100 protein-coding genes, 1 tRNA gene and 2 pseudogenes (1 of these 103 only partly in view) are annotated in these 113,650 nt (G+C 52.7%); 28 read left to right on the top strand and 75 right to left on the bottom strand.

What is annotated here, in order from left to right:
- Positions 1-323: 323 nt before the first annotated feature.
- Together E1757_RS19830 and E1757_RS19825 are read right to left on the bottom strand one after the other, a co-directional pair.
- Positions 324-1,145: an ABC transporter permease gene (locus E1757_RS19830; protein ID WP_133231268.1), complete on the bottom strand. Its 822-nt coding sequence runs from the start codon at positions 1,143-1,145 to the stop codon at positions 324-326.
- Positions 1,146-1,388: 243 nt separating this feature from the next.
- Positions 1,389-2,534 carry a GNAT family N-acetyltransferase gene (locus tag E1757_RS19825; RefSeq protein WP_165972187.1) on the bottom strand — a complete coding sequence of 382 codons (1,146 nt, stop codon included), beginning with the start codon at positions 2,532-2,534 and terminating at the stop codon, positions 1,389-1,391.
- Positions 2,535-2,952: 418 nt separating this feature from the next.
- Here E1757_RS19825 and E1757_RS19820 point away from each other — a divergent pair, with 418 nt between their 5' ends.
- Positions 2,953-4,041, top strand: a complete 1,089-nt coding sequence (locus E1757_RS19820) for a glycosyltransferase (protein WP_133231264.1) — start codon at positions 2,953-2,955, stop codon at positions 4,039-4,041.
- Positions 4,042-4,101: 60 nt separating this feature from the next.
- On the opposite strand, the gene E1757_RS19815 is transcribed toward E1757_RS19820, so the two are convergent.
- From E1757_RS19815 to E1757_RS19795, 5 genes are all read right to left on the bottom strand, one after another.
- A complete protein-coding gene (locus tag E1757_RS19815) occupies positions 4,102-5,076 on the bottom strand; it encodes an MraY family glycosyltransferase (RefSeq protein ID WP_181956667.1) in 975 nt (324 codons plus the stop codon).
- Between the two features lie 404 nt (positions 5,077-5,480).
- Positions 5,481-6,836: a glucarate dehydratase gene (gene gudD / locus E1757_RS19810; protein ID WP_133231260.1), complete on the bottom strand. Its 1,356-nt coding sequence runs from the start codon at positions 6,834-6,836 to the stop codon at positions 5,481-5,483.
- A 21-nt stretch (positions 6,837-6,857) separates the two neighbouring features.
- Positions 6,858-7,781, bottom strand: a complete 924-nt coding sequence (gene kdgD, locus E1757_RS19805) for a 5-dehydro-4-deoxyglucarate dehydratase (RefSeq protein WP_133231258.1) — start codon at positions 7,779-7,781, stop codon at positions 6,858-6,860.
- 45 nt (positions 7,782-7,826) lie between these two features.
- Entirely contained in the window at positions 7,827-8,531 is a 705-nt protein-coding gene (locus E1757_RS19800) for a FadR/GntR family transcriptional regulator (RefSeq protein ID WP_133231256.1), read from the bottom strand.
- A 79-nt stretch (positions 8,532-8,610) separates the two neighbouring features.
- Complete coding sequence (locus E1757_RS19795; RefSeq protein ID WP_342774579.1) at positions 8,611-9,504, bottom strand: helix-turn-helix transcriptional regulator; 894 nt, start codon at positions 9,502-9,504, stop codon at positions 8,611-8,613.
- A 155-nt stretch (positions 9,505-9,659) separates the two neighbouring features.
- Between E1757_RS19795 and E1757_RS19790 the strand changes: the two genes are divergently transcribed.
- Positions 9,660-11,027 carry an MATE family efflux transporter gene (locus E1757_RS19790; protein WP_246079307.1) on the top strand — a complete coding sequence of 456 codons (1,368 nt, stop codon included), beginning with the start codon at positions 9,660-9,662 and terminating at the stop codon, positions 11,025-11,027.
- A 124-nt stretch (positions 11,028-11,151) separates the two neighbouring features.
- Here the strand turns inward: E1757_RS19790 and E1757_RS19785 are convergent, their stop codons facing one another.
- From E1757_RS19785 to E1757_RS19775, 3 genes are all read right to left on the bottom strand, one after another.
- Positions 11,152-11,937: a hypothetical protein gene (locus tag E1757_RS19785; RefSeq protein ID WP_133231252.1), complete on the bottom strand. Its 786-nt coding sequence runs from the start codon at positions 11,935-11,937 to the stop codon at positions 11,152-11,154.
- A gap of 693 nt (positions 11,938-12,630) precedes the next feature.
- Positions 12,631-13,470, bottom strand: coding sequence for a 1,4-dihydroxy-6-naphtoate synthase (locus E1757_RS19780; protein WP_133231250.1), 840 nt, complete (start codon positions 13,468-13,470; stop codon positions 12,631-12,633).
- On the bottom strand, positions 13,467-14,177 hold the full coding sequence (locus E1757_RS19775) for a futalosine hydrolase (RefSeq protein WP_133231248.1): 711 nt from the start codon (positions 14,175-14,177) through the stop codon (positions 13,467-13,469). Before E1757_RS19775 ends, E1757_RS19780 begins: the two co-directional genes overlap by 4 nt.
- A gap of 295 nt (positions 14,178-14,472) precedes the next feature.
- Between E1757_RS19775 and E1757_RS19770 the strand changes: the two genes are divergently transcribed.
- Together E1757_RS19770 and E1757_RS35880 are read left to right on the top strand one after the other, a co-directional pair.
- Positions 14,473-14,691, top strand: coding sequence for a hypothetical protein (locus E1757_RS19770; protein ID WP_133231246.1), 219 nt, complete (start codon positions 14,473-14,475; stop codon positions 14,689-14,691).
- Positions 14,692-14,912: 221 nt separating this feature from the next.
- Positions 14,913-15,080, top strand: a complete 168-nt coding sequence (locus tag E1757_RS35880; RefSeq protein WP_165972186.1) for a hypothetical protein — start codon at positions 14,913-14,915, stop codon at positions 15,078-15,080.
- A 4-nt stretch (positions 15,081-15,084) separates the two neighbouring features.
- On the opposite strand, the gene E1757_RS19765 is transcribed toward E1757_RS35880, so the two are convergent.
- The 13 genes from E1757_RS19765 to E1757_RS19705 form a co-directional block, all read right to left on the bottom strand.
- A complete protein-coding gene (locus E1757_RS19765; protein WP_133231244.1) occupies positions 15,085-15,369 on the bottom strand; it encodes a YkgJ family cysteine cluster protein in 285 nt (94 codons plus the stop codon).
- An 18-nt stretch (positions 15,370-15,387) separates the two neighbouring features.
- Positions 15,388-16,173 (bottom strand): VOC family protein, encoded by a 786-nt coding sequence (locus E1757_RS19760; protein WP_133231242.1) that lies wholly within the window; start codon positions 16,171-16,173, stop codon positions 15,388-15,390.
- A gap of 817 nt (positions 16,174-16,990) precedes the next feature.
- Entirely contained in the window at positions 16,991-18,127 is a 1,137-nt protein-coding gene (dgoD, locus tag E1757_RS19755) for a galactonate dehydratase (protein WP_133231240.1), read from the bottom strand.
- 29 nt (positions 18,128-18,156) lie between these two features.
- A complete protein-coding gene (locus E1757_RS19750; protein WP_133231238.1) occupies positions 18,157-18,996 on the bottom strand; it encodes a carbohydrate ABC transporter permease in 840 nt (279 codons plus the stop codon).
- Positions 18,986-19,864: a carbohydrate ABC transporter permease gene (locus E1757_RS19745; RefSeq protein WP_220446509.1), complete on the bottom strand. Its 879-nt coding sequence runs from the start codon at positions 19,862-19,864 to the stop codon at positions 18,986-18,988. The genes E1757_RS19750 and E1757_RS19745 overlap by 11 nt, the downstream gene beginning before the upstream one ends.
- A 68-nt stretch (positions 19,865-19,932) precedes the next feature.
- On the bottom strand, positions 19,933-21,300 hold the full coding sequence (locus E1757_RS19740; protein WP_165972185.1) for an ABC transporter substrate-binding protein: 1,368 nt from the start codon (positions 21,298-21,300) through the stop codon (positions 19,933-19,935).
- 59 nt (positions 21,301-21,359) lie between these two features.
- Complete coding sequence (dgoD, locus tag E1757_RS19735) at positions 21,360-22,493, bottom strand: galactonate dehydratase (RefSeq protein ID WP_133231234.1); 1,134 nt, start codon at positions 22,491-22,493, stop codon at positions 21,360-21,362.
- Positions 22,453-23,565, bottom strand: a complete 1,113-nt coding sequence (locus E1757_RS19730; RefSeq protein ID WP_133231232.1) for a LacI family DNA-binding transcriptional regulator — start codon at positions 23,563-23,565, stop codon at positions 22,453-22,455. The genes dgoD (E1757_RS19735) and E1757_RS19730 overlap by 41 nt, the downstream gene beginning before the upstream one ends.
- 168 nt (positions 23,566-23,733) lie before the next feature.
- Complete coding sequence (locus E1757_RS19725) at positions 23,734-24,459, bottom strand: sulfite exporter TauE/SafE family protein (protein WP_133231230.1); 726 nt, start codon at positions 24,457-24,459, stop codon at positions 23,734-23,736.
- 343 nt (positions 24,460-24,802) lie between these two features.
- Positions 24,803-25,732 carry a hypothetical protein gene (locus E1757_RS19720; RefSeq protein WP_133231228.1) on the bottom strand — a complete coding sequence of 310 codons (930 nt, stop codon included), beginning with the start codon at positions 25,730-25,732 and terminating at the stop codon, positions 24,803-24,805.
- Positions 25,733-25,845: 113 nt separating this feature from the next.
- A complete protein-coding gene (locus E1757_RS19715; RefSeq protein ID WP_133231226.1) occupies positions 25,846-26,607 on the bottom strand; it encodes an SDR family oxidoreductase in 762 nt (253 codons plus the stop codon).
- A gap of 18 nt (positions 26,608-26,625) precedes the next feature.
- Positions 26,626-27,654 carry a zinc-dependent alcohol dehydrogenase gene (locus tag E1757_RS19710; RefSeq protein WP_246079305.1) on the bottom strand — a complete coding sequence of 343 codons (1,029 nt, stop codon included), beginning with the start codon at positions 27,652-27,654 and terminating at the stop codon, positions 26,626-26,628.
- 172 nt (positions 27,655-27,826) lie between these two features.
- Positions 27,827-28,498 (bottom strand): GntR family transcriptional regulator, encoded by a 672-nt coding sequence (locus E1757_RS19705; RefSeq protein ID WP_133231224.1) that lies wholly within the window; start codon positions 28,496-28,498, stop codon positions 27,827-27,829.
- Between the two features lie 340 nt (positions 28,499-28,838).
- Here E1757_RS19705 and E1757_RS19700 point away from each other — a divergent pair, with 340 nt between their 5' ends.
- The gene (locus E1757_RS19700) at positions 28,839-29,945 is read left to right on the top strand and encodes a ParB/RepB/Spo0J family partition protein (protein ID WP_133231222.1); all 1,107 of its coding nucleotides are present in this window, start codon (positions 28,839-28,841) and stop codon (positions 29,943-29,945) included.
- A 708-nt stretch (positions 29,946-30,653) separates the two neighbouring features.
- On the opposite strand, the gene E1757_RS19690 is transcribed toward E1757_RS19700, so the two are convergent.
- The 11 genes and pseudogenes from E1757_RS19690 to E1757_RS19640 form a co-directional block, all read right to left on the bottom strand.
- Positions 30,654-31,523 carry a sugar phosphate isomerase/epimerase family protein gene (locus tag E1757_RS19690; protein ID WP_133231220.1) on the bottom strand — a complete coding sequence of 290 codons (870 nt, stop codon included), beginning with the start codon at positions 31,521-31,523 and terminating at the stop codon, positions 30,654-30,656.
- 48 nt (positions 31,524-31,571) lie between these two features.
- Positions 31,572-32,591 (bottom strand): Gfo/Idh/MocA family protein, encoded by a 1,020-nt coding sequence (locus E1757_RS19685; protein WP_133231218.1) that lies wholly within the window; start codon positions 32,589-32,591, stop codon positions 31,572-31,574.
- Positions 32,592-32,632: 41 nt separating this feature from the next.
- Positions 32,633-34,351, bottom strand: coding sequence for a type 2 periplasmic-binding domain-containing protein (locus E1757_RS19680; RefSeq protein ID WP_133231216.1), 1,719 nt, complete (start codon positions 34,349-34,351; stop codon positions 32,633-32,635).
- 303 nt (positions 34,352-34,654) lie between these two features.
- Complete coding sequence (locus E1757_RS19675) at positions 34,655-35,536, bottom strand: carbohydrate ABC transporter permease (RefSeq protein WP_133231214.1); 882 nt, start codon at positions 35,534-35,536, stop codon at positions 34,655-34,657.
- 46 nt (positions 35,537-35,582) lie between these two features.
- Positions 35,583-36,539 carry an ABC transporter permease gene (locus E1757_RS19670; protein ID WP_133231212.1) on the bottom strand — a complete coding sequence of 319 codons (957 nt, stop codon included), beginning with the start codon at positions 36,537-36,539 and terminating at the stop codon, positions 35,583-35,585.
- Between the two features lie 132 nt (positions 36,540-36,671).
- Positions 36,672-37,772 carry an ADP-ribosylglycohydrolase family protein gene (locus E1757_RS19665; RefSeq protein ID WP_133231210.1) on the bottom strand — a complete coding sequence of 367 codons (1,101 nt, stop codon included), beginning with the start codon at positions 37,770-37,772 and terminating at the stop codon, positions 36,672-36,674.
- A gap of 24 nt (positions 37,773-37,796) precedes the next feature.
- The gene (locus E1757_RS19660; protein WP_133231208.1) at positions 37,797-38,894 is read right to left on the bottom strand and encodes an ADP-ribosylglycohydrolase family protein; all 1,098 of its coding nucleotides are present in this window, start codon (positions 38,892-38,894) and stop codon (positions 37,797-37,799) included.
- A 534-nt stretch (positions 38,895-39,428) separates the two neighbouring features.
- Positions 39,429-39,791, bottom strand: a complete 363-nt coding sequence (locus E1757_RS19655; RefSeq protein WP_133231206.1) for a cupin domain-containing protein — start codon at positions 39,789-39,791, stop codon at positions 39,429-39,431.
- A 213-nt stretch (positions 39,792-40,004) separates the two neighbouring features.
- Positions 40,005-48,482, bottom strand: coding sequence for a glycoside hydrolase family 94 protein (locus tag E1757_RS19650; protein WP_133231204.1), 8,478 nt, complete (start codon positions 48,480-48,482; stop codon positions 40,005-40,007).
- Positions 48,483-48,792: 310 nt separating this feature from the next.
- Positions 48,793-49,221: pseudogene (locus E1757_RS19645) on the bottom strand (MFS transporter); the annotation flags it as partial.
- Positions 49,152-49,589 (bottom strand): LysR family transcriptional regulator, encoded by a 438-nt coding sequence (locus tag E1757_RS19640; RefSeq protein ID WP_133231202.1) that lies wholly within the window; start codon positions 49,587-49,589, stop codon positions 49,152-49,154. The pseudogene E1757_RS19645 and the gene E1757_RS19640, both read right to left, overlap by 70 nt.
- Before the next feature lie 257 nt (positions 49,590-49,846).
- On the opposite strand from E1757_RS19640, the gene E1757_RS19635 reads away from it, so the two are divergent.
- Positions 49,847-50,827, top strand: a complete 981-nt coding sequence (locus E1757_RS19635) for an aldo/keto reductase (protein WP_133231200.1) — start codon at positions 49,847-49,849, stop codon at positions 50,825-50,827.
- Positions 50,828-50,972: 145 nt separating this feature from the next.
- Here the strand turns inward: E1757_RS19635 and E1757_RS19630 are convergent, their stop codons facing one another.
- The 9 genes from E1757_RS19630 to E1757_RS19590 form a co-directional block, all read right to left on the bottom strand.
- Positions 50,973-51,518: an NUDIX hydrolase gene (locus E1757_RS19630; protein WP_133231198.1), complete on the bottom strand. Its 546-nt coding sequence runs from the start codon at positions 51,516-51,518 to the stop codon at positions 50,973-50,975.
- A 323-nt stretch (positions 51,519-51,841) separates the two neighbouring features.
- Complete coding sequence (locus E1757_RS19625; protein ID WP_133231196.1) at positions 51,842-52,327, bottom strand: DinB family protein; 486 nt, start codon at positions 52,325-52,327, stop codon at positions 51,842-51,844.
- 180 nt (positions 52,328-52,507) lie between these two features.
- Entirely contained in the window at positions 52,508-53,878 is a 1,371-nt protein-coding gene (locus E1757_RS19620; RefSeq protein ID WP_133231194.1) for a hypothetical protein, read from the bottom strand.
- Positions 53,879-54,015: 137 nt separating this feature from the next.
- Positions 54,016-54,894: a fumarylacetoacetate hydrolase family protein gene (locus E1757_RS19615; RefSeq protein WP_133231192.1), complete on the bottom strand. Its 879-nt coding sequence runs from the start codon at positions 54,892-54,894 to the stop codon at positions 54,016-54,018.
- 203 nt (positions 54,895-55,097) lie between these two features.
- Complete coding sequence (locus E1757_RS19610; RefSeq protein WP_133231190.1) at positions 55,098-55,868, bottom strand: SDR family NAD(P)-dependent oxidoreductase; 771 nt, start codon at positions 55,866-55,868, stop codon at positions 55,098-55,100.
- 14 nt (positions 55,869-55,882) lie between these two features.
- Positions 55,883-57,013 (bottom strand): ABC transporter ATP-binding protein, encoded by a 1,131-nt coding sequence (locus tag E1757_RS19605; protein ID WP_133231188.1) that lies wholly within the window; start codon positions 57,011-57,013, stop codon positions 55,883-55,885.
- Between the two features lie 45 nt (positions 57,014-57,058).
- Positions 57,059-57,865 (bottom strand): ABC transporter permease, encoded by an 807-nt coding sequence (locus E1757_RS19600; RefSeq protein WP_133231186.1) that lies wholly within the window; start codon positions 57,863-57,865, stop codon positions 57,059-57,061.
- Positions 57,862-58,761, bottom strand: a complete 900-nt coding sequence (locus E1757_RS19595) for an ABC transporter permease (RefSeq protein ID WP_133231184.1) — start codon at positions 58,759-58,761, stop codon at positions 57,862-57,864. Before E1757_RS19595 ends, E1757_RS19600 begins: the two co-directional genes overlap by 4 nt.
- Positions 58,762-58,827: 66 nt before the next feature.
- Positions 58,828-59,928: an extracellular solute-binding protein gene (locus E1757_RS19590; RefSeq protein ID WP_133231182.1), complete on the bottom strand. Its 1,101-nt coding sequence runs from the start codon at positions 59,926-59,928 to the stop codon at positions 58,828-58,830.
- Positions 59,929-60,281: 353 nt separating this feature from the next.
- On the opposite strand from E1757_RS19590, the gene E1757_RS19585 reads away from it, so the two are divergent.
- Positions 60,282-61,925 (top strand): PucR family transcriptional regulator, encoded by a 1,644-nt coding sequence (locus E1757_RS19585; RefSeq protein ID WP_133231180.1) that lies wholly within the window; start codon positions 60,282-60,284, stop codon positions 61,923-61,925.
- Positions 61,926-62,011: 86 nt separating this feature from the next.
- Here E1757_RS19585 and E1757_RS19580 read toward each other — a convergent pair whose 3' ends face one another.
- The 3 genes from E1757_RS19580 to E1757_RS19570 all read right to left on the bottom strand — a co-directional run bounded on the left by E1757_RS19580 (position 62,012) and on the right by E1757_RS19570 (position 64,107).
- A complete protein-coding gene (locus E1757_RS19580) occupies positions 62,012-62,767 on the bottom strand; it encodes an SDR family NAD(P)-dependent oxidoreductase (RefSeq protein WP_165972184.1) in 756 nt (251 codons plus the stop codon).
- Positions 62,768-62,868: 101 nt separating this feature from the next.
- Positions 62,869-63,306, bottom strand: coding sequence for a MarR family winged helix-turn-helix transcriptional regulator (locus tag E1757_RS19575; RefSeq protein WP_133231176.1), 438 nt, complete (start codon positions 63,304-63,306; stop codon positions 62,869-62,871).
- Between the two features lie 150 nt (positions 63,307-63,456).
- Positions 63,457-64,107 carry a pentapeptide repeat-containing protein gene (locus tag E1757_RS19570; RefSeq protein ID WP_133231174.1) on the bottom strand — a complete coding sequence of 217 codons (651 nt, stop codon included), beginning with the start codon at positions 64,105-64,107 and terminating at the stop codon, positions 63,457-63,459.
- A 238-nt stretch (positions 64,108-64,345) separates the two neighbouring features.
- Between E1757_RS19570 and pdxR the strand changes: the two are divergent.
- Positions 64,346-65,781: pseudogene (pdxR, locus tag E1757_RS19565) on the top strand (MocR-like pyridoxine biosynthesis transcription factor PdxR).
- Positions 65,782-65,958: 177 nt separating this feature from the next.
- On the opposite strand, the gene E1757_RS19560 reads toward pdxR, so the two are convergent.
- Entirely contained in the window at positions 65,959-67,899 is a 1,941-nt protein-coding gene (locus E1757_RS19560; RefSeq protein ID WP_133231172.1) for a hypothetical protein, read from the bottom strand.
- Between the two features lie 179 nt (positions 67,900-68,078).
- Between E1757_RS19560 and E1757_RS19555 the strand changes: the two genes are divergently transcribed.
- Positions 68,079-68,441 (top strand): MmcQ/YjbR family DNA-binding protein, encoded by a 363-nt coding sequence (locus tag E1757_RS19555; RefSeq protein ID WP_133231170.1) that lies wholly within the window; start codon positions 68,079-68,081, stop codon positions 68,439-68,441.
- Positions 68,442-68,528: 87 nt separating this feature from the next.
- On the opposite strand, the gene E1757_RS19550 is transcribed toward E1757_RS19555, so the two are convergent.
- The 3 genes from E1757_RS19550 to E1757_RS19540 form a co-directional block, all read right to left on the bottom strand.
- Positions 68,529-69,305 carry an SDR family oxidoreductase gene (locus tag E1757_RS19550; protein WP_133231168.1) on the bottom strand — a complete coding sequence of 259 codons (777 nt, stop codon included), beginning with the start codon at positions 69,303-69,305 and terminating at the stop codon, positions 68,529-68,531.
- Complete coding sequence (locus E1757_RS19545; RefSeq protein ID WP_246079303.1) at positions 69,298-69,654, bottom strand: MerR family transcriptional regulator; 357 nt, start codon at positions 69,652-69,654, stop codon at positions 69,298-69,300. The genes E1757_RS19550 and E1757_RS19545 overlap by 8 nt, the downstream gene beginning before the upstream one ends.
- Positions 69,655-70,067: 413 nt before the next feature.
- Entirely contained in the window at positions 70,068-72,620 is a 2,553-nt protein-coding gene (locus tag E1757_RS19540) for an adenosylcobalamin-dependent ribonucleoside-diphosphate reductase (protein ID WP_425464855.1), read from the bottom strand.
- A 591-nt stretch (positions 72,621-73,211) separates the two neighbouring features.
- Between E1757_RS19540 and dat the strand changes: the two genes are divergently transcribed.
- Positions 73,212-74,051 (top strand): D-amino-acid transaminase, encoded by an 840-nt coding sequence (dat, locus tag E1757_RS19535; protein WP_133231315.1) that lies wholly within the window; start codon positions 73,212-73,214, stop codon positions 74,049-74,051.
- 378 nt (positions 74,052-74,429) lie between these two features.
- Here dat and E1757_RS19530 read toward each other — a convergent pair whose 3' ends face one another.
- Both E1757_RS19530 and E1757_RS19525 read right to left on the bottom strand, forming a co-directional pair.
- Positions 74,430-75,275, bottom strand: coding sequence for a lipoate--protein ligase family protein (locus tag E1757_RS19530; protein ID WP_133231162.1), 846 nt, complete (start codon positions 75,273-75,275; stop codon positions 74,430-74,432).
- Between the two features lie 232 nt (positions 75,276-75,507).
- Positions 75,508-76,602, bottom strand: a complete 1,095-nt coding sequence (locus tag E1757_RS19525; RefSeq protein WP_133231160.1) for a hypothetical protein — start codon at positions 76,600-76,602, stop codon at positions 75,508-75,510.
- 178 nt (positions 76,603-76,780) lie between these two features.
- On the opposite strand from E1757_RS19525, the gene E1757_RS19520 reads away from it, so the two are divergent.
- From E1757_RS19520 to E1757_RS19510, 3 genes are all read left to right on the top strand, one after another.
- The gene (locus E1757_RS19520; RefSeq protein WP_133231158.1) at positions 76,781-78,583 is read left to right on the top strand and encodes a DEAD/DEAH box helicase; all 1,803 of its coding nucleotides are present in this window, start codon (positions 76,781-76,783) and stop codon (positions 78,581-78,583) included.
- Positions 78,580-79,662, top strand: a complete 1,083-nt coding sequence (locus E1757_RS19515) for a YqhG family protein (protein WP_133231156.1) — start codon at positions 78,580-78,582, stop codon at positions 79,660-79,662. The genes E1757_RS19520 and E1757_RS19515 overlap by 4 nt, the downstream gene beginning before the upstream one ends.
- Positions 79,663-79,863: 201 nt before the next feature.
- On the top strand, positions 79,864-80,823 hold the full coding sequence (locus tag E1757_RS19510; RefSeq protein WP_133231154.1) for a hypothetical protein: 960 nt from the start codon (positions 79,864-79,866) through the stop codon (positions 80,821-80,823).
- An 85-nt stretch (positions 80,824-80,908) separates the two neighbouring features.
- Here E1757_RS19510 and E1757_RS19505 read toward each other — a convergent pair whose 3' ends face one another.
- From E1757_RS19505 to E1757_RS19495, 3 genes are all read right to left on the bottom strand, one after another.
- Positions 80,909-81,103, bottom strand: a complete 195-nt coding sequence (locus E1757_RS19505; RefSeq protein WP_133231152.1) for a YqzE family protein — start codon at positions 81,101-81,103, stop codon at positions 80,909-80,911.
- 195 nt (positions 81,104-81,298) lie between these two features.
- Positions 81,299-83,017: an arginine--tRNA ligase gene (gene argS, locus E1757_RS19500; RefSeq protein ID WP_133231150.1), complete on the bottom strand. Its 1,719-nt coding sequence runs from the start codon at positions 83,015-83,017 to the stop codon at positions 81,299-81,301.
- Positions 83,018-83,452: 435 nt separating this feature from the next.
- Positions 83,453-85,156, bottom strand: a complete 1,704-nt coding sequence (locus E1757_RS19495) for a methyl-accepting chemotaxis protein (RefSeq protein ID WP_133231148.1) — start codon at positions 85,154-85,156, stop codon at positions 83,453-83,455.
- Between the two features lie 265 nt (positions 85,157-85,421).
- On the opposite strand from E1757_RS19495, the gene E1757_RS19490 reads away from it, so the two are divergent.
- From E1757_RS19490 to E1757_RS19480, 3 genes are all read left to right on the top strand, one after another.
- Positions 85,422-86,702 carry a hypothetical protein gene (locus E1757_RS19490; RefSeq protein ID WP_133231146.1) on the top strand — a complete coding sequence of 427 codons (1,281 nt, stop codon included), beginning with the start codon at positions 85,422-85,424 and terminating at the stop codon, positions 86,700-86,702.
- Positions 86,703-86,919: 217 nt separating this feature from the next.
- On the top strand, positions 86,920-87,618 hold the full coding sequence (locus E1757_RS19485) for a response regulator transcription factor (protein ID WP_133231144.1): 699 nt from the start codon (positions 86,920-86,922) through the stop codon (positions 87,616-87,618).
- Positions 87,615-89,027, top strand: coding sequence for a HAMP domain-containing sensor histidine kinase (locus E1757_RS19480; protein ID WP_133231142.1), 1,413 nt, complete (start codon positions 87,615-87,617; stop codon positions 89,025-89,027). The genes E1757_RS19485 and E1757_RS19480 overlap by 4 nt, the downstream gene beginning before the upstream one ends.
- Before the next feature lie 23 nt (positions 89,028-89,050).
- Here the strand turns inward: E1757_RS19480 and E1757_RS19475 are convergent, their stop codons facing one another.
- On the bottom strand, positions 89,051-89,536 hold the full coding sequence (locus E1757_RS19475; protein WP_133231140.1) for a GNAT family N-acetyltransferase: 486 nt from the start codon (positions 89,534-89,536) through the stop codon (positions 89,051-89,053).
- A gap of 117 nt (positions 89,537-89,653) precedes the next feature.
- Positions 89,654-89,738, bottom strand: a tRNA-Leu gene (locus E1757_RS19470).
- Between the two features lie 199 nt (positions 89,739-89,937).
- Between E1757_RS19470 and E1757_RS19465 the strand changes: the two genes are divergently transcribed.
- A complete protein-coding gene (locus tag E1757_RS19465) occupies positions 89,938-90,273 on the top strand; it encodes a hypothetical protein (RefSeq protein WP_133231138.1) in 336 nt (111 codons plus the stop codon).
- A gap of 517 nt (positions 90,274-90,790) precedes the next feature.
- On the top strand, positions 90,791-91,012 hold the full coding sequence (locus E1757_RS19460; protein WP_133231136.1) for a hypothetical protein: 222 nt from the start codon (positions 90,791-90,793) through the stop codon (positions 91,010-91,012).
- Between the two features lie 30 nt (positions 91,013-91,042).
- Here the strand turns inward: E1757_RS19460 and E1757_RS19455 are convergent, their stop codons facing one another.
- Entirely contained in the window at positions 91,043-91,255 is a 213-nt protein-coding gene (locus E1757_RS19455; RefSeq protein ID WP_133231134.1) for a hypothetical protein, read from the bottom strand.
- Between the two features lie 142 nt (positions 91,256-91,397).
- Here E1757_RS19455 and E1757_RS35875 point away from each other — a divergent pair, with 142 nt between their 5' ends.
- On the top strand, positions 91,398-91,535 hold the full coding sequence (locus tag E1757_RS35875) for a hypothetical protein (protein WP_165972183.1): 138 nt from the start codon (positions 91,398-91,400) through the stop codon (positions 91,533-91,535).
- 63 nt (positions 91,536-91,598) lie between these two features.
- On the opposite strand, the gene E1757_RS19450 is transcribed toward E1757_RS35875, so the two are convergent.
- Positions 91,599-91,820: a hypothetical protein gene (locus E1757_RS19450; RefSeq protein ID WP_133231132.1), complete on the bottom strand. Its 222-nt coding sequence runs from the start codon at positions 91,818-91,820 to the stop codon at positions 91,599-91,601.
- 111 nt (positions 91,821-91,931) lie between these two features.
- On the opposite strand from E1757_RS19450, the gene E1757_RS19445 reads away from it, so the two are divergent.
- On the top strand, positions 91,932-92,255 hold the full coding sequence (locus E1757_RS19445; RefSeq protein ID WP_133231130.1) for a hypothetical protein: 324 nt from the start codon (positions 91,932-91,934) through the stop codon (positions 92,253-92,255).
- An 83-nt stretch (positions 92,256-92,338) separates the two neighbouring features.
- Here E1757_RS19445 and E1757_RS19440 read toward each other — a convergent pair whose 3' ends face one another.
- A complete protein-coding gene (locus E1757_RS19440; protein ID WP_133231128.1) occupies positions 92,339-92,662 on the bottom strand; it encodes a hypothetical protein in 324 nt (107 codons plus the stop codon).
- A 97-nt stretch (positions 92,663-92,759) separates the two neighbouring features.
- Positions 92,760-93,332, bottom strand: a complete 573-nt coding sequence (locus tag E1757_RS19435) for a xanthine phosphoribosyltransferase (RefSeq protein ID WP_133231126.1) — start codon at positions 93,330-93,332, stop codon at positions 92,760-92,762.
- Positions 93,333-93,682: 350 nt separating this feature from the next.
- On the opposite strand from E1757_RS19435, the gene E1757_RS19430 reads away from it, so the two are divergent.
- Positions 93,683-94,399 (top strand): DUF4309 domain-containing protein, encoded by a 717-nt coding sequence (locus E1757_RS19430; protein WP_133231124.1) that lies wholly within the window; start codon positions 93,683-93,685, stop codon positions 94,397-94,399.
- 90 nt (positions 94,400-94,489) lie between these two features.
- Here E1757_RS19430 and E1757_RS19425 read toward each other — a convergent pair whose 3' ends face one another.
- Positions 94,490-94,996, bottom strand: a complete 507-nt coding sequence (locus E1757_RS19425; RefSeq protein WP_425464852.1) for a DedA family protein — start codon at positions 94,994-94,996, stop codon at positions 94,490-94,492.
- 262 nt (positions 94,997-95,258) lie between these two features.
- On the opposite strand from E1757_RS19425, the gene E1757_RS19420 reads away from it, so the two are divergent.
- Positions 95,259-96,305: a YkvI family membrane protein gene (locus tag E1757_RS19420; protein WP_133231122.1), complete on the top strand. Its 1,047-nt coding sequence runs from the start codon at positions 95,259-95,261 to the stop codon at positions 96,303-96,305.
- Here E1757_RS19420 and E1757_RS19415 read toward each other — a convergent pair.
- Both E1757_RS19415 and E1757_RS19410 read right to left on the bottom strand, forming a co-directional pair.
- Positions 96,231-96,677 carry a hypothetical protein gene (locus tag E1757_RS19415; RefSeq protein ID WP_133231121.1) on the bottom strand — a complete coding sequence of 149 codons (447 nt, stop codon included), beginning with the start codon at positions 96,675-96,677 and terminating at the stop codon, positions 96,231-96,233. The two genes, E1757_RS19420 and E1757_RS19415, sit on opposite strands and share 75 nt — an antisense overlap.
- Before the next feature lie 39 nt (positions 96,678-96,716).
- The gene (locus tag E1757_RS19410; protein ID WP_133231119.1) at positions 96,717-97,007 is read right to left on the bottom strand and encodes a hypothetical protein; all 291 of its coding nucleotides are present in this window, start codon (positions 97,005-97,007) and stop codon (positions 96,717-96,719) included.
- A gap of 134 nt (positions 97,008-97,141) precedes the next feature.
- Between E1757_RS19410 and E1757_RS19405 the strand changes: the two genes are divergently transcribed.
- Together E1757_RS19405 and E1757_RS19400 are read left to right on the top strand one after the other, a co-directional pair.
- Positions 97,142-97,900: a glucose 1-dehydrogenase gene (locus tag E1757_RS19405; protein WP_133231117.1), complete on the top strand. Its 759-nt coding sequence runs from the start codon at positions 97,142-97,144 to the stop codon at positions 97,898-97,900.
- Positions 97,901-97,924: 24 nt separating this feature from the next.
- Entirely contained in the window at positions 97,925-98,863 is a 939-nt protein-coding gene (locus E1757_RS19400) for a DMT family transporter (RefSeq protein ID WP_133231115.1), read from the top strand.
- Between the two features lie 15 nt (positions 98,864-98,878).
- Here E1757_RS19400 and E1757_RS19395 read toward each other — a convergent pair whose 3' ends face one another.
- Together E1757_RS19395 and E1757_RS19390 are read right to left on the bottom strand one after the other, a co-directional pair.
- The gene (locus tag E1757_RS19395; RefSeq protein WP_133231113.1) at positions 98,879-99,433 is read right to left on the bottom strand and encodes a DUF4269 domain-containing protein; all 555 of its coding nucleotides are present in this window, start codon (positions 99,431-99,433) and stop codon (positions 98,879-98,881) included.
- 93 nt (positions 99,434-99,526) lie between these two features.
- Positions 99,527-100,660 (bottom strand): glycosyltransferase family 4 protein, encoded by a 1,134-nt coding sequence (locus tag E1757_RS19390; protein ID WP_133231111.1) that lies wholly within the window; start codon positions 100,658-100,660, stop codon positions 99,527-99,529.
- Positions 100,661-100,864: 204 nt separating this feature from the next.
- Here E1757_RS19390 and E1757_RS19385 point away from each other — a divergent pair, with 204 nt between their 5' ends.
- Entirely contained in the window at positions 100,865-102,007 is a 1,143-nt protein-coding gene (locus tag E1757_RS19385; RefSeq protein ID WP_133231109.1) for a GGDEF domain-containing protein, read from the top strand.
- 123 nt (positions 102,008-102,130) lie between these two features.
- Here E1757_RS19385 and E1757_RS19380 read toward each other — a convergent pair whose 3' ends face one another.
- Positions 102,131-102,337 (bottom strand): helix-turn-helix domain-containing protein, encoded by a 207-nt coding sequence (locus E1757_RS19380; RefSeq protein WP_133231107.1) that lies wholly within the window; start codon positions 102,335-102,337, stop codon positions 102,131-102,133.
- 181 nt (positions 102,338-102,518) lie between these two features.
- On the opposite strand from E1757_RS19380, the gene E1757_RS19375 reads away from it, so the two are divergent.
- Positions 102,519-102,917, top strand: coding sequence for a helix-turn-helix domain-containing protein (locus tag E1757_RS19375; RefSeq protein WP_133231105.1), 399 nt, complete (start codon positions 102,519-102,521; stop codon positions 102,915-102,917).
- Positions 102,918-103,145: 228 nt separating this feature from the next.
- On the opposite strand, the gene queC is transcribed toward E1757_RS19375, so the two are convergent.
- The 3 genes from queC to queD all read right to left on the bottom strand — a co-directional run bounded on the left by queC (position 103,146) and on the right by queD (position 105,200).
- Entirely contained in the window at positions 103,146-103,862 is a 717-nt protein-coding gene (gene queC, locus E1757_RS19370; RefSeq protein WP_133231103.1) for a 7-cyano-7-deazaguanine synthase QueC, read from the bottom strand.
- A 47-nt stretch (positions 103,863-103,909) separates the two neighbouring features.
- Positions 103,910-104,569 carry a 7-carboxy-7-deazaguanine synthase QueE gene (locus E1757_RS19365; RefSeq protein WP_246079319.1) on the bottom strand — a complete coding sequence of 220 codons (660 nt, stop codon included), beginning with the start codon at positions 104,567-104,569 and terminating at the stop codon, positions 103,910-103,912.
- A 160-nt stretch (positions 104,570-104,729) separates the two neighbouring features.
- The gene (gene queD / locus E1757_RS19360; protein WP_133231099.1) at positions 104,730-105,200 is read right to left on the bottom strand and encodes a 6-carboxytetrahydropterin synthase QueD; all 471 of its coding nucleotides are present in this window, start codon (positions 105,198-105,200) and stop codon (positions 104,730-104,732) included.
- Between the two features lie 207 nt (positions 105,201-105,407).
- Here queD and E1757_RS19355 point away from each other — a divergent pair, with 207 nt between their 5' ends.
- Positions 105,408-106,817, top strand: coding sequence for an RsmF rRNA methyltransferase first C-terminal domain-containing protein (locus E1757_RS19355; RefSeq protein WP_133231097.1), 1,410 nt, complete (start codon positions 105,408-105,410; stop codon positions 106,815-106,817).
- A gap of 430 nt (positions 106,818-107,247) precedes the next feature.
- Here E1757_RS19355 and E1757_RS19350 read toward each other — a convergent pair whose 3' ends face one another.
- On the bottom strand, positions 107,248-108,324 hold the full coding sequence (locus E1757_RS19350) for a hypothetical protein (protein WP_133231095.1): 1,077 nt from the start codon (positions 108,322-108,324) through the stop codon (positions 107,248-107,250).
- Between the two features lie 248 nt (positions 108,325-108,572).
- Between E1757_RS19350 and E1757_RS19345 the strand changes: the two genes are divergently transcribed.
- The gene (locus E1757_RS19345) at positions 108,573-108,665 is read left to right on the top strand and encodes a sporulation protein YjcZ (RefSeq protein WP_133231093.1); all 93 of its coding nucleotides are present in this window, start codon (positions 108,573-108,575) and stop codon (positions 108,663-108,665) included.
- Positions 108,666-108,918: 253 nt separating this feature from the next.
- Here E1757_RS19345 and E1757_RS19340 read toward each other — a convergent pair whose 3' ends face one another.
- From E1757_RS19340 to E1757_RS19325, 4 genes are all read right to left on the bottom strand, one after another.
- Positions 108,919-109,722 carry an HAD family hydrolase gene (locus E1757_RS19340; RefSeq protein ID WP_133231091.1) on the bottom strand — a complete coding sequence of 268 codons (804 nt, stop codon included), beginning with the start codon at positions 109,720-109,722 and terminating at the stop codon, positions 108,919-108,921.
- A gap of 44 nt (positions 109,723-109,766) precedes the next feature.
- Positions 109,767-110,507, bottom strand: a complete 741-nt coding sequence (locus E1757_RS19335) for a pseudouridine synthase (protein WP_133231311.1) — start codon at positions 110,505-110,507, stop codon at positions 109,767-109,769.
- Between the two features lie 12 nt (positions 110,508-110,519).
- The gene (locus E1757_RS19330) at positions 110,520-112,259 is read right to left on the bottom strand and encodes an RsmF rRNA methyltransferase first C-terminal domain-containing protein (RefSeq protein WP_133231309.1); all 1,740 of its coding nucleotides are present in this window, start codon (positions 112,257-112,259) and stop codon (positions 110,520-110,522) included.
- Between the two features lie 63 nt (positions 112,260-112,322).
- Positions 112,323-113,650 carry the 3' portion of a hypothetical protein gene (locus tag E1757_RS19325; RefSeq protein WP_133231089.1) on the bottom strand. Its footprint extends 301 nt past the window's final position, so 1,328 of the gene's 1,629 nt are visible here — the last part of the coding sequence; the start codon falls outside the window, past its right edge — the gene reads right to left on this strand; its stop codon occupies positions 112,323-112,325.

Raw genomic sequence — 113,650 nt, 5'->3', positions numbered from 1 at the left:
TTCCCAAGCACCAACACAAACGCGCCCTCGTCTTAACGGCAAGAAAACTTGTGCGTCTGGTCGATGTGCTGCTACGCAACGACCAACTTTATACGCCACGGAGGAAGGTGAACAACGCGAAGGGATAACGCCTCCTTTGTCAAAGTCCTTCATGGATTCCCAGTAAAATTCTGGTAAAAAATCGGATTTTAGGCTGGGTCTGATTTGATGCGTCCATTTTTCCTGACTGATCTACTTTACGGCCAAGAAAATTTCCAATTCGATTGAATCAGGGACTTGACATCATACCGCTGGACTTAGGGTTTCGTTTGCCCTTTTGTCGTTTATTTCATTTGGAAGCCGCTCGACATGACGTCGGCCGTAACGAATCTTTGCGCAGCCAACAGCAGAACGATCGTCGGCAGCGTTAAAATGATGGAGAAGACTGCCCCCGCCGTACTCGGATAATCGGAAATGATGGCGTACATGACAATCGGCATCGTACGGAAATCGGGAATTCCGACGAGGAACGTGCCCTGCGCTTCGTCCAGCGAATGCAGGAAGGTGAAGATCGAAGCGACCATAATTCCCGGAAGCGCCATCGGAAACGTAACGCTCCAAAATACGCGGAACGGGCTCGCCCCTACGTCTCTGGCCGACTCCTCCTGCGCTTGATGCACATTGCGGAACGCAGAGGACGGAATCCAGGTCATAAACATGAGCGTGTTCACAATATGGATCAGAACGACGCCTGCCATGGTGTTCATCAAGCCTACCTTGTAAAATAATACGGCGATGGACACATACAGCCCCATTTTCGGAAAAGCGTGCGTCAGCAGAAACGAGAATAGAAAAAAACGGCTGAGCGGAAAGCGGATGCGGGCAAAAGCGTATGCGGCGGGAATGCAGATAACGATCGATAAAGCGGTTACAATTGTGGCGATTAAGAAGGACAGCCCGATCGATTTGACGACCTCGTCTTTGGACAGCACGAATTTCCACCAATCAAGCGACCACGATTGCGGCAGGGCGGCCGGATACTGCCACTTCCCTGTAAACGCTAACAAAAGCAGGTTCAACAAAGGTCCCATAAAAAAGACGGCAAAAATGACGAGAATGATAAATTCGATCAGCTTGCGTTTACCGACGGCTTTGAAATACCACATGCCGGTTCAATCTCCCCTTTCTATCAATAAGCATGCAAGTCAGTTAAACCGGTTTAAGTAAAGTATGATAAGTAGGGTAAGCGGTTAACCTGATGTACCTAAATTATTAACAATATAACCCTTTTTGTCAATCCAAATTTTTCATATTGATGAATATTTTTATTTGTAAACGTTTTATTGCAAGAAAAAGGAATAAACCAAGCCGTCAGGCTTGGTTAAGCGATTTATCTATTCGTGCCGAACTTATACGAAATTCAGGCTTTCCGTAAACGGAAACGGCAGCGGAAACATCCGGGACAGCACCTGCTTCAGCTCGCCTTGTCCGACGATGGACGGGCCGTTGAACAGCAGCGCCGTTGCCCCGCGGTTTCCTACAGTTAACGTTTCACCTTTATATGCGATGCGGCAGCCGCCGCCCACTTCGGTCAGGCTTAATTCGGAAAGCGCCGCTTCGCCGAGCTGCTGTTCCATATAAGGCCGCAGCGTCTTCCACAGCCCTTGAAAATCAATCATCCGAATCGTCCCCGGAATCGTCTCCTCCGTGAAGGAGCAGCCGGCCGTTACGAGCGCTTCCGCCAGGGACGCTCTCGCCGCCATGACCGGGAAGCTTAGCGGCTGGAAGCCGAACATGCCCGCAATATGACCGAGCAGGCCAATGACCGCCTCGTCGCCGCCCGCATATTCGACGATTTCAACGACCGATTCGCCGTCCTTCTTCTTGACCGACCCGAACACGGCATACGCGGCCGCCTCCCCATCCGCCGTAAAGCTCAGCCAAATATGCTGCTCCGCCGGATAGTTGCTTAAAAACGCCGCGCTGCGAATGAGCTGCTCCAGCTCGGCATCCGTCCTCATGTAGTAGGCGCCGTCGGACTCCATCAAACGCAGCATGGCCGCTCGATCCCCGGCTCCGTCGTACGGTCGCATTGCATAGGCTTCCGTCTCAGCCGAGCTTGGCAGCTCTCCGGCGGAACGGATCGCAAACCGTTTGAGCCCGCCCACTTCCATGCCGTCGTTGCGGAGATACAGCCCTCTCGTTCCCGAGATGAGCAACAGCTGCGCCCCTTCCTCCGCGCATCGGGCGATGCTCCGTTTGACGAGAAGATCCGCATAATTGCGGCCTCTGTAGGCCATGTCCGTGCAAACCGATCCCATGCTTACGACAGGGATCGTACAGCCGGCGACAGACAGTCGGGCAGGCAGCAGTCCGACCAGTGACACCGGCTGCCCGTCCTCCTCGACCATCAGCAGCCGGTCGGCATTTTCATTGGCGAACAGCTGCGCATAAGCGGTTCCCATGGATGTCTGGCCCGGTTTGCGGAATATACGGTCGGCAAGCGCGACGAGCTGCCCGATATTTTCAGGTTTGGCGGATTTGACTATTGCCATCTTCATTCCCCCTGCTTTGAATAAATTCCAGGTGCAGTACGCACCGCTTATTGTAATCGTTTACACAGCGCCGGTCAAAAACGTTCGCCCTTTGAAGGCCGGCGAGAAATGCACGCTGCTTGTTCAGCGGGCTTTCTTGTTTCGTGCACATTCAAAGTGCCGTCCCGGCACCGGTTAAGCGCTTTTTCGTAATTATAAAGGAATTTAACGGCAAAGGGAAGCCATTTACGCAAAGTTGAACATCCCGTCCATCCCGATTGTCATTTAATCCATACCGGGCAAGCCGCTGCCCCGTTCCGCGATACGTATGACGAACCGGGCCGCAGCCCCGGTCCTTTTGGTACCGGTCGACATACAATAGTTGTAATTTCACCTGACCCGCAGAGCATGCGGATTTTAGTAAAGGAGGCAGTCCGTTATGACACTAGAGCAAGCGGAAGTCCGGCCGCGTCCGGCGCGCCGGCTGGCCGTTATCGATACCTTATTCCCATGGAAAATAAGCGGGTTCCGCTATTGGGAAAACATGCATATTTTCGGGCAAAGGCCCGACACATTGTTTTTTGCCATCCATCCGCACCACGATCATTTCCCCGCCGAAGTGTTCCATTTTAGCAAATTTAAAGAAATGGTCGTTACCGAAGGCATTACAGATGTTTACTGTGTGTTTATCAACCTTGCGCTAAGTTTGCTGGACCGCTGCTGCCTGCCCGACGGAACCTGGATGCCCGGTTCAAGCCCGGAGCTGAGCATCCGGCCGATTATGGAGGAGTACGGCCTTCGTTTCCATACAACGCTGTACCCGGGCGGAGGGCTTGGATTGGAGCCGCGCATTCAAACGGAGTTTTTGCGGCTGGCCGCCGACAATTGCACAACGGTATTCACCAATTTTGAAGAAGTGCTGCGGACGATCCCTTCGAGCCAGTATCATCCCGTCGCTATTCAAACCGGCCTGTACGCGTATGCGCCCAGGCTGCTTCCTGGGCCTGTCCAGATCACCTTTTGCGCGTTCAACTTCCCCAGAAAAGGATTTCCTTTATTAATAAAAGCGTTTAACATGCTGCCGGAAGGCTTTCATTTGCACATCGTCGGCGATTGGCAGGATCATCTGCATTTGATCACGAACCCCCGCTATACGTTTCACGGTCTTCTTGGGCCCGAAAGTCTGCGCAGCCTATATGCGGATACCCATGTATTCGTCAATTGCAGCGCTTACGACCAATATGCGATGGACGGCTTCCCTACGACAGCGGCCGTCGACGCCATGTCTTCAGGCTGTCTCCTCGTGACGACGAATCCGACCAACGACCGCCTGGTGCTTCGCCAAGGAATCGACTATATTGAAACGGAGCCGAACGAAGAGCGTCTTGCGGACATTTTGTTATGGGTGAAGGAGCATTGGGAGGAAGCGGCGGAAATCGCGGCGCACGGGGCCGCAACGATCAGAGAGCGATTTGACGCCGAAAAAATTGTACGCTCCAAGCTGCAGCATATGCTGGGCGATCGGTAAACCGCCCCTTTCTATGCCCAAATAAAAGGTTTCGCCGCCCTTAGGGGAACTGCCCACGAATCAGACTTGAAGCAGCAGCAAAATAATCGATGACAAGCTCAAGCAGACGCTGACGAGACAAAGAAAGACGACTACCTGCTTCGGGTTCAGTCCGAGCCGCAGCAGCCGGTAATGGGCTTGGCTTGCGTCCGCCTGATAGATCGGCTTTCCTTGCAGAAACCGCTTGATCACGACGAAGATGTTATCGAAGATCGGCACCCCTAAGGCCAGGATCGGAATAAACAGCGATAATACCGTTGCCTGCTTGAAGGCGCCGTCCAGCGCAATGACGCCGAGTATAAATCCGAGGAAGGTCGCCCCCGCATCGCCCATGAACACTTTGGCCGGCGGCTTGTTGTAGCGCAGGTAAGCGACCGATACGCCGATCAATATCATCGCCATGACCGCGGAATCGTTCTGCCCCTTCACCAATGCAACAACAAACAATGTCACGGCCGAAATCGCGGCAAGTCCGCCGGCGAGTCCATCCATTCCGTCCGTAAAATTAATGACCGTTGTCACGCCGAAAATCCAAAGAATCGTCAACACAAACTGCAGCCATTCCGGGAGCCCGATAAATTCCCCGCTGAATGGATTGTAAAAGCCGTCGAATGTAATTCCCGAAGCGTAGACGAGTACCGCGGCGGAAATTTGCACAATCATTTTGGGAAGCGCCGGGAAGTCCTTGCCATGCGTTTTGTACCAGTCATCGACCGTACCGATCACCAGCAATAGCAGCGAACCGCCTAATATGGCAGCCGTCTGTATCGTAAAGCCTTTGGAAAAGATTAAATATGTAACGGCAAAACCGGCAAAAATCGCGTAACTTGCGGTCAGCGGGATCGGTTCCCTATGTATTTTCCGTTCTACATCTTTTCGGGGCTTGTCCACAAAATCGAGCCGGAATGCCAAGCGGCCAAGCGGAGGAATGAGTAAGTATACGATAATAAAAGAAATCGTGAAGGCTGCTGCGTACAGGATAGGGACCAACTCCATTAACCAAGAATTAGGAAGTTCACTTCTACAATTATACACAATAACGAGTGCATCTGTCGATTTATGGTTGGTTATGCCACTGCAGCTTCAACGGGATCGACGGAAGAAACTGCACTTTTGCATTTTGGCATACAAAAAAGGAAGAGGCCATCCCAAAAGTTATTTTTGGATATTGGCCCCCACTCTAATATGAATTTGCTTGTAAAAAGCCGCTTCCATTCCCACTTAAATAGTGGTGCTGGAGGCGGCTTTGCCTATTTTGGGGACTGACTCACCGGTTGATCCCTTTATGGGACAGCCCCTTCTATTTTATGCTACCCATATTAAGCGCATACACTGCAACAACTTTCGCCTCTTTGTTTGCCCTGACCCGTCGATTACCGGGCATGCTGCCAATAAGACTTCTAGCGAACCAGACAAGGACGCTTGTTGTCAAATTTCCAGCCCGGAATCAAGTACTGCATGGCTTCGGCATCGTTGCGGGCGCCTAATCCTTTTTCCATATACAGACGGTGCGCCTTCTCGATTTGCTCCATATCCGCCTCGATGCCAAGTCCCGGCTTGTCGGGAACGGCCACCATTCCGCCTGTGATTTGCAGCGGCTCCTTCGTCAGTCGTTGGCCGTCCTGCCAGATCCAATGCGTGTCGATCGCCGTAATTTTGCCCGGCGCGGCGGCTGCGACATGGGTAAACATCGCAAGCGAAATGTCAAAATGATTGTTCGAATGCGAGCCCCACGTCAATCCCCATTCGTGGCACATCTGGGCTACGCGGACCGAGCCCTGCATCGTCCAGAAATGCGGATCGGCCAGCGGAATATCAACCGCATTCAGCTGGATCGTATGCCCCATTTGACGCCAGTCGGTAGCGATCATATTGGTTGCCGTAGGCAGTCCGGTCGAGCGGCGGAACTCGGTCATAATTTCACGTCCGGAGTAGCCGTTCTCCGCGCCGCAAGGATCCTCGGCGTAAGCGAGCACATGATGCTGGCCGCGGCACAGCCGGACCGCTTCCTCCAGCGACCATGCGCCGTTCGGGTCCAGCGTAATCCGCGCCTGCGGGAAACGCTCGGCCAATGCGGTTACCGCCTCGATCTCCGCATCGCCCTGCAGCACGCCGCCCTTCAGCTTAAAATCGTTGAAGCCATAACGCGCATGAGCCGCTTCGGCCAGCCGGACGATCGATTCCGTCGTCAACGCTTCTTCATGGCGCAGGCGGAACCAGTCATCCCGCTCGTCCGGTGCGCTCAAATATGGCAAATCCGTTTGGCTCCGGTCGCCTACGTAGAACAAATAGCCGAGCATCTCGACTTCTTTGCGCTGCTGTCCTTCTCCCAGCAGCGCAGCTACCGGCACGCCAAGGTGCTGTCCGAGCAAATCGAGCAGCGACGCTTCCAGCGCCGTGACAGCGTGAATCGCGATACGCAGGTCGAACGTCTGCAAGCCCCGCCCGCCCGAATCTCTGTCCTTGAACCGCTGACGTACCAAATTCAAAATATTGTTATAGCTGCCGATCGACTGCCCGATCACCAGGCCTCTCGCGTCCTCCAACGTTTGACGGATGCCTTCGCCACCCGGAACCTCCCCGATGCCCGTATGCCCGTCGTTATCCTTCAGGATGACGATATTGCGGGTGAAGAAGGGGCCGTGCGCCCCGCTAAGATTAAGCAGCATGCTGTCGTGCCCGGCAACCGGGATGACGAGCATTTCCGTAATGACCGGAGCCGAGCCCCGGACTTCGTTCCCTGATGATGGATTCATAGTCCCGCTCCTTCCGGCAGTTTATTTATTGTTCTTCGGAAACTTGTCGAATACGACTTTCAAAATTTGCTCCAGCTGCCGGTAATGCTCCTTCTCCACCGGAATAATCGGAGGGCGGACGGTCGTGCCTATCGGCAGACCGACAATTTCCATACCGGCTTTAATCAAGGCAACCGCGTAACCTTTCCGTTGTCTGCGAATCCGGTTAATCGGCAATATCGCGTACTCGTACAATTCGTTCAACAGCTCTTTATTGTTGCTGAACAATGCATTGTAGAACAGCCTGGATATATGAGGAATGTAGTTCGATATAGCGGAAGAATAAGATTTGAAGCCAAGATTGACATAAGCCGGCATCGTCACCTCGGCCATCGGCATGCCGTTCAGCCAACCGAGACGGTCTCCGATCGTTTGCGTCATTTCGATATTGGTATCCATGCTGCCCAGGCCGTCTTTAAAGCCGACCAGCTGAGGATGCTCCAGCAGCTTTTGAAGCGTTTGCAAATTGAGCACACAATTATCCCGCTGGTATACAATCGCATTCAAATCGGTGCTGCGGATAATCGTGTCCAAATAATTGTGCAGACCGGCCTGCTCCGGTTCGATCAAATAGGGAGGCAGAATGAGGTAGCCGTCGGCTCCCAGCTTCTGCGATAGCTGCGCCAGCTCCAACGCATTGCTGATATTGCCGCCGACGCCGGTATAAACCGGAACCTTGCCTTTCGCCGCAGCAATAGCGACTTCCACCATCGTCTCGTAATCGCTGCGGGATATGGCGTGGAATTCCCCCGAGCCGCAGGCGATAAAAATTGACGACAGCCCCTCTTCAATCAAAAACTGAATATTGGCCTCCAGCGCATTTGTGTTCAGCTTGCCGTCCGTATCCATCGGAGCGACCGGAAATCCCAAAATGCCGGCAGGCGCTTTTCTTTCGATCGTGCTCATTGTTTTTAGCCACCCTTTCAATAATGGTTTAAGTTGCCGTACGGATTAGCTTTCGTTAAGCTTTTTCAATACTTTGGCGCGCACATGATTGAGATGAAGGTACATGCTGGAAGCAGCGGCGATCGGATCTCTCTTTTTCAGCGCTTCGAAAATGGTCCGGTGCTCCTGCAGCGTGACCGAGTGGTCGCGGTCCGTCAGCGAAATTTGGTTCAACGTTTCATCGAACATGTTGAGCAGCGGATCAATGCTTCCTTCCAGGATCGGATTATTGGCGCTGAACGCGATCGTCCTGTGAAATTCCCTGTCGATATCCAGGTAGTCTTCCTTATGATCGGACATCGATGTTAAAAGCGCTTCCAGCAATTCCAGCTGATCGTCTGTAATTTTTTCCGCAGCCATTGTAACCAGCCCAAGCTCCAGCGCCATTCGGGCTTCCATCACGGACGGAATATCACCCGCGGACAATGCGAGCATAATGGAGAAAGGCTTGCTCCCGATCTTGTTGGCGAAATAAGTGCCTTCCCGCGTCTTCCTTTGAATGACTCCCATCGTCTCCAGCGAGCTCAGCGCTTCTCTCAGCACAGGCCTGCTAACATACAACAGCTCGGTAAGCTCGCTTTCGGTCGGCAGCTTGTCGCCCGGATTCAGCTGGCCGCTGGTCAGCAGTTCGATAATTTGGTCAACCACCTGCTTCGCCATCGTTTGACGCTTGACCGACTTCATTCTCAATTCTTTCTTTTCAACTTCCATGTGATAACCTCATTTGTAAATGCGAGTTTATTGCTTAATTCAACCATACGTCATATTGTAAGACAAATTAAATTGTACGTCAATTCAAATCATTCAACTTCGTCCGGAATCGCTGACGATAGGCGCGCGGCGAAATTTGCTCATATTTGACAAAGCTGGAGCTGAAATACGAAGGCTGATGGAAGCCGACCTCCTCGGCGATGCGGGCTACCGGCAAATCCGACTGCAGCAGCAGCAGCTTGGCCTGCTCCAGCCGGTACTTCATCAAATACTCAAAAGGCGAACAGCCGAATTCCTTTTGCATGCAGCGGGCAATGTACACCGGATGAAAATTTAACACTTCCCCCAGCGTCTGCGCCTTGATGTCTTCCTTATAATGAGTGCGCAAAAACGCTGCCGCCTGATCGGCGACATTTGCGCCGGGCAGTACCGCATTCAGATCGAGCGACTGGTTCAACAGCTCGAGAATTTGCTGAAAAATGAGCTGATGCTTCCACCGCGCCCAGTTGTTATGCGATTCAAGCTCCAGCGCGGAAAGCTGCCGCAGCTTCTCGTACATCGGTCCCGGCTGCTGCAGACGAACGAACTGAGGAATTTGAATCGTGAAAGTTTGCACCGTCAGCCTATTTATTCCAGAGGTGTCCAACTGCGGTTCGGCAACCGCGTGCTCGGAGCTTACCCACTTCCCGTCCGTATTGAAATGAAGCCAGAAATGGCCTGTCTCCGTCCTGCAGCCTTCTGTCGGATAATGATGCCGGTCAGGACGGAGAATGAGCGCATGCCCGGCAGCCACCTCGTATTGGCGTTCCTCCTCGCCGATATACAGACAGCCGTGCATAACGACGAGCAGATCGAAAACGCCGATATTCCGACGGTTTAAATGTTTACCGCCCCGTTGGAATGTCGTAAACCCGCCGGCGACATAATGCGGCAGCGGCGGAGCGGTGAATTGGAGAATCGACACGCTACCCATCTCCCGTTTCATCAAGTTGGAATGTTGAAAGTTTTGGTTCAAAAACTTACACTTTAACATCAGTTTACCCTTTATAATGTGAAATGACCAGTTCGGTTTATAGGAGACGCGCGACATAAATAGAACGCGTGAAGCATGGAGATGGAGGAAATCATATGTTTAAAAAAGCATCGGAGATGTCTCTGTGGATGCTGGCTTGGCCAGTTTTTCTGGAGATGATGCTGCAGTTTTTGCTGGGGACGGCAGACACGTTGATGGTCAGCCATATTTCCGACGATGCAGTTGCGGTCATCGGAATTTCCAGCCAGCTGTTCGCGGCCGTCAACATCCTGTTTATGGCGGCCGCCAGCGGAGCCGGTATTCTTGTAGCCCAAAGACTCGGCGCCGGTAAAGAAGCGGAAGGCAGACTGATCGGGATTATCGGCGCGAAGCTGTGCCTCGGATTGGGAGCCGTACTCAGCGTACTGCTCTATTTTGGAGCGGGGCCGATTGCGCGGATGCTGCAGCTCCCCGCACAGCTGCAACCGCTCGGCGAGACATATATTTCGATAGTCGGCGGGGGCATGGTGTTTATGGCTGCCATGGCGGGGCTTGGGACCGTGGTCCGCAATACGGGCAATACAAGGGGACCGATGTATGTCGCCATCGGGATGAATATTATTCATATCGGCACCAACTATGTCGCTATTTACGGAGCATTCGGCATTCCGCCGCTCGGGTTGGAGGGCGTTGCCTTTTCCACCACTTTCAGCCGGCTGGTTGGCGCTTTGGTCATGTTTATGTTGTTTTGCAGCTGCTTCCGGCAAAAAATCGAGTGGAAAGACTTTCGCCTGTTCGACCGCGCCTTATTTAAAGAAACGGTTAAAATCAGCTGGCCGCTCGGCGTCAACATGTCGTCCTGGTGCTTTACCCAGCTCGTCATCTTTGCGCTGATTGCGATGATCGGTTCCAAGGAATTGAGCGCGCGAACGTATATGAATACGATGGAATCGTTCTGCTTTTTGATCGGCTATTCGATCGCATTGGCCGGCCAAATCCGCATTGCGCATCTGTTTGGCTCGGGCGATTATCAGGCGGCTTACCGCTGCGCCTACCGCGTGATCTGGATCGGGCTCATCTTTGTTCAGGCCAATGCGCTGCTCGTTTATGTATTCGGCGAGGAGGCGATCCGGCTGTTTACTTCGGACCCGGAAATTATTGGAATGGGCGTCTCTCTGCTCGCAATCAACCTGCTGCTGCAGCCTGCCAAAATGCTCAATATGGCGCTCGTTAACGCCTTGACGGCTGTTGGCGACACCCGCTATGTGATGATCGTCGGTTTCTTTGTCATGTGGTCGGTAGCCGTTGGCTGCTCGTATTATTTGGCTGTATATTTGGGCTGGGGCTTGCACGGCATTTATGCGGCAATGATTGCCGACGAACTGCTGCGCGGACTGCTGGTGCTTGCGCGGTGGAGAGCCAAAAAGTTTATGATTCCGTCGACCGCCGGAGTGAAGGCCGGCTCTACGGTTTATACTTCGTAATAGCGAAGAAAGAGAGACTGTCGATTAATTGTGGGAAAACTCGCCCTGAAGTCATCCTCCAAGCCTTTATCCCCTTTAATCTACAGTCTCAAAGAGGCGGCTGGAATTATTCCGGCCGCCTCATTCATTTCGCATGTACTTCACTGTAACGCTTCATCCGCATTTCCTCGGTAATTCGCGGGCATGTATAGCAATGCCGATCTTTTCCCGGAAGGCAATAAAATAAACAGCATTTCGCACGGATCAAAATCGGCTTCTCCGGATCGAGCGTATTGTCCGCCTGGCGAAAATCGGTTATTAGCGGAAAACGATCGAGACCCGGGTATCTTTCCTGACTGAATGTGCCGAGCAGCTCCGCAAAATCGTCCTCAATCCTGCCGCGATCCGCCTCGGTCAGCGCATCGTTATGCAGCCATTCGTTTTTCCAGTAAGCCAACGAGTACGATAACGTCGCCCATAACGTATCTTCGCCCGCCCGTGTCAGCTCGACAACCCGACGCAGCATCGGACACACCTGATCCGCAATCAGACGATCGAAATAAACCGTTCGCCTCCGCTCGTCTCCCTGCAGCCCACCCAGCCATGACGGCTCTTCCGCCCGCGCCGCCGCCAGACGAAGCGCGTTATCGTTCCAGACCAGCTTAACAAGCTCCGGCGACAGGTCGATCGCTTTGCGGCAATGTATATAACCGTGCAGTGCCCCTGCGATGATCAGGCAGTATCGTTTGAAAAACAACGAGCCGGCCACCTGCAGCGCCGGGGCGCTTAAATCGTCGGCGAATGAGTGTATAAACGGGAAAAACGCGTCATCATTCATCAAATCCCGAAGCGCCAGCACCGTACCTGCTTCCGGTTCGGTGAATGAAATGCCGTAACGTGCGGCCCAAGCCGGATAAGTCACGTTGTGCATGAACGTCCTACTCCTTTTAAAGCATGTGTCTGCTTCTATTGATAGCATCATGATTTTGCAAAATTAAACCACACTGCTGCTTTCCATCGAAAAAACACTATTGTTTGAGAAATAAAAGCTTGCTGCCGGTTTCCATGTTAAGACTGACTTACATCGAGGAAAATATGTACAATGCTGCATCTTTATACTGATAATGATAATCAGTCTCTCTCCCGTTGTCAATCGGATTATTGTCCGGCCGTCGGAAGCTTTTCCGGAACTTACCGGAATTTAAGCTAACCGTGTTATCAACACTGAATCGTGCGAGCTTACCTGCGCATGCGGACCAGAACGGACGGCTTCGTCGTCCTTCAAGGGCGGAGGCGTTTATCAAGATTGGCAAAGCAAAGAAGTATGGAGCTTATTGTTTCTTTACAATGGTACTTTATAATGAACAAAGTCCCCCAAATGTGAAGTGAAGCCCTGAAGCGAATTCCGCTAACCCGTATCCACCGGGTTTCGTCAAGATTGCAAGCAACTCTTGACCTTACTTTTGGGAGAGCCCTCGATTATGCACGGAATATGCTGCGCATAATTTCCTAAATAACAAAAAAAAGCCCCTCCGATTTTCAGTCAATGGAGGGACTTTTCAGACGATCCATTTATGCCGCGCAAGCGTATGGCTGCATGGTTGCAGGCGGCGATGGCAATGCGTTACCGCAGGAGCGCCGGATCGATTTTCGGCACAAGCCCTTCATCCGCTGCCCGGCCCAGCAGTGCCGCAATGGCGGCGTAGCCGCTCTCGCCAAGATCGGCGGTAAATTCGTTCACATACAGATCGATATGCGCTTGAGCTACCTGCGGGTCCATTTCCTGCGCGTGGCTCAGCACATATTCGCGCGACTCCTTGGGGTGGGCCCAAGCATAATCGACGGAAGCTTTGATCCAGCCGGCGATCGCCTGCCGGTCCAGCGTCCGGCGTGCGATAATCGCCCCAAGCGGAATCGGCAGACCGGTATCCGTCTCCCACCAGCTGCCCATATCGGCCAGCATCGTCAAGCCGTAATTCGGATACGTGAAACGGGCTTCGTGGATCACCAACCCGGCGTCTATGCGGCCGTCCCGCACCGCCGGCATAATTTCATGAAACGGCATAACGACAATTTCGCCGACGCCTCCCGGAACGTTTTGCGCCGCCCACAGCCGGAACAATAAATACGCGGTGGAGCGTTCGCTCGGAACCGCTACCCGCTTGCCGCTGATGACGGCCGGCCCTTCGTCTGCAGCAGAACGGTCGGCCGTCAGCACAAGCGGCCCGCAGCCCCGGCCCAGCGCGCCGCCGCATGGCAGCAGCGCGTATTCCGACAGCACCCACGGCAATGCCGCATACGAAATTTTCAGCACGTCCGGTCCGTCGGTGCTTGCCGCCAAGCTGTTCGTGATATCGATATCGGCGTATAAAATATCGAGCTCCGGCGCGCCGGGGATGAGCCCGTGCGCCCAGGCATGAAATACGAATGTATCATTCGGACAAGGAGAAAATGCGATTTTCATGCTAACACCTCCACGAGTACTGTGCTTGCTGCTTCCAAAGCTTTCAAAGCGTCGCCGATCCGCCACGCGTCCCGGTCGCGGGGCCCGACCGCGTTGGAAATCGCGCGGATTTCCAACGCGGGCAGGCCGCAGTTCCGGGCTGCGACCGCAATGCCGAAGCCTTCCATCCCTTCGGCCGCCGCGCCGGGTACCCGCTTCTCCAATGCGCGGGCGGTCTCCGTCGTACCGGTCACGGTCGAGACGGTCAGCACGGGGCCGCTGACGGCCTGCAGACCTGCGGCGCGGAAGGCCCCTGCCACCCGTTCCGCCAGAGCGGAATCCGCGTCGATCCGGGTGAAGCCGAAGCCGAGCTCGTCCAGGCTCAGGAAGCCTTCGGGCGTCTCCGCTCCCAGATCGGCGGCGACCATCGCGTCCGACACGACCAACGAGCCGAGCTCCGCCCTGCCGGCAAAGCCGCCGCCGATACCGGCGCTTACGACCAGCCCGTATCCGGCGGATTGCGCAGCCGCGAGGACAGCGGCCGTACTGGCCGCGGCTAAGATCGGACCTACGCCCGCCGTCATCACGTCAAACCGGCTGTCCCCCTTCAGCCCGCGCAGCACGGCTTCCTTTTCCGCCTCCACGGCGGTCATTACAAGTACCCGCGCCCGTCCCGACGATCGTTCGGAGCCTGAGCTCCCATTCGATATATCGATGAATTCATCCATCGTCTCTTTACTCCCTTGCTGCTTTTGTCGGTATCCAATAGAGACAGTCTCAGCACACCTTGCGGCATCACGAAAACCGTCATCCGAAAACAATTATATGTAAATAATGATATAAATCCGATAGTTCCATTATAAAGTACCGTCCCCGATTATCAAGTAAGTCCCGACAGTTCGTCCTCAACCGCGATACTATTCGACATGAAATTGAGTGAAAAGCCATTTTGTGAATTTTGGAAAAAAGGAATAATTTTAACTTATTGGATTATTATGGTATACGGAGGGAATGAGGTCGCGGGTGAAAAAGCGTATGCTATGCGGATTAAAGCTACTTGTATCGACAATTTTTGGACTGGTTGCTGCCAACGCAGCTGCAGAATCGAAGCCGGACATTACGGCCAATGCCATTAAAATTTCTGATACCATTCTCAAGTCGCCGCTGCAGCTAGACCTGGTCGTTGGAAATTCAAAAGATGTCAGCCTTAATTGGAACCACCAGCTTCCTTTTGGCATTTAGCAAGGCCGTGCAGCTGTCGGGAAGGACGGGATGCTGTATCTTGGAGCAACCGGCCTGGCGCTTCTGACCACCTTTCACCTCATCTCCGCCTGTTCAACAGGCAGCCTCCTCCCAAATCCCCGGAAATAACCGTACCGGCACGAACTGTATAAGTATGAAACGGAAGGGAGAGCTTATCGAGTCCCGCCTTCCATGAATACAGTATCCCCAGGGGGAACTTTATGAGATTTGTAACGAAAACGCGAATCGAGCATCTTCAGCAGCTAATCCGGTCGATGGAGGATCGGCAAAAGCGGCAGGAAGCTTTGCATATCCTTGAATCGATTCAAAGGGACATCGAAGAAAACTATGCCGAAATTCAAAAGCCCATCCGGTTGTATGAAAAATAGAACGCTACCGCCGCTCAAAAATCCGCTTTGCGTTTGAAGGGCTGGTAACCTCCTCCAACGCCTTCAATATCAAGAACGCTTCCTCGTCGGAGCTGCCGCACATCTCCTTTGACGGCTTTAAGCTGCCGCATACGGCCGGCCGTTCCGGCTTGCCGAACAGCTTGCAGCCGTTCTCGTCGGTAAGCTGCACACAGCGCACGCCCGCAGGCTTCCCGTTCGGCATGCCCGGAATGGGTGACGATATTGATATGACGATGCAGCAAGCCCCACAACCCAGTCTGCAATCCATCGCCGCAGCCTCCTATAATTAACTTTCTTGGCATACCATGACAAGGTTGCCGTCCGGATCGGCCAACGTAAAATAGGCAACGGTGTTCAATCGCTCGATGCCATGGAATATCGTCATTCCGCGATCGGCCGCATAGCTGTAGGCGGCATCGATATCGTTCGAGTCGAACATGAACGGGATTTCAAACGTCTCGCCGCGACGTGCGCGGTTGTCATCCAGCAGCAGATGAGCGCCGCGCGAAGTGGGGACGATGCAGATGGACGAGTCTGCGGCATCGTCCGGCAGAGCCACGCCGAGCAGATCGCTGATCCAATCGGCTGCAGCCTTCATTTCGCGCACGTTGATGAACACGCCTCCGATGCGCGGTCGAATCGGGCTTGCACTTTCCGGCGGGGCCGAGTCCTGTCCGCCGCCTTCCGACCAGCAGGCCATATAAGCCCGGCCATCCGGGGCACGGAAGTTAAAATAAGCCATTCCGGGATGACGCTCCGGTTCAAATAGCGGCTCCGCCTTGCTTTTGACGTATTCGTAAGCGCTATCAATGTCGTCGGCAGCGAGCATGACGAGCGGCTGCATATCTTCGCGCCAGTCCGGATTTTTCCTGTTGTTCGCATTGTTGTCAAGTACAAGTCCAGTCCCGGGGAGAGGGAAGAAATATACAGGCCCTCCGTTCAACTGGTTTTCCTGCAGCGGCAGGCCGAGCAATTCGCTGTACCATGCCGCGGCCCGGCGTAAATCCGAGACATGCACGAAAATGCTGGCGATCCGGTTTTGCAGCGGGATCGGGTTAGCTCTCGTTTCCATAAGACACTCTCCTGTTGCGGCGGCGCCGCATGGGTGGAATCCGCCTCACAGGGAGACGGTAGGCAATAAACCGCTTATACTTCCAATCTCTTTTTAATCTACCATATTCATCCATACCGTTCCACCATTTTTAACGACAGAACTTACGTTCCCATTATTTGGATATATATTGTAAAATATTTCTATTTTTTCGCATAGAATGCCGCTGCCTAAACACATTCCAGGATAAACGGCTTCGCCGTCCTTAAGGGACGTGCGTGTTTATCATTCCTTCCGTTCTTCGATTCGGCTTCGTTTCCTTAAACGCCCTCCAGTCCATCGATACCACCTAATTTTCTAGTCTAACGGACACTATGCCTCCTTATTTGTGACCGAATATACGATTTCCAAATGTAACGGACCTAAGAGTACTTATCCCGTTGAAAACGGGACCAATGCGCGTCTGGCGAGTCCGGTAAGGTCACGCATGTCCGTTACAATTTTAAAACGATAAAATAGCAGCAAATAACGGCGCTCAGGAGACTATCGATTGAAGGACGAGAAAGGCTTTGGAGATGACTTCGAAGCTCAAACACGTTTTATTGCCTTTGCCTTGATTTGATTAGACTTTTCGGTATCAAGGCAATAAAAAACTCGCCCTGAAACCATTCTCCAAGCCCTTATCCCTATTAATCGACAGTCTACTCAGGTCCTTAACACCGGAATAGGCGTTTCCCCGCCGCATGTCGACCGCGTATGCGGGAAACGGACAAAACAAAACCGCCCGGCAAACACCATAACGATGTGCCGGGTGGCCTTGACCTTCCCATTCGCCGGATTACCAATCCGCGACCGATTGATCGTCTTCGTGAATCCAGTAAGGCAGCTTCCAGTCGCCGGAGTACAGCAGCGGGGCAAGCTTCTCCTCGTCCAGCTCTACGCCCAGACCCGGTGCGGTCGGCAGCTCGATATAGCCGTCCTTCAATACGAACGGCTGCTTGATCAGCCCTTCGCCGAGTGTAATTTGCTCCTGCGCCACGAAGCTTGGAATGGTCGCGGACAACTGAATGCTTGCCGCCAGATTGACCGGCCCAAGCGGATTATGCGGCGCGAAGCCCGTGTAGTACACCTCGCCCATGGCTGCGATTTTTTTCGCCTCGGTAATGCCTCCGCAATGTGCAAGATCCGGCTGTATAATAGCTGCAGCCTGCTTTTCCAATATATCCTTGAACCCCCATCGGGTATACAGTCTTTCGCCGGTCGCAATCGGAATCGTCGTCGATCGCGCAATCGTTACCATTGAATCGACATTTTCCGGCAGACACGGCTCCTCGATAAACATCGGTTTGAACGGCTCGAATTCCTTGATCAGCTGCATCGCCAGCGCAGGACTGACCCGCCCGTGAAAATCGATGCCGAAATCGATATCCGGTCCGATCGCCTCGCGCAATGCCGCAATCCGCTGTGTCTGACGGTCGATGAAGCCTTTCGTTTCGAGAATATGCGCCGGTCCCGGAAGCGCCGTTTTGATCATCGTGTAGCCTTCCTGAACCGCCTGTTTCGCCAGCGCGATAAACCGGTCCATGTCGTCGGTGGCCGCTTTTTCATCGGTGTTCACGTGCTTGTAGACACGGATCCGATCCCTTACGGCTCCACCCAGCAGCTTATATACGGGCAAGCCCAGGCTTTTCCCCCATATATCCCACAACGCCTGATCGATGGCGCTGATCGCGCTGCACATAATGGCTCCGGCCCGGTAAAACGTGCCCCGGTACATCAAATTCCACAAATGCTCGATCCTTCTCGGGTCTTGGCCAAGCAGCAAATATTCAAAATCATGCACCGCCATTTCAACAACCCGCGCCCTGCCCTCCAGGCAAGCTTCGCCGATTCCGGTAATTCCTTCGTCAGTGTGTATTTTCAGAAACGAGTATTTCGGCTTCACATGTATAATTTCCAGCTTCGTAATTTTCATCGTGCCACCTGTCCTTTTCCTCGAAATCGTTATGATTTGACCGCGCCTGCCGTCAAGCTGCTGATCAGAAACCGTTGAAAAAACAAAAAGATGATCGTAAGCGGAATGATCGCCACGAGCGAGGCGGCCATCATATCGTTCCACATAATTTTATATTGGCCGATCAGCTGTCCGATCCCGACCGGCACCGTTTTCATCGTTTCCGACTGCGTCAGCACAAGCGCGAACATGTACTCGTTCCAACCCGTTATAAACGAATAGATCGAGGTTGCGGCTACACCGGGCAGGCTGAGCGGAAACACGATTTGCACAAATGTCCGGAACCGGCTGCAGCCGTCGATGGCGGCCGCCTCATCCAGCTCCTTCGGTATGCTTTGAAAATAGCCGAGCATCATCCACGAGCAAAACGGAATCGTAAACGAAATATAAGTCATAATGAGCGCCGTATGCGTGTTGATCAGCCCGAGCGTTTGAATAATTTTATAAAAAGGGATCAGCAGCATAATCGAAGGAAACATTTGCGTGACGAGCAGAAACGTCAGAAACAGGCCTTTGCCCTTAAAATGAAACCGCGAAGCGCCATATCCCGCCAGGCAGGAAAACACCAGCGAAATGACTGTCGACAACGATACGACAATAAAGCTGTTTAAAAAATAGCGGGCAAACGGATAGTCGGTCCAAATACGCTGATACGGAGCTATCGTCGCTTCCATCGGAATCCATCTCGGCGGAATGGTAAAAATTTCGGTGTCGTTCTTCAACGACGTCGACAGCATCCATAGCACCGGGATCAGGACGGCAATGCCCACCAGCGCCAAAATCGCGTACGATAGACTGTTTTCCAGCAATATGCGTCGTTTATTTATCATCTGTCAAGAACCTCCTGTACAAATAGCTGATGACGAAACAGATGATGAATACAAGAACCGCCGTCGCCGCCGCCCGACCGAACCGGAAATCCGTGAACGCGATCTTGTAAATATCGATGCTGATCACGCTTGTGGCGTCAACCGGCCCTCCGGCCGTCAACAGCCAGATGATGGTAAAATGCTTGAACCACCATACGGTTTCCAAAATAATCGTTACCAGCAGCACCGGCATAAGTCCGGGCAGCGTAATGTTGCGGAACAGCTGCCACTTATTGCCGCCGTCGATTTCACCGGCTTCGTACAAATCTTTGGAGATGGATTGCAGTCCGGCCAAAACGAGAATCATGACCAGCGGATAGCCTTTCCAAATACAGGCGATCACGACGCCGACCATAGCAAAGCCCGGGTCGTCCAGCCAAGGAATCGGATCCTTGATCAGATGCAGTCCCTGCAAAATGTAATTGAACAAGCCGTACAGCGGATTGTACATCCACTTCCAAAGCAGCGCGACCACAACCTCGGGAAACAGCCACGGTAAAATGAGAACGGCCCGGAAAAACAACCGGAACCGGATGTTCATATTGAGCAAAATGCCGAGCAGCGTCCCGACAACCATGTTGCCGATAACGACCATGAAGGCGAATTTGAACGTAAGGCCGATTTTATGAAAAAACTCGGGATCCGACAGGGCCTGCGTATAATAACGAAGCCCGACCCATTTCCATTTGTTGATGAGATTCGTATCGAAACCGCTGATATAGACGCCGAATACTAACGGATAGGCGATTAGCACAAGCATCGTAAGCAGCGCCGGCAATATAAACCAGTACCCCGACCAAGGAGCTTGATATGCGTATGACCTTCTCACTGAGCCTACCTCCTTCTTCGCTTTATACGGGAAGAGCCCGGGGGCTCCTCCCTATAAAACAGCCTCCGCTACTTGTTGTTCTTGATTTCGTTTTGCGTTGACGCCGCCGCCTTCTTGGCCGCATCCTCCGCGCTGGCTTGCTTGGCGATGACAGCCTGGTAGCCCTCCGCCGCCGCAACCTGCACGTTCGCGTAGAACGGCACATTCGGTACCTGGAACGCGAAATCCATCGCTTTCAGGAAGCCTTCGAGCGCCGGGCTTTTGATCTGCGAATCGTTGCTGGCTTCGAGTCGGGTCGGGAATCGGCCCGTTACTTTGTTCCATTCCAGCTGGTTTTGCTTTTCCAAAATAAATTTGATGTAGTCCGCAGCTTCTTTCTTATACTTGCTCTTGGCCGAGACGGAGAAGCCGAGCATGCCGAGTACGGATGAGGAGCTTTTGCCCGGAGCGTGCGGCAGCGGTGCGCCTGCGAGCTTGCCTTCCAGCGCCGGATTTTGCTTCAGGATGGCTCCGATCGAATGAGGCCCCGTTACCATCATCCCTGTTTTTTCCGATGCCATCAGGCTGACAGCCTCGGCGTATGACGTTTGCAGCGGGCCCGGCGGCACGACATCGTACTTATTGACCAGGTCGCCGTACAGCTGGAACGCCTGCACCGCTTCCGGCGAACTGAACTGCGTATTCGCCCATTCCTTCTTATCGTTCTGGACCAGCTCCGCTGCGCCGAAGGTGCGCATGATCGGAATGAAGCGCGAGCCGCCGGAGCCGTTTTTCGAGCCGACCATGGCGAAGCCCCAACGGTCCTTTTTGCCGTCTCCGTCCGTATCCTTGGTCAGCTTTTTCGCCGCTTCGACGAATTCGTCCCATGTTTCAGGCGGCTTGATGCCTTCTTTTTCAAACCAGTCCTTGCGGTACAGCAGCCCGGTCGGAATCGTAAAAAACGGCGCGAACTGCAGCTTGTTGTCCAGAACGGCTTCCTTCAATGTAGCGGGATGAAAGCCCTTCACATAATCCGCTCCGAGCAGCGAATTCAAATCTTCGGTCAGGCCCATTTCATAAGCTTTGGCGTAAAATTCCGGGCTGTTGACGAAAATGTCGGGCATATCGCCGCCCGTTGCCATCGTAATGATTTTGCCGTATACGTCGTTCATCGGAATGCCGATAAATTCGATTTTTATGTTCGGGTTTTTGGCCATGTAATCGTCGGCAAATTTCTTTTCCACTTCGCCTTCCGGCTTTTCGACCACGGTCGGAGAAATGATCCTCAGTGTAACCGGCCCGCTGCTCTTGGCCGGCGCGGAGCTGTTTTTCGTCTGATCTCCGCCCTGGGCGCCCGATTGATTGCCGGTCGATGCGCCTTCCTGCGAAGAGCAGCCGGCCGCCAGCATGGATGCAATAATTGTAAGCGCTGTCAATCCTTTTACAGCTTTTTTCATTGAAAACCCTCCCATTTATACATTGATTTTATTACGAAGCGGGAAAGGCAGGCTTGTGCCTACCAATCCGCAACGGAACCGTCCTCATGATACAATCGCGGGGTATCCCAGTTGCCCTCATACACTCGCTCCTGCAGCGCCTCTTCATCCAGCTCGATGCCGAGACCGGGCCCTTCGGGCACTTGAATATAGCCGTCGACGATTTGAAAAGGCTTCTTCAGGAATCCGACCCCCAAATCCGACCGGTCATGGATCGTAGGATGCTCCTGAATAATGAAATTGGGCGTGCATGTATCGAGCTGCAAGCAGGCCGCCAGTGATATCGGTCCCAGCGGGTTGTGGGGCGCAACTGCGCCGTAATGGCTTTCCGCCATCGCCGCAATTTTTTTCGATTCCAGAATGCCTCCGGCATGGCATAAATCCGGCTGGACAATGGATACCGCTTTCTTTTCGATCAGCTCGCGAAAGCCCCATTTCGTAAACAACCGCTCGCCCGTGGCGATCGGGATCGTCGTCGACTGCGATATTTTAACCATTTGATCCACATTTTCAGGCAGACACGGCTCCTCGATAAACATCGGATAATACGGCTCGAAGGCGGCTGCCAGCCGAATCGCCATCGCCGGGCTCACCCGGCCGTGGAAGTCGATCGCAATATCCATCTCGCTGCCGACCGCCTTGCGGATCGAAGCCAGACGTTCGACCTGCCGTTCCAAATACGCCAAATTGTCGACGATTTGCACGGGCGCTTCGAGCCCGATTTTGATGGCGGTAAAGCCCTGCTGCTTGCGCTCCAGCGCAGTACGGACCGATGCCTCCACCGTATCGCCGTGACAGTGCGCGTACATGCGGATTTTATGGCGGCATGCTCCGCCCAGCATTTCATACACCGGCATGTTGTAAAATTTTCCCTTAATATCCCAGAGCGCCTGCTCGATTCCGCTGATTGCGCTTACAAGTACGGGACCTCCACGGTAAAAAGCGCCACGGTACATCGCCTGCCAATGATGCTCGATGCGAAGCGGGTCCGCTCCGATCAAGTACGATTCCAGCTCGCGGATGGCCGATTCGACCGTCAGCGCTCTTCCCTCCACAATCGGTTCGCCGTAGCCGACCAACCCTTCATCCGTATGCACTCGTAAAAACAACCATCTAGGCTTTACGTGAATTAATTCCAGTCGAGTGATTTTCATTCGTCTTCTCCTTCGCCGCAGAATGATCGGTTAATTGGACTACCGAAGCCTCGTCCGCCGATTGTTTGGGATGCAGTTCGGCTGCCGAATGGCGGATGATCAGCTTCGGCATGATCTCAATCTTTTTCGGCTTTTTCGGCTTTTTGCTTTGCAGCTTCTGGATAAGCAGCGATGCAGCCTTAACTCCCATCTGAAAGGCGGGAACCGCAACGGTCGTCAGGGGCGGATCGAGCAGCGGAGCCCATTCGGAATCGTCGTATCCGACGACCGAAATATCGCCGGGCACATCCAGTCCCGCCTGTCTGACCCCCTTCAGCACATCCAAGGTCAGATGCATATTCGTCGAAAAAATCGCGGTCGGACGATCCGGCCTGTTCAACAGCTCGAGTACCGCTTCAACTCCGGTGCCTTTGCCCGCTTTGCAAATTTTAATGAGCGATTCGTCCAAAGGCAGCCCGTGCTTGCGCAGCGCTTCCTTATAGCCTTCGAGTCTTTCTCTGCGGACCGAATTTTCCAGCGTAAACAAAATCGTCCCGATCCGCGTGTGGCCGAGCTGAATCAAATGCTCCATCGCCTCGACCGCTCCGGCTACCGTATTGGTCACCACCTGATCGGATACAACCTCGTCCCAGGTGCTGTCCGCAAACACATACGGTATGTCCAGCGAGGTCAACAGCTCGTCGACCTGCTTGTGCTGGCGGATCGGACTGACGATAAGTCCGTCGACCCGTTTGCTCTTCATCATGTGGATATTTTCCAAGTCTTTCTCGGGATCCCAGGCCGATTCGCTGACCATCAGACCGTATCCGCTGCGCATACATTCCTCCTGCACGCCTCTCAGCGCGACGGACCAGAACGAGTTCAAATCGCCGACGACAAGGCCGATGACCTTCGTCTCTTTCTTCTTCAAGCTCTGTGCGAGCGAGTTGGGCCTGTAGTCAAGCTCCTTGATCGCCTGCTCGATTTTCCCCCTCATCTCTTCCGACATATACTGGAAATTTCCGTTGATCACTCTGGAAACCGAGCTCTTGGATACGCCTGCCAATTTGGCTACATCATCAATTGTCGTCATCGCTGCTACCTCTCTAAAACCGGTATCTGAAACCGTTCTCTAAAACCGATTTCAGAACTCATGATACTTTACCCCGGCTTTTCCTGTCAAGGGAAAATTTTTGCAGAGGGGGGCGACCTCTCCCCCTGGACCTGCCGCTGCAAGCAAACTTCAAATTGGAAAACAAATTCAATTAAACGCCGTCCACAGCATGGAAACTCCGGAACACAACAAGAGAATATCCAGTACATACCGGAACGAAACAATGCTCATACGCTGCACAACACGCTTGGCAATGAACGTGCCTGCCATGAGTGTGGAACCTACAATAACCCCTTGCAAAAACAGTTCGGCCGGGAGCGCTCCCAGCTCGCGGAACGTCACGACTTTGGTAACATAAAGCACAAACGAGCTGGCAGCTTCCGTAGAAAGAAATGCGCCTTTCATTAATCCGTAGGAGGTGAACGCCGGCACGCTGAGAGGGCCGGTCGAGAGAACGATACCGGTCAAAAAACCGATAATCCCCCCGGCGATGGAAAGCTGCCATAAGCGAATGCGTAATTTTTTGGCATCGAGCCAATGCCGCACAGGAATCATAGCCACAAAAAAAATGCCGAGCCCGATATCGACTACATGCACCGGCAATACCCACAAAGTTCTGGCGCCCATTGCTGCGGCAGCCGCGCCGGTAATGGAGTAAGCGGCAAAAGCTTTCCAATCGATTTCACGCCACCAGGCCATAACTCTTGAAATGTTCGCCATGACAGCGGCTACTGCCATAATGGGTATGGCTTGCTTGGGGCCAAATGTAAAAACAAGTACAGGCAGCAGCATAATGGATGAGCCTGTCCCAATAACGCCGCTGATCGCTCCTGCTGCCAATCCTACAAATAATACGAATACATATTCCCCCAATAACAACACTCCTAACAAACCATATGGAATGACCGCCAAAAAATGAATCAGTTGATTTGATCCTAACACAAAGACAATCGATGATCGACAGGAAATTTCAGAAATATGCTGCGCATAATTTCCTAAACAACAAAAAAAGCTCCGTTGATACAGGAGCTTTCTTAACTGTCCGGACATGCTTGTCCGTCCCTGGCCCTATTCGCTTGTTTCAACCTGAACGTTAAAGGCCGCAGCAGATGAATGTCCGCTAGCAGCACTACTGTACCGGTTGCGTCATTCCCGCGGCAGGACAGGCCGATTGGTCATGCCGCCGCCTCGGGCAAACTGGACTACAATATTACAATTATTTATCCAATAGAATCCATGTATCCCATTCGTGCACGCTGACACCCCGGAACGACGGATGGCCGCTCATCGCCGCTTTTAACGCATCCAGCTGGCTTTGCATGGCGGTTTGGCTTCTTCCGTAGAAGGTGCCTTTCGGGTCCCCGCTGTTTACCGTATCGACGGCCATAAGCACGGGAACGCCCGCCCTGTCCGCTTCGGCGATTTCATCCTTGACCGATTCGGCCATAACCTTCGCATCGTCGAAGTAAGCCATGAGCGTCACCTGATCCATCCGTTGAATAAACCAGTCGGACAGCGTCGTTCTCCCGCCGTAGCCATCCCGGACTTCAAAGGAATTAAGCCAAACCGGCATGTCCATGCCGACGGACAAATTGGAATCCGATTGAACCTCCTGCTTAAAGCCGCTGACCGTATCCATCCATAGTCCGATGACGGCGTCGGAATTTTGCCGCCACTCCGGCAGCACGTAAGGCTCAACGTCCAGATGAATACCGTTGAACCGTTGATCGGGCTGGACATTGCTGTTATACCGTTTTACCCAATCGATGAACGCGTACATTTTTTTATTATGCTCGGGGAGCACCCAGTTCGGCGCGCCGCTTAAAGCGCGCACCTCAATTCCTTTTGCGCTCGCCTTGCGGATAAAGCTGCTATAGTAAACCTCAGGGAATTGCAAATCGACAAACAAGTAAACGCGGTTTACCCCTTTGTCGCTCAACTGCTGCAGTGTGCCGTCGGGATCCTTCTCAATGAAATACGGATTCCACATCCATGTGCCCACAATTTGCGGGGCGTCCGCCGCAGCAGCTGTGCCGACGGTTTCGCCCGGCAAGGCAAAGCCCGTCATTGCCTGAAAAGCCAACATACATCCCAATACCGTCTTCCCTGCACGTCTGAACCATCGATGCCGCAATTTCTTTTCCACTCTTCCGCTCCTTCTCTGTAAGTTTTGACCGGGCTTGCAAGAGCAGACCCTTATAAAGGGTTCGCGGAAAATTCCGGAAATGAGGGGGCATGTTTTAAGAAGGATGCTCCGCACTAGCGACCCATCCAGCCTCCGTCCACGACCAGCATATGTCCGTTCACATAATTGGACGCCTCGGACGCCAAATAAATAACCGCGCCTTTAAAATCGTCCGGGTCGCCCCAGCGATCAGCCGGGATGCGGGCCATTATTTGCGGATTGCGGACAGGGTCCTGAATCAACGCGGTGTTCATCTCGGTAGCAACATAGCCCGGAGCGATCGCATTGACATTCACATGATGCTTTGCCCATTCATTCGACAACGCTTTCGTCAATTGGGCAACCGCTCCTTTGGAAGCCGCATAAGCCGGCACCGTGATTCCGCCCTGAAAGGAGAGCAGCGATGCCGTATTAATGATTTTCCCCTTGCCTCTCGGCACCATAAAACGGCCCGCCTGCTGGCATAGCAGCCAGACGACCTTCAAATTGATTTGCATGACCTCGTCCCAGTCGGACTCCGGAAAATCGACGGACGGCGAGCGGCGCTGAATGCCCGCATTATTGACCAAAATATCAATCGCCCCGAACTCGGAAACGACGCGGGGCACGGCCGATTTCACCTGATCGGTATCGTTCAGATCGCATGGGATGATGACGCATTTTCTGCCCAACCGTTCGATCTCTTCTTTGAGCTCCGTCTGCTCGGGCGATCTTTGCAGCAGCGCCAGATCCGCGCCGGCTTCCGCCAGAGCGATCGCCATAGACCTCCCGATTCCTCTTGTCGCCCCGGTGATGGCGGCTGCTTTGCCTTCCAGATCAAATAATTGATGTCCCATTTGAATGCACTCCTTCGACTAAGGTTTGAATAGCACTTTAAGCGAAGCTTCCGGATCGGCCATCAGCTGAAAACCCCGCTCCACCTGCTCAAGCGGCAAAATGTGGGAAATAAACGGCGATACGTCAATCGCTCCGCTGGTCATAAGCCGGATCGCCTTGGCAAAATCGTCCTTGCTGTAGCAGCGTGTCGTCGTTAGCGAGAGCTCTCTGAAATGCATGGCGGCCAAATCGATCGTCGGCGCCTGCTTGTATACGCTCACGACAACGACCTGTCCTTGCGTCCTGACCGCTTCAATCATTTGATTGGCCGTTAGTTGGCTGCCGGCTACCTCGAACACGACATCCGCACCGTTGCCGCCGGTCCGTTTGAGCACCTCCTCGGTGACGTTCACTTCTTTGGCATTCAGCGCCGTCAGCCCGAATTGTTCAGCCTTTTTCAAGCGGTAAGGGCTAATATCGGAAATGATGATTTGGCCGGCTCCCGCCTGCTTGGCCATGAGCCCGACAAGCAGACCGATCGGGCCCGCGCCAAGAATCGCCACGTCATCGCCCACCTTCAAAGAAGAACGGCGGATCGTGTGCACGGCGACGGCTACAGGCTCAGCCATAGCTGCATGCGTGTCGGTCAGCTCATCCGGGATGCGGTGAAGCCGGTCGAGCGGAACTGCGGCATATTCGGCAAAACCGCCGTGTTTATCGATGCCGAGCAGCTTTAACGTTTGGCACACATGAAAAGCCCCCGAACGGCATGCCGCACAGGAACCGCAGCTAAGCGTAGGCTCGATGACGACGCGGTCGCCTGCCGCGAATGAGGATGGACTGCCGATGCTGTTGATGCTTTCGATCACGCCGGAAAATTCGTGACCCATGGCAAGCGGCGCTTTCGCCCGTGGATGCTTGCCGGAATAAATCATCATATCGGTACCGCAAATGCCGGCGAACGCCACCTTGATCAACGCCTCCCCCGGCTGCGGCGCCGGTTTTTCGATGGAATCTGCCTTCACTTGCTTTTCGGAAATGTACAAGCCTGCCTGCATCATGGTCATTTTGGTGAGCTCCTTCTCCCATATTTAAAAAGCTATTACTTGTATACCTGTCGACAACTTAAATTATAAATAACGAACCGCCCGTTGTATAGAGCTTTTTTGGTAAAAAGTGACTGCCTTCATAAACCGCAATCACCCTTTGCACATAACTGTCGAGAGGTACGGTTATCGCTTAAAACAAACTCTCGCCCCACGATTTTTTCGTATCCAAAAAATGCTCCTGAACGATGCGGCTGATACGGGCGGCGTCACGAGACGCCAAGGCGTCCAAGATGAGTCTGTGCCGGGTAATCATCGGCTTGATTTCCTGCTTGTTCGCAGCAAACCGCTGCTCCGTAGCAACCAGCAGAGCGGTCAAAATCACATACCGGATATTGTTCCATAAATATAAAATTCGCGTGTGCCGGGCGCTTAAAATAATCGTTTCGTGAAACAGCAGATCGTAATGGGCAAACAACACCGGATCATGATGACTCGCAGCGAGCTCCATTTTATCCAAAATCTGGCCAAGCTCCTTAACTTTCAGCTCATCGTAAATGTCGGCTAAACGCTGCAGCGCAAAGCCTTCGAATAAAAATCTGACATCGTTCAGCTCCTCCATATCCTGCGGCTTCAGGCCGATGACCACGGCGCCCATTCTTTCCATTCGAATCAAGCCTTCGTTGGCTATGATTTTCAGCGCGTCGCGAATCGGCGATCGGCTCGTCCCGAATTCGGCGGCCAGCTGATTTTCGGTTAATACGGACCCGGGGGCCGTCGTCCCGTTAATAATGCGCAAGCGGAGCTCGCATGAAATTTTTTCGCCGAGCGAATCCCCTTGCAGCCATATGGCTGGAAATTGCAAGCCGTCTCCCCCCATTTCCTGTCTGTTTGTCGACAATTTTGTAGTAATATCATACATGATGCGGGTGCATCCATCTACTCCTTTTTCACCTGCAATTTCCTGGATGTCCCCCTGACGCATATGTTCCGCGCAAACGCCCGTCATACTTGAACTCATACCCGCCGATCCGTCAGATCCGCAGCCTCAAGCATCAAGTATCGTTAACCGTATGCGCAGATCATAACGTTTTCACGATCCGGGCTGTAGTATATAATATAATTATTTGGTACAGATTGATTCAAGCCTCCGGAAGCTTGCCCATTGTCCGGGGACTTTAGTAACGAACGATAGGAGAGCTTACATGGACATTATCGAAATTGCCACGGAATTGATTATCGAAGATACCGATCAGCCCAGATACCAGTTTAACGAACAATCGCTTCAGGAACTCATCGAAAGCATCGGGGAGCTCGGCCTGCTGTCTCCGATCAAAGTGCGGACCGTCCAGGACGGCCGTTATAAAATCATTTACGGAAACCGGCGGTACAAAGCCTGCAAAGCACTCGGCCTGCCGGTGATCCCCTGCATTGTCTCCCAAGTATCGGACGAGCTGGAAATTTATTTGGAGCAAATCGCGGAAAATTTGACGCGTGAAGGCTTTTCCCCAATAGAGGAGGCGGAGGCGTTCAACAAGCTGTTGAACGATCCGAAATTCAGCAGCTCGATCAAATATTTGTCCAGCAAACTGGGCAAGCCGGAGTCCTATATCAAAAATAAATACGACCTGCTGAAGTTCGGCGATTCCGTCAAAAAGCGGATTGTGAGCGGCACCGATATCCGTAAGGACATGCTGACCGAGGATCAGCTGCTGCCGATTAAAGATTTGCCGATCGAACATCGCGATCCGCTCGCTTTAATTATTGCCCGGGACGAGCTGCCTGTCAGCGACGTCAAACGGATCGCCCGGCTGTTCAAGGATAAAACCATTTCGTCCGGCACCAAGGACAAATTATTGTACAAATCGGGCCCTGAGCTGCTGGAAACATGGTCCGTATTTGAACAAAATAAAGCGGAGCGGACGAAACCCGCCGCTAAGCCGAAAGCGGCGGCGAAAACGCCGGCAAATGCGGAAACCGGAATGGAGCAAGCGTTGACAGTTGCGGGACATGCCGAGGCTCAAGCGTCGGCGACAGCAGGACATGCCGGGGCGGAGCAAGCGTCGGCGACAGCAGGGCATGCCGGGGCCGCAGCGGCCCAACCATTGGAAAATAAGCTGCGCAAGCTGTTGACCTCCCTTTCCGACTGCAGCCCGGCGGGACATGATTATAACGCTGCGCTCGTCGGCGATCCGGCCGCTTTTCAGATCGGCGTCGAAGCGCTGATCGAAGGTTTGGAGAAGCAGCTCGAAGCATGGCGGCAGATCAAGGCGAAGGCTGCGGGCGAAGCGGCCGCTTCATCGGAACGATGACGAAGGGGCCATAAATAAGCTTCCGCTTGGTTTGCTTTTACTCTCAATAAAAGGAGAGGGATTGCGTGTCAAGATTTGCACAAAAATATGAAGAATGGATGCAAACGAATATCGCACAAGAGACAAATGACAGGAGGCGTGAAAATTCGTCTCAATAGATGTGCTGTTCGAGTTGACTTGGCTCGAAGCGGAAGTCGTACGCTTTGCCCGGCGCCTGCCGCGGCCTTTCACACCCATGGAACTGGCTAGACACCTGAGGATCACGGACCGTCATGCCCGGCGGATCTTGCATAAATTGGTTGATCTGGAAATTATAATTGTGTCGAGCGGAATAATGAGGTATCGGATGTATGGCTTACGGACTGAATAGCCCCTATTTGAAGAAATGGGGGTGCATAAAAAATGTAACGGACCGCAGGAGACTGTCGATTAATAGGGATAAGGGCTTGGAGAATGGCTTCAGGGCGAGTTTTTTATTGCATTGTTACCGAAAAGTATAATGAAATCAAGACAATAAAACGTGTTTGAGCTTCGCCGTTCCCGTCCTTTAATCGACAGTCTCCTATGGGGCACTATTGATTGATACAGACCGTTATTGGGCAGATTTTTGCCTTATAAAGACATCTGGTGTCCGTTACATTAGAGGCGAGTGCATTTTGAAGAAAATAACGGCGATGAGGTCCGATAGGTAGTCGACCGTCGCGGTCTCTATTCAAGCTCAGCCGCAAACAGCGACTTCAGATAAGCCAAATCCCGCTGCTCCATGCCGTTGTAATCGCAGCCCGGCCGGGCTGCGCCATGCGGCGGATTGAGGCAGATGACCGGGCTTACGCCATCGGCCGCAGCCTGCTTGCACATCGCCGCAACGGGCCATGACGCATCCTCCAGCGATGATTTCCACTGAAGCTCTCCGGTGACCGGATGCTTAAGGCCCCCTTTCACATGCAGGTAGCCGATCAGCGGCCGAAGCTGCGCGTACACATCCATCGTCGGAAAAACGCCCATTTGCCATAAATTTTGCACATCAAAGGTAAAATGCGTATGATCCGGACGGTCCAGCCGTTCGAAAAATCCGGTTATTTCGTCAACCGAACCGAGAATATTGCTTTGCGGATCGTTTTCAATCGTAACCATGACGCCTTCCTCCCGAAAGCGGTCGATGACAGAACGGTACGCCTCGAATACCCATGGATGATGCGACTCCATATAGCGGATGCTGTCCGTAATGGAATGGCGCTTCGAGGACTTGGCGGACAGCACGCGGAGCAGCTTAGGCTTCAGTACAGCGGCAACCGTCGAGGCCCGCTCGATCAACCGCTGATGCGCCGTCCGGAATGAAGCCTCTCCCTGCTCGATATCATCCTGAAAGATGGCCGTGGACATGCAATACACGTATTGCCCGCGCCTCTCCGCCATAGCGATCGCCTGTTCCGCCTCGATCCGGGTCAAATCGAACACCGTTTTGCCAAATATCGAGTCCTTCAAATCCAAAGCCCGGATGCCCCAACCGGCAAGCCGGTCCAGCGCCGCGGCAAAATCGCGGGAAGCCATCGAGTTAAGCATCGTCAGTTCAGGCATAACCCGCCTCCTTTCGGCCAAGCCGGACTAACCCAGGAACATAAGCCATCATGCATCCACCACGATCTGCTTGCCCAGAGCGGAGGACTCGTAAGCGAGCCCCAGCGTCCGCATCGAATTGACGCAAGTTTCGAGCGGGTACAGCGGCTCTGTCCGGTCCTCGTAATAATCGAGAAAATGGCGGATTGCGGCAAAATTGGATTGGCGAAACCAGTCCGGCGCTTGTATTACGATGTCGTTCGACGTTTTCGTCTTGTGATAAAGTGTATTCGTCCCTTTGTCCCCTCCGACCTCCACGATGCTCAGGGAGCCGTTCGTACCGTGAATTTCTTTGCTGCGATGCGTTCCGTAGTCGGACGTCCAGCAGCCGATAAAATGACAGAGCGCTCCGCTCTTGAACTCCATGATGACAGCGGCATTATCGTCGCCCTTATTCGGATCGTTCGCGACCAACTGCCGGTTGACGGCCGTAATCGCATGTAAATCGCCAAAAAAATAATGAATCAGATCGAGCAGATGCGAGCCGGAGGAAAACAGGCAGCCTCCGCCGCACAGCGCCGGGATTCCGCGCCAATGATTCGGATTAAGCATCGAAGGCAGGTGATTGGCGAACAGAGTGACGAAGCCCAGCACCGGATTGGCAAATTCGCCGCTGTCCATCATTTGCTTCGCTTTTTGATGGGCGAGATCGAACCGCTGGTGATATTTGACGAACAGCTTCCGCTTCAGTCTGCGGGAGGCGTCCACCATGTCCTGGGACTCCTGTGCATCAAGCGCCATCGGCTTCTCGCACAATACCGCCTTGCCCGCTTCCATCGCTTGGATCGAAACCGGTTTATGGAGAAAATTAGGCGCCGTAATGTCGACGCTGTTCACATGGGGATCCAGCAGCGAATCCTCATAGCGGGCCGTCACGTTAGGGATGTCATATTCGGCGGCATATTGACGGGCCCGGTTCAGATCCGGATCGCAAATCCATAACACTTTGGCGCGGGGATCGGATTTGTACGCCTCCAAATGCATTCTGGCGAATCCTCCCGCACCGACCAATGAAATTCCGATTGTCATGCTCCAGCGCCTTCCTTTCCCGGGAAACGTTGTAACTATCTTTATCTTTTCTTATACCGCTCCAAGGCAGCCTGATTGATCTGTATCGCTTCGTCGATTTTCATCTGCTTCAACCGCGCAATATAGGCGTCGAAATTCGAAAGCGGTTCCGTTCCGTTAATGAATTTGACAAACATCGAGTCCGTATACGTGTACACCTCGTTAATGATCGAAGCTAGCTTCGTCGACTCCGCCGGCGTCGGCGTTACCGGAGGCAGCTGGCGGTCGGTCGAAGCCTTCGCCCACAGCACGGAGGCTTCCTTCTGTTGGGGATATGAAAGCACCTGTTCAAAGTAGCGGGCATCCTGATCGAAGAAGCGGCCGGAGCCGGAAGAAAAGGCATATTGATTAAGCGCATTGACGACAGGCAGATTCGGGTCCTTCAGTACCTTGTCCGTATATTTCGGGTATCCGTTTTCCCAGTTGTACGATACTCCTTCGATGCCAAAGTTCATAATATTATGGCCCCATTCCGACCAGCCGGCCGCATCCATCCAGGCGACCGCTTCGGCCGACTTTTTCGACTTGCCCGAAACCGCATTGCCGGAACCGGTATAAGCGCGCGAAGCGTCCTTGTGAAAATTGTAATTTTTGCCGTCCTTCGCTTTCGGCATAGGCGCACCGACGATTTTGAAGCTTGGATCGTCCTTCATCAAATCCATCAATCGTCCCATACCGCCATTGAGCAATGCGCCCCACGCTGCAATCTTATGACCGGTCACTTTGGCGTCGAACTGCTTGGCGTCGGTTGCCGCAAAATCCGGGTCGATCAGCCCTTCCTTGTACCATTTGTTCATCGTTTCCAGAAACTGTTTATATTCCGGATCGGCCGGTCCGAATTTGACCTTGCCGTCCACCTGATAAAATCCGTAGGTGTTGCCCCAAGCGCTCATGAAATACGCCAACGGAAGATCCGAAAAATTCGGCTTGGTCGTCTGGTTTCCGAACGGAATGACGCCTTTGCCGCCCGGATTTTTTTCCTTGAACGCTTTCAGCACGGTATACCAGTCGTCGATCGTTTCCGGCACTTTCAGACCCAGCTGTTCGAGCCAGTCCTGCCGCAGCTGGAAGCCGAATACGTAACGAAGCCAGTTTTCGCTGCGCACGAGCGGGAACGAGTATATGGTGCCGCTATCGGTGACGATCTCCTTTTTAATATCGGGATGATCGTTTAAAAATTGTTTGAAATTCGGCGCATACTTGTCAATGAGCTCGTTGAGCGGAAGAATGACGCCGTCGTTCAGCGCTTTTTCCGGACCGCCGGGGTAGGATGCCCAGCTGGAGGTCATAATATCGGTCAAGTCGCCCGATGCGATCATCAGGTTGAATTGTTCGTTGACCATGCCGGACGGCGGATGCTTGAAATTGATTTTGACGCCAGTTTCCTTTTCCAGCAGCTTGAAGGCTTCGACTTCGCTGTAGTTCTTTTTCGTTGCGGAGACGCGGGCGTCCAGCTCCACAAACCAGGAAAGCTCGACCGGCTTGTCGAAGAGCGGCAGCTTCGGCTTTTTGGCGTTGCCTGCGGCAGGGGTACCCGGAGCCGGAGCGGTTTGCGGCGATTTGGCCGCTTCCTCCTTTTTCGGCGGCTCTCCGGGCGCGGGATTGGACGTGCTGCCGCCTGAGGAGCAGGCTCCGGCCAGCAAAGCCAGCGCGACCACCATCGAAAAGCTGAATCCTTTGTTCATTCGGTTCATTCGATCGATTCGGTTCATTCGGTTCATGCGTTCAGCCCCCTTTCAAAATGATTCATAAATAACTTGCTTCCGTTTTTTCATCCAAGGATAAACGGCTTCGCCGTCATTTGGTAACGAGCGCGTTTATCAAGGCTGCGCGAAGCAAAGTCTAAAATCTTATACTTTCATCGTCCCGGAAAAACAGCTGCGCCGTCCTTGAAGGGCGGGTGCGTTTATCAACATCGGCAAAGCAAAGTATGGAACTTATGCTGCAATCAAAGAAAAAACGGCTTCGCCCCTCAAGGACGAGTGCGTTTGTCAAATTCATTTGTACCGTTAACGACGCAAACGTCATTCCTTCACCGCGCCGACCATAATGCCTTTGGCGAAATATTTTTGCAGAAACGGGTACACGCATACGATCGGCAGCGTCACGATGATGATGGTCGCATATTTGATCGTCTCACCGACGGGCATTTGGTCCAGCTGCGCCACGTTGCCAGCGGTCATCGTATCCGTGCTGCTTGCAATCAATATTTCACGCAAAATCAATTGAATCGGAAACAGCTCGCGGGTTCGCAAATAAATGAGCGCCGGGAACCAGGAATTCCAATGCTGTACCAAATAAAACAGCAAAATGACAGCCATGACGGGCAGCGAAAGAGGAATGAAGATACGGAATAAAATCGTGTAATCGTTCGCGCCGTCGATTTTCGCCGATTCCTCCATGCTTTCGGGCACCGCCCGGAACGCCGTGCGCATCACGATCAGGTTGAACGTGTTCACCGCGGACGGCAATATGATCGCCCACGCGGAATCCAGCAGTCCCAGATTGCGGACGTTCAAATAAGTGGGAATCAGGCCGCCGGAAAAAAACATCGTGAATACGATCAAAATCATAATCGTCGTCCCGCCGATCAAATACCGTCTGGAAAGCGCGTAGGCGCCCAGTGCGGTGAGCAGCATATTGATGACCGTACCGGCAAAAACGTAAAACAGCGTGTTCCGGTAGCCGGTCGCAATCATCGGATTTTCAAAAACGAACGTATACGTGTTGAGCGTAAAGCCGTGAGGCCACAGCAGCAGTCCCCGGTATTGGGCGACGAACTTTGGATCGCTGAGCGACGCCATTAACACATATATAAACGGATACAGCGTAACGACGACCAGTAAACAAAGCAGGATATAATTGCTCCCGTCGAATACTTTCTCGCCCCAGGTTTTTTTGTACATGGACTGCCTCCTTACCGAAGCCGATCTGCCGGAAGGTGTGCACCGGTTACCATAATGAAGATCCGCTCAACCGACGTGACAAACGATTGACGAGTACGAGCAGCGTAAAGTTGATGACCGCATTGAATAAGCCGACGGCCGTGCTGTAGCTGTAGTTCATTTCCAGCAATCCCTTGCGGTATATAAATGTGGAAATGACGTCCGCCGTATCGTAGATCAGCGGATTGTACATCAAAATAATTTTCTCGTAGCCGATCGACATCATGTCGCCGACCCGTAAAATAAGCATGATCACAATTGTCGGCAAAATGCCCGGCAGCGTGACGTTCCATAGCTGCTGCCAGCGGTTCGCGCCGTCAACCCGCGAAGCCTCGTACAGCTCAGGCGATATTGCGGTCAAGGCCGCCAAATAAATGATCGAGCCCCAGCCCACGCTTTGCCAAATGTTGGTGGCGATATAAATCGTCCGGAACCATTCCGGCTTTTGCATAAAAGGGGTCGCCCCGCCCCCGAGCATAACGATCAATTGGTTGATCAGCCCGTCGCGCGACAAAAAATCAAGAACGAGACCGACGATGACGACGAGCGATATAAAATGGGGCAAATACGAGATCGTCTGCACCAGCCGTTTAAACCTCAGATGCGTAACTTCATTCAAAATCAACGCGAGCAGGATCGGGGCGGGAAACCCGAAAAGCAGGTCATAGAAGCTGATCAGGACCGTATTCTTCAATAGCTGCCAAAAATAGTAGCTGTTGAAAAACTCCCGAAAATGATCGAGTCCCGCCCATGGGCTGCCGAGAATTCCGCGCAAGGGCGCGTAATTTTTGAAGGCGATAATAACGCCATACATCGGGAGATAATGAAAGATCAAGTAATATAAAACGACAGGCAGCAGCATGATGTAGACATGTTTGTTTTTGGATATTTCGGCCAGCCGCCTGCGCCGGCTGGCCGAAGCCGCAGCTGCTGCCGGGATGGCGGTCGCCGGCTTCGACTGCATCGATAGTCCCCCTTTCCTTGCTTGGCCGGATCACATTTTATGCTTAAATCCCGGCTTCGGTCTAAGACGTCAAGCGACAAATGCCCGCTGCGCCGGCGGCGGATCGTTCGGACGGCTGCGGCTGCGTGACTATCAAAGCAGCTGCTTAAGCGATTCGACCGTATTCCGCTGCTGCTCCAGCGTATTCAAGGCCGCCTCGTAGATGCCTTCGGCCGCTTCCCGGGCGGTGCGTCTCGAGACGGTGTACGGGTCGTTGGCCGCCGCATATTCGACCGTTTGCACCCAGTCGGCCGGCACCGCCCCGATTCCGTGCAGCGCTCCCGCCAGGCTGGCGCCGATATACGCTTTGCAGTCGGTATCGCGGCCCAAATTGACGGCATACAGGATCGTCTCCTTGGGCCGGCCATCGGCGATCCAGAAGCAGGCCAGCCCCGCCGAGAGCATCTCTACCGCATTGGACATCGGAAAGCCTCTGTACTTGTCGTCGTACAGCGGCCTCAGATCTTTCCAGCTGTCGGCGTTTTTGGCCCAGCCGAGGCCGAGCTCCACCTCCTTGCGCGGCACCTCGGAGAGGCAAGACAGCGCAACATCGATGATTCCGTCGACGGATGCTTCCGGACGCAGCGCCTCGGCCGCCGCAGCGGCCACAGCGGCGCAAACCTCAAGCGCATAATTGCCCGGCACGCCCCGCACATCCTTGATTCTGCCGAGCTCCAAGGCGTCCTTGGCCGCCTGCTCGGGATTGCAGGCGTTCACCATGCCGACCGGCATTATCATTTTGGTCGTGCCGATAAAGCCCGGCCACGAGGCGAACTTGCCCACTTCCCAGGGCGGTATGCCGGCTTTCAGCGAGTAATAAATAACTTGATCCTGCGGCCCGAGCGAGAAGCCGAATTTGGCCGGATCGATATGCTCCACCCACGATTTGGCCAAATCGATAATATCGATTCTTCCGCCCTTCCGGATAATGGCACTGGTCACGAGACGATGCCGTTCCATACCGTCCTCCGTCATGCCTGCGGGTCTATGGTGGGCATGGCTGATCAGATCGGGTCCAAGCCCCCATGTGTTTTTACGAACTCTCGCGTCACGAAATTGAGGCAGGCATGTATCGATGAAGCCCCATTTTTCTTCAATCTGCTTATACGTATAACCTTCCGGAACATCGCCCATCGCGTTGGCAATCGTACCTGCCGCCTCGCAGCCGTAAATCCGCTCAAACAATTTCGTCATCGTAGGTACCCTCCCTATTTATAGTCAGCGGCTCTGCGCGTCAAGCTCGGAAACGACTCTTTGCATCTCGTTCATCGTATGGATGGCGGCCTGGTACAGCCCTTCCGCCGCCTGCTTCGCCGTCCGCCGGGAGACGCTCCAAGGGTCGTTGGTCGCCACCTCCTCGATCGTCCGAACCCAATCGGCCGGTACGGCTTCGATGCCGCGCAGCGCTCCGGCCAGCCCGCCCGCTACATATGCTTTGCAATCCGTATCCCGCCCGAGATTGACGGCGTACAACAGTGCCTCGCGCGGCCGTCCGTCGGCCATCAGGAAACAGGCCAGCCCGCCGGACAATATCTCGACCGCGTTGGAAATGCGCTTGCCGGCATAGTGTTCGGCATACAGCGGACGAAGATCCTTCCAGCTGTCCGCCTGCTCCGCCCAGTGCAGCCCCTGCTGCACTTCCTTCAGCGGAACCTCGGTCAAATAGGAGAGCGCCGTATCGATAATGCTCGCGACGGTCGCTGTCGGCTTGAACGCCTCGGCGGTCGCTGCGGCGATGGCGGCGCATACCTCCAGCGAGTAGTTGCCCGGCACGCCGCGCTGATCCTTGATTCTGCCGAGCTCGAACGCGTCCTGGGCGGCCTGCTGCGGGTTGCAGGCGTTGACCATACCGACGGGCATGATCATCTTCGAAGTGCCGATCAGCGTCGGCCATGAGGCGAATTTGCCCACCTCCCACGGCGGCACGCCCGCCTGAATGGAGTAATAAATAATTTGATCCTGCGGCCCGAGCAGATAGCCGAATTTGGCCGGGTCGATTTCCGCGGCCCATGTTTTGGCCAAGTCGATAATATCGATGCGGCCGCCTTTGTTCAAAATCGCGCTGGTGCACAAGCGGTGGCGCTCCATTCCGTCTTCCGTAGTCCCCGGCGGACGGTAATGCTCCTTGTAATGGAAGACGGGACCCAGATCGGCATGACGGATATGCTCCTTCTTGTGCTGCTCGTAAAATGTGTCGACGAAGCCGTACTTCGCCTCGATTTCATGGTATGACAGCCCTTCCGTCACATCTCCCATCGAGTTGCCGATGGTGCCGCATGCCTCGCAGCCGTAAATTTTGGAAAACAGTGCATTCATCTTTTTTTCAGCCTCCTTTGTCAAATTGATAAACCCGTATAAATCTTAGACAATGTAAGCGCTTCCTTGAATTGCCTCGATTCATTCTCCGTCAACCGACAACATTCGTTTGTATGCGATAATGCAAATTTGCGGTTCAGTTGGAAATCCGGTTGAACGGCAATCAAGCAATCGGTTTAGGAAATCGGTTTTCCTTACTAAATGTATTCTGCCTGAACCAATTTAGTACTTCTGCATGAAGATTCAATTTCGTCTTTTGAAGCCGGCCGCCCATAATATGGGACGGCAGCCGGGCCTGCCTGCAGCAGAGTCCGAAAAGAAAAGACTGGCCGTCGGCCAGCTCCTTGTATAACACCACGCGCAATTGCGCCGGTTCTGAAACGGGTGCGGAATCGAACGGAGCGGCGAACCGCGATCCCCGTATGACATGCTTGCAGCGGCAGTCACATAAGCTTCGCGGCTGCGAATAAGGCGCTCCGCGTCTTTCACTTGTTCGCGCCCGTTGCCCATCGATCGGCCGGCCGGAGAAACCGCTTATTCCCCGATCGTCTGCCGGTCAGGGGATGAGTATGCGATGATCATCCGGCACGGCTCCCAGCTGGTTGTTGTCGCGTTGTGCGGAATATTGCGCGGAATTCGCAGCATCATGCCGGGCTCAAGGTGAAATACTTCGTCCCCCAGCGTATGATCGCATTCGCCGGACAGTACAAAAATGATTTCTTCACAGTTCGGATGAATATGTCTGCTGTTGGACTGTCCCGCATGTATGTATACCATGCCGAATGTCATCTCCGCTGCCGGGTCGATATCCTGTCCGCAAAGCCATTGGATTTTACCCCAATCCATATTCAACAGCCTCGCCGGGTCCTGCATTCTAAGATCGGTAATCGTCGCCATTCCATCATTCTCCTCTGTCCGATAGTTTGGTTGATCTCTGCCGACATGCCGTTTCGGCAGTATAGCTACTTTATCTATACTCATCTCTCCGTCACATTATTAAACTTTGTTGACCTTCGTTCATTATTATTTTTCCGGATCCGCGGCTACGGGGAATGAAAAAAAGCTACCCCTGCGAGCATGCACATGACTGCCGGGATAGCCTTCCATTATTCATATAATCAATTCGATGCTGTGGGCTTGTCCGTCGTCCTGCAAACGGATGTAAGGACCGTCCACATAGTCGGCGTGCCCGTCAAGGCTGACTTCCTGCCCGTCGATCGTCAGCATCGTTCCTCCGCCCGATCGATGCGACGGATTTTTGACGGCAATGCGGTATTCCGTGCCGCCGTAACGGTAAGTGGCCGAAAACCCCGGCCATTCGCTCGGAATGCACGGACGGATGAACAAACGGTCACCCCTGCGCTGCAGGCCGAGAATCCATTCGACGCCGGCCTGATACATCCAGCCCGCGGCGCCGGTATACCATGTCCAGCCGGCATGCCCGCGATGGGGCTTCTCCGAATAGACGTCCGCCGCCATAACGTACGGCTCGCCGGCATACTGCCGTACTTCCGCCGGCGTCCTTGTATGCATGACCGGGTTCAGCATGTGGAACAATTCGAACGCCTTGTCGCCGTCCTTTAACCCGCACCAGGCAATAATGCTCCAAATGACGCCGTGCGTATACTGGCCGCCGTTCTCGCGAATGCCGGGAGGGTAGCCTTGAATGTATCCCGGGCTTGGCTCCGTACGGTCGAACGGCGGGGTCAGGATGTGGGCGATCGACAAACTGCGGTTTACAAGCTCGCGGTCGAATGAACGCATCGCCTGCTGCGCTTTATCTTCCGCCGCCATTCCGGAGATGACGGACCACGACTGGGCAATGGAATCGATGCGGCATTCCCCGTTATGGACGGACCCGAGCCATTGTCCGGCATCGGTAAAAGCGCGCCGGTACCATTGTCCGTCCCAGCCTTGTTCATTGAGCGAGGCTGTCAGATTCCGGCGCTCGCCGCGGTAACGCTCCGCCCGCTCATGCTCGTCTCTGCGCTCGCATAATTCGGCCATCCGCCGCAGCACGTCGCCCAGAAACCAGCCGAGCCATACGCTCTCGCCGCGGCCTTCGGCGCCGACGAGGCTCATCCCGTCATTCCAGTCTCCGATGCCGATCAGCGGCAGCCCATGCTCGCCAAAGCGCAGCGCCCGGTCCAATGCGCGCAGACAGTGTTCGTATACCGTCCCGCTCTGGCCGGACCGTATCGTTGACTCGTAACGCTCATGCTCGTTTTCCGCCAACGGCTCGCTGTGCAGAAACGGCACCGTTTCGTCCAGCACGCTGTCGTCCCCGGTATGCTCGATATAGCGGGCCACCGCATAAGGCAGCCACAGCAAATCGTCGGAGAAGCGGGTACGGATGCCTCGTTCCGTCTCCTCATGCCACCAATGCTGCACATCGCCCTCCACATACTGATGCGCGGCGTGAAGCAATAGTTGTGTCCGCGTCAAGTCGGGACGACTGTGCAGCAGCGACAGCGAATCTTGAAGCTGGTCGCGGAAGCCGTAAGCGCCGCCCGCCTGATAAAAGGCGGTGCGCGCCCACATTCGGCAAGCAAGCGACTGATAGAGCAGCCAATTGTTCAGCATGACATCCATCTCCGGGCTCGGGGTTGCGACGGTAATCGTCCCCAGCACGCCGTCCCAAAAGCTTTGCACATCCGCGAAAGCCCGCTCGCAGGCGCCGGGCTGGCGATATTTGTGAGCTAGCCGGACAGTCTCCTCGCGGCTAGCTTCGCAGCCCATCAATATATAAACGGTCTGTTCCGAGTTCGGCTCCAAGACCAATTTAGTTTGCACCGCACCACATCCGTCGTACGACGGACCGGTCGCGCCCGACAAACGAACCCTGTCCATCGCCGCGGGACGCTCAAAGGTACGGTTTCGTCCAATAAATTCGAGACGGTCTCCCGTCCAGGACAATGCCTCATCCGGTTCCGAAGACAGCGTCTGACGGCCTGGACGCTCCGGCTCCGCCGATGCTCCCGGATTTGAATTTGCCGGCAGTGCGGACGCGTTCGAATTCGGGCGCGCCGATTCCGCTGGCATTTCAAATTCCGGATGCACGGTCAAGAAAGCCGTCGCATCGCGGAAATTTTCCTGATACGCATTGCGCGCGAGCAGCAGCCGGCTGCCGGCATCCCATTCCGTGACGATGAACGGCGCGCTCCCTTCGCGATGCACGCCGAGCACCCATTCGGCATAATACGTGACGGACAGCTTCCGCTGCTCGGAGGTCGTGTTCTGCAGCCGCAGCCGAACCAGCTTGACCGGATCGTCCATGGGCACGAATACCGTCATCTCCTGCAGCAGACCGCTGCGCTCATGCTGGTAGCGCGTATATCCGCGTCCGTGCGCTACCTTAAAAGGAATGTCCACTTGCGTGCGCGTCGGCGCCATCGGCCAATATTCGCCGCTTGCTTCATCCCGGATGTAACATACTTCCCCGGGCGGATCGAGAGCGGGATCGTTGGACCAAGGGGTCAATTTGCATTCACGGCTGTTCCGCCACCACGTATATCCGGTGTACAGTTCCGAAACAAGGCAGCCGAACTTCGGATTCGCCACTACATTAATCCATGGAGCCGGCAAATAGCCGCCGTTTTTCAGCGTGATCCGGTACTCCTTGCCATCCGGCGTAAAGCCTCCCGAGCCGTTAAAGAACAGCAGCTCCTCCGCTTCGACCGACGTTGCCGGCGCGAACCGGTTCAGCGGAGCCGTTGCCTGCAGCGGATGCGGCTCCCTCGTCGGACGGTTCGGCGCAGACGCTTTCAGCTGCGCCTTCAGGCTCGGACCGTCCGCGCGCAGCACGAGACGGCCCACTGAATACAGCAAAGCCATGTCTTCATCCGGAATTTGGGCTGCGGGCAAAATATGGACGCCTCCCTGCCCTGCGCTGTTCGGCCCGACAACCTGCTCCTTCGTACGCTGAAGAGCTTCCTGCAAGTCCTGCTGGTACCCCGCTGCCGATTCGTTGAGAATGACGAGATCAATCGACAGACCGTTATGCCGCAAATAGACGTAACCGAGCAGAAGCTTTTTAATAAAAGCCAGATTCGATGTGTCTGCTATTCGGGCGATGAGCACCGGCCGGTCGCCGGAAATGCCGTACGCCCACAGCCCCGGCTGTCCTTTAAGGTTCGCGGCTATGCCATTCTCACGCGCCGGCCGCAATGGCGGCGTATATAGCGCGCGCCCGGCCAGCAGCTGATAAACCGCCAAATCCGCGGAAGATACATGCAAATGCTGCAGCTCGATTTGGCTTCGCGTCCAGGCCAGCTGGAATGTCCGCTCCGCCTGCTGCTTCTGCGACAGCTGTCGGGCGATTGCCAGCGCATCCTCTCTGGTCTCCGCCACACCCGTTACAGCGATCAGCCGAATGCGTTCGCCCGGTCCGAGACTAAGCCGCCGCCGCATGACGAATGCCGGGTCGGCTACGGAACCTGTCGTCCCGTCGAGCCGCGAATCGATACCTTTCGGCTTGGATAATGTATGCCCTCTGCCGATAAAACGGACCCGGTCCGTTTCGAATTCCGCCGGTCCGTGAGACGGTTCGCCCGCCGATAGCGTATGAAACGCCCAGACCGACTTCTCCCCGCTAACCCGGGGGCGCTTGCGGGCGAGCAAGCATTCCTCTCCGGACTCGAACTCCGTTTCGACGAACAGCTTGGTGAATGCCGGATGCGCTTTATCGGCATCGGGAGCCGCCAATGCGATTTCAAGAAATGTCGTCACCTCAAAGATACGGGCATCGCTTGCCAGATTGGACAGCGTCAATTGACGGATTTCCGCATTGGACTCGGGCGACACGCAAATTTCAAGCTCGGTCCGCACATCCTCCTGCTCGTTCAAGAATGTGGAGCGCTCCTGCGAAAATTGCACCCGCTGCTTGCCCGACGGCATGCGGCATGGCTGGAATGTCGGCGACCACACTTTATCCCGCGTCACATCGCGGATATACATATAGCTTCCCCATGGATCGGATACCGGGTCTTCCCGCCAACGCGAAACCGCCATCCCTTCGAAGCGGAGAAAGCCGCTGCCGCCATTCGAAACGACGGTTGTGAATGCTCCGTTCGAATGGACGTTTACTTCGGGTACGGGAGTATGGGCGGAAACGTATTCCCGAAGCGGGGCAATCTGCGCCGGCTCCGGCTTGGACATCCGCGACTGTCCCGACAATTCCCGCGTCACGATGAAGTCGCGGGAAGGAACGCGTTCTTGCAGCAGCAGCTCGGCAGCCTGTACGCGTTTATCACGGTGAAAGAAATCGTACATTTTAACCGGCAGCAGCACATTGGCCAAAGTCAGCAGGCTCATGCCCTGATGATGCGCCATAAAGCTGCGGATGATCTTGCAGCTGTCGCCTTCCGGCATTCTTCCTGCGGTATAGTCAATCGCCTCGTAAAATCCATATGTTCCGCGCGCCCCAAGCTGCTCCATTCGGTTCAAATGCTCCAAGCCTTCGCGCATCGCGAACGGCAGCGCCATAATCGTCGCATACGGCGCCAACACCAAATCTTGTTCGAGTCCGCGTTTGAAGCCGAGGCCGGGAACGCCGAAAGCCCGGTATTGATAATTCATTTGATAATCGAACGCATAATAACCGGACTCCGAAACGCCGAAGGGCACTCCGCGCTCGCGGGCATATTCGATTTGCCGTCTTACAACGCCGCGGTAAGTGCTTTCCCAGACTGTATTTCGATACGTGCGCATGATCAGCCACGGCATCAAATATTCGAATATGGTACCGGACCACGAGATCAGTGTCGTTTCGTTTCCATGCTTTTTCACCGTTCGGCCGAGCGCCAGCCAATGGGATACGGATACTTGCCCAAGTGCGATCGCGACAAAGCTTGTCTGTCTCGCTTCGGAAGCAAGCAGATCGTAAAGGATCGAATCGCGTTCGCCGGTGGCCGCATGATACCCCAGGACAAATAATTTCGCCTTATGGTCGTACAGCTGCCGGAAATCGGTTGCGGCAATCAATGCCTCGAAGCGCTCGATCAGCCTGCGGCCCCGTTCCGGCCAATCCGCAGCGCTCTCATGCAGCGGCTCGGAACGTTCCTCCGCCCCGGATTCCGGACGTCCCGGCAAGTCGGTCAGCGCCGTGTCTCCGGGAGCCGTCTTATCAAGCTCGACGGCGAACTCCACGCAGCCCCCATCGCTGCCGGCCGTCGCCCGGGCGGGCTGCCGCTTGAGGCCGGCTTCAAGCCAATGCGCCAATCCCTCTTTGACCGTCATCAGACTGGCCACGAAATTGCCCGAGTCCACGGTGGAGACGTATGCCGGCTGCAGCACTTGAAGCGAGACGGTATCGTACCAGTTGTACAGATGCCCGTTCCATTTATCGAGCCGTTCGACAGTGCCGAGTGTACGTTCCAGCCGCTCCACCAGCTGAGGCGTATCGATAAACCCGAAATTACGCGCAGCCAGAGCGGCAGTCAGCAAAAATCCGATATTGGTCGGGGACGTGCGGTGAGCGACTCCGTTGGGGGGCTCGATCTGCACGTTGTCCGGCGGCAAATAATGATCCCTCTGTCCGGCATAATCTTCATAAAATGCCCAAATTTGTTTGGCCAGCGACCGCAGCTGCTGCTCCTCCGCCGGGCCGAGCGGCTGTTCGTCCTGCCGCAGCGGCTGGTCCAGCCAGCGGACCGCGAACGGCGCCAGCGCCCAGAACAGGCTGACCGCGAGACCGAACCAGAGCAGCCCCCGCTGATGCTGCAGCACGGAAATCAAGGCGAACAACAGGATCCATACATAGCCGCCGCGCACGCCTAGCAGCGCTAGCTGACGGCCCCCGTTATTGCTCCGTTCGATCTGGGACGAGCTGGTCCATTCCAGCATACGGCGTTTGCTGATCAGCAGCCGGTAGAGCGTTTTACCGATCGCATCAAGCAGCATCGCACATTGATACGGCATCGTCCAGACGTCCATGAGCACGTGCAAAGCGGTGGACGCTATTCTTCGCGGATGGCGCACGGCGCCTCGAAGATGGAATATTTGCCGAAAGACCGGCAGCAGCATGGTCGCGCCAATGACCGTAAGCCAACGGCCCGAAGATCCGGGAAGAACGGTCAAGGCAAGCGCCGTAATAATGAAATAGGCGATGGGCAGCAGGCTGCGGCGCAAATTATCGATAATTTGCCAGCGCGTGATCGCAGATAAATCGACCGGGCTTAACTGGCCCCGGCGGTCGCAAACGCGGGGAAACAGCCAGCACAGCAGCTGCCAATCCCCGCGCACCCATCGGTGCATACGTTTCTGGTATGCCAGAAACTTGGACGGATGATCGTCGATCAGCTCGATGTCCGACAGCAGAGCCGCCCGCAAAAAGCCGCCTTCCAGCAGATCATGGCTAAGCACGGTATTTTCTGGAATGCGCTCGCATAACAGCTCGGCAAAAACATCGACGTCGAAAATGCCTTTGCCGGTAAAAATGCCCTGATCCATCGCATCCTGATACGGATCGGAAGCGGCAAACGCGTACGGGTCCAATCCCGGTTCCGACCACAAATAGGCAAGCCGCGAGCGCATAGCCGATTCGTGGCTGATGCCGATCCGCGGCTGAAGCACGCCGTATCCTTCAACGACCCGGGTCCGCGTCTCATTCAAGCGCGGCCGGTTGTACGGAAGATGCATCGTGCCGATCATCCGCTGCGCGCTTCCAAGCGGAAGCTGCGTATCGGCATCCAGCGTAATAATATAACGAATACGCGGGAGCACGCCTGTATCGCCTATCATGAAATCGTAGCTCGTCTCTTTGCTGCCTTTCAACAGCTCGACGAATTCGACCAATTTACCGCGTTTGCGCTCCCAGCCCATGAATACATCCTCACACGCATTCCATTGTCTGCGCCGCTGATACAGATGAAAGGTCGTTTCGCCGGAAGCCGAATATTTGCGATTCAGCTCGTCGATCCGCGCTTTGGCGAATGCCATAAGCGCTTCGTCCTCCGGACGCTTCTCCTCCGCCGCGTCGGTATAATCGCCAAGCAGCGCGTAATGGATGTTCGAATCCCGGTTCGCCAAGTAATGAATTTCCAGCCGATCCGTAAGCTCCTCCGCTTCTTCGGGCGTCGACCAGATCACGGGAATTACAACCATCGTGGCCGCTTCAGAAGGTACGCCATCGGAAAAATCGTAACGCAGCAGCGGCCGCGGACGGAATACGCGCTCGATGGCAAAATGCAGCCAAGTGATCACCCATTCGCTCGCAGGGAAAGCCAGCGCGAGCACAACCGCGACCCACCCTGCCGCCGTATAGCCGTTTCCTCCGCCGATCCACAAGCCGGCAGCGATAATTGCAAGCAGAAACAAGCCCATGAGCATCGTAAAATAAGCGCTGGAAGTCCGTTGCAGCACACCGGCTTCCGGCAGCCGACGGGGCTTGCTGCATGTTTGCAGCGACTGGATCAGCCTCCGGATTCCAGCCGGCTCGTATAAAAAATAAGCCGCGAACGCAGCCCTCGACAGCGCGTCCGCCATAGCCGTAACAGCGCCGGAGCCACCCGTTCCAGACCCGGAAATGCTTTTGCCCCCGGCCGCCTCGCTCCTCTCTCCCGGCTGCAGTCCGGCGCCGGTCCGTTCAATTTCCTCGTTGGCAAGCTCCACGGACTGGGCGGCGAGCAGGTTTTCCGGAACCCGCATGCGGCGGGCCAATATTTCCACACGTCTGAGCATCTCGTTCCGGCTGGAATAATCGAGCTTCGGATACACGCCTGTGCCTTCCTGACGGAGCGTCCGGTCGGTCAGGCTGATCCGTTCGAACAGCTCGTTCCAATCCCGCCGTTCGTTTTTGCGCAGACTGCTGATCAAGTTTCCCGCTTTTACCTGAAACGCGGCCTGCAGCTGATGCTCATACGAAACGATACGGTCGAGGTCTTCGGCGCCATTTTCAAATTTGCATACAAGCCATTCGCGGACAGAGGCGGAATCGTCTGCCAATTCCCGCAGATGACCGATCAAGTGGACAATCCACGGACCGGCTAACGGTACGGATTGACCTGCCGCTTCCAGCTCCGCATTAATCGCCTCCGGGTTTAAACCGGCCGGTCCGATCCGCGCGAGCAGCCTCTCAACCTCAAGGCACACCTCCCGACGGTCGCGGACCAGCTCCATCGTCGCGGCCAGTCTTCCGACCAAGGCAATCCTCAGGAACAGCGGAATCGACCGGGCCTCGGAAAGCGTCAATGCGGAAATTTCCTGGTACGCGTTTATATAAGAAACAAAAGTCTCTTCATTCAATACCCCTTCCGCCTGCTCCAAATAATCGTCGCAAAGCGAATGTACACGCAAAATGCCGTTCTTCCGAAGCCGCGGCAAATAGCCGAGCAGGCGGTCGGATGCCTGATCTTTAACATCCAAAGCCTGTTCCTCGATAAACTCCATATTATCCAGCAGCCATTCCTCCGCCGGTTGGGAGCAGCTTGCGGGATTGTTGTGCAAAGAAGCGGCAAACTCCCTTAATTTCTCTATATGTTCATCGAATTGCTTCCATAAATAGCTGGGTCGGGACCGCTCTACGCTTGGCGTATGCTGCAGCGCAAGCTCCCGCGCTTGTTGGCAAAGTTTGTCCATATTGTAACCCATTAGCCCCTCCGGAGATTCAGTTGTTGAAATCATAATGCGGTGTCTTCGTCCGAAATTCCGGAACAATCAAATTATTCCCAGTTTTGCTTGATTTAATTAGGGGAAATGGATTTTTCATCCTAGGAGGGGCAACGGGAGGGGCGTTTATCCCAAATAAACGGCTTCACCGTACATCGAGAACGAGCGCGTTTGTCAAGATTGTGCGAAGCAAAGTAGAAAAACTTATACTTTCAATGAAAAAGAGGCTTCGCGTATTGGAAACCTCTTTCACACAAATAAATACGTATCATGGATATTTGAAGTCCGGGAAGGTGGAAGCAAGCGTTGGCGCCTCCCTGGCCGTATTCAGCATATGAAGCTGCAGCCCCGGTACGGTGCCGAATGCGGCCACGCCCAAAATAAATACCGTTATCAGCGCGGGAATTTTGGATTGATCCGTCAAGCTGAACAGTGCCAGGACGACCGCCAGCAAAATGAGAATTCCGGTAAGCGAAGGCAGCAGCTTCCGGTCCGCCAGCTTTCCGCCGTAAATATTGCCGATCGTAATCCCGATGCCGAATAAAACGAGAATGTAGGAAACCGCGCCCGGCTGAAAGCCTGTAATATCGACCAGAATCGGCGCGATATAAGTAAAAGCCGTGAAGACGCCGCCGAATCCGAACACCGTCATCAACAGCGCGATATGAACGGCGGGACGCCGCAGCACGCCAAGCTCCTGACGGAGGCTGGACTGCGCGTTCCAAAATAGGAAACGGTGCACGATTTGTACTTATGAAGTTGGGGAAGTATTTTTTCACGAAACAGCTCATGCGCCGCTCCCAATCTGATGACGTTCAGCGTAGGCAAAGAGGCCGATTTAAAGCTCATCGTCGTTTCCTCCAACGCTTCAATCAACGGAGCCAGCTGCGAATACAGCTCTTTCCCCCGTTCCGTCGGAATCATTTTCCTTGTCGTCCTTTTGAATAAAGCTTCCCCGACCTCGGCTTCCAATGAAGCCAGATGCTGGCTCATGGCCGGCTGCGTCATGATGCGGGTTTTCGCCGCTTCCAAAACGGAATTATGCTTATAGATGGTAATAAAGCTCCGGTACCATTCAAAATCAACCATCGGGTCTTTTCCTCCTCATCGTCTTGTTTCATGTGCAGGCTGTTGTCATTCGTCGCTGAACTGATTTTTATTGTAGCATACCGGTTGAAGCTGCGCCGAGCCGCACTCCCCTGAAGTTTAGTCCCTTATCGGCACCAGGTTACCTGAAGTTAACTAAATATACTGACTATGCCTATGTAAACAAAATGTGCGTACTTTTCCAATATCATGCATTCCTGTATGATAAATATGAATAATACCGTAAGGAGGTTGTTTCCATGGAATATTCGTATTTAGGGAAATCAGGGTTGAAGGTGAGCAGGCTTTGCCTCGGTACAATGAATTTCGGCGTCGACACGGATGAAAAAGAAGCCTATCGCATTATGGACGCCGCTTTGGACGCAGGAGTTACCTTTTTTGATACCGCTAATGTGTACGGCGGCGTAGGCGGCCGCGGCAAAACGGAAGAAATTATCGGCCGTTGGTTTTCCCAAGGCGGCGGACGACGCGAAAAGGTCGTGCTGGCTACCAAAGTATACGGCGATATGGAAGACCCGAATGACGGGCCCAACGCTCCTCGCGGGTTGTCCGCTTATAAAATACGCCGCCATCTGGACGCCTCGCTAAAGCGCCTGCAAACGGATCATATCGAGCTGTATCAAATGCATCACGTGGATCGGAACGTTTCGTGGGAGGAGCTGTGGGGCGTTTTTGAGGCTCAGGTTAACGAAGGAAAAATCGGTTATATCGGCTCCAGCAATTTCGCCGGACGCGATTTGGTAAAGGCGCAGTACGAAGCGAAGCCGCGGCATTTCCTCGGACTGGTGTCCGAGCAGCATAAATACAGCCTGCTCTGCAGATTGCCCGAGCTGGAAGTACTGCCGGCTGCGGAAGAGCACGGCATCGGCGTAATCGCCTGGAGCCCGCTGGACGGCGGCCTGCTCGGAGGCAACGCCTTGAATCCGGCGCAAGGCTCAAGGAGCGCGCGCAACCAGCAGCGGGCGGAAAATCATCGGCAGCAGCTGGAGTCCTTCGGCAAGCTTTGCAAGGAGCTGGGCGAAAGCGAAGCCAACGTCGCCCTCGCCTGGACGCTCGTTCATCCGGCGATGACCGCGCCGATTATCGGTCCCCGGACGCTCGAGCAATTTCAAAACACGCTGCGGGTTGTGGATATCAAGCTCGATGAAGCCGTCCTGCAGCGGCTGGACGAAATATTCCCGGGACCCGGCGGCGACGCTCCGAAAGCGTACGCCTGGTAACAGCACGGACATGCGTTCCGAATGATCCGGCTGCCACTTTAACCGGCCGGATTAGATTCGGAGGCAGACATATCGAAGAGCAGGCGCTGCGGCGGCCTGCTCTTTTTCTGCATATTTTCGTCCGCTGAAGATGGAGTCCATATCGTCAGCTGCTAAGCTGCAAGGCTTGAAACGCTTTTACATATTGCAGCATCCGCTCGCCGTCTTCCGTAGCGGCTTCAATCGTTTCCGTAGAAACGGAGGACAATTTCCCGCCGATATAAGCACAATGATGGTGATAGGGCGATTCCTCAAACAGATGCTTGATGATAACGGGAAGATTTGTTGCAATACCCTGGTTTTCCGGAACCAGTACCCATTCTATCGGCTTCCAGTCCAAGATGCCTTCGGAAGTTTTGACCGGAGTTGTATATTCGACATCTTCCGGAAAGTCGGCCGTATACAAATACATCCCTCCGAAATGGTCGCCGTCCTCCGTCCATGAGACAAGTCCTTTATAGCTCAAATGATAGGCGGACTCATGAATATTCGTCTCCTCCGCAATTTCGCGAACCATGGATCGCCTTGGCGATTCATTCTTTTCCAATTTACCGCCAACTCCATTCCAGCAGCCCATCCAGCTCGGAGATTCCCGGTTTAACAGCAGCAGGCTGCCGCCTTGTTTAATGAAGCAAATATTATAAGTAATCATCGTTCCTCCAAAATTTCGATAGTCTTCCTAAAACTTATTCGCAATACCTGTTTCAAAACCCTGCAAAATGCAAAAAGACCTCCTTCGAGCCGCGGCGGATATTCCATTACTTCGACTCATACTTCCTGCGGACGGTAAACCGCGAGAAGCGATCCGGTGTTGTTTGCATTGAAGTGCGTCTGACATGGGATGAGTCGATCACCGCAAATACGACTTGGACCGCAGCTTTCGGCTTTGCAACGCGAAAAGGATGCCGGAGCATCCTTTTCGCGCTGCATGATTCAATTCCCTATTGAAGAGATAAACAGTTAAGTCCTACGGATTTACGCTTGCTGACTCGCTTGCTGATTCACTTGCTTAACCAAGCTTGAAATGACGCCCAAATGAACCGCCTCGTGTATAAAGGCAAAGCTGAAAGCTTCGGCTGCCGTCCGGAATTCCAACGGGCCCATCGTTAACGGCTTATTCAGCGTATGATTCAGCGCCTCCGGGGTCAGCTTCATCAATTGGCCGAATTGGGCCGATAACCGCTCCAGCAGCTCTTCTTTTCCCGGCGGGGCGATCGTCCAGTCGGACGGTTTCGTTCCGCTAATAAATAATAGGTTGTATGTTTCCGGCAGTTCGTTCATTACCGGCCCGATCGGAGCTAAAAACCAATTCAGCATCGTAATCTGATGGCCGATATTCCATCTGATCGTATTGCTGGCTCCTTGAGGCTGTACATCGAACAGTGATTCGGGAATCGCCTGGACGGAACCGATGACAATTTGACGCGCGGTTAATGCGGTTTGGATGGTTGCTTGTAGCATGGAATATTCCTCCTCATGGGTTGGATTGGCTGCTTACATGCCTCATCCTAACCTCCGGAGCACTGCCAAACCCATACAAAATACTGCCTTTCACTGCCAATTTCAAAAAATTTTATAAACCAGCTGCCGGAATTCCCTTTTTTTCAGTGCCAAATGGTGCCAGCCCGATATAAAAGCTGCTTATTTCCGGTTCACCGAAGCCCTGTCTCTCAAGCTTAGCGCAATGACCTTCGCCCCGGCATTTTGCCAATTATAAAACGTGCGTTCGGGTACATTGGCGCGGTACCATGTCAAAGCGGCTTTGGCCGCAGCATCCAGCCGATTATCCGAATAGCGCGAGCTGTATGGCTTGATACCTACGACGTACGGGAAATAGAGCGCATTGAAATGCCTCCATTCCTCGGTCGTGCCGAACTGCTCGTCACCACGCGGTTTTAATTGCTGTATGCTTTCCGACAACACGCTCTTAAGCTCGATCGCCCGCTCCAGCACCTCATTCGCCGCCCCCCGTTCGCGCAATCGTTCGTCAATCCAGTTCATTTGCGCCAACGGATTCGATGCCAGCCGCTGCAAATCGCCAAAATGGCTTAAAGCCCGCCTCGTATAACGGTACAAATCGTCCTCGCCCATTTCTTCGGAAGCGGCTTCCTCATCGACGCGCACCTGGATATTTTCTTCAAACCTTAACCGCGAGCGTGTCTGGCGCAGCTTCGGGAACGTGACGAATGCGATATTGTCCAGCAGAGCCCGGATCGGATATACGAACACCTGAAATGCGATCGACACGGCGATACTGAGCAGCAGCAGCGCAGCCATCATAAAGTTGAAGCCCGCTCCCCAGTGAATAACCAAAGCGACTTGACCCGAAAACAGCAGCGTAAAAAATATGGAATAATCCAGCGACCGAAATACATCGGGGAGCCAGGTCTCTCCCTGCTTTCTGATTTCCGTTACCATAACAGATACCGCGAACGCCAGCAGGCCGACGCCGGTTGCGGCATATCCCCATGGCTTCAGCATGTCCGTCTGGACGAGAAGAATCACAGTCATGCACGTATAAAAAACAAGGGGCAAGTACAGCGCCGCCCGGTGTAGAGTCCACGCTTGTTTACTGCCGGTCCAGCCCCCCCAAACGGTGAGCGCTATCATGAGAACCAGCATCAGGCATACCGCAATCTGATACATACTGGTGTACGCATCTTCATGATTCATAAATAACAGGACGAGACTAACCAGCAAAGCCAGCACCGCAAACCCGTATTTCCACAGCTCCCACAGAACGCTTTGTTTGCCGTCGGAATCGTGCGGATAAGCGATAACGCCCTGCCACAGGATCAAAGACCAAACCAAGGAAATATCCCGAATTTTGAACATCGCCATATTGGAAACAACCGACTGCGCATAAGGCAGCAAAATCATCGCACCGATGCCGGCCGAACCAATAATCAAGGACATGCCGGCGAGCAGCAGGCGCATATTCCGCCAATCCCTGTTTAACATATAAAGGCCGAACCAAAACGTCACCCCAAAATAAACCAACGGTATCAGCATGAATCCCCTTCTCCCCCCGTTCGCCTCGTCGCATTGTTTATCCGACAACCGACATGGAGCTCTCCCTTTGGAAAAAATATTCAAATTCTAGTATACGGGAACTTTACGGGCGGGACAACAGTCCTGATTTCGTGATTTTATGGGTATGCGGTTATCTCCCTTGCAACCTTATTGACCAATGGTTCAAAACTTCCGATCCTGCATTCCACCGTGTCGCCGGCCTGCAGAGGAACAGAGCCCGGCGTACCGGTCATAATGATATCTCCGGGAAGCAGCGTCATCATCCCGGAAAAGTAAGAAACAATAAACGGAATCGAATAAATCATATGGGCTGCATCGCTTTTAAACATGGATCGGCCGTTCAATACGGTTTCCAATGTCCAACGCTCTCCTTCAGGACATTCGTCGGGCGTTACAAGGTGCGGACCCATGCTAAAGAATGTATCGAAGCATTTCGATCTGCCCAAAAAACGCGGATTTTTGGCATGAATATCCTGCGCAGTCATATCCAAAGTCGGCACAAAACCGGCAATGACGCTCATAGCATCTTCTTCCCGCACATATTTGCACACTTTCCCGATAACGATTCCGATTTCCGCCTCGGCAGTAATATCATGAAGCTCGGAAGGAAGAAGGATGGCATCATGAGGGCCAATCAGGCTTGTATCGGGCTTCATAAAGCAAAGCGGCTCCTGATTCGGGGGCGTTACCGACATCGCGGCAGCCTTCTCCATATAGTTGGCTCCTATTCCCCAAATTTTCCGCGGGCGGCGAAATAATGGAGCGTAATCGGCTTTATGGAAAGGAATCATGTCAAAGCCTGCCAACAGCTCCCGGCCTCCCTGATCGTGCCACTCCTTAACCTCCGCCAGCTCCCCCTTGTCGATCAACGTGAATAAATCTCTATTCCATGAGCGGCCTGACCGGTTGTTGACCGTATCGATCAGCACCAGCCCATCGTCTGCTGCGATAGCTGCCTGTTCCGTTCCGTCCAGCTTTACGGATGCCAATCTCATCGTCCATTCACCTCATCATTCTGTCTATTTACCTGTTTCCGGACTCATTGACCCTTGCTTGTATTTATGCGAGCGTTCCGTTCAATACCGCAATATCTTCATCGTCCAGACTGGCAGCCGGACCGACCGTCATCTAAGAGTCTGTCCCGCGAAAGCTAAACGGTGAAACATAGTTCGTCAAATCCGGTCCGGCGGACAGACGCTTAATACATAATCATGCCGCCCGTCACATTAATGGGCTGACCTGTCATGTAACGGGCCGCCGGAGAAGCCAGAAAATAAGCGACCTCCGCCACATCCTCAGGCTTGCCCAGCCTGCCGAGCGGCGTCTTCTCCAGCCAGTATTCCGATGGCTTCGGAGCGTCCTCCCCGATCCGGGTTTGAATAATTCCCGGGCACAGGCTGTTAACCCGAATGTTGCTCGGCCCGAATTCCATCGCCATCACTCTCGTAAGCTCGATAACAGCCGCCTTGCTGGCGCAATACGCCGATTCGAGCGTGCCGCCCCACTTGCCTCCCATCGACGCCATATTGATGATATTGCCTTCCTTGCGTTTGATCATTTCATGCGCAATAGGCTGTGTGACGAAATACATACCCTTGACGTTGACATCAAAAGTCGTGTCCAAATCTTCCTCTGTCGTATCCAGAACCGACTTCCATCTCAAAATACCGGCATTGTTTACAAGAACATCGACAAAACCGAACTGCTCCAATATAGGTCCGACGACTTGATCCACGACCGATTTCTTGCTGATATCACAGCGGAAATACGCCCCGCCGCTTGAGGTTACTAGCTGCAGCGCCTCCGGGCTTGGTTCGTCCGGCAGATCGAGGATCACAACCGCGTATCCCTCCTGTGCAAACTTCGTTCCGATAGCAAGACCGATCCCGCGGTTTCCGCCCGTTATTAAAACCGTTCTTTTGTTCATCTCCTCCACATCCCTTTCCGTGCCCCCCGTAACAAACATCATCGTCTCTAGTTATCCTAGACCGTAGCTTCAGCCGTTAAAGCCGCCGTCATCACGACATCTTTCATCGTCTTGGTCGTCTCCGCATCGAACAGCAAACATTTCTCGTACTGAAAAAGCAAGCCTAACGTTTGCCCCGGTTCCGGAATCCGTTTGGTCGGACTTAAAGCGCATATTTGATTGCCTGAAGCCGTACGCGTATAGATCAGCGCTGACGACCCCATATGCTCCACAATTTCCACCACCGCGTCGAGGGAGCCTTCACCCGGCGATTTAATCTCGATATCTTCAGGTCGAATGCCCAGAATACAAGACTTTTCTTTCCATTCCCCGATCCGGCTGCCAGCTGAAAGCTCAACGTTAAAAAATACGTTCGATACGGACACACCGGTCTTCTCCTGCCTGACCTCCCCTTTGCATTCCAACAGATTAATCGGCGGGTCTCCGAGAAATCCGGCCACAAACAAATTGACCGGATGGTTATACAGCTCCAGTGGAGTGCCAAATTGTTGAATGACGCCGTTCTGCAGGACGGCAATCCGGTCGCCCATCGTCATCGCTTCCTCCTGGTCGTGCGTAACCATGATGGTAGTCGTGCCGAGCTTTTTTTGCAGCGCCCGAAGCTCCAGGCGTATTTGTCTTCTTAGCTTGGCATCCAGATTGGACAGCGGTTCGTCCAGCAGCAGGACGGAAGGATGGAGTGCAACGACCCGGGCAATGGTAACCCGCTGCTGCTGTCCGCCGGAAAGCTGCTTGGCGTATCTTTTCTCCAAGCCGGTCAGCCCGACCAAATTTAAAACAAAGCGAATTCTTTCCTGCATCTGCTGTTTATCGATCTTTTTGCATTTCAAGCCGAAAGCAATATTTTCTTCTACCGTCATATGCGGAAACAGAGCATAATCCTGAAATACGAAGCCGATATTTCGTTTATTCGGAGGTTGATCCTGTATTTGTTCACCATCCAATAAAATATATCCGACATCCGGCTGCTCAAACCCGCCAATCAATCTTAGAATTGTGCTTTTGCCTGAACCGCTGGGACCGAGGAGGCAAATAAATTCGCCTATCCCTACTTGAAGCTTCACATCGGTCAGTACTTCCGTACCGCGAAATGTTTTGGATATATTTTCCAATATAAGATGACTCATGAACGTTCCTCCCTCGTATGTCCGATAATGTTATAGCAACCGACTCTAAAAGTAGCGAGACCAGCGCGCAAATTTCTCGCCGATTATTGAAATGATGAATATGACCACGGTAATGATGGTGGACCATACCAGCACAATCGGATTCAGGCCCGCCGTGCGCTGCTCGGAATATACGCGAACAGGGAACGGAGCATCTCCCGAGCTCGAAATAAATGCGGTCAGCGTTACGTCCGTAAACGAAATCAAAAACCCGAACACCGCGCCTACGATGACTCCCGGCAAAATAAGAGGCAGCGTAATTCGGCGGAACGTCATCCACTTGGTTGCCCCTAGGCTATGCGCCGCTTCTTCAAACCGGCTGTTCATCTCACCCAGGCTTTGAAATACGATCCGGAAAATGAACGGGGCAATCATGACCGAGTGCGCCAGCGTAAGCGATACAAATGTCCCCCTGATGCCTATAACGCCATACAGCTGCAGCAGGCCAAGAGACCAGATTACGGTAGGAAAAAATAAAGGCGCCACAATGACGGTTTCCACAGCCTTATATCCGCCTTTGCGTAAGGCGAGGGCGGCAGGAATCGAAACCAGCGTGGATATGACGGCCGAAACCGAAGCCAACTCCAGGCTGTTTACGATGCTGGTCATATACCCCCTGTTATCCAGCATCGCCTTGAACCATCGAAAGCTCAGCTTTTCGGGCGGGAATGTAAAAAATTCGACATCGCTAAACGCAACCATCAGCATTAATACCATAGGCAGCAGCACAAAAACGAAGGCGAGCAGAAGCAGCAATCTATTGAACAGCTTCAGCAGTATGATCGACAGATGAATCATATTGAAGCGGCTCATGACGGTTTCCCTCCGGAAGTCTTTAATGGACGGATAAGCGCAAATGTAACGATTCCCAGGATGGCAAGCAGGAAAATCGATATAACGGCGGCAAACGGCCAATCGAACACCTCGATAGCCTGCTGATATATCACTTGCCCGATTAGCCTGATTTTGCCCTGTCCGACGATCGCCGGGGTAGCGAATGAGCCGACGGTAGCTCCGAAAACAAGCGCACTGCCTGCAAGCATCCCGCCGCGGGTAAGCGGTAGCACGACCCGTAAGAACGTAGTTGCCGGGCTCCCCCCGAGACTTCTTGCCGCATCCAAAACATTTAAAGGAATCGAGCGAAGCGAATTGACGATCGGCAGCACCATAAAAGGAATAAAAGAGTGAACCAGCGCGATAATAACCGCCGGATAAGTTCCCAGAAAGTTATAAGGCGCCGATAAAATCCCCAGCTTCACAAGCACTACATTGACCGGTCCATACCTTGCAAAAAACAAGTACATCCCTAACGACTGTATAAGCGCTCCGGTAAATGACGGCGTCAGAAGCAGCGTAATCATGGTTGTTTTCAAAAACGATTTCGCCTTGTAAATATGGTAAGCAATGAAATATCCGAGCAGCAGAGTAACCGCTACAACCAGCATGCCGATTCCAAACGTTTGTAAAATGACCTTCAAGAAGTACGAATCCGTAAAGAACCGTCCATAATTATCCAGGGTATAGCTTCGCTCCCACATCATTTTTTCTTTTTCATTCACATGAAAGCTATTGTTGACGAGTAAAAGAAAAGGCAATATAAAGATGCATCCGTAGACGAGAAGCACAGGAGAGAGCAGCGCTAAATTCGACCATCGATGCTTGATTCTCCTGTCCTTCTTCTCATGAGGTCGAACAACCCCGATTTCCATCCGCTTCCCTCCTTCATGTTCGATCCATTTAACCCGGCTGTTATTTCCATAAACATCATCCTGCTGTTATTTCCCCAATATTTCTTTAGCCCAAATTTGTGCCCACTCCGGGCGTTTGGAAATTATGAAGTCCCAATCCAATGATTTAAGCTGGTTTACCTTTTCTTCGCCGTACACAATTTTGGCCGCTACATCGTCAGCCACCTTCACTTCTTTATTCACAGGTCCGAAGAACAGCTCTTTGGCATAGTACTCCTGAATTTCTTTTCCGAGACACATGTTGACGAATTCTTTGGCCAGTTTTTCATGCTTCGTTCCTTTAGCGATAACGATCGTGTTCTTCGCCAGAACCGGCCCCGGATCTTTAGGATAAACAAACTCAACGGGGAAGCCTTTGGCAATATACTGATTTACATAGCTGTTAAAGAACGGAACGGCCAATACGGTACCGTTTTTCATTTCGAGGAACAATTCATCCAGATTGGAGTAAACCAGCGGCACGGGCTTTAATTCCTTCAGCTTGTCGAAGTTGGCTCTATCGTCCTTCTCTGTTCTGCCGAACGCTTTTCCGGCCATCGATACCAAAGAATCGCCCTCAAAGCCGGGATAACTCGGAAATGCGACCTTGCCTTTAAACTCCGGTCTCCAAAGATCCTTCCAATCCTTAATCGGTTCTTTAACAAGCTCTTTATTGTAGGCAATCCCCATGGCCATAAGCGAAAAGCCGTACCCTCCCTGCTGAGCTACCGGATACAACGATTTAAAGTTCGGCAAATCAGGATCAACCTCTTGCGCGACACCGTCCTGGATTGCATGCTTGGCTTCATAAATATTAAGAAATGCAACATCCATGGAGGGATTGCCTTTTTCAGCGTACAATTTAGCTACACGGTCGCCTGTACCGCCAAGAACAAGCTCGATTTTGGCCCCTTTGGCTTCCAGCGGCTTCACTACAAACTTGGTGACGGCCTCGGCCTGAGCGCCTCCCCATACGCCTACAACAAGTTTTTCTCCGTTATAGGACGGTTCAGAGGCTTCCTGCGCTTTCGGACTCCCTCCCGCGGCATTGCTTGCCTGTTGGTTCGAGCTTTGGCCGCATGCTGACACCAATACCATAAGAATTGATAATACCGGGAGCCATACCATTCTAAACTTGTTCATTTTCATTGCCGAACCCCTCCTGACAGATGTTGTTGTCTTCGTTTAGCTGAATAGAAAGTATTAAGATTTTATACTTAGCTTCGCACAACCTTGACAAACGCGCTCGTCCCGAAGGACGGCGGAACCGTTTATCCTTGAATCATAAGTGCATTTCATTTACATGTAAACTAATTTGACACAAAATTGTTTATTTTCTAAAAATATGCCTTGTCATTTGGATTTTTATCTAAACAAAGTTACTTTTATGTTAATTTTATTGACATAAATGGTCGTGGATATATAAAATATGGCATATCATCATTTCATATACGGGAGGACATGCTCCGGATCATTCAGAAATAAACAAGGGAGGGTTCGTCATGAATTTAACTGTTAGGGAAGCGCTTGATATTTTCCCGCTCTCGGAGGGGAGACTGGTTGCGGGAGTCGGGGGACTTACAAGGGTGATCAAGTCGTTGAATTTAATGGATGCCCCTGATTTCTGGGAATGGATTAAACCGGGAGAGATGCTGCTGTCCACCGCCTTTGTTGTTAAAGATTCTCCGAATGACTTTCTAAAATTGCTGCAAAAATTAAATGAACGCGGCTCTGCCGCCCTGGGGATAAAACTGGGACGGTATTGGACGCAAATTCCCCGGATTGTTCTGGAGGAAGCAGACCGGCTTCAATTTCCGCTCATCGAGCTCCCATTTGAATTCGCATTTTCCGATCAAATCAATGCCTTGTTTAAAGAACAGTTTGTACGAAATACGAAAAATCTCCATAACGTTCTCGATATGCAGAAGAAATTAATGCATTTTGCTATGCAAACCGGCGATCAAACGAACTATTTTCAGGTGATTTCCGATATTTTGGCCCATCCTATTGTTGTAGTCGGAATCAGAGGAGAAATTTTGTATAATACGAGCGATTGGACGGCAGCCGGCCTGCTGCAGGATTGGCCTTGGCCGCCCAACTCCAAGCAAGTGCGGGCACAGCACGGCGGCGATTGGGTGTACCGGATCCCCCTTATCAAGAATGGGGAATGCTATGGGTTTCTTCTCGTACTCCTTAAGGATGCTTTGGAACCCCAGGAGGAGGGCCCGTTCCATCAAGCCGCCGTTATGCTTTCTTATCATCTGGAAACCTTTCAGGAGCAGCAGCCCTCAGTCGCCAATTACCGGTTAGGAACCGCTATCGAACGGTACTTGCTGCGCCAGACGTCGACGGCCGACGTACTGGAGGAAGCGCAAGCCATCGGCGATCAAATATGGACCGGCTCATATTTGTGCGTTCTGACAACCTTTAAGCCGGAAATTAAAAATAGCCCGCACATTCACAAAAAGCTTAGCGAAATACGTCGCGAAATTAAATTCGACCCGGGCTTGTCTTCCACCGAGTCCCATCACTTGTTCGTAAATAACGATTTATTCTCATTATTCACTTTTCCGGATAAGGAGAAAAAGAGCGGCACCTTCGTCGAACTCGTCGCCAGAGGATATTCCAAAATGCTAAGCACCATCAATGAACATGCTGCGCGCTGTTTCGTCAGCAAAACGAAATACAGTATCGAAGAGCTTCTGAACGGATATGAGGAATGCCTGGAGGCCAAGCGGATCAGCGAACGGTTATCGTTCGATTCCTCTGTCATCTTATTCTCCGATCTGGAATTTACTTATTTGCTGCGGCATATCCCCCGCGAAGTGATGAAAAGATACTGCGAATATATTTTGCATAACCTGATGCAGAAGGATGAGGAATATTCCGGCGAATTGCTTCGCACATTGGAAGTTTATTTTGCCAACAAAGGACAAATTAACGACACCGCCAAGCAATTATTCATTCATCGCAACACCGTTCTGTACCGTCTGGAAAAAATAAGCTCGCTGTTGAACATAGACTTGAGAAAAACGGATGATCTGCTGCAAATAAAGCTGGTGCTCATGTTCCAGCGGCTGATGCGCATGGAGCATCATGGCAGCGATCAGCAGCTCGGCGATCATTTTGCGTCGGAAATGTTCTAATTCGTGGATGAAAGGCAATTTCGCTTCCGCCATGCGTTGTCGGCGCATGGCGGTACACTATCAAAAACGGTCAAAAACCCAAAAAATCATTTGCCGCCTGTCACGCGGATAAACTCACCGTTGATGTTGCCGTTCGCTTCCGATCCCAGGAAAACAACCAGGTTGGCGATATCTGCGGGAACGCTGTGCTTACGGGTCGGAACTTTGAGCCGCTCTTGTTCAATCATCTCATGGGGGAATGTTTTCCATGCTTTCTCGGTCATGGTCCAACCGGGCATGACGACGTTGGTGAAGATCCCGTCCGGTCCCAGCTCTTTGGACAAAGTAGCCGTTAAACCGTGCAAGCCCGCTTTAGCGGCTGTGTAGGCTCCTCCTCCAGCCATCCCGTCTACCGCGAGCTCCGAAGAAATATTGACGATCCGTCCCCAATTCGATTTCCGCATGAAAGGCAGCACCCGCTGGATCGTAAGATAATAGCCTTCCAGGTTGGCACGGATTTCACGCCTCCAGCCTTCTGCGGGAACGTCTTCGAACGAAAGCTGCCTGCGCTTCGGCCAATGAACGGCGTTGTTGACGAGAACATGGATATTACCCCACCGCTCGCCAACCGCATTCACGGCTTCCTCCATCGACCGATCGTCATTCAGATCGTAGCGGACCGCCAATGCTTCCGTCCCATAGCCTTCAATCTCTCGCACTATACGCTCTGCCGCCTGCGAGCCATTGGCATAGGTGAGGGCGACTCGCGCGCCTTCCGCTCCGAACTTCTTTGCAATAGCTTCGCCGATTCCAGAGGAGCCTCCGGTAACGACGACTACCTTCTCTCTCAAACCTAACTCCATAGAAATCCTCTCCTCATTTTGATTTTTATGGGGCAGCATCATTATTTAGTCTCGCATAATTTTAGTTTACCTAAATAAATGAATATAAAAATACGAACCTCTCACCCCTCCTTCCGAAAAGACCGTTCGATTTTCTTCAGCCACATCAACATAATAGCCTTCTCCTCAGGCGCCAAATGCTGCTGGACGTGCCGCTCGATCTCTGCAAGTATACCTGCGCATACGCTCTCCTGGGCTTTGCCGGAATCGGTCAGGTAAATCCGCTTGACCCGGGCGTCTTCCTCATCCTGCTTCCGAACGACCCATCCTCCCGCCACAAGCATATCAAGCACGTTGGTCAGCGAAGCCGGACGGATCCGAAGTTTCTCATGAAGCTCTTTCTGTGTCAGCCCGTCGCCGAAATTCCACAGCAGCGCCAGCACACTCACCTGAGCCGTCGTTAGTCCGTACTTGGCCAGTCTTTGATTGTAAAGCTGTCCGGTCTCTTGATAAATCTTTTTGATCCAATAGCTGATGCTTTCCTGCAAAGAAAACTCCATTTATTTAGTCCCCCTAATAAATATACGCAAACTGCTGAACGATGTCAATGCTTCTTGGCCGCTGTTGACGAACAAGTTCGCATCTATGATATTATCCCCATTCCTCCGCCTTATCAAGAATCGGACCTGCAACTGCCGATCTATTGTAAATCAATCCTTAACAATGAGTCCGAACAAAGCGGCGAATGTATAAGCTTGCTCGCGGGAAATTATGCAGCCTTTCAAGCTTTCCACATCTACGCCAAGTCCATTGAACTCGCAATCGCTTAAATCAATTCCGTTCAGCTCCGTACCTGCAAATAGAGCCTGATCTATGTTGGAACGATACAACTCAAACTTGTGCAATTTGGAATAGCAAAAATCGGATTGACGCAAGGAACTGTCTTGAATAAGGAATTGCTTGGCATTTGAAAATCTGACTGTCGCATAATCGGCCATACATCTATCCAACAAAACATTTCTGAGCGTTGCACCTGTCATATTTATGCCAATCATTTTGCATTCTTTGAATTCAGTTCTATGGATGACGGCATCACTCAAATCCGCATTGGACAGATCACATTTTTCAAAAATAATATCTGTCAATTCAACACCGGATAATGTTGCTTCTGTAAACGTTACATTTTTAAAGATGATTTTATCAAAGGTAACTTTATGGTTGGTTTGATGTTCAACGATACAGTCCTGAACCATTCCCATTTCAAAATGACCATTCAATTGTAAATCAAGCAGCATCAATGCAGGCAGCTCACTTGGAATCATAGGTGATTCTATTTTCAACATTGTTTTCTTTTTGTTCATATGGCGATCCCCCTTATCCTGCATGATCGTTCCAATCTAAAGGAACATTAACTCTAATTATATGCGAACGAAATGCGAACATGCAAGCCAACCCATTCCGCCGCTATCAATGTTTAAGGAATGGATAAACAATTGTCATGGTTATGATGAAAGCGAACATCTTTATTTTTGAAAATCAGTGGTATGATAAAAATCATAGAAATATTTTATTTATTTACAAATTGAGGGTGGTAAAATCATGTGGAAACTTGATCGACAAAGCAAAAAACCTCTTTATGAACAAATTGCCGATCATTTGGAACGGAGTATATCCTATGGAGAATTTCCGCCGGGCAGCTTGCTTCCATCCGAAAGAAAACTGGCGGATCAACTGGGTGTAAACCGAAGCACTGTCATCCAGGCTTTCGCAGAGCTTCGATCGATAGGAATCATTGAAAGTCGGACAGGCAGTGGAACGCGTGTAAGCAAAACTAAATGGGGAGCTACTCCTAAGCATACGCCGAACTGGAGTCGGTATGCCGAGGGCAGGAGTTTTCTGCCAAACTTGCCATTTATGCGAAGGATTCGGGAAGCGCTGACTCAGAATCCGTCACTAATCGATTTTGCCAGCGGCGAGCTATCGGCAGATTTGGCTCCAACCAATGAAATCGCAGCATTGATGAGCCAGCATCAATACACCTCTTATTTGGGCTACGACAATCCGCAAGGATATATTCCGCTCAGGCAAGCGCTGGTTTCGTATCTGGATCAATATCGTGACATCCAATCGACCGAATCATCCATTTTAATTACATCCGGATCTCAGCAATCGTTATATTTGATTACACAATGTTTATTGTCTCCGGGAGACGCTGTTGCGATAGAAGATCCTTCCTACTGCTATTCTTTGCCTATATTTCAATCAGCTGGGCTCCGGCTGTTCCGGCTCCCTGTTGATCAACATGAATTTATCCCGACGACATTCGGTCCTTATACAAGAAACATCGCATCAAGATGGTTTTTATGAACCCGAATTTTCAAAATCCTACAGGTACTGTATTTAGCGTTGAACGACGCAAACAGCTGCTTGACGTTGCAAGTGAATTGGGGCTGCCAATTGTGGAGGATGACCCTTTTAGCCTGACGGCATTTGAGGGGGCTGCACCTTCTCCGCTCAAATCAATGGATTCGAACGGTTCCGTCCTTTATATTGGTTCTCTCTCCAAAATTGCTGCCTCCGGCCTGCGTATCGGATGGTTGGTCGCCCCCCATTCCATTGTGGAGAGGCTGGCGGATGCCAGACAACAGATGGACTTCGGTCTAAGCGTTATTCCTCAACAGGTGGCCGCGCAGTTTATAAGGTCGTCCTATTTCAAGCCTCATCTGGAACGTTTGCAACTACAGCTACAATTTAAACGGGACTTGCTGATCGAATCCTTACAAAAGGAACTTCCGGATCTGGTTAGGTTCACTCCCCCCCGGGGCGGGCTGCATTTGTGGTGCAAGCTGGTTCCTGAAGTCCATGACGGTAAACTGCTGGAAGAAGCAATTAAAAAAGGAGTCGTTTTTGTACCAGGTAGCGTATATGGTTCGGATTCGGGCTTTGTACGGTTTACTTTTGCAAGACCCAAAACAGAGGAGATCGGTGCAGGAATCTCAAAATTTGCGGAAGCACTGCGGGAACTGATAACCTAGGCTTTAGGCCACGACGATCTTAAAAAAACAACCGCCGAGAGTAGACAGGACTTCCGCGGTTGTTTCCTATTTGATCAATCCCGCCATGAAGACAGACTTTGGCGGCCATTTTGGCACCTAATCAATAAATTACCCTATATTGTAAACGTTGACGCATTTTATAAAGACCTACGCCGGTCAACCCGGCTGCTGTAACAGGGAGAACTTCAAGTAGTCGATCTCATCAACGATTTGGTTATAAATCACTTTTTTTCCATCGCGGGTATCAAAGGAATACAGTACCCACCACATACCCTCGCCTACCGAAGGACATTCAAATTGTTGTACTTCTCCCCCTTGATAAACCGTCACAACAGCTTTACTTTGATTTAACGGTTTGTCCCCGAAAAACTGGTGCACCAAATACAAATACCGGCCTGAAACCGGGTTACGGATATGGAGAGCTTCCGGTATACCGCCGCCGCTTCGGATATCTTCTTCCAAGCAGGCCCATGGAACAGTCTCATCCCCCCCTAAATTGGCATGATTGATTTCGATTTTCTTATCATCATGGTGAACCTTGAGATGCAGATCGAGATCGCAATCCGGGTCACCCCAATAAAGCTCTATCCTCTGCTCATCCGTTCTTGTTACGACCGCCGTTTTCGACTCAAGAACTTCCTTTACGTATGTTTTAAACATACTTAGGGATTCCGGGATTCCGGGCCTCATGTTTCCGATAATGTGAACTCTGCTTCTAACCGTTGGATCTACGGCATTCAAAATCGACTCACTGGCCGGACCATAGTTGACGAGCAGCACGTTAGCATTCGGACAACCTTTTGCGTAATCCGTTATGGCATTAGAGAAATTTCTCCTCGACGCTTTCAAATATTGTTTGCATTCAATAATCAGAATCGTAGAACGCACTTGATTCTCTTGGCCGCCCGAGTCTGTCAGTAAAGAATAGTCGGGTTGAATGGCCCCCTTCCTCCCTTTTCCAATCGGATTGATTAACGGTGTCCGCAGCTCCGACCATACCTGCACTTGAGGTGAATATGATTTGGCCAAAGAAAGCAATGTCTTGGAAAATGAAAACCGCAGCGTTCCGTCAACGACAAAAAAATCAAGCTCCTCATATCCCAGCACTTCCATGATCTGTGTAGAGATCCAGGCCGAATAAATTTCATATCTATGTTTCCAGACCGGAAGATTTAAAAATTCCTTCAACAGCCGTTCCGTGCTTTCGATATCGCGTTTTGTGAAGGGTACATGTTTAAATAGCTCTTCCATCCGCTCAACAAACTGCCCTTCTACTTCCAGCCGTTCATCATTGGTCATCGAGACCATCATCTGTTGAAGCTCGTACAGGGAAATAAGCAAATTGCCCGCAAAATGGTCCGAATCCAATTTATCAAGCATAAACTTACGATCCTTAGGAGTATCGGTTTTGCTTTGTCTCATAAAATCCCGGTAAAGAGAACGAGCCGCCCCATAACTACTGCTTTCGCTCACCAAGTCTTCCCACACATTCCATATCACCTGCAACCAATGATCCATGTTTTCTAATCCTACAGGTTGAAATAGAGGCCGATGATCGGGCCACTTTCCGTCTTTATACGCTGTCAACCACAGCCTGACGCTCTCATTTTGAACGGATTCAACTTTGTAGTCGTAAATATGCGGCACATACTGCCTCAAAAGTCCGTGAACAAGTCCTTTTGTATCCCAAAGCAAATCTTCATTCATATGATAAACAACTAATGACTTCCGTACTTGATTCCACTGCTCTATCATTTCTATAAAGTGACGGATATCGAATTTAAATTCTTCCTTTATAGAATCCGGGTTAAGGCTTATATGTACATGGTTTCCGTTGCTTTTGGCTCCCGCTTTTTCAAACATAACCAATAAATCGTTCATCATGATGCTAAAAGGCTCAAGCGACTTAAAAAATACAGTTAAAAATCTTTCGATGCTAATTTTTTCGGTTATTAAGCTTTGGCGAAAATTATTGACTTCATGACCGATAAGCTTCGATTGAAATTCTGCCAAAATGTCCTTATCATAGGTTTTAGGACTGAGACCTCCTTCTTCGATCAAAAGATCCCAAAGACTTACTGCATCACCGATTGCCACAAACGCCACCCCGTCTTGATTCGTACAAAGGACTTATACCAGCCAAATGCCGTCTAAAGCATACCATATTTTGGCTCCGGTATGTATATGAAAACTTCCATCGAGGCTTTCCAAGATGAGCGACCGCGATTTAAATGTAGGTAAAAATCATTGAGTTGGTTGAAAGAGAGGAATAAGATATGAACATCGAAGCATTAACCCGTTACTGTTTGTCCAAACAAGGCACCAGGGAGGAATACCCATTCGGCGACGATGTGCTCGTCATTAAAGTAGCGTCCAAAATATTTGCTTTCATCTCGGAGCGTAACAACGTCCCAAACATCAGCTTGAAATGCGATCCGTTTATCGCCGAAAACTTAAGACAACAATATCCGTCCGTTATTCCCGGCTACCATTTAAATAAAAGCCATTGGAATACCGTGATTTTGGACGGTTCCATTTCCGGGCCGGAATTGTGCAGTATGATTGACCATTCCTATGAGCTCGTTTTTAAAGGCTTAAAAAAGTCGGAGAAAGACGCCGTTCTCCACGGCGGGTTATAACATTGAGTCGGTATTCACCCGCATGGGTATGGGAGGTCAACAAATTGAACTATAGCTCCCACCAATGTTTCAATATTTGAAAAACTTCTACCAAGCGGCAAGCTTGCGTTCTCGAAAGAACCCGCCGTTGGGACCCCCATCATCCAGAGTTGCCAACCAGACAGCCGTATCTGCTCCTTCCGCAACCGTCACTGGGGAAGGCAGCCCTTCCGCAGCGGTTAGGGAAGTAGTCGCTCTTCCCATATCCGTCCGTACTCTGCCAGGACAAACCGCATTAACTTTTATACCTGTTTCGGCAACATCCTGTGCAACTAAGCATGTCAATGCATTGAGCATGGTTTTTGAGATGCGATAAGCTGATGCTGATCCGTTAAGACCTAGGAACCCCTGATGCTGCATAACCTCAAAAGCTCCCAATCCTGATGAGAGATTGACGATGCGTCCATAGCTATTTTTTTCCATTAGAGGAATACTGGCTTGAATCATTCGTAAAACCCCAAAATAATTAGTTTCTAATGTTTCTTTGATCACTGACTCTTCTACATCCAACACGGAAACTCCCTGATCACGTATAATTCCGGCATTATTTATTAGTACATCCAGACGACCGTATTGTTGGTTTATTGTCTCTGCTACCTTACTGACACTTTCTGTATCACTCACATCAACGATTTGCAACTCGACTGATAGTCCTTCTTGACGCATCTCTTCAACCGTATGCCGCCCTTTATCTGCATCCCGGCAGCCGATCAATACGTGCAGCCCCTTCAAAGCCAACTGATATGCAATTTCCCTCCCTATACCACGGTTGGCTCCTGTTACTAATGCAATTCGAGGGTTTCTTAAATTTATTTGATTAATCATTTTGCCCTTCTCCTTTACGTAAGATCTTTCTCCAACTTAATAGGTAATCTTCCAACTGAGATTCGGCTATTCTTAAAGTCTCGATTTGTTTTTTGATATCTAAAAGCTTCCTTTCCCCGATCTCTATGGCATTTGGCAAGCATTGACGCTTAATTTCCTCATGCATTGTACAGTGAAAGAAATCGGTTATTTCCCTAACAGTGAGACCGAGACTAAAATACAGTTGAATGATTCTGACTTGCTCAATATGGGATTCGTCATATTCTCGATAACCATTTTCTAAACGAACTGGATTCAAAAGTTGTTTTTCTTCATAATATCGTAGAGAACGAAGACTTACTCCTGTCATACGGGACAATTCACTAATTTGAATAATAAACCTCTCCTTCTTGGTTTAATCCTTTATATCCTAATCCATCACATCATGTTAAGGTCAAGTGTATTTAAAAAATTGTGAACCAAGTAATCGCGTTATCAACATGAGCTAAGAGGCTGTTTGGAAGAACTTTCCTTTCGTCAACCCGTCCCAAGCAGAGCCAAAAGTAATTAGAACGTCGGAGGCGACAGCGGTTATACCGTTGCCAAGGCGAAGCCCATTTTAAAATAGTCTATACGAGAACAAAGGGACCGCTCATGAGCATTTCGCCCACATCCGCTTCCTTTCCTTCAAATGGAAAAAGACAGCCGCGGCTGTCTTTTCGTCTATCGTTTCCAGATAATTTTCATCACAAAAAAAATGTCCATCCACAATCCCGCAACTCATCACGAGCACTTGCCATACCCGCAGTTCGTACATGTTTTGCAGCCCTCGACGTTGATCAGCGAGGCGGAGCCGCATGACGGGCACAGGTCAAGCGAAGTGGCGGAGCTGCGGCTAACGGCATATTGCGCCGTCGTTTCCATTACGACTTCCTGAGTGGCGGTCACGTAGTCGTCCGCGTCATCCGAGAAGTCTCCATGCATTTCCAGTGCTTTGGCGACCGCATCGGCGATCGATTCGACGCGGTTGGCCCCGAAGCCGATAGCGCCTGAACCGCCGATCCCCTTCAGATGCTTGGTCAGCAGTTGCACTTTATTGCCGTGATCGCCGTAACGCAGGAACAGCGAACAAACACGGCCTAGCGCTTCCGACATGGCAAATACGTCGGAGCCGGCTTTGCCGACATTAAGGAACACCTCGCTGGGTGAGCCGTTCATATCGTTAATCGTAATATACGCCATGCCAAACGGCGTATTGAACTTGTAGGTGGCGCCGCGCAAAATTTGCGGGCGGCGCTTGTACTGCTTATCCAGCACTTGGCCGCCTTGCGGATAGGCTGCTGACGATACGGCCAAAGCTCCGCCATGGCCGTCCGCCCTCATGCCCGCCGGTTCTGCCGCGGACTTGCCGCTCGCTTCCGCTGGTGTCGATTGCGACTCTGCATCGGAAGCTCCGTTCTGCTTCTCATCCTTCTTCTCCGTCGAGAGCACCTGCACATCGCGGCTGCCGTCACGGTATATCGTAACGCCCTTGCAGCCTAGATCAAACGCCAGTTCATACAGCCGCTTCGTCTCTTCCACCGTAAAATCGGCCGGGCAATTGGCGGTTTTGGAGATGGAGCTGTCGACCCATTTCTGAATGGCCGCCTGTACCCGGATATGATCCTCAGCCGATAAATCCATCGACGTGGCAAAATATTCGGGCAGCTCCGCATCCGGATTCGCATCCTTCCACTCCTGCGCGATTGGCACGTACTGCTTATCGAAGCCCAATCTGCTTTGACGGTAATATTCAAAGGCGAAATACGGTTCAATCCCTGTGGAAGTGCCGACCATCGTGCCTGTGCTGCCTGTCGGCGCTTGAGTAATAACCGTTACATTCCGCATGCCCTTTTTCTGAATGGCCGCTCCGACTTCCGGATACTCGCGGGTCATCGTCTTCATAAAACCGCTTTGTAAGTATTTATCGGCTTCAAACTTCGTAAAGCTGCCTTTTTCTGCAGCAATATCCGCCGAAGCTAAGTACGCTTCCTTTGCCATAAACCCGTAAATTTTATCCAGAAACACCAGCGATTCCGGGCTGCCGTAGCGGATATGCAGCTTGATCATCAGCTCGGCCAAGCCCATCGTACCGAGACCGACCCTCCGCTCGCTCTGCTGGTTAACGCGGTTTTCTTCAAAATGGTAAGGAGTTTTATCGATGACATTGTCAAGGAAACGGGTGGAATAGCGCACGACCTTGCCGAGCTCTTCCCAGGCCACGTCATGCTTCTCCTCATCGTAAAATTTGGACAGGTTGACCGCGGACAAATTGCAGACGCCCCACGCCGGCAGCCCCTGCTCTCCGCATGGATTCGTGCAAATAATCGGATTGAAATACCAGCTGTTGGACATCTGGTTGTAATATTCCATAAAGACGACGCCGGGCTCAGCCGATTTCCAGGCCGATTCGATAATCGTATGCCAAATGTCGCGCGCTTTGACGGTACGATAAACGTTGATTTTCTTGCCAAGCTTTTTCCATTTATCCAGATCGCCGTCCCATAGCTGGTCGTAATCCGCATCGGTCGTATCCGGATATACGAGTTCCCAGTCCAAATCTTCCTTGACGGCTTTCATAAAACCGTTGCTCACGCAAACGGATAAATTCGCATTCGTAATTTGGCCCATCGTTTGCTTGACGGTAATAAAATCGGTGACATCCGGATGCCAATCGTTCATCATGAGCATTAAGGCGCCGCGGCGGCTCCCGCCCTGCTCGATCAAACCGGTTGTATAGCTGAACAAACCGCCCCACGAAACGGCGCCGCTGGAGGAGCCGTTGACGCCCTTAACGACGGCCCGTCTTGGACGAAGCGAGGAAAGATTGATTCCGACGCCGCCGCCGCGGGCCATTATTTCCGTCATTTCGCTTAAAGAGCTCATAATTCCGCCACGGCTGTCATGCGGCGAAGGGATGACATAACAATTGAACAGCGTAAGCTCCTCGCTGGCATCTGCCCCTGCGGCAATCCGTCCCCCCGGAACCAGCTTCCAATCATCCAATATATATCTGAACTTCTCGGTCCATTCCTGCTTCTTCTCGGGAGTAGCTTCGACCGAAGCCATCGCCCCCGCCAAGCGGTCCCAGAGCTGTTCAGGCGTTTTTTCCAATGTCAGAGTCAGTTTTTCTACCGATGACTCGACCGTATCGCCGCTGCGAAGCTTCACCTTGACCTGTCCGCCGTCGCGGCTGATCACTTCCCCGACTTCCTTCGCCGGAAATTTGGGATCGTCTTTCGTCAATACAAGCACCGTATCGCCGACTTCCGTTAACGAAGTGTCCGCATTTTTCATGGCGTAACGATCAAGGAAAATTTTTTCGCTTAATCCGCTTAATTTCTTGCTTTCCGTTGTTTTCAAACCGATAACCTCCTAAAAAATAGAGATTCAAAAAAAGCACAACATCTAGTATGGCTTTCTCATTATACAACACAATATATGGTGTTACTATTAAGACAGCTGCGGAATATCACGCAATAGGACAAGCCGCATTGCCGATTGCTTTCATTTGCTCCGAATTACGCTCTTTTTCGATGGCTGAATTAACCATATTTTTCGACATTTCTCACTGTAGGCTGCCAGTCCCATTAAGAACCTGTACGATGAGCCAGGGAAATAAAATAGTCCATTGCGAATGAAACGATTGCGAAACTTACCCGCCGCCCGTGCAGTTTGGGTCGTCTTTTCGACAAATTGAGCATGGTGGCTTGGAAGACCGGGAGCGTCACGTTAACCGCCGTTCGCCTTTGACATGGAGAGCCAAGCTTGATACGCTAACGATATTACGCGATTTATTTTTGTATTGCTAACAGCATAACATAACCTTGACCCGAACACAAACAAATGTTCGCCAAATTTCAATCTTAAGGAGGAACCGCCGTGAGCATTTATTTATATCAGCATCAGCTGCTTCCCAAAGACGAGGTGGCGATCTCCCCCGACGACAGAGCCTATTATTTCGGAGATGGCATCTACGAGGTGTTCCGCGTGTATAACGGCGTTCTGTTCGAGCCGGAAGGACATTACCGCAGACTGGAAAAAAGCGCCCGGGAAGTGCGCATTCCGCTTCCCTACGGCGTCGATAAGCTGCACTCGCTCTTGCTCGAGCTGATCGGGGCGAATCGTTTGCAGGAGGGCACCGTCTATATGCAAATCAGTCGTGGCGTCGCTCCGCGGTCCCATCCGTTTCCGCAGCAGGCGGAGCCGGTCGTGATGGCCTACTGCAGCGAAGTCTCGCGGACTCTAAAATCGATGCAAGGCGGAATTAGAGCCGTTACGGCCGATGATATCCGCTGGCTCAAATGCGACCTGAAAACGTTGAATCTGCTCGCCAACGTTATGGCCAAACAACATGCGCTTGATCAGGGCGCCGACGAAGTCATTTTACATAGAAACGGGACGATTACGGAATGCAGCGCATCCAACTTTATGATGGTCAAGGAAGGCGAGCTGTTCACGCACCCGGCCAATCATCTTATACTGCATGGCATAACCCGGGAGGTTGTGCTGAGGCTGGCCCGGCAGTTGGACATCCGCTGCCATGAGCGCGCTTTTTCCATCGAAGATTTAAGCTCGGCGGAAGAAGCGTTCATTACCGGCACCGTTACGGAAATTACACCGGTCGTCACGGTAGACGGCAAGCCTGTCGGCCGTGGCGAGCCGGGCCCGGTGACCCGGCGGCTGCAGCAAGCGTTCGAGCAGCTGATCGGCATTGACCAAGCATAACCGGCAGCGCTGTCCTCAGGGGATTAGCGCAAACAAACAAAATGTCCCTCGCAACGCTTCAAGCTGCGTGAGGGACATTGTTGCAATAGTCTGTTGAATGATGCTGCCAGCTCGAACATGCTCGGCAGCCTTTCACTATCTCAGCAATAGAAATTTCCCTATCCGCCAATCGGTCCGCCTGATCACAGGCAAGCTTTCCGCTTTTTCGATTTCCGCTAACCGGCAAGCACGATCACCGCTTATACGCACTCCGCCACCCACTAAGCACGCTCACGGCTTATACGTTTTCCGTCAACCCATAAGCACACACACCGCTATTACGCCATCCCAAACGTTCAAACAGACTGACAGCCTCCGCCATATTATCCGGCCAGGTAACTACCGTCTCAAATTCCACGCATCGTTGGCGTACTTCTCGCTCACGAGCTGTGAAACGAGCGATTGCTCGTACTCCGTCAGCGCGCCATCCGCGAGCTCGACGTTTAACCCTTCTGCCATCCCGGCGCGAAATGCGGCCTCAACCTCTGGCAGAGCCACGGCCGGCTTTCCGAGCTGGCGGCATAAATCGTTGATCGCTACCGCCTTGCTGACGAACTGCTGTTTTAGTCTCGCTTGCAGCCGCTCGCTGGAAAACTTCAGCACTCGAAACAGCTGATCGACATCCATATCGAGCAAGATCGATCCGTGCTGCAGCACTACCTGCTTTTGCCGGGTTTGCGCGCTGCCCGCGATTTTACGCCCTTCGACTACAAGCTCATACCATGACGGCGAATCAAAGCAGGCGGCCGAGCCCATCGAAGCGTACTTGCTTTTGTCCTCCTCGCTTTCCAGCTGAACCATGCGAGCATCGAGCCCAAGCTTGCGGAAGCCGAACAGCAGTCCTTCGCTCAGCACGCGGTAAGCCTCCGTTACTCCGCGCGGAATGCCCGGGTAGCTCTCCGAAACGATGATGCTGTAAGTCAGCTCCTTGTCGTGAAGCACCGCCCTGCCGCCGGTCGGCCGGCGTACAAAGCCGAGTCCCTCCAGCTCCAGCTGCCCGAAATCGATCTCCTCGACCGCCTTTTGAAAATACCCGATCGACAAAGTCGCCGGGTTCCATCCGTAAAAGCGGACCGTCGGAGGCACCTTGCCTTCGCTGTGGGCCGTCAGGATCGCCTCATCGACCGCCATATTGTAAGCCGGGTCATGATTGCCCGATGAAATAAACCGCCATTGTGATGTCATAAGGTACACTCCTGTCTGCTCTAGTCTAACATTTCAAAATAACGCAAGCACATGAACGTCCAATCGATTGAAGAGCACCATGAATCTAACAGACACCAAGGCTCTTGATTGCTGCCAAACGACTGGTTTTCAGACCTGCGGAGACTATCGATTAAAGGACGGGAACGGGCTTTGGAGATGACTTCGCCATTATTCACCGTTCTGCTTCGTCGGACAGTCTCCCGGCCCCGGTTTACTTTTTCACAACGATCCGCTTGCCCGCCGCCAGTCCGTCAAGCTTTACCTCGCGCAGCGGTTCGTCCGCCGTCGCGTTCAGCCCGACAAAGCCGAGCGTCCCGTCCTCCGCCAGTACGACATATTCGTCCGCGAACGCATCCGCATCCACCGGCCGGTGATCCCAGGCCAGATGTATCTGCTTGCGCGATTTCAAATTCAGCAGACTGAGCGGCTTCTCCAGCTCCATGTTCGTGTTCGTCACATCATGCAGCAGGATCAACATTTTTCCCTGCAGCGCGGTCATGCTATAAGAATAAGGCCTTGTGTTCGATACAAAATTTTTCGTCAGCTCATACGGATTTTGCCCGGGATTGAATCTATATATTTTGTTCGACCATTCGTTCTTCGTCCGCTGGGAAATCATCATATATATATCGCCGTTCGTGTCCAATGCGACCTGGTCGAGCGGATAGCGCCGCGCCTCCTGGATTTGCTTGCCCCATTCCCCGCTCAGCACGTCGGCTTTATACAGGTTCGAGCTTGTTTCCGCATTGTTGGAGGTGACAAAATAAACGTATTTTCCGCTGCCCTTCACCGATTCGACGCCTCCGGGCACGAACCATTCCTTCAGCCATTTATGCTCCTTCAGATCGTACAGCGCCACCTTCGTAAACTCGCCGCCCTTCTGGGCCGTTTTATCCGCCGAGGTCAAAAACAGCACGTCGCCGAACAAATAACTGAAACGGGGCGTCAGCTGCGGCGTCGGGGTTTGCACGAAGCTGTCCGACTGCTTGTCCCGCATATAAAAGCCTTTGAACGCTTTCGAATCTTCCGGGTTATACACCGTGATGACCGTATGCTCCGACGTGTAGCTGATGCCGCTGATCGGCTGAACGGTCTGCAAAATCTTTTTGCAAAACCGCGATTTGCTGTTGGCGCTGTACAGTTGAAAATCGTCCGCGAGCAGCAGATCGCCGGTTTCGTCAATCGCTTGCGTCGCTTCCGGGTCAATCGGCGTTACGCGCTTGGCAGGCTTGACAGTCATGATTCCATACACGGCGCCGGCTGCAATCAGCAATAGAAGAGGGATCCATAAGAACCGCTTTTTCAAACCGAAATCCTTCCTTTCCGAACTGTTATAAACCATCATAAAGCATTCGTCCGGGTTATGAAAGTGCCTCTTTTCGTCCATACTACAAAGTAACGATTCGTCAGGCCATATATTTGTATATTATAGGAAAGATTCCCAGCCTTCCTTCTCCGGAGAGGGCGTTAAAGGAGCAACCGCCATGCAAACACAAACCAACGAGCGAAAAGAACACGTGCGACCTTTCAACGAACATGTCCAGCTGCATTTTGACCGCGACTGGTTCGAGGAGCTGCATGCAAGAGCGCTGCGCAACGGGCCCTGGGACGATTGGACGCTGTACCAGCTTGCGTATGAAGCCGAGCAGGCCAGTCTGATCAACAGCTTTGACGAGCTGCAGTGCCTGGTTCATATCCCTCAGCTCACCCCGATGCCGCATCAGATCGATACCGCCAAAAAAGTGCTGACCGAAATGCGGGGAAGAGCAATTTTAGCCGATGAGGTCGGGCTGGGCAAAACGATCGAAGCGGGGCTTATATTGAAAGAATACATCATCCGGGGCTTGGTCAAAAAGGTGCTCATTCTCGTCCCCGCCTCGCTGGTGCTGCAGTGGGTGCGAGAGCTGAACCAGAAATTCGGCATTCCCGCCGTGGCGCAAAAGAAAGAATACATGTGGGAGCAAAGCGACATCGTCGTCGCCTCGATGGATACGGCCAAACGGGACCCGCACCGCGATATCGTGCTCGGTCTGGAATACGACATGCTCATTATCGACGAGGCTCACAAGCTGAAAAACAAAAAAACGACCAATTACCAGTTCATTACCGAGCTGCGCAAAAAATATTGCCTGCTGCTGACCGCCACTCCCGTGCAAAACGATTTGAAGGAGCTGTACAACTTGATCACTCTGCTCAAGCCGGGCCATTTGGGCGGACAGGGCAGCTTCCAGTCCAATTTCGTCGTCGACAAGCGCATCCCCAAAAACGAGGAGCAGCTGCAGCAGGAGCTTTCCAAGGTCATGATCCGCAACCGGCGCAGCGACGGCAACGTGAGCTTCACCAAACGCATTGTGCGCAACATTCCGCTCACGCTCTCCCCTGACGAAAAAGCGCTTTACGAGGGCGTGACCGACTTCGTCAAAGGACGCTACGAGGAAGCGGGCAGCGACCTGAGCAGCGTTCTGTCCCTTGTCACCCTGCAGCGCGAGGTGTGCAGCAGCCGGGATGCGGTGTTCATTACTTTGGTCAATATGTTCAAAAAAACAGCCGAGGACTCCCCTGTCCGCGCTAAAATCTGGGAGCTCGTCGAGCTGATCCGCGGCATAAAAGCGAACACAAAAGCGGAGAAGGTAATCGAGCTTGTCAAGGAAATTAACGACAAGGTGATCATTTTCACCGAGTACCGGGCGTCCCAGGAATATTTAATGCAATATTTGAAGGAGCATAAAATTACGGCCGTTCCGTACCGCGGCGGCATGAACCGGGGCAAAAAGGACTGGATGATGGATCTGTTCCGCAACCGCGCCCAAGTGCTTGTCGCTACGGAGGCGGGCGGCGAAGGGATTAACCTGCAGTTTTGCCACCATATGATCAACTTCGACCTGCCGTGGAACCCGATGCGGGTCGAGCAGCGGATCGGCCGCGTGCACCGGCTGGGGCAGCAGGATGACGTGAAAATTTACAATTTGTCCACGCAGGGGACGATTGAGGAATACATTTTGTCGCTGCTGCATGAAAAAATCAACATGTTCGAGCTGGTCATCGGCGAGCTGGATACGATTCTGGAACGTCTGGAGCAGACGCAATCGCTGGAAAATCATTTGGCCCGGATGATTTTGTCCTCCCGCAGCGAGGACGACATGCGCCGGCAGATCGACGATCTCGGCCGCTCCATTTCCTCCATCCGATCCGAGGTCGGACAGAGCGCCCAGGAGCCTTCCCGCTTCTCGTCTCTGCTCGATTCGGTTGCCGGTCCGCCCGCGGGTCAAGTGGAGGTGTCGCCATGAAACCGGAACAGATCCGGCAGTTCGTGCTGCGCTATCTTGAAGCGGAGCAGTGCGACATCGTGGAGAAGCACCCGGCTTACGTCACGGTCAAGCTCTCGCCTTCGGCGGACAAGGAGCTGACGTACCGCCCGTATTACTGGAGCTTCGTGGAAAGGACGGGCGTCGCGCCCGAGACGATGACGTGCACGTTTATTTTCGATCCGGACGGCCATAAGGCGGCCGTCCAGGAGACCGGCGGCCCGGGCGCAGGTGCGGCCGCCGGTCCGTCCGCCCCGCCGGGTCCGGCGGCGGGTGCGGCAGCTGCGGCGCCGGGAGGAGGCGCAGCGGCAAGCCCGGGAGCTGCCGCAGGCGCGGCTCCCGGAGGGCCGTACGGCGCCCCGCAAGCCGGCGGGGCGCCGGGTCAGCCGCCGGCCGACAGCATACTCGGCCGCTATTTCGGCTTCGTGCCGACGCAGATTACGGCACGCGTGCCGAAGGACGAAGTCACCTTCGGCAGCCGCAGGCTCGAACAAATATTTGCCGCCGTACGAAACAAGGGGCGGTTCGTCCATTTGTACGAGCAGTTCAAGCCGGAGCAGAAATCGACCGCCACCGTGCCATATGAAAATTGGCTGCAGGTCAATTTCAAGATCGAGCTGGCCTGCGATATGAAGCGCAGCGAAATTCATTCGCTCGGCATCCATCTGGGTACCGGGGAAATACGGGAGCGGTTTCAGGAGCAGCTGCTCGGCAAGCGTCTTACCCCCCGGCTGCCGGCGCAAATATTTATTACGCCCGATAAATTTACGCTGCCCCGCGCCGTCATTTATTTGGAGGATTACCTGGAGCATAAGCTGCGAGGCTACGACCACCGCTGGGCCAAGGAAGCCGGTTTGCGGCTGCAGGAGGAGCTCGAACGGATTCGCGGCTATTATGACTCGCTGATCCGCAGCGCCGAGCCGGATAAGCGGTACGAGGTCGAGGCGCAGTATGCGAACCGCCGGCGGGAAATCGACTGGCAGTACCGGCCGAGGATCCAAATATCCGTCATCAATTGCGGTTTGTTTCATTTGCAGATGGCCGGGTCGGCCGTCAACTGACGAATTCCGCTAAATGCCAGCAAAAATAGAAGCAAAATGTTTTGATGCCGCCTACAGGTTGTAACAACCTTTTCAGTGTCTGTTCGTTACAATAAGGGTACGGCTTGTTCGTTCCAAACGTTCTCGACATCACCTACCTTTTTTTACGTTTGGCGGACCTCAAGCCATATGCCCGAAAACCCAATACAAGCAGGTGAAGCAATGAAGAAATCAACCTTTTGGCTTGTGTCGCTCGTCATATGGACAAGCCTGATGGTGCCGATGCCGCTCTCCAATGCCGCTGTTACCGGCGCCGCGATTTCCGCAGCGGAAGCTGCGGGCACAACCGCGACCGGGCCGAAAGCTTCGGAAAAACCGCCCGCACCCGTACAGCCGGACAGCACGATCACTTCCCCATCGCTGAAGGATGCGGTTCAACAATGGATTCAGTCCATTTCCGGCCAGCAGGGATTTCAGGCTTGGAAGCAGGCCGAATGGACAAGCCAGCCGCTCGGACCGGGCACGCACGGATGGATCGTGCTGCTTCAATCCCAGGGAAGTCCGGTCGGCTACATGGTCATCCATGCCGCAGACCCGAACAATCCGTCCAAATTTCGTCTGACGGAATACGGACGCGGCAGCACACCGCTGTTCAGCATGCAAACACTGTACCAATCATTGGTACAGCTTGACCTTATTAATTCTTCTTACAAGACGGAACGATTATATGTGGACCCGCTGCATGCCGTCTGGAAAATAACCGATGCGGATAACTTCTACTATATCGACGCCAAAACCGGCGAAGTGCTGCCGCTGCAGACGGATTCGGATCTGCAGGAATCCGGCGGCTCGTCCGCCGATGAAGCATATACCCGGTTGGAGCCCGGTCAGTCGATCGGCGCCAGCCTGCAGCTGCCGGAGTTCGATCCTTACGACCGGCTGCCATGGGTGAAGAACGCCCCGGCCGCGTACGAATCGTTCGCCGCTCTCCGCAGCGATCTGGAGCGGCACAAGAAGCTAACGTACACCGCGCAATTGTACAACGGTAAAGTAACGTCGCCATTCGCGGTAACCGGATACCATCAGTGGTCCGGTGAAGACGCTTTCCTGCTTCTCGAGCAAAACGGCCAACGGGCGATCCCTTACGCAGCCGCTTGCAAGCTCGGAAAGCTGTATCCTTAAGGTTTCTCTCCTCCTTCCTATAGAAAAGCTTCCCGTTCTCAACATACGGTTTCCATGAAACGCGGTTGTTGAGAAGAGAAGCTTTTCATTTTTTTATGCGCAGTTTTTCCGTCCACATCCGTATGGCCGCAGGCATCATCCCGAACCACCGGTAAGTCCACGGCTCGCGGATTTCTTTCAGATACTCCCGTGCCTGCTTGCGCACCTCGCGCGGCGTTTCCATATAGTTCAGCAGCTGCTCGGCTACATATTTGACCAATTCATCGCCGTCTTTAGGCATAGGTCCACCCCCGTATTACGTAGTGTGGCCAAATTACACGGCGCGTAACCTTGTCCCCGAACCTGTCCCCGGCATTCCTCGTCCTACCTTCCATTGGAACAGCCTCATCGCAATTGCAAACCTATTATCGCCTTACACAGCCCGCTGTAGAATGCGATCTGCCTTACACAGCGGGCTGTGGGAATGCGATCTGCCTTACATCTTCTCGGGCGCCTCCAGCCCGATCAGACACAAGCCGTTGCGCATCGTAATCTGCACGCTCTTCACAAGCGCCAGCCTGGCTTGACGAAGCTCGGCGTCATCAACCAGGATCGGGCATTCATGGTAAAAGCGGTTGAAGCTCTGCGCCAAATCTACCAGATAGCGGCTTACGACGGACGGCTCCAGCTTGTGCATCGCCTGCTCGACCCGTTCCTTGAACAGGTGCAGCTGCCGAAGCACGCCTTGCGCCTCCGGATTGTCCAGCAGCGCAAAGTTCAATGCGTCCTTCGCTCCCGACAGCTCGATCGATTCGCTGCCGTTCGCTTTGCGCAGCAAGCTGCATGTACGCACATGCGTATACTGCACGTACGGCCCCGTCTCACCGTCAAAGTTAAGCGCATCCTCCCAGGAGAAGACGATATCCTTGATCCGGTTGTTGCTTAAATCGCTGAATATGATGGCGCCAACGCCAACCTGACGGGCGACCTCGTCGCGATTTTCCAAGCTCGGGTTCTTTTCATTGATAATGACCTTCGTCTTTTCAATTGCCTGCGTCAGCAGCTCCTCCAGCCTGATCACATTCCCTTTGCGCGTCGACAGCTTCGCGCCCTCCAGGCTGACCTTGCCGAACGGTACGTGCGCGAGCTTGCTCGCCCAGTCGTAGCCCATCAGCTCGATGACTTTAAACCATTGCTGGAAATGCAGGCTTTGCCCGGCGTCTGTAACATAGATGCATTTTTCGAAATCGTAGGCGTTGTGACGGTAAATCGCCGCTGTCACGTCGCGCGTATGGTACAATGTGCCGCCGTCCTTCTTGATCATCAGCGCCGGAGGCATGTTGAAGTCGTCAAGACGCACCAGCTGCGCGCCGTCGTCTTCCTCCAGCAGCTTCTTTTGCTTCAGCTCTTCGATCACGGCATCCATCTTATCATTATAGAAGCTCTCCCCGGCATACGAATCGAACTTGACGCCGAGCAGCGCATACATTTTTTCAAATTCCTTCAAACTGATCTCAACGAACCATTTCCACAGCTTGAGCGCTTCCTCGTCGCCCTGCTCCAGCCGCACAAAGCATAGACGCGCCTCGGTTTCCAGCTCGGGCTTGCTTTCCGCCTCGTCGTGAAATTTAATATAGAGCCGCTGCAGCTCGTCGATGCCCTCGGCCTCCACCGCCGCCTGATTGCCCCATAGCTGGTAAGCGACAATCAGTTTGCCGAACTGCGTGCCCCAATCGCCCAGATGGTTGATGCCGACACAGTTATAGCCGAGAAACTCATGAATCTTGTAAATCGCATTGCCGATCATAGTGGAACGAAGGTGACCGATATGGAAGGTTTTGGCAATATTCGGCGATGAAAAGTCGATCACGATATTACGGCCCTGTCCTATTTGTTGCGAGCCGTACCGGTCCTGCAAATCGTATATTTCGCCGACGACTTCCTCTGCAAAGCGCTGCCCGTTCAAGAACACGTTAAAATAACCGGAAACCGCCTCCACCCGGTCAAATACGGGATGAGCCTCCCACCGCTGCTTCAGCTCCTCGGCAATCGCATGCGGCGCTTTGCGCAGCTGCTTGCTCAGCTTGAAGCACGGCATCGACAAATCGCCCATCTGCGGGTTCGGCGGATATTCGATCAGGTCCGCAATCGTCTCCTCCTGAACGCCATCCAAATGCGGCGCCAATCCGGCCGCCAATACTTGTTTGTAATTCATTGTTCAAAATCCCCTTTTCCATCAATTCGTACGCTTGAAATTTATCGTTAATAAAAGAACCGCGGATCGAAGACGTTTCGACGAAATGCATCCGCGTCTTGTATGCTGCTTGTGTTCCATCCAGGATAAACGGCTTCGCCGTTCTTAGGGGACGAGCACGTTTGTCAAGGTTGTGCGAAGCCAAGTATGAAAAACTTATACTTTTCTATTCAACCAAGGACAGACGGCTCACCGTCTCCAAGACGAGCTCGTTTGTCACTTCGATCAAAGTCTCTCGGTGCGTATTCCTTATCGTTAATAAAGCACCCCAAACGGGGTGCTCAGCCGATTTTTTTAGCCCATATTGCTTTAAGGACATATGTTACATTATAGCTATCCGCAAAATTCGAGTCAAGCACGGATCGTAACCGTTTTTACAGCCGGAAGACGTGGTTGTCACCCGATTTTGAATCTGCTGACGACCTCTCCCAGCTCCTCGCTGATCGTTTCCATTCCGCTCGCGGCAACCGTAATTTGCCGCATCGATTCAAGCTGTCCTGCAGACAGCTCGGCGGCCTGCGCGGATTGCAGCGACGACTGCTTGGCGATCGAGGCCGTTTCGTGTACGGAGGAGGACACTTCATCGGTTGAGGCGCTAACCTGCTGCGAAATCGCGGATATTTCGGTAATTTGCCCATTCGTTTGCCGCGCCTTGTCCACGATGCTTTGAAAACCGCCGGATAAATGATGGATATATTCCGCCCCCGTCTTCATCTCGGCCATTTCCAGGCTTAGAGCCGCGACCATTTTCCTCACCTGGATTTGCACCGTCTCGATTAATTCCGTTATATGCTCGGAAGACATCCGCGATTGTTCGGCCAGCTTGCGGATTTCTTCGGCGACGACGGCAAATCCCCTCCCGCCTTCGCCCGCCCTCGAAGCCTCGATAGAAGCGTTCAAGGCAAGCAGATTCGTCTGCGCCGCAATTTCTTTCATGACCGATACGATATGCCCGATTTGCTCCGAATGCGCGGACAGCTCCTGCACCGCTTCGGTCGACTGCTCGACGGACAGATGCATCGCATCCATTTGCTTGAGCACGCGCTCCAGCGTTTGCCCGCCTTCCTCCGCCGCCTCCAGCGTTTGCGCCATCATTTCCGCCATCGCCACCGCAGAGCCGGCGATGCCGCTCATGCCCTGTGCGATTTCCTCCATCGCACGCGCGCTCTCGTTGGTGCCCTTTTCCTGCGCCTCCGCACCGCCGGCGATCTGCTGCATAGCCGAAACCATCGTATGGATTGATTCGACCGTCTCGTTGGCATCATTCGCCAATGCTTTTGACGTGCGGTTCACTTCACGCGAAGTATCTTCGATCGTAACGATCATTCGTTTCAATTGAACCGTCATTTGATTCACGGAACCGACCAGACTGCCGATTTCATCCTTGCTTGCGCTTTGGATCGGTTCGCCGGTCAAATCGCCTTCCGCAATCTTTTTCAGGCGCGTGCTGATGTGGCCGATCGGTTTAATCATCCGGCTGATCAACAGATAGGCTGTCAGAGCGGCGATAACGGGGAAAATTCCTCCCGTTTGCAGCGTAAACCTCAGCATCGTGAGCGTACGGTCATGAATGATCGAAGCGTCAAAATCGATCGCCATCAGCGCTACGATCGGTTTGGATGAATCATGATCCGCATAGATCGGGGCATAGCCGGTTTTCCGCTCGGTGCCGCCGAATTCGTATACCGACGAAGCTTCGGGATGCTTCATGCCGGTCAGCATATCCACCGCGTGTTTGTCTATGTATATAGTGTCGCCCGCTTTAAAGCCCTGTGATTCCCATCTCTTATCCGGTACGATGAGCACGCCGTCGAGGCTGATGACAGCGGCATTTTTAAAAATCGGTTTATGATCGACGATCCAATTAATTTTCTCTTTTAACGCCGCCGATATGCTGCCCTGGCCCAGCTCCTTGATCTCCGCCGCCGTCAGCAGACCGGACGTGATGCTCGCACAGCCGTTCAGCTCCTCGCCGGCCGCGTAGTCGATTTGTTTGTAATTCACGTAATAGCCGATCCCAAGCAGCGATATCACGCTTACCATCACCGCAATAACGACTAACCATGTAACCTTGCCTACGATCCCCATTTTAATATTCATCTCTTTTTCCTCTTTCTCCAGCTGGGCAGTGTACCATCAAATTATCATGCAGCTCTCCGAATATACTGTGATATAAATCACACCTTCTGTTATTTCGCAAAGTGTCACTCGTTTGTTACCTTTTTTGCCTTATTCGGCTGGTATAATGAATTCAGGCGCCATATTTGCCGCAGGGCAGAACTATAGAGGAATAATTATGCATGGGTAAGGCACGTTATAGGAAAATGACGTCGTTAACCCGGGTACGCAAAAAGAAGGTGATTTCATGTTGCCGCTTAAGCTTCGCCTATTGTCGGCCATACTGACCGCCGCCGTCGTTATGTGCAGCGGTTGTTCATTGACGAAAGACCCGCAATCGTATATGCGTCTGCCGCGGCTGCCGGAGGATAAAGAAAGCCTGAAACAGCTGATCCAAAATGCACTTCCGCCCGGCGCTTCGCTGGTGCGGCCCAAAAAGTCGCGCGCTCTCGGCTCCATTTATGTAAACGATCTGAACCGCGACGGCGTCCAGGAGGCTGTCGTATTTTATCAGAGTGCGGATAATGCCAAAGGATTGACCGGAATGCTGTGGCAGCAGGATGGCGATAGCTGGAAGCAGCTCGAACAATTCCAGGGCGAGGGCTATGAATTGGACACGCTGCTGTTTGAGGATGTGACGCTGGACGGAAATCTGGATATGCTGGCCGGCTATTCCGGAGGGCCTAAAGTATCCAAAGGTCTTGTCGTGTACCGCTTTAACGGCCAAAATTTTTCCAAAGAAATGGAAACTCCTTATGCCGAATTTATCGTTGACGACCTCAATCAGGATAACAGCAAGGACTTGTCCGTTTTAACGCTGGAACGGCACGTCGACTCCCGGCTTACCGTATACCAATATGCCCGCGGCGGCTTTCAGCCGGTCGATACGGTCGTGCTCGATGCGAATGTGAACGGGTACGCTTCGGCGAAAGCGGGCTGGATTGCCGACGGCATAAGGGGGATTGCGCTGGATGCCGGCGTTGGCGCCCATTCCGCCTCCACCCAGCTCGTCTATTTTGATCAAGGTCATCTGACCAAAGCTTTCCCGGATCACGATGTGCCGTTAAAACCGCGGCAAGCCATCAACGGCGACTTCAACGGTGACGGAATTATGGAAATCGGCATCGACCGCGAGCCAAAAGGCTGGGAGCAGGAAGCAATGGCCACGATGCCTTGGATCACCGCCTTTTATCGTTGGGACGGCAGGCAAGGCTTCTCGACGTCTCCATTATATGAGTGGTATATGGATATCGCGAACGGCTTTTATTTTGAAATCCCTGGAGCATGGAACGGGGATTATACATTGGAGCGGCCCAAGGATGAGGGCGTGATCCGGTTTACGCTTGCGGGCGGCGTTAGCGGTGTGGAGTGGAAAACGATGCCCGAGGAGACGTGGAACGCGATGCAGCCGACCGCGGATTGGATGGAAATCGGACGTACGGCCAAAACCGTAACCGCGCTGCTGCTGACCGAGGAAAGCCGCAAATATACCGGCAGCTTCCGTCCGTTGTCAGGCTTGGAGAAATGAGCCTGCCTTCTTCGAGCAAAGGCTGCATGAGGCTCCGGCTTATAAACCGCTCTTAACGCGGAGCTGCCGCCAAACATATGAATTCGGCGTGACGCACAACGATAAATATCCGGCGAACCGGCATCGGGACGTCCGAATCTTTTGAGGAGCGCAAGCGCTCGAAATGTTGAACCGCCCGCGCAGCAAACAGTTCGCCGGACCTTCAAGGAGAATCTCTATGAATAAAATATTGTTATTAGAAGATGAAGAATCGATTCGCAGCTTTATCGTCGTCAACTTAATCCGCGGAGGCTTTCACGTCGTGGAAGCCGCCGCCGGACAGGAGGCGATCCGCTGTCTTCAAGAGCATCCCGATATTACGATCGCGCTGCTCGATGTGATGGTTCCGGCCCCGGACGGATTTGAAATTTGCCGATATATAAGAGAACGCAATGAATGGATGGGCATCATTTTCTTGACCGCCAAAGTACAGGAGAAAGACAAAATTGTCGGCTTATCGCTCGGCGCGGACGATTATATCAGCAAACCGTTCAGCCCCGGCGAACTGATGGCGCGGGTCCATTCCCTGCTGCGCAGGGTTCAATTAAAAGCGCCCCACTCAGGCCACGGGAGACTGCTTCGCTCGGGTCCGTTCGAGCTCGATGCGGAGCTGCGCGAGCTCCGAAAAAACGGCCGTCAGCTGGATGTAACTCCGACCGAGCTGGCTTTGCTGCGGATGCTGATGGATCATGCCGGCGTTCCGCTTAACCGGAACCGACTGCTGGATGAAATTTGGGGCCAAGGTTATTTCGGAGATCCGAAAATGGTCGATGTCAACATTCGCCGGCTGCGCCAAAAAATCGAGGAAGACCCGTCCAAGCCCGTCCATATTGAAACCGTATGGGGCTTCGGCTACAAATGGAAGGAGCTTCCATGATGTTCAAAAAAGGCATGAAGCGGCTCGTCGTCTCCCATTACTTTTTGGTTGTGTTATTAACACTTGTACTGGTCGAGAGCGTATTTATTTACTCCGTACGTGTCTACTACTATAACACGATTGCGAATCAGCTCAGCAATCATGCGCAAGTATCGGCTTCCTTTTACAATAAGTTCCATACGAATCTGAACGCCCTGCTGCTCGACAGCCAATTGGCCGATATTACCGATTCATTCGCGTCCAGCAATGCGGAGCTGCAGGTCATCAACGCCCAAGGCGTAGTTCTCGCCAGCTCAAGCGGTTTCGCCATCCGTGCAAAGTCCCTCACCGAAGATGTAAAAGCGGCTGCCCGGGGCGCTACAAAACGGTGGATCGGCGCCAATCCCGGTACGGGCGAACGCATTATGGCCGTCTCCACCCCGCTTCAGTGGAACGGACAGTCCATTGCCGTGCTGCGGTACATGACTTCCCTGGAGGCCGTTGACGGGGTCATTCGGATCATATCCGGCATCGCCCTGCTCATCGGACTGCTGATCCTTGCGACGGTTACCTTGGTCAGTCTGGCTCTTGCCAATTCGATCGTGAAACCGATCAAGCAGGTGACGGCCGCCTCCTCGCTTATGGCACAGGGACAGTTTGACACCCGGGTCGATGAAAACTACAAGTACGAGCTTGGCGAATTGGCCCGCACCTTGAACTATATGGCCAAAGAAATCGTCAAAAGCGATAACTTGAAAAATGATTTCATCTCATCGATCTCCCACGAGCTGCGTACTCCCTTAACCAGTATTAAAGGCTGGAGCGAAACGATATTGTCGGGCGATCTAAAGGATACGGAAGGAACCAAAAAAGGTCTTAAAATTATATCGAAGGAAACGGATCGGCTGGTAGGACTTGTGGAGGAGCTGCTCGATTTCGCCAAGCTGGAGCAAAAGCAGCTGGCGTTGGATGTGAGGCCGACGAATATCGCGGAGCTGTTGAACGAGGTAATGCTGCAGCTATCGGGAAAAGCGGCAGACAAGCGAATTGCGTTCCGACTTCAAGCCGCATCAGGAACAGACGTCCATCCACTTATTCCCGGCGACGAAAATCGGCTCAAGCAAGTATTTCTTAACATTATGGACAATGCGGTCAAATTCGCTTACCCGGATACGACGATCAAGGTTGGCTTGTCGCTGGAGCCGGATTGCTGCGTCGTCCGCGTCCGCGATCAAGGCATAGGCATTGCCGATGTGCATTTGCAGCATGTAACGAACAAATTTTATCAGGTTCGTCCCGGTGGCGGCGGCACCGGACTTGGGCTGGCCATCTGCAAAGAAATTATCGATTTGCACCACGGTACGCTTTCGTTGACAAGCACGGCGTCTCCGCAAGGAACCGAGGCTACGGTCCGTCTGCCGCTTGCGTGACAGGCCGGATCACCAGAGCTTGGTTACAGCATTTTTTGCATCATAACGACATCCAGCATCCGGCCGAACTTGAACCCGACTTCCTTCATCGTCCCGACCACCCCGAAGCCGTACTGCCTGTGAAGGCGAATGCTGCTTTCGTTTCCTTCGGCAATTCGCGATAACACCGTGTGCAGACCGGCATTGCGTCCGGCTTCCAGCACATCGTTCAGCAGCCGCTTGCCGATTCCTTGCCCCCTGAAATCGCGATGAATGTACAGGGACACCTCTGCGGTCCGCGCATAGGCAAGCCGATCGGAGTACGGGTTTAACGAAGCCCACCCGACAACCCGGTCATTCAGCACCGCGACCAGAACAGGGTGCATGTCCCCATGCTTCTCGAACCACTGCACCTGCTGCTCATAGGTACGGTCAACCGTGTCGAATGTAGCCGTTGTGTTGTGTACGGCCTCATTGTAAATTTCCAAAATCGCTTTGTTATCGTCTAATCGAGCCAATCGAACATCCATTCTTCTCTCCCGCTTTCCTTAATCCATCTAAGGCCGGACTTCTCAACGAGCCCATCATGAAAATTAAAAAACCACCTGCTATGAAGCTTAACAAGTGGTTGTCTTTATTGAGGTTGATGCGGTCAAGAGGACTCGAACCTCCACGGGGGGTTAGCCCACACGGACCTGAACCGTGCGCGTCTGCCAATTCCGCCATGACCGCTTAATGGCGCACCTTCAAAGCCTTTTCGAAGGGGACAAGAAGTATAATATCATCTGCCCGGACATATGTCAAACATCAATTTTAAATTTTTTTTAATGACCTATCCTTGATAAAAAACGCATCCTGAGGAATATTTGAAGCTCATCCAGCAAATTCTAAATACAGAAAAATTGTGGATTTGAAAGGGAGTTGAACGAAATTGCGAATAAGGATGCTGTCGGCTATGTTCTTCCTGGCGTGCGTCTTGACCACAGGCTGCACCACCAGCAAGGCTCCGGAGCCAACTGCTCCGGTCGAGCAGCCGGCCACCAATATGACGCCCGAAAATTTTGACAAAATAAATATCGGCATGACGTATGAGGATAGCGTAAAAACAGCCGGCGGTGAAGGCAAGCTTGTTTCGGAATCGGGCACAAAGGGAGAACCGGATTTTACCGTTACCTATGAATACCCGGTTGAAGGCAACGCCAATGCGAAAGCCAAACTCACGTTCCGCGGCAATAAGCTCATCAGCAAATCGAAATCCGGCTTCTAGATCCTGTAAAGGATCTTTTTTTAGTTGAATGTATAAGTTTTTCATACTTGGCTCGCACAACCTTGACAAACGCTCTTGTCCCATAAGGACGGAAGCCGTTTATCCTTGTTGGGCTTCAATCCGACGCTTTCTTATTTAAAAAAACAATACACTCCCCATGCGATCAGCCCCCAAATTGGAAGCGTAAACAAAATGCCGTATACTGTTCCTCTGAGCGGAGAACCGTCGTCACGCATTTCTAACCCCTCCCCAGCCGTACTTCTGCATTCGTGCATAAGTAACCGGTTGTTTGGATTATCATCCTATGCCGTTCAGCGTTCATTTATTCCTTGTTTTTATGCAGCCAATCATCTTTTAGGAGCAACGTCCATATAATGAGTCATATAAGCCTATGCTTTCGATGCAGCTTTCCTCCGGAAAGCTTAGCTTATGCTTTCGACGATGGCTTTCCTTCAGAAAGCCCAGCCTATGCTTTCGATGCAGCTTTCCTCCGGAAAGCTTTGAGGAGGTGTCCAACATGATACTATACCAGCTGGCCATAGGGGTAGTAACCGCACTGTTGCTGTGGGGATTTATTAAACTGACGTTTCAGTCGATGTTGTGGATAATCGGAATAAGTCTCGTCCTAAGCTTTATTATTCCGGGTGCTTTTTTATTTCTGAGCGGCCTGCTGTTCATCCTGATCGGGATGCTTGCCACATTGGGCATCATGTTTATTTTAGGCGCCTTCAGACCGTGAATGGGAGCCAGACAAAGACTTTTTCCTTGCCTACCCTTCCCTGTACGCCAGAAGCGCCCGCAGCGCCCATTCTTTGGCTGCCTGCTCATCCTGCATCGCAGGCACTTCAAATATCCGCATGTCCGATCGTTTCTGCCCGGAACCGGACAACAAGACGATCTCACCGCTAACGCTGCCTTCACCTTCATCCCGCAATTTGAGCGCATAATATTTATCGAGCATAACGGTTTGCAGCTGTTCCACAATGCCCTCCTCCTTCGTGCCCCCGAATCGTACCGAATCATGCTTGATCAAGTTTATTCTAGTTTTCCGGTTTTAACGGTAGCTATACATATGGATAAGAAGACGTTAAAGTTGGGATTATATCCGGGTGGAGGTGATCATCATGGCTGGCCGAAACAGCAAACCGGATAATACGGGCCCGGCGTCCCATCCGTCCAGACTGGACACGTTCGGGAGGAAAATGGCGGACAACGACAAAAAATCGAAAGCGGCACCTTGCGATGCCCCTGACGCCAAATAACGTTATTTGTCTTGAATCGAATCAACCGGGGCCAATCCCCGGTTTTTCCTTTATATCGAGTTCCTACCTGCCGATCCATCCGATATCGCGATCGTTGGCAAAAGGCTGATAATGATGGTTGCGATCAAGCTTGACAATGCGGCGGTTTTGTTTGCGGATCATGACCGTTTCGTCATCCCAGGCGACGACAATCCCTTTCACATCGTTTTTCGGATCCGCATCGCGCACAACGCGAAGCAAGGTGCCCTCTACTCTGTATTGATCCAACAGCTCCTCGGAGATCAAGGCAGCCCCTCCTTTACAACATTATTAAGTATAGAATACACCAAACGAAACACACAATAAACATGCCGGATTATAGCCGTTATTTTTCGCCAAAGGAGGATCTTTCGTTTTATGGACAACCATGAGGAAAAGAAGAAGACATTTTACATCGCCGTAGGATCTGGCGAAATTTTGGAACCCGCCGACATGCTCGGAAACTTCGAATTCGAAATCAGAGCTACCGACGAAGAATGCGACCAGCTCCAGGAATTGTTCGAGGAGTCGCAAGAGGCCAACGACGATACGATTGCCCGCGCCATGATCATGGCCCGGGAATATCATTTGGATAAAGAGAACGATGCCGCCGACTATTACTTAACGCAAATTTACCGCAAGCTGCATGAGCTCGGAACGCCTGAAACGCGCAAGCATATTGAAAAGATGGACGTTCTTTAATTCCGACGATAGCACAACAAAAAAACCTATACCATGAAAGGTGTAGGTTTTGCCATCTTTATCGCATCGCAGCCAGGTACGATTTAGCCGACATGTTCTTTTGAATCATTCGTTTCGAACCAATAATCGAGAACCTTGCTCGACATGACCCTTTTTTGAATATACTCGATTTGCTGTTGAGAAAACAGCTGCTGCCATTCTTCGCCCAGCTCTTCGCAAAGCTTGACAATGGTGAGCAATTCTGACCACGCTACATAGCGTTTGTACCAAAAAAATTGAGGATGTTCAATCATATAGGGATACAGATCGTCAAACTCTGTATGTTTACAATCGAGGGCACGTTCAAAATGAATTTTGGCTTCGCTTAACTTGGTCTTGAAAAAATCGGCCGGAATTTCATTCCCCATAGCAATGCCTCCTCTCTTCGCATGAATCCATTATAAATGAAAACATTCAGGCTGAAAAGGTTTAATGCTTTTGAAAATAATTGGCTGAAGGCGCAACTTATTCAAACTGGATGCTGCCCGGCTGCATAGCCTTGATCTTCACAAGCGACTCTACGCGAACGCCGGATTCCCGAATGGTGCGGCCGCCCGCTTGAAACGATTTCTCCACCGCAATCCCTACACCGGCCAAATAGGCGCCCGATCGGCGGATAATGCGGATCAAGCCTCTCGCCGCATCCCCGTTAGCGATAAAATCGTCAATCAGCAATATCCGGTCCTCCGTATCCAAAAACTCCCGCGATACCATAATATCGGTCACAAGCCCTTTGGTAAACGATGGAACCCGCTCTGAGTACGTTTCCGTCACATCCGCATTAAGCGACTTTTTGCGGCGGGCAAATACCATCGGAACTCCCAATTCCTGCGCGGCCGCAAAGGCTATGGGAATGCCTGACGACTCGATCGTCACGATTTTCGTAATGCGATCCTCACGGAACAAGCGAGCGAATTCCTTGCCCATCGCTGTCGTTAAAACCGGATCGATCATATGATTCATAATCGCATCCAGCTTAATAATATCGTTTGAAAGTACCGTTCCCACTTCTCGAATACGCTGCTTTAATAGTTCCATTTATGCTCCTCCATCGAAAAACTCTTTCCGTTAACTTATCATAACGAGATTCCGTGTTTCAAGTCCTATTCGGATAAACTTTTTTAAACAAACTGCAACTTCTTTCCATTAAATGCGTTAATAAATATAGAGAGCAAGAAACATGTACCATGTCCGTGAAAAGCAGCTGTTAAATATTATAAATGGCTTTTTTCACAAATTTTGACTTCTTTTGGGCCTAAATGCTCTTTGTCGATTAGGTTCGAACGGAGTATGATTAGTAAGGTCGTCCAAGCGGTAGTTCATGAAGCTGATCAATGTCGTCTCGCTGTACAAAAAAGGGAAAATTTTTCTCAGGAAGGAAGATTAGGATGATTAGAGAAACCAGATATGTCGCCCTATGGTCCGTTCCTTTTATTTTCATTATGCTTATTACGGGATGCAACCATGCACCGAATGTGGCCATGCAAGGCACGGCGCCAGGGCACACGCCGGTCGTCGCCGACGTTCCCGCCGATCCCGTCAACAAGCAGGTTTCACCGCCGACGGTAATACCGGCAGAGAAAGAGCCTGCGGCCGTAAACCCGAACGATAAAGTATCGCTGGCAAGCGCGCCTCATGACAACACACCGGAGGATGCAGCGGCAGCCGACGGCAAGCCGGCTCAGCCCGCGAAGCCGAAGATTGATATTCAAGACCCGTTCAATCAGGCCAAGCCTACTTTGCTCGGACTTACCTTGAAAAGCACAGTCGAAACGGTAACGGCCAAATACGGCAAGCCTAAAGAGCAATTCGTCATGGATGACGACAGCGATCCCATTACCGTCTATGATTATACCGATTTCTTGGTGGGCTTTAATAAAAGCAATCTGCTGCAGTTCATCGATATCCGAAGCAGCGAGATTAACCCGGGACTTAACGGCTTAAAGCTCGGACAGTCCACGAATGACGCCTACAAGGCGCTGGGCAAGCCCGATTCGAATACGAGCTTCGTCCTTACCTATAAGTCAACCGGCGCTGTATTGAAGCTGGATATCGACCCGAAATCGGACAAGGTCAATTCCATCAAGCTTTTCGCAGTCGAATAAATCGCTGTACCGAAAAACAGGACTCCTGCCCGGAGTCCTGTTTTTTTGTTCGTTTAATAACACCCGCACAAATGCGACTTGTCCATTCTTCTAATGAGACTGGGCGCGCTTGCGGCGGTAGCGCCAATAGATATAGCCTCCGGTCCCGAGAACCGCTATAATAATCGGCACGCTGATTCCCATATAATGATGAACCAGCTCCATGATCGCAGGTGCATTGTAGCCGATGAAATGGCCCAGCGATAAAAACGTCAGGCACCATACCAACGCCCCGCTCCCGGCAAACAACAAATATCTCCATAATACGACACCGCTGACGCCTGCCAAATAACAGGTGAAATGCCTCACCCCGGGGACGTAATAGCCGAAAGCGACCGTCCATAAACCGTATTTTTTAAACCAGCCCTCCGCCCGTTCCAGCCGCTGCGGCGTCAGCTTCACCCATTTGCCGTATCGGTAAAGAAACGGCTTGCCGACCGATTTTCCCAAATAATAGCTGACCATCATTCCCGTCATCGTCCCGGCAAAGCTTACGATAAAAGATGTGCCGAATGTAAGGGGACCGCCGGTCACTGTTAAAGATCCTACTGTTGTCATCAAAATTTCATCCGGCACGGGGATACCGATTATTCCCACAGCCAATAAGCAATATAACGCAATGTAGCCATAACTTTCAATCAACAGTAAAATTTCATCCAGCACTCGGACACGCTCCAACTTAAAATGTATTCAAATAATAAAGTGCTCATCTTATTTTAACAGAAACCTTTCATTTTCCCAAGTTCGAGTCATGTGTTCGTCCGCTTTCTCATACCTTGTACTAAATCGGGGCGTTACGCTTGAAAGGGGGTCATCACAATTGAAAAAGCTCGGCAGCGTCCTTCAGGTCTGCTTTACCTACGTCGGCACCGTCGTTGGCGCAGGTTTTGCAACGGGGCAAGAAATATTGCAATTTTTCACCCGGTACGGCTGGACCGCAACTTTGACCATAGGCGTGTCCAGCGTGCTGTTCGTATGGCTTGGTATTAAATTAATGCTGCTGGCCCACGATGTCAAAGCTCAGTCCTATGAAGATTTAAACAAGCTGCTGTTCGGCAAAAAAGCCGGCTCGTGGATCAGCCTGTTTATGCTCTTCACCTTATTCGGCGTCACGACCGTTATGCTGGCCGGCGCCGGCTCGGTATTTCAGGAGCATTTTCATCTGCCGTTTCAATTAGGCTTGATCACAACCCTGATCTTGTCGTTCATCGTGTTGAAAAAGGGAATGCAGGCGATATTGACGGTCAATTCGATCGTCGTCCCGTTGATGCTTGCATTCAGCTGCATCGTCGTCTGGTATACGTGGAATTTGCCGGGCTCGGAAAACTGGCTGCGTCTGACAACCGATTACGGCTCGGAACGCATATGGATTGCCCCGTTTCTGTATGCCGCCTTCAACCTGTCGATGGCACAGGGGGTTCTTGTACCCCTCGGCGCCCAGACGAAGGACCGTTCCGTTCTGTTTTGGGGAGGAATCAGCGGAGGTGTGATGATCGGCTTGATGCTGCTGGCCGGCCATTTCGCCCTGTCGGCCCAAATGCCGGGCATATCCCAATTCGATATCCCGATGGGTCATTTGATTCAAAAGCTCGGATGGCTGCTGCAGTTATTGTTCATTGGCGTCATTTACGGCGAAATATTGACGACCTATATCGCCGACGTGTACGGTCTGTCGACACAGCTGGAGCAGCGGACGAAATTGCCCCGGGACTGGATATTGATCATTCTGTTGTTCATGAGCTATTTGGTCAGCCAATTGGGCTTTAAGGAGCTGCTTACGATTTTATACCCGTTAATCGGCCTGTTCAGCACCGCTTGGCTCGTAATGATTATCCGGCAGCGCAGCCGTACGATCCGGACGGACTAGCCGCAGCACCAGCGTAAAGCGGAGCACCATGAACATCATCCCGAACAGCGTAAACACAAATCCGCACAGCAGGTAGCCGTAATGGTACAGCGGGTAGCTGTCCGAATCGCGGATTACCGCAACAACGTCGGTAAACAAAAACAGGCTGCCGATCCCAAAAACGCCAATCAGCGCGTAATCGAAATAGGTCCACTTCATCATGGCCGCTGTGGTTTGGCTGCATAAAAAATCCCGTTCCGCAAGGCTGCCCCCGGCGGCCTCTTTGTTTGTCCTGCTTTTGATGTAAGGAAACACGGTCCAGGCCAAATAAATCGCCGAAGCCGTGACCATCAATCCGATCATACCGCCAGCGACGGCCAGAATCAGTTTCATTCGCGCACCTGCCTTAATTGTTAAAATGATTATCCGCTTTCAAGGCTGAACCGACAGCTTGTAAACGAGCCATAGCGCTATGCCAAAAACGGCTGCGGGGAACACGAGCAGCGCCGCCAGAACGATTTCGTCCTTGGCTGTGGCTGCCGGCCGCCATAGCGCATATTCGACGCGGGACAACCGTGGCATTTCGCTAACGAGCCGGGCGTCAGAGCCGCCGTTCTCGACCGGTACGGCCGGTTCCAGCTTGATTCGCCCCCGCTTCCAGCCAACCTGGTAAGTGATCTCCCGTTCGGGGCGTCTTTTCTCCCCCGTTCGATCCGTTGTCAACCGTTTCAACTCCTTCATTGCGCCTTCGATTGTTATGCTATATACTATAGTATTTATATAACGGTAAAAAATCAATGGCTTTATTTAGAGCCGTAAAAGGCCGCAATACGCGGCAATAAGGAGGACATCCCGATATGCGGAAAGTGGCTGCAGTGACAGGCGGCGCCCAAGGCATCGGCAAGGCGGTATCGCTCGCCTACGCCCGGGCCGGGTATACGGTCGCCATTGCGGACACCGATCAGGAAGCCGGACAGGAAACCGTCCGGCAGCTGAAAGATTCGGGCGGCGAAGGTTTTTTCCTTGATACGGATGTAGCCAGGGAAGCGGACATCGTCCGCTGGATACGGCAAATTGTCGATCAATACGGACGTATCGACGCTTTGGTCAACAATGCCGGCATCAGCCGAAACGGCCCGATGCTTGAACTGTCCGCCGATCAGTTCGACAAGGTGATCGGCGTGAACCTGCGGGGCGCGTTTCTCTGCTCGCGGCAGGCGGCCGCCGCCATGAAGCTTCAAGGCAGCGGCGTTATCGTAAACATCGCCTCCACCCGAGCGTTGATGTCGGAGGCGGATACCGAGGCGTATTCCGCCTCCAAGGGCGGTCTGCTGGCACTAACCCACGCGATGGCTGTCAGCTTGGGACGATACGGGATTCGCGTTAACGCAATCAGCCCCGGCTGGATCGAAACGCGAGACTGGCAGAAAACCGCGGCGCGGGAGGTTCCGGTGCACACGGAACGCGACAGGCTCCAGCATCCGGCGGGCCGCGTCGGAACACCCGATGACATTGCGGCCGCTTGTCTGTATTTGACCGGTGGACAAGCGGGCTTCATAACCGGGCAAAACCTGGTTATTGACGGTGGAATGACGGTCAAGATGATCTACGAATAGCATATTCAGCGAGGAGCTTGTATCATGTGGTTTGTTTTTGCCGCCGCTTCGGCCGTCTGCTTCGGCCTTAGAGGCATCCTGTATCAATGGACCTCCCAGCGTCCAATCGACCGGAACGCGCTGCTGTTCGCCGTCTATTTGTCCGGCGCAGCGATCGCCCTGGCAGTCAATCTGTTTGCCGGCCAGCATTGGTCGCAAGGCGTCTGGATAGGCGCCATTATGGGCCTGTTCTCGTTTATCTCGAACGCGTCGATGTACCGCGGTTTCGCTGTAGGCAAAGCCGCGATCATCGCCATGTTCACGGGCCTGCCCCCGGTCGTCGTGATCGTCATGGCCTATTTCATTTGGGGAGAGAAGCTGAATGTATGGCAAACGATGTCTTTCGTTATCATTATCATGGGGCTTCTGTTAATTCGATACTCGAACGATCTGACTTGGAACAATTTGAAAGGCGCACAGTGGGGCGTCATCGCGATGTTCGCCTTCGGACTAACGGACTTGTCGTCCAAACAGGCGACCCGGCTTGGAGCGGAGACGCTGCCGACGCTTGCGATTATGTATGTCACCGGAACGCTGCTGTTCGGGGTCGCTTGGTTTATCGCCAACCGCAAACAGACGGTCTCAGCCCGGTCTTCCGCCGCAGCCGAAACGGCGGCCGCCTTGGCAGAAGACGACAAGCCTCCGGCTCGCGTGGCTGCAAGCCCGGTCCGCATCAATTGGAGTATCCGCAAAACGATGCTGTGGGGTATGGTCGTAGGCGTAACGAACATTTCCGGAATGATGCTGAACATGCCGGCCTACCGGCTCGGCGTTACGGGTCTGGTATCCGTCGTGACGGCGATGAACGTGGTGATCGTGCTGCTGTATGCCCGGTTCGTATTGAAGGAGCGGTTTACCCGGATGGAAGTGTACGGCCTCAGCGCGGCGATGGCCGGTATCATTATATTGCGGTTGGCAGCCTAGAGGAATAACGGTCAGTTAACGGCTGCTCGGTCCGCTGCGGGACGATACCCTGATTGCTTCGCCTAATGTCAAGAGCGAGTCATACGGATCGCCCGCCAGCTGCAAGATCCGGGCGAAGGCGGGCTCGGTCTTGATCCCCTGCTCTTTCAAACGTATAACATCGTTCTTAAGGTCGGGATATTTCATTAACAGACGATGCTCCACCAACATATGCCGATATGCATGCTGAGCTTCAACCGGCTGCGGCTGGCCGAACAATTCAAACGGAAAGCCGCCAAAATCGAAGTTAACCTTGATGGCGGGCATCTCCCGGATTATGTTCGATTTCACTTGAAAACCCGTATGATTACCATACAATCGAGTCGCTATAGCGGTAAATTTGGCAAAATCTTCAACCTTCATAATAATATCCAGATCGGAGCCGTCTACATCGATCCCGATCGGTATAGTCCCGCACAGCACAGGACCGTACCGGGCCAAATCGTTCAAAATGCCCAAGTCAACAATCGCTTTGTACGCACGACGCTGCCTCTCGTTGCCGGTCTGCAAATATGCAATCGACTTCAACATGTCCCGCTTCCTTCCGTTGGCATAGCTTGGCTTGCCCTGACTGTCGGGATCGCGCTCAACGCGCGTCCACTCTGACAGATTAACCGGGACCTTTTAAGACTGCTCTTTGCGGTAAGTACGGTACACGCTTTTCAGCTGCTGCACGACGCGCGACATTGAATAAGCGTTCTGCGCCTTGTCCCACGCGATACGACCCAAATTGTACCGGTACGTCGGATCGCCGGTCACCTTCTCGAGCGCAGCGGTTAGGGCCGGGACATCGTCCACCGGTACGAGCAAACCGTTTTGCCCGTCCACAATCTGCTCCGGAATCCCGCCCACATTCGTGCCCACCAGCGCCAAGCCGCATAACGCCGCCTCGGCAAATACGGATCCGAAGGATTCCGCACGGGAAGGCAGAACGAACACGTCGAAAAACGGCATGAAATCTTCCGGATGCAGCATGTAGCCGTAAAAAATAATTTCCTCATAAATGTTCAGCTCAATCGCCATCTGCTCCAGCTCCGGGCGAATCGGTCCGTCTCCGATCAGGTGAAGGACGAACGGATTGCCCCGTTTTTTAAGCTCCGCACACGCCAGCAGCAGGGTATCAAGACCCTTCGCGGGAACGAGCCGGCAGACGGTAATGAGCTGCGGAACCTTATTCTCGTGAGGAACCGGACGAAACCGCTTCTCGTCGAAGCCGTTCGGTATGACACTGATCCGGTCGGGATTGGTCACATAGTCCGCCAAATACTGCTTGAATGAATGCGACACCGTAAGCAGCTGGTCGACCCGCTCTTCCAGTTCCCGGTAGATGGACGTTAAAAAAGCGTATTCGGGCCCGTTCTCCTTGATCTTGCCGTTCAGCAACAATTCCTTCTCAAAGCTCGAATGAACCGTCATTATAATCGGGGTGTCCGGAAAAAGCTGCTTCATCACCAGCGCCGCAATCGGATGATGCGCGTGAATCAGGTCATACGATTTGGTCAGACGCATTTTCGTCCACCATACGTAGTCTTTATAGGTTTGTATATATTTTTCGACGATAGGATTACCGGTGTACGCTTGCCAATCGAAGGTAGCGAACTGAACCGGCTCCACCCCTTTGCCGCGAACCCGTTTCGGCAGCGAGAACAGCTCCATTTCCCATCCGCGCTTATTGAAGCGGTCCAGCATAAAAGGAATCATCGACGATACGCCGCCCGGCTGCTCCGGGGGGAAGAACAATGCTTGCAATATATTCATGATAGCCCTCCGTAACGACCGAGTATGAAAATGAATGAGATATATAGTTACATCGTAACAGTATTGCCAGACGACCACAAGAGTTCCAAGCATTCGGACAGCCCTTATTCTTTAAGACAATTTAAGACAATATTTTCACCAAAACGAATGTATGTTTGGTATAATACAATCATCTTTACATGAATGCGAGGTTATTTTCGACAAATGAACGATTTACGGCTGGAAGATTTAGGATCGGGTACGCTCGGCGCCATCATTTCCTATACGATCATTTTGGTGATTCTCCTGCTTACGCTGCTTGTCGCGTTCCGGCTCCTCATGACACGCCGCAAAATCGGCTATCTCTCCATCACGGTCTCCTTGATGATCCTGATGGCGCAGTACGGCCAACTTGTTTATTTCCAGCTGAATCCGGACATAAGCGACACGGCTGCTTTTTGGGCGATGATGCTGAAGGTGTTCTCGTTCTTGCTCGTCAATACGGGAATATATCAGCTGTACAATCCGACCCGGCTGAGAGACGGCGTTGTCTTCGTGGTGTGCTGTGCCGTAACCGCCGTTATCTCGTTGAGCTACTGGTATATCCCCGGCTGGCTGGAAGGGAACGGCTCGCAAATCAAGCTGCTGCAGCCGTTGATCGTCGAGCTGTTTCTGGTCGTTCTCCTATTCATCAGCTTTCTGCTGGTCAATTCGCGCATCGGTCAAAATGTCAAATACCAGCTGATGCTTACGTTATATTTTTGCACGCAAATGATCCATATGGCCAATATTTACGTATTCGGCGGAAACCAGCCGGTATTGATGAAGCTGGAGCAGACGATTCCGATGCTGTTTCATCTCATCCTATTTCTGTTTATCGTCGAGCGCGTCATTGAGCTGATGCAGGCCATCTATAATTCTTCGATCCGTGACGGATTGACGCAGCTGTATAACCGCAAATATTTTTACAACCGGGTCGGACAGTATATCGCCGGGCGGATCAGCGTATCCGTTATTTTCAGCGATATCGATAATTTTAAAAAGCTCAACGACACGAAGGGCCATCATATGGGAGATCAGGTGCTGAAGCAGGTTGCAGGCATTATGAGGGAGGAAACGGATCAGATCGGGATTTGCGGCAGATATGGGGGCGAAGAAATGGTCGTGCTCGTGACGGATCCCGACACAGACTCTGCGGAACTCGCAGAACGCATCCGCGCCCGGATCGAAGCGGAAACGATAGTAACGGTAAGTATGGGATGGTCCAGACACAAAAAGCAGATGACCGCGGACGAGCTGATCAAGCAGGCGGACGAAGCGATGTATAAAGCCAAAACCAGCGGAAAAAACAAGGTCGTCGCGTCTTGACCGCTGGCGGATTCCGTCTTCAAAGCGGCCGTTCCATGCAGTATGCAGATCGCCGGCCACATATAAGGTTACAACGCTACATACATAATAGTGGTCATTCGGGCTGCCGGACGATACCGTTTATTATTCAATGATAAACAACGAGTCCAACGGCTGCTCCAGCAGCTCGCACAACCGCTTCGCTGTGGCCGGCCCTACGCTTTTGACGGATCGTTCGAGCAGACTGATGTAGGATGGGCTCAAGCCCGACTGCTTGGCCAAGTCCCTTTGAGACAACCCCTTCACAATTCTTGCCTTCATAAATACGTTCGGCCTCGTTCTAATCTTCATCCGAACTGAACCCCTCCATTCTTTTCCATCTGCCCATTATTATACCATTTTGTTTTACATGTGCAACTACAAAAGTTTACTTTTGTATCCATTGATGGAAGCGTTGAATTTACAGAAGTTTACTGATAACATAATTGTGTTAACCATTGTTTACTAATCTAAGATGCAGGTGCTGCCGAACATGAACTTTTATGAACAGCTGCGCGACATGCGCAAATTGAAAGGCTTTACGATTCGCGAACTGTCCGATCGTTCCGGCGTTTCCGCAGCATACATTTCCCAGCTGGAAAACGGCAACCGCGGAGTCCCTTCGCCCGACGTGCTGATGAAGCTGTCGGAAGGGCTGAATGCTCCGTACGGCGAGCTGATGAGCCTTGCAGGCTATTTGGAGAAGACGGATTCGGCGCCAAATGATTCGTATACAAAGCCGAAGGTGAACTTACGGCGATTTTTGCGCGATAACGATCTGATTTTCGACGGGACCGAGCTGACCGATCAAGATAAGGAATGGATCGAACGGGTGCTGACTGCGCTCTTTTGGAAGGAAAAGGGGCGGATGAGGGATATTGACCCGAGCTGATTCAAGCGAAAAAAGCAAAGCCTCCCGAGCCCGCTGATGCAGCGGTGCCAGGAGGCTTGTTTGTCATGGATCATGCATGTATTGCGGCCGGCTATCGCAGCGTCCGATCATGGACGCGTTCATATGTGTGCACAATGAGGGTACATCGTTCGGGTGCCGGTGCATTCATTATGGATAATGCCGGCCAACATACGGGTTGTTCCGCGCGCACGGCACATCTCACATGCATTAGGTACGATAGGCAATCGGATCGGGAACCCCGGCTTCCGCGAAGCCTTTCAGCCTGAGCCGGCAGCTGTCGCATACGCCGCATGCCTCGGCTTGCCCGTTGTAGCATGAGGTAGTCAGCTGGTACGGAACCCGCAGCACCGTGCCCTGGCGGATGATTTCCGCCTTGGTCCATTCGCTGAGCGGCGTTTCGATGCGAATCGGACCGCCTTCCACGCCAACGCGGGTAGCGAATGCCATCACTTCCTCCACTTTGCGGATAAATTCCGGACGGCAATCCGGATATCCGCTATAGTCCAGAGCATTGACCCCGATATAAATAGCCTCCGCGCCGATCGATTCCGCATAAGAAGTCGCGATGGACAGAAACAGCAGGTTTCGGCCGGGCACATAAGTAACCGGAATTTCAGACTCTCCGTACTGGGCGGCGGTCCCCGCTTGGCTCGTATCCGGCACGTCGATCGTTTCATCCGTAAGCGCGCTGCCCCCGAACTCCTTCAAAAAACCGAGCGCAATCACCTTATGTCTGTCTTTAACCCCGTAATAATCCGCGACAAGACCGGCATTTTCCAGCTCGATTTTATGCCGCTGCCCGTAATCGAACGTAATCGGATACAGCTCATATCCTTTGTCCCGGGCGATCCCCATGCAGGTTGTGCTGTCCAGCCCGCCGCTTAAAATAACAACCGCCTTTTTCTGCGATGCGTTCACCGTCATGCTTCTTTCTCCCCTTTCACCCTGCTATTCCGATATCGCAGCGATCGTTAAACTCCGCGGGCCGCCGGATCCCAAATTATTTTATGCAGCTGCATATTAAGCTTGACCCCGGATAGCCCATTATCGAGCATCAGCTGCACCAGCTTGGCCGGCGGCATCGTTTCCCAAACCGGACTAAACAGCGGAAGCGCCTCGGTCGGATACTGCGCCAGCACCCGAACCGCCTCGGCAAAATCGCGCACGCTGCCGATCACGAACTTCAGCTCGTCCTGCTTGCGCAGCTTCGCCAAATGGGAAACGACCATCTTGCCGGTTTCGCCTGAATCGGGCAGCTTGTAATCGACAATATATCTCACCTTCGGAGAATGGATCCGCTCCATAAAAGGGACGACGTCAATAGCGCCGTTCGTTTCAATATGCAGGTCCGTAAGCCGGTCTATCGTCAGCAGCGCTTCAATCAGCGCAGCCGACTTATCGCCGTACAAGAGCGGTTCTCCGCCTGTGAGGCAAATACGCGTCGAGCGGTAGGTCCGTACCTCCTCGACAATTTCGCCGATGGTCATCACGCGTTCGGCTTCCTCCGGCGGATAGCTGTATTTCGTATCGCACCAGGTGCAGCGCAAATTGCAGCCGAACAGACGAACGAATACGGTCGGAAAACCGGCTCCGGTCCCTTCGCCTTCCACCGTCTCGAAAATTTCGACCATCGGCAGTTTGATGGCAAGCGGGTCCGCATCCGCATGACGTAAAGGATACGCAACGCCAGCCTTAGCGTCCGGCCGGTCGCTTGCGCCCTTTTTCACATTCGCATCGACCGCCGCTGTGCGGCTATTTCCGTTTGCTTGCTTGTCAACCTGAACCATCCCGTTACGCATCCCCCATCATGGCCGCCGTTACCGCCGCAAAGCTGGTCGGCGTCTCCCACAGCCGGACTTCGTCCAACCGGACGCGCGGATGCAACTGTTCTTCGCGCAGCGCATCATTCAGCTGCTCGTACATCCAGACGACCATATTTTCAGCGGTTGTATTCATTGGCGGCAGCGCCTCGTTTAAATAGCGGTGATCGAGCAGATCGATGATCCGATCTTTAGCGATCCGCTTGATGTCGGCAAAATCTATGACAATCCCGCGCTCATCCGCTTTGCCTCGCATCAGCACCTGCAGCTTGTAGGTGTGGCCGTGCAGGCTTTTGCATTTTCCTTCATAGCAGTGAAGATGATGAGCGCTGTCGAATGTAAATTCCTTGGAAACCAATACTTCTTTATCATGGTATTTAAGCTCGTCTTGTTGAATATCTGTGCCCAATCGTTGTACTTTGACAGGAATCTCGTATTCCATGTTCGTTCACCTCTTCCGTAAAAAAGCCAACCTTTATTATAGCACGGTAGGATTGCTTCTCACAATATGGATAACCTAGTATAATAGGGTTCGAGGCCGAGCACGTTTTTATTCAACCAAGGATAAACGGTTTCGCGTCATTAGCGGACGAGCACGTTTATCTAGGTTGTGCGAAGCAAAGTTTAAAAAATGAGGAGTACGTTCAATATGATTTCCTTACCTCCTTCGTTTATCGAACAAATGACCGCGCAGCTTGGCGAACAGGCCGCGCCGTTTTTGGCGAGCTACAAGCAGCCGCGGACGCAAGGCTTGCGCATAAATCCGGCCAAAGTCCGGACCGACGAGCTTGGGCGAATACAAGCTTTATTCGGCTTGAAGCCGGTGGAATGGTGCGAAACCGGCTATTCGTATCCGGATACGGCGAGGCCCGGCAAGCACCCGTATCACGCTGCCGGCTTATACTACATCCAGGAGCCTTCGGCGATGTCGGCGGTCGAGCTGTTAAACCCGCAGCCGGGCGATATTGTGCTCGATCTGGCGGCCGCCCCGGGCGGCAAGTCCACCCAAATCGGAGCCAAGCTGCAGGGCGAGGGGCTGCTGATCGCCAATGAAATTCATCCGGCTCGCGCCAAAATTTTATCGGAAAATATCGAGCGGATGGGCATCGCCAACGCAGTCGTCACCCAATCCGCGCCGGACCCGCTGGCCGCGAAGTTTCCGGCCTTTTTCGACAAAATCATGGTCGACGCCCCCTGTTCGGGCGAAGGCATGTTCCGCAAAGACCCGCAGGCGGTCGAGGAATGGTCGCCCGCACATGTGGCGATGTGCGCCGCGCGGCAAACGGATATATTGCAGGCTGCGGCCACCATGTTGAAGACCGGCGGTCTGCTCGCTTACTCCACCTGCACGTTCAACGAGCAGGAGAACGAACGGACGATAGCGGCGCTGATCGGGCAATATCCGGCGTTTACGCTGCTGCGGACGGAACGGATCTGGCCGCATCTTCACGCGGGCGAGGGCCATTTCGTCGCGCTGCTGCGCAAAGGCAGCGAGTCCGGCGGGGCGCTGCCGGCGACGAGCGTCCGGGCGGCAGCCGCCAGCCCCGAGGCCCGCGCCGCACAGCGCGGGCCTCGGGGCGTCGCCACGGCCGCCGCAAGGCGCGGCGGCCCGTCCAGGCCGGAAGAGGAGGCGATCCGCCTCTTCCGTGATTTCGCCGCCGAGGCGCTGCCGGGGCTGGTACTGCCCCCCGGGGAGCCGCTGCTGTTCGGCGAGCAGCTGTACTGGCAGCCGGCCGCGGTCGGCTGCCCGTTTGATAGAGGCTCGCTGCACGGCCTGAAGGTGCTGCGAGCCGGCCTTCACCTCGCCGAGGTGAAGAAGGGACGCGTCGAGCCGGCCCATGCCCTGGCTCTTGCTCTGCCGCAGGACGCCGCGCGGCGGGCGCTCGATTTCCCCGCTGAAGCAGCGGAAATCGAGCGCTTCCTGCGCGGGGAGACGCTCGCCGCGGCGGATGCCGGCTGGACGCTTGTCACCGTCGACGGCCACCCGCTCGGCTGGGGCAAGCAAAGCGGCGGCCAGCTGAAAAACCATATCCCCAAAGGGCTGCGCCGGGTGCGCTAGTAGCCCCTTTGAGACGCTTTTTTTGAAAAATCGGAATAATAAGAAAACCTCTATCGAGGCCTATCCAGGATGAGCGACCGCGATTTAAATGTAGCTTTTCTGCAATATCAGAATTGTTCAGCTCCGCTGAAAACATATAAATTCTGATATTATAAGAAAACCTCTATCGAGGCCTATCCAAGATGAGCGACCGCGATTTAAATGTAGGTTTTCTTGCAATATCAGAATTGTTCAGCTCCGCTGAAAACATATAAATTCTGATATTATGAAAAAAACTCCGGAGCGCTGTCCGTCCATCTGTCCGCCCCTTTTCACACCTTTCGGCGCATCATGGTCGGCTCCATGCCGTTTCCGCATAGGCCTCGGTTTGGCAGAACAAGACGGATCAGCGCCGGAGATTTTTTACCGACTCAAGGAGAAGGCGAGCGCGTCAATGAATGGCGCCGCCATCAAACACAAGCTCTTCAAACGGCTTGTTTTGATACAGCATCGTAATATTGAACGTCTCGAATTCTTTTTCCTTATCCAGTTCCTTCATCAGCAGTGTCGCAATGTATTCCCGGTCATCCGAATTGCCCGGCTCCCGGAAATCGATAAAACCGGTTAACTGCCGCTCGCTAATATCGACGGTTGCCGTACCGATCGGCAGTCCGCCGTGCGATTGCTGATATATTTCATAAGTTAGCGTATCGCCGTCGTCACGGCCCAGCACGATGGTGTAATCGTCCTCGTCCAAGTCCACATCCTGCAAGGCTTCAAGGCCATCCTCGCCCTCAAACAAATCCTCATGCGTAAGCTCTATCGTTTCGATAATGTCGTGTTTCCATTTCATATGCAGCACGAAAGTATCCACTTCATCCTCATCGAAATCGCTGACGATCAGATCGGCTACAGCTTCGATCTCATCATCATCCGGCTCATCCATCCAGGTTACGGTGCCGCCAATTTCCCGATTCTCAATCCGGATAGCCGCTTCCGCCACCAGCTCCTGCCCATCGTCATAAATATGATATTCCACTTTATTTCGCGATTCGGCCACGATCATCAGCTCATAATAGCCGTCCGGGTTATCCGCGCTGCGAATAGCCGACAGCCCGGACTCGGCGTCCATCACGTATTCATTTTGCTCGATGAGATCCTCATCTTCAAATCTGTCTTCATCGGTCCAATCCAAATCATAATCATGGTCTTCTTCGTCGTTCGACAGTCCGGCTTCTGCGGCCTGAGTCGCAATAATCTGGTTGTAAGGACCATAGGTGACGATGACATCGCAGGTCTGAGCTCCTAATGCGTTCATCTGCATTTGGATATGCTGCTGCAATTCCTGAATAACGCGCGGCTTGGCACTGCGGGGGAGGCTCTCTTCTTCCAATTGGATAGCGCCCGAAATACGGTCTCCTTCACGATAGACCAGCGTCATCGTACCGATAAACTGATGGTTCCACAGAATGTCGCTTACTTCTCCGCCTGTCGTCTTCAAATCCGTTCTAAGCCTAACATCGGTCATTGTTCCCGCCTCCAGTGGACTATTTGGTCGTCATTCCTTTAAAAACCACCTCTACTAGCGTGTCCTATTAAGCCCAAAAAATATGCACAGGGGCAGAAGTCCAATCGGTCCGTGATATTTATCATATTATAGAGTAGACCGGTAACAAGGTTAACCCAACAAAATATAAGGCTTCTGCCGATGAATCACTCGCTTTGAAGCAGACCGTCTTGTTCATCGGTTAATACAATCAAATGGGAGGAATCAGCATGTCTGGAGTTGGAGGATTTCACACAAGCACTGGCACTATTCTGGTTTTGTTCATCCTGTTGGTCATTGTATCCCGTACCGGCTGGCTGTAAGCTCAACAATTAAATAAACGGCAATAGTCATTGCCCACCGTACGGCAGCTGCTTGGCGCACATGGGCCAAATTCCCCGTAAAGGCAAAGGGCGGCCCCATCCTCTGAGCTTGCTGCAAGCTTCGGGAGCCGCATTTTTGTCACCGTTGATGCGACGATTATCCATAATCGACCCAACGGCGAAAAACCGGTCACTCTTCGCGTCCGGTTTTTTTGTCATTGACAATATAAGGTCCAGGTTACAGTTCAATCGGTTAAATGAGACCGAATCGCACTAAGGCGGTATAAACGCCATCTTCATTATTTGAGCCGGTAACGGCATCTGCGGCCGCTTTCACGGCATCGGGCGAGTTGTCCATGGCAATGCCCAGTCCGGCATATTGGATCATTTCGAGATCGTTGTAATAATTCCCCATTGCCATAATCCGTTCCGGGTGCATGTTCCACCGAACCGCCAGTTGCTCGAGCGCCTTTCCCTTGGACGCTTCCATGCTCATGACATCGATAAAAAAATCGCCGCTACGAATATATTGAAGACTATCCGGGAGCCCGATATGCGGCATTTCCCGCTCCACTTCATCCAACTGGCCGGGAGTGCCGAACAGCGTATATTTGACCAGCTTGCCGTCCAATAACGACAGATCGTCGACATGCTCCGGCTCAAGCATAAATTTCTTATACATCTCCGCCTCCGCAAGCCCGAGCCGGTTGTTCACATACATGCCAAAAGTTGTGCTCACATCGAAATGCACCCGCTTTTCCCTGCAGTAGCGTATCAACGCTGCGACCTCGATAACCGAAAATCCGCATTCGTGCAGCAGCACGTTTCCCGGTGTCTGAACAGTGGCTGCGCCATTATGGGTAATCAGCACGCCTTCCAGACCCAATTGTTCCAAAATCGGAACAGCGTTCCCAGGCCCTCTGCCCGTGCACAGTACAATCTTCACTCCGGCCGAGTGAACCTGCAACAGCGCCTGCCTGGTAAGGGCTGTTATTTCATGCTGGTCATTCAGCAAGGTGCCGTCCACATCCAGGGCGAGCATTGAAAAATTCGCCATCGTTCTCCTCCCCGATTTAACCTTCCTGAGCGCTTCCTCAGCTGCTACTTCCCAGACTGTCCGGACTGCTGCAGCTCATGCAGCTCTTCCGCAGTCAGCTCGCGGCAGGAGCCCGCAGCCAAATGTTCGTCCAGCTGCAGCGGACCCATCGACAGCCGTTTTAAATAAACGACATTTTTGCCGACGGCCTGGAACATTCGTTTCACTTGATGAAACTTACCTTCCATGATCGTCAGCTCGATCTTCGATAGTTCACCATACTCAGGCGCTCCGGATTTCAAAATAACAAGCTCCGCCGGCATCGTCACATAGCCGTCATCCAAGGCAACTCCTTTTGCAAACGACTGCCGGTCTTCTTCGGTAACCTGCCCCTCGATTTCGGCAAAATACGTTTTGGGCACATGCTTGCGCGGGGAAAGCAGATTATGCGCGAGCTTGCCGTCATTGGTCAGCAGCAGCAGCCCTTCCGTATCTTTATCCAGACGGCCGACCGGAAACGGCTCAAACTGCCGGTGTTCCGGATCCAGCAAATCGATCACGGTCCGCTCCCGCGTATCTTCCGTTGCCGATATGACGCCCTGAGGTTTATTCATCATGATATAGATAAACTCGCGATAAAAGATAGCCTCCCCGTCCACCGCGATTTCATCGCGGGTGGGATCGACCTGCATCCCCCCGTCTTTAACCGGACGGCCGTTAACCGAAACGGTACCGGTTTTCATCATTCGCTTAATTTCGCTGCGGGTCCCGTGGCCCGTATGCGCCAGCAGCTTTTCCAAACGCATCGTTCGCTTCAACTATATCCACCTCCAACCGGCGGGATATTCATTTTTCAGCATACCGTCCAGCCATTTGCCCCAGCCGACCGGATACCCGTCCACGCAGACGAGACAATAGCCTTTTGCCGGTACGCTCTCATCGCTTCTTACGACCCGTTCGCCGGCCATGTCCAGCGTCTCCCCCTTCAAATACCGCAATGCGTCATCGTCCCGGGCGGCAAGCCGCACCGTGCGCACGGCATCGTCCGCATGCAGCCCCATCGCCAATGCTTGCGACGGCTCGAAGCGCTGCTTGCGTATACTGCCCAAATACCAGCCCGGCCGGATTACCCGGATGCCGTGCAGATCCGGCAGCCCGTCAGGCGCTGCATACGCGTGTTCGCCATACAGCACAAGACGGCCGACCTGAACAGTCGGCGCAAGTTCTTCCATAAACCGATACAGCGGCTGCATATCGACGGCCGGCTGACTTCTCTGCTTCACGGACGGACGTAATGCAGTCTCGGAGCCGCGCTGCCGCCTCGTTTCTTGGCCCGTCTGAATCACCTCCGTCTTGGCCTGCCCCGTCTCGCTTCGCAGCTCCGAATGCTTCCCGGCATCCCCGCTCTCGTCATTCGCCGGCGTGGCGGCATGCTCGAGCACTGCCACAAAATGCCCTTCTCCGCGCAGGAGATGCGGCCACAGCCTGGCGGTTCCTTCCACCGCCCGTTTCGCGCCGTCGGAAATCTCCACGGAGCCTGATTCTGACGGCGGCGGTACAATAGCTTGCGCCTTTATTGCCGCCGATGCTTTCTCCATGCCGGACGCCGGCATTCCCGCTCGACCGTTGCCCGGTCTGCGCAACCGGGAACCTTCAAGCCTATGCTCACGCTCGCGCTCATCGTTGCCTGACCGTACCCGCTCCGCCGCTTCATTCGCAGCCAGATCCGCAGCCAGATCCACCCATTCGGAGCGGCCGGAGCTTAACCCGTTCACAGCCTCGATCTGCCGTACGCTGAACTGCGGATGCGCCTCGATAAATTCGGCGATCATCGCTTCGTTTTCCTCCGGCGAGAAGGTGCAGGTGGAATATACCATCCGGCCGCCCGGCCTGAGCATGACCGCCGCCTGCCGCAGCAGCTCGCGCTGCATGGCTGCGTATTTCGTCACCCAGTCGGGCTGCCACGCCTTGGCCATATCTTCTTCCTTGCGGAACATGCCTTCGCCCGAGCACGGCGCATCGATCAAAATTTTATCAAAAAACGCGCCGAACGGCCTTTGCAGCTTGTCCGGCTGCTCGTTCAGCACGACCGCGTTGCGCACGCCGCATAGCTCGATATTTTTCACAAGCGCCTTTACCCGGTCCGGATGGATATCGTTCATTACAAGCAAGCCCTGACCTGCCAGCTTCGCCGCGATTTGCGTCGTTTTGCCTCCCGGCGCCGCACATAAATCGAGCACCCGTTCACCGGGACGCACGTCCAACAGCTCCACGGGTGCCATCGCACTTGGCTCCTGAATATAATATAAGCCCGCGTGGTAATGCGGATGCTTGCCCGGCCGGTCCTCCTCGCGGTAATAATAGCCCGTCCGGGCCCACGGAATCGGCTCCAGCCGAAAATCCGTCAAATCCAAAAATTCCGAATTGCTGCATTTCAACGTATTTACCCTCAGCCCGTACCATCTGGGGTCGTCGTATGAGGCGTAGAAAGCCGGGTAATCGTCACCCAGCATTCGTTTCATTTTCGCTAAAAAAGCTTCAGGCAACAATCTGCCCATCATTGTCCAACCTTCCGCAGCCGTATTTATGCGGCATATTCAAATAGATAGCAAAATATGCCGTTAATTCCATTGGAAAAAGTACATTTTATCGCCTTCAGGCAGCTTTTGGCTGCGGGTGATCCAATGCCCGTTCAACCAGCTGAACCTCTGATTGTCCCAATTATATTTCTTATAGCTCAGCGCCGCAACGACCAGATCGGGTCTCGTCAATGAGCTGACATAAATCCGCTTGTTCTGTTCATCCTGGTACAAAACGGTATCGTCTTCGTCCAGCAGCCGAACCAGCTTCGTCTTCCATCGGCACATATAATACGTATTATCTGCCGTATTTACAAATACTTGCTGCTCGGCGGAAACGGCCGCGACATTGACGGTCACATTTCCGAAGACGACATCTTTTTTATCCCAACTGTCGGGCACGTCCACTTTATTCAGCGGCGTCATCGAGCCGGTAGTCAAATCGCCCAGCAGCCAGCTGTCCGTTTTTTTGAAAGGCTGTCCGTTGTTGTTGACCGCGGCTGCAAATTTATGAAGCAGCACCGCTTTCTTGCTTTCGCTATAGCCGCCGAACTCAAGACGCTCCTTCGACTCTTTCGGCAGACTGAACCGTTTGACCGGATTGCCTTGCGCATCCATGACCTGTACCCCTTTGGGTAGGAGCAGCTTTTGCGTCTCGCCTGTCATCCAATTATCCGCCGCGCGGTCGTAAGTAAAATTATAATACATCAAATTTCCTTTTGCATCCGCTCCGACATCGACCAGCCCTTGCTCCGCCGTAAACGGCTGTCGCGCCGTACCGGCGGCCGGATCGAACCACCATAAATCGTTCTGGTAGCGGGCCGTGCCGTATACCGCCGCTCCGCCGTCAGCCCGCAGCTCAAAATATTCGTCGGGCTTGATTTCGTTCGATCCCGGAGCAGCCTGCTTTTTCTCGCCGGTTTCCAGGCTGTATGCGGTAATACCGTTGATGCTATCGCGGACGAACAGATGTTTTTTGTCCGGAGTCAACTGCGTGCTGTAAATAACCGGAAGCTCGCCGGCAGCCGACGTATACGGAACACGGTAAAGCTCCATGAGCGGCGTCACCTTTTTATGGGCCAAATCATATTGATTGACCCTGTATACCCACATCTCGTCCTCGTTCCTGACGGTCGTATATAGAAATGTCTCATTCGATAAATAACCGCACATGGTAGTCGACTGTAAAGCCGATTCCAGATGATCGCCGTACGTAAATCCGATCGGTTCGATCATCATTTGCTGTGATTGCGGTTCATATGCGACCATGTCGACTTGAGCCCAACCGGACTGCTCCTGCTGCAGCTGCTGCCGTTGGATAAAATAAACCATCCGCAGGCCGTCCGGCGAAGCGAACTCGCCCAGAACAT

Origin of the sequence: Paenibacillus piri, assembly GCF_004354045.1 — a bacterium.
GTDB lineage: Bacteria > Bacillota > Bacilli > Paenibacillales > NBRC-103111 > Paenibacillus_S > Paenibacillus_S piri.
Note: the sequence above shows the minus strand (reverse complement) of the source record. Positions and strands in the feature narration are given on the sequence as shown.

Coding starts and splice junctions, on each gene's coding strand:
- E1757_RS19830 (WP_133231268.1), bottom strand. CDS start 1,145: ATGTGGTATTTCAAAGCCGTCGGTAAACGCAAGCTGATCGAATTTATC.
- E1757_RS19825 (WP_165972187.1), bottom strand. CDS start 2,534: ATGGCAATAGTCAAATCCGCCAAACCTGAAAATATCGGGCAGCTCGTC.
- E1757_RS19820 (WP_133231264.1), top strand. CDS start 2,953: ATGACACTAGAGCAAGCGGAAGTCCGGCCGCGTCCGGCGCGCCGGCTG.
- E1757_RS19815 (WP_181956667.1), bottom strand. CDS start 5,076: ATGGAGTTGGTCCCTATCCTGTACGCAGCAGCCTTCACGATTTCTTTT.
- gudD (WP_133231260.1), bottom strand. CDS start 6,836: ATGAATCCATCATCAGGGAACGAAGTCCGGGGCTCGGCTCCGGTCATT.
- kdgD (WP_133231258.1), bottom strand. CDS start 7,781: ATGAGCACGATCGAAAGAAAAGCGCCTGCCGGCATTTTGGGATTTCCG.
- E1757_RS19800 (WP_133231256.1), bottom strand. CDS start 8,531: ATGGAAGTTGAAAAGAAAGAATTGAGAATGAAGTCGGTCAAGCGTCAA.
- E1757_RS19795 (WP_342774579.1), bottom strand. CDS start 9,504: ATGGGTAGCGTGTCGATTCTCCAATTCACCGCTCCGCCGCTGCCGCAT.
- E1757_RS19790 (WP_246079307.1), top strand. CDS start 9,660: ATGTTTAAAAAAGCATCGGAGATGTCTCTGTGGATGCTGGCTTGGCCA.
- E1757_RS19785 (WP_133231252.1), bottom strand. CDS start 11,937: ATGCACAACGTGACTTATCCGGCTTGGGCCGCACGTTACGGCATTTCA.
- E1757_RS19780 (WP_133231250.1), bottom strand. CDS start 13,470: ATGAAAATCGCATTTTCTCCTTGTCCGAATGATACATTCGTATTTCAT.
- E1757_RS19775 (WP_133231248.1), bottom strand. CDS start 14,177: ATGGATGAATTCATCGATATATCGAATGGGAGCTCAGGCTCCGAACGA.
- E1757_RS35880 (WP_165972186.1), top strand. CDS start 14,913: ATGAGATTTGTAACGAAAACGCGAATCGAGCATCTTCAGCAGCTAATC.
- E1757_RS19765 (WP_133231244.1), bottom strand. CDS start 15,369: ATGGATTGCAGACTGGGTTGTGGGGCTTGCTGCATCGTCATATCAATA.
- E1757_RS19760 (WP_133231242.1), bottom strand. CDS start 16,173: ATGGAAACGAGAGCTAACCCGATCCCGCTGCAAAACCGGATCGCCAGC.
- dgoD (WP_133231240.1), bottom strand. CDS start 18,127: ATGAAAATTACGAAGCTGGAAATTATACATGTGAAGCCGAAATACTCG.
- E1757_RS19750 (WP_133231238.1), bottom strand. CDS start 18,996: ATGATAAATAAACGACGCATATTGCTGGAAAACAGTCTATCGTACGCG.
- E1757_RS19740 (WP_165972185.1), bottom strand. CDS start 21,300: ATGAAAAAAGCTGTAAAAGGATTGACAGCGCTTACAATTATTGCATCC.
- dgoD (WP_133231234.1), bottom strand. CDS start 22,493: ATGAAAATCACTCGACTGGAATTAATTCACGTAAAGCCTAGATGGTTG.
- E1757_RS19730 (WP_133231232.1), bottom strand. CDS start 23,565: ATGACGACAATTGATGATGTAGCCAAATTGGCAGGCGTATCCAAGAGC.
- E1757_RS19715 (WP_133231226.1), bottom strand. CDS start 26,607: ATGGGACATCAATTATTTGATCTGGAAGGCAAAGCAGCCGCCATCACC.
- E1757_RS19710 (WP_246079305.1), bottom strand. CDS start 27,654: ATGACCATGATGCAGGCAGGCTTGTACATTTCCGAAAAGCAAGTGAAG.
- E1757_RS19700 (WP_133231222.1), top strand. CDS start 28,839: ATGGACATTATCGAAATTGCCACGGAATTGATTATCGAAGATACCGAT.
- E1757_RS19690 (WP_133231220.1), bottom strand. CDS start 31,523: ATGCCTGAACTGACGATGCTTAACTCGATGGCTTCCCGCGATTTTGCC.
- E1757_RS19685 (WP_133231218.1), bottom strand. CDS start 32,591: ATGACAATCGGAATTTCATTGGTCGGTGCGGGAGGATTCGCCAGAATG.
- E1757_RS19680 (WP_133231216.1), bottom strand. CDS start 34,351: ATGAACCGAATGAACCGAATCGATCGAATGAACCGAATGAACAAAGGA.
- E1757_RS19675 (WP_133231214.1), bottom strand. CDS start 35,536: ATGTACAAAAAAACCTGGGGCGAGAAAGTATTCGACGGGAGCAATTAT.
- E1757_RS19670 (WP_133231212.1), bottom strand. CDS start 36,539: ATGCAGTCGAAGCCGGCGACCGCCATCCCGGCAGCAGCTGCGGCTTCG.
- E1757_RS19665 (WP_133231210.1), bottom strand. CDS start 37,772: ATGACGAAATTGTTTGAGCGGATTTACGGCTGCGAGGCGGCAGGTACG.
- E1757_RS19660 (WP_133231208.1), bottom strand. CDS start 38,894: ATGAATGCACTGTTTTCCAAAATTTACGGCTGCGAGGCATGCGGCACC.
- E1757_RS19655 (WP_133231206.1), bottom strand. CDS start 39,791: ATGGCGACGATTACCGATCTTAGAATGCAGGACCCGGCGAGGCTGTTG.
- E1757_RS19650 (WP_133231204.1), bottom strand. CDS start 48,482: ATGGGTTACAATATGGACAAACTTTGCCAACAAGCGCGGGAGCTTGCG.
- E1757_RS19640 (WP_133231202.1), bottom strand. CDS start 49,589: ATGGTTGATTTTGAATGGTACCGGAGCTTTATTACCATCTATAAGCAT.
- E1757_RS19635 (WP_133231200.1), top strand. CDS start 49,847: ATGGAATATTCGTATTTAGGGAAATCAGGGTTGAAGGTGAGCAGGCTT.
- E1757_RS19630 (WP_133231198.1), bottom strand. CDS start 51,518: ATGATTACTTATAATATTTGCTTCATTAAACAAGGCGGCAGCCTGCTG.
- E1757_RS19625 (WP_133231196.1), bottom strand. CDS start 52,327: ATGCTACAAGCAACCATCCAAACCGCATTAACCGCGCGTCAAATTGTC.
- E1757_RS19620 (WP_133231194.1), bottom strand. CDS start 53,878: ATGCTGATACCGTTGGTTTATTTTGGGGTGACGTTTTGGTTCGGCCTT.
- E1757_RS19615 (WP_133231192.1), bottom strand. CDS start 54,894: ATGAGATTGGCATCCGTAAAGCTGGACGGAACGGAACAGGCAGCTATC.
- E1757_RS19610 (WP_133231190.1), bottom strand. CDS start 55,868: ATGATGTTTGTTACGGGGGGCACGGAAAGGGATGTGGAGGAGATGAAC.
- E1757_RS19605 (WP_133231188.1), bottom strand. CDS start 57,013: ATGAGTCATCTTATATTGGAAAATATATCCAAAACATTTCGCGGTACG.
- E1757_RS19600 (WP_133231186.1), bottom strand. CDS start 57,865: ATGAGCCGCTTCAATATGATTCATCTGTCGATCATACTGCTGAAGCTG.
- E1757_RS19595 (WP_133231184.1), bottom strand. CDS start 58,761: ATGGAAATCGGGGTTGTTCGACCTCATGAGAAGAAGGACAGGAGAATC.
- E1757_RS19590 (WP_133231182.1), bottom strand. CDS start 59,928: ATGAAAATGAACAAGTTTAGAATGGTATGGCTCCCGGTATTATCAATT.
- E1757_RS19585 (WP_133231180.1), top strand. CDS start 60,282: ATGAATTTAACTGTTAGGGAAGCGCTTGATATTTTCCCGCTCTCGGAG.
- E1757_RS19580 (WP_165972184.1), bottom strand. CDS start 62,767: ATGGAGTTAGGTTTGAGAGAGAAGGTAGTCGTCGTTACCGGAGGCTCC.
- E1757_RS19575 (WP_133231176.1), bottom strand. CDS start 63,306: ATGGAGTTTTCTTTGCAGGAAAGCATCAGCTATTGGATCAAAAAGATT.
- E1757_RS19570 (WP_133231174.1), bottom strand. CDS start 64,107: ATGAACAAAAAGAAAACAATGTTGAAAATAGAATCACCTATGATTCCA.
- E1757_RS19555 (WP_133231170.1), top strand. CDS start 68,079: ATGAACATCGAAGCATTAACCCGTTACTGTTTGTCCAAACAAGGCACC.
- E1757_RS19550 (WP_133231168.1), bottom strand. CDS start 69,305: ATGATTAATCAAATAAATTTAAGAAACCCTCGAATTGCATTAGTAACA.
- E1757_RS19545 (WP_246079303.1), bottom strand. CDS start 69,654: ATGACAGGAGTAAGTCTTCGTTCTCTACGATATTATGAAGAAAAACAA.
- E1757_RS19540 (WP_425464855.1), bottom strand. CDS start 72,620: ATGAAAAATGCGGACACTTCGTTAACGGAAGTCGGCGATACGGTGCTT.
- E1757_RS19530 (WP_133231162.1), bottom strand. CDS start 75,275: ATGACATCACAATGGCGGTTTATTTCATCGGGCAATCATGACCCGGCT.
- E1757_RS19520 (WP_133231158.1), top strand. CDS start 76,781: ATGCAAACACAAACCAACGAGCGAAAAGAACACGTGCGACCTTTCAAC.
- E1757_RS19515 (WP_133231156.1), top strand. CDS start 78,580: ATGAAACCGGAACAGATCCGGCAGTTCGTGCTGCGCTATCTTGAAGCG.
- E1757_RS19510 (WP_133231154.1), top strand. CDS start 79,864: ATGAAGAAATCAACCTTTTGGCTTGTGTCGCTCGTCATATGGACAAGC.
- E1757_RS19505 (WP_133231152.1), bottom strand. CDS start 81,103: ATGCCTAAAGACGGCGATGAATTGGTCAAATATGTAGCCGAGCAGCTG.
- argS (WP_133231150.1), bottom strand. CDS start 83,017: ATGAATTACAAACAAGTATTGGCGGCCGGATTGGCGCCGCATTTGGAT.
- E1757_RS19495 (WP_133231148.1), bottom strand. CDS start 85,156: ATGAATATTAAAATGGGGATCGTAGGCAAGGTTACATGGTTAGTCGTT.
- E1757_RS19490 (WP_133231146.1), top strand. CDS start 85,422: ATGTTGCCGCTTAAGCTTCGCCTATTGTCGGCCATACTGACCGCCGCC.
- E1757_RS19485 (WP_133231144.1), top strand. CDS start 86,920: ATGAATAAAATATTGTTATTAGAAGATGAAGAATCGATTCGCAGCTTT.
- E1757_RS19480 (WP_133231142.1), top strand. CDS start 87,615: ATGATGTTCAAAAAAGGCATGAAGCGGCTCGTCGTCTCCCATTACTTT.
- E1757_RS19475 (WP_133231140.1), bottom strand. CDS start 89,536: ATGGATGTTCGATTGGCTCGATTAGACGATAACAAAGCGATTTTGGAA.
- E1757_RS19460 (WP_133231136.1), top strand. CDS start 90,791: ATGATACTATACCAGCTGGCCATAGGGGTAGTAACCGCACTGTTGCTG.
- E1757_RS35875 (WP_165972183.1), top strand. CDS start 91,398: ATGGCTGGCCGAAACAGCAAACCGGATAATACGGGCCCGGCGTCCCAT.
- E1757_RS19445 (WP_133231130.1), top strand. CDS start 91,932: ATGGACAACCATGAGGAAAAGAAGAAGACATTTTACATCGCCGTAGGA.
- E1757_RS19440 (WP_133231128.1), bottom strand. CDS start 92,662: ATGGGGAATGAAATTCCGGCCGATTTTTTCAAGACCAAGTTAAGCGAA.
- E1757_RS19435 (WP_133231126.1), bottom strand. CDS start 93,332: ATGGAACTATTAAAGCAGCGTATTCGAGAAGTGGGAACGGTACTTTCA.
- E1757_RS19430 (WP_133231124.1), top strand. CDS start 93,683: ATGATTAGAGAAACCAGATATGTCGCCCTATGGTCCGTTCCTTTTATT.
- E1757_RS19425 (WP_425464852.1), bottom strand. CDS start 94,996: ATGACAACAGTAGGATCTTTAACAGTGACCGGCGGTCCCCTTACATTC.
- E1757_RS19415 (WP_133231121.1), bottom strand. CDS start 96,677: ATGAAACTGATTCTGGCCGTCGCTGGCGGTATGATCGGATTGATGGTC.
- E1757_RS19405 (WP_133231117.1), top strand. CDS start 97,142: ATGCGGAAAGTGGCTGCAGTGACAGGCGGCGCCCAAGGCATCGGCAAG.
- E1757_RS19400 (WP_133231115.1), top strand. CDS start 97,925: ATGTGGTTTGTTTTTGCCGCCGCTTCGGCCGTCTGCTTCGGCCTTAGA.
- E1757_RS19395 (WP_133231113.1), bottom strand. CDS start 99,433: ATGTTGAAGTCGATTGCATATTTGCAGACCGGCAACGAGAGGCAGCGT.
- E1757_RS19390 (WP_133231111.1), bottom strand. CDS start 100,660: ATGAATATATTGCAAGCATTGTTCTTCCCCCCGGAGCAGCCGGGCGGC.
- E1757_RS19385 (WP_133231109.1), top strand. CDS start 100,865: ATGAACGATTTACGGCTGGAAGATTTAGGATCGGGTACGCTCGGCGCC.
- E1757_RS19380 (WP_133231107.1), bottom strand. CDS start 102,337: ATGAAGATTAGAACGAGGCCGAACGTATTTATGAAGGCAAGAATTGTG.
- E1757_RS19375 (WP_133231105.1), top strand. CDS start 102,519: ATGAACTTTTATGAACAGCTGCGCGACATGCGCAAATTGAAAGGCTTT.
- queC (WP_133231103.1), bottom strand. CDS start 103,862: ATGACGGTGAACGCATCGCAGAAAAAGGCGGTTGTTATTTTAAGCGGC.
- E1757_RS19365 (WP_246079319.1), bottom strand. CDS start 104,569: ATGGTCGAAATTTTCGAGACGGTGGAAGGCGAAGGGACCGGAGCCGGT.
- queD (WP_133231099.1), bottom strand. CDS start 105,200: ATGGAATACGAGATTCCTGTCAAAGTACAACGATTGGGCACAGATATT.
- E1757_RS19355 (WP_133231097.1), top strand. CDS start 105,408: ATGATTTCCTTACCTCCTTCGTTTATCGAACAAATGACCGCGCAGCTT.
- E1757_RS19350 (WP_133231095.1), bottom strand. CDS start 108,324: ATGACCGATGTTAGGCTTAGAACGGATTTGAAGACGACAGGCGGAGAA.
- E1757_RS19345 (WP_133231093.1), top strand. CDS start 108,573: ATGTCTGGAGTTGGAGGATTTCACACAAGCACTGGCACTATTCTGGTT.
- E1757_RS19340 (WP_133231091.1), bottom strand. CDS start 109,722: ATGGCGAATTTTTCAATGCTCGCCCTGGATGTGGACGGCACCTTGCTG.
- E1757_RS19335 (WP_133231311.1), bottom strand. CDS start 110,507: ATGCGTTTGGAAAAGCTGCTGGCGCATACGGGCCACGGGACCCGCAGC.
- E1757_RS19330 (WP_133231309.1), bottom strand. CDS start 112,259: ATGGGCAGATTGTTGCCTGAAGCTTTTTTAGCGAAAATGAAACGAATG.